General features: G+C 66.8%; 101 protein-coding genes and 4 tRNA genes (1 of these 105 cut by a window edge). 50 read left to right on the forward strand and 55 right to left on the reverse strand.

The window, feature by feature from the left end; genetic code table 11:
• Nucleotides 1-503 precede the first annotated feature (503 nt).
• On the reverse strand, nt 504-2,747 hold the full coding sequence (parC, locus tag AC5P5R_RS13160) for a DNA topoisomerase IV subunit A (RefSeq protein ID WP_005408764.1): 2,244 nt from the start codon (nt 2,745-2,747) through the stop codon (nt 504-506).
• A gap of 59 nt (nt 2,748-2,806) precedes the next feature.
• The gene (locus AC5P5R_RS13165) at nt 2,807-3,688 is read right to left on the reverse strand and encodes a helix-turn-helix domain-containing protein (protein ID WP_171956616.1); all 882 of its coding nucleotides are present in this window, start codon (nt 3,686-3,688) and stop codon (nt 2,807-2,809) included.
• A gap of 172 nt (nt 3,689-3,860) precedes the next feature.
• Between AC5P5R_RS13165 and emrR the strand changes: the two genes are divergently transcribed.
• The 4 genes from emrR to emrB are packed head-to-tail and all read left to right on the forward strand — an operon-like array spanning nt 3,861 to nt 8,581.
• Nucleotides 3,861-4,304 carry a multidrug efflux system transcriptional regulator EmrR gene (emrR, locus tag AC5P5R_RS13170; protein WP_005408766.1) on the forward strand — a complete coding sequence of 148 codons (444 nt, stop codon included), beginning with the start codon at nt 3,861-3,863 and terminating at the stop codon, nt 4,302-4,304.
• Nucleotides 4,301-5,794: a multidrug efflux transporter outer membrane subunit EmrC gene (gene emrC, locus AC5P5R_RS13175; protein ID WP_033834101.1), complete on the forward strand. Its 1,494-nt coding sequence runs from the start codon at nt 4,301-4,303 to the stop codon at nt 5,792-5,794. Before emrR ends, emrC begins: the two co-directional genes overlap by 4 nt.
• 11 nt (nt 5,795-5,805) lie before the next feature.
• Nucleotides 5,806-6,987, forward strand: a complete 1,182-nt coding sequence (emrA, locus tag AC5P5R_RS13180) for a multidrug efflux MFS transporter periplasmic adaptor subunit EmrA (RefSeq protein ID WP_005408768.1) — start codon at nt 5,806-5,808, stop codon at nt 6,985-6,987.
• A gap of 7 nt (nt 6,988-6,994) precedes the next feature.
• Nucleotides 6,995-8,581, forward strand: a complete 1,587-nt coding sequence (emrB, locus tag AC5P5R_RS13185; protein ID WP_032966542.1) for a multidrug efflux MFS transporter permease subunit EmrB — start codon at nt 6,995-6,997, stop codon at nt 8,579-8,581.
• A gap of 111 nt (nt 8,582-8,692) precedes the next feature.
• Here the strand turns inward: emrB and AC5P5R_RS13190 are convergent, their stop codons facing one another.
• The 3 genes from AC5P5R_RS13190 to AC5P5R_RS13200 form a co-directional block, all read right to left on the reverse strand.
• The gene (locus AC5P5R_RS13190) at nt 8,693-8,971 is read right to left on the reverse strand and encodes a hypothetical protein (RefSeq protein WP_049395927.1); all 279 of its coding nucleotides are present in this window, start codon (nt 8,969-8,971) and stop codon (nt 8,693-8,695) included.
• A 324-nt stretch (nt 8,972-9,295) separates the two neighbouring features.
• Nucleotides 9,296-9,380: transfer RNA gene (locus tag AC5P5R_RS13195), tRNA-Leu, on the reverse strand.
• 50 nt (nt 9,381-9,430) lie between these two features.
• On the reverse strand, nt 9,431-10,330 hold the full coding sequence (locus AC5P5R_RS13200) for a LysR family transcriptional regulator (RefSeq protein ID WP_164281730.1): 900 nt from the start codon (nt 10,328-10,330) through the stop codon (nt 9,431-9,433).
• A gap of 99 nt (nt 10,331-10,429) precedes the next feature.
• On the opposite strand from AC5P5R_RS13200, the gene AC5P5R_RS13205 reads away from it, so the two are divergent.
• Entirely contained in the window at nt 10,430-11,176 is a 747-nt protein-coding gene (locus tag AC5P5R_RS13205; protein ID WP_087803314.1) for a sulfite exporter TauE/SafE family protein, read from the forward strand.
• Between the two features lie 56 nt (nt 11,177-11,232).
• On the opposite strand, the gene AC5P5R_RS13210 is transcribed toward AC5P5R_RS13205, so the two are convergent.
• Together AC5P5R_RS13210 and AC5P5R_RS13215 are read right to left on the reverse strand one after the other, a co-directional pair.
• Nucleotides 11,233-11,317 (reverse strand) — tRNA-Leu (locus AC5P5R_RS13210).
• A 205-nt stretch (nt 11,318-11,522) separates the two neighbouring features.
• A tRNA-Leu gene (locus AC5P5R_RS13215) sits at nt 11,523-11,607 on the reverse strand.
• A gap of 128 nt (nt 11,608-11,735) precedes the next feature.
• On the opposite strand from AC5P5R_RS13215, the gene rnr reads away from it, so the two are divergent.
• The 3 genes from rnr (at nt 11,736) to rlmB (ending at nt 15,667) form a co-directional block, all read left to right on the forward strand.
• On the forward strand, nt 11,736-14,195 hold the full coding sequence (rnr, locus tag AC5P5R_RS13220; RefSeq protein WP_164281731.1) for a ribonuclease R: 2,460 nt from the start codon (nt 11,736-11,738) through the stop codon (nt 14,193-14,195).
• Between the two features lie 94 nt (nt 14,196-14,289).
• Nucleotides 14,290-14,772 (forward strand): GFA family protein, encoded by a 483-nt coding sequence (locus tag AC5P5R_RS13225; RefSeq protein WP_005408774.1) that lies wholly within the window; start codon nt 14,290-14,292, stop codon nt 14,770-14,772.
• A gap of 151 nt (nt 14,773-14,923) precedes the next feature.
• Complete coding sequence (gene rlmB / locus AC5P5R_RS13230) at nt 14,924-15,667, forward strand: 23S rRNA (guanosine(2251)-2'-O)-methyltransferase RlmB (protein WP_005408775.1); 744 nt, start codon at nt 14,924-14,926, stop codon at nt 15,665-15,667.
• A gap of 127 nt (nt 15,668-15,794) precedes the next feature.
• Here the strand turns inward: rlmB and AC5P5R_RS13235 are convergent, their stop codons facing one another.
• From AC5P5R_RS13235 to AC5P5R_RS13245, 3 genes are read right to left on the reverse strand one after another with little or no spacing between them, the layout of a single operon-like run.
• The gene (locus AC5P5R_RS13235; protein ID WP_044569740.1) at nt 15,795-17,234 is read right to left on the reverse strand and encodes an efflux transporter outer membrane subunit; all 1,440 of its coding nucleotides are present in this window, start codon (nt 17,232-17,234) and stop codon (nt 15,795-15,797) included.
• Nucleotides 17,231-19,189 carry a MacB family efflux pump subunit gene (locus AC5P5R_RS13240; RefSeq protein WP_100438042.1) on the reverse strand — a complete coding sequence of 653 codons (1,959 nt, stop codon included), beginning with the start codon at nt 19,187-19,189 and terminating at the stop codon, nt 17,231-17,233. Before AC5P5R_RS13240 ends, AC5P5R_RS13235 begins: the two co-directional genes overlap by 4 nt.
• Nucleotides 19,186-20,430: an efflux RND transporter periplasmic adaptor subunit gene (locus tag AC5P5R_RS13245; protein WP_049395298.1), complete on the reverse strand. Its 1,245-nt coding sequence runs from the start codon at nt 20,428-20,430 to the stop codon at nt 19,186-19,188. The genes AC5P5R_RS13240 and AC5P5R_RS13245 overlap by 4 nt, the downstream gene beginning before the upstream one ends.
• 204 nt (nt 20,431-20,634) lie before the next feature.
• Between AC5P5R_RS13245 and AC5P5R_RS13250 the strand changes: the two genes are divergently transcribed.
• The 3 genes from AC5P5R_RS13250 (at nt 20,635) to AC5P5R_RS13260 (ending at nt 25,983) form a co-directional block, all read left to right on the forward strand.
• Nucleotides 20,635-21,363, forward strand: a complete 729-nt coding sequence (locus AC5P5R_RS13250; RefSeq protein ID WP_329751634.1) for a response regulator — start codon at nt 20,635-20,637, stop codon at nt 21,361-21,363.
• A gap of 6 nt (nt 21,364-21,369) precedes the next feature.
• Nucleotides 21,370-22,779, forward strand: a complete 1,410-nt coding sequence (locus tag AC5P5R_RS13255) for an ATP-binding protein (RefSeq protein ID WP_005408780.1) — start codon at nt 21,370-21,372, stop codon at nt 22,777-22,779.
• A gap of 177 nt (nt 22,780-22,956) precedes the next feature.
• Nucleotides 22,957-25,983, forward strand: coding sequence for a ligand-binding sensor domain-containing diguanylate cyclase (locus tag AC5P5R_RS13260; protein ID WP_049395297.1), 3,027 nt, complete (start codon nt 22,957-22,959; stop codon nt 25,981-25,983).
• 191 nt (nt 25,984-26,174) lie between these two features.
• Here AC5P5R_RS13260 and rnt read toward each other — a convergent pair whose 3' ends face one another.
• From rnt to AC5P5R_RS13335, 15 genes are all read right to left on the reverse strand, one after another.
• Nucleotides 26,175-26,825, reverse strand: a complete 651-nt coding sequence (gene rnt / locus AC5P5R_RS13265) for a ribonuclease T (RefSeq protein WP_032965690.1) — start codon at nt 26,823-26,825, stop codon at nt 26,175-26,177.
• Between the two features lie 159 nt (nt 26,826-26,984).
• On the reverse strand, nt 26,985-27,506 hold the full coding sequence (locus tag AC5P5R_RS13270) for an HvfX family Cu-binding RiPP maturation protein (RefSeq protein WP_100438043.1): 522 nt from the start codon (nt 27,504-27,506) through the stop codon (nt 26,985-26,987).
• A 26-nt stretch (nt 27,507-27,532) separates the two neighbouring features.
• Nucleotides 27,533-28,288, reverse strand: a complete 756-nt coding sequence (locus tag AC5P5R_RS13275) for an HvfC family RiPP maturation protein (protein ID WP_049395296.1) — start codon at nt 28,286-28,288, stop codon at nt 27,533-27,535.
• Nucleotides 28,281-29,156 carry an HvfB family MNIO-type RiPP peptide maturase gene (locus AC5P5R_RS13280; RefSeq protein WP_005408785.1) on the reverse strand — a complete coding sequence of 292 codons (876 nt, stop codon included), beginning with the start codon at nt 29,154-29,156 and terminating at the stop codon, nt 28,281-28,283. The genes AC5P5R_RS13275 and AC5P5R_RS13280 overlap by 8 nt, the downstream gene beginning before the upstream one ends.
• The gene (locus AC5P5R_RS13285) at nt 29,143-29,499 is read right to left on the reverse strand and encodes a hypothetical protein (protein WP_049395295.1); all 357 of its coding nucleotides are present in this window, start codon (nt 29,497-29,499) and stop codon (nt 29,143-29,145) included. Before AC5P5R_RS13285 ends, AC5P5R_RS13280 begins: the two co-directional genes overlap by 14 nt.
• A 258-nt stretch (nt 29,500-29,757) precedes the next feature.
• Entirely contained in the window at nt 29,758-30,465 is a 708-nt protein-coding gene (gene phoU, locus AC5P5R_RS13290) for a phosphate signaling complex protein PhoU (protein WP_005408787.1), read from the reverse strand.
• Between the two features lie 65 nt (nt 30,466-30,530).
• Nucleotides 30,531-31,361 (reverse strand): phosphate ABC transporter ATP-binding protein PstB, encoded by an 831-nt coding sequence (gene pstB, locus AC5P5R_RS13295; protein WP_005408788.1) that lies wholly within the window; start codon nt 31,359-31,361, stop codon nt 30,531-30,533.
• A 19-nt stretch (nt 31,362-31,380) separates the two neighbouring features.
• Nucleotides 31,381-32,244, reverse strand: a complete 864-nt coding sequence (gene pstA, locus AC5P5R_RS13300) for a phosphate ABC transporter permease PstA (RefSeq protein ID WP_053499935.1) — start codon at nt 32,242-32,244, stop codon at nt 31,381-31,383.
• Entirely contained in the window at nt 32,244-33,212 is a 969-nt protein-coding gene (gene pstC / locus AC5P5R_RS13305; RefSeq protein WP_012479635.1) for a phosphate ABC transporter permease subunit PstC, read from the reverse strand. The genes pstA and pstC overlap by 1 nt, the downstream gene beginning before the upstream one ends.
• Before the next feature lie 82 nt (nt 33,213-33,294).
• Nucleotides 33,295-34,383 (reverse strand): phosphate ABC transporter substrate-binding protein PstS, encoded by a 1,089-nt coding sequence (pstS, locus tag AC5P5R_RS13310; protein WP_164281732.1) that lies wholly within the window; start codon nt 34,381-34,383, stop codon nt 33,295-33,297.
• 476 nt (nt 34,384-34,859) lie between these two features.
• On the reverse strand, nt 34,860-35,876 hold the full coding sequence (pstS, locus tag AC5P5R_RS13315; RefSeq protein ID WP_005415897.1) for a phosphate ABC transporter substrate-binding protein PstS: 1,017 nt from the start codon (nt 35,874-35,876) through the stop codon (nt 34,860-34,862).
• A 222-nt stretch (nt 35,877-36,098) separates the two neighbouring features.
• Nucleotides 36,099-37,310, reverse strand: a complete 1,212-nt coding sequence (locus tag AC5P5R_RS13320) for an OprO/OprP family phosphate-selective porin (RefSeq protein ID WP_005408793.1) — start codon at nt 37,308-37,310, stop codon at nt 36,099-36,101.
• A gap of 196 nt (nt 37,311-37,506) precedes the next feature.
• Entirely contained in the window at nt 37,507-38,196 is a 690-nt protein-coding gene (gene nth / locus AC5P5R_RS13325) for an endonuclease III (RefSeq protein WP_012479638.1), read from the reverse strand.
• Nucleotides 38,196-38,549 carry a hypothetical protein gene (locus AC5P5R_RS13330; RefSeq protein ID WP_005408795.1) on the reverse strand — a complete coding sequence of 118 codons (354 nt, stop codon included), beginning with the start codon at nt 38,547-38,549 and terminating at the stop codon, nt 38,196-38,198. The genes nth and AC5P5R_RS13330 overlap by 1 nt, the downstream gene beginning before the upstream one ends.
• Before the next feature lie 4 nt (nt 38,550-38,553).
• Nucleotides 38,554-39,336 (reverse strand): enoyl-CoA hydratase/isomerase family protein, encoded by a 783-nt coding sequence (locus AC5P5R_RS13335; protein WP_012479639.1) that lies wholly within the window; start codon nt 39,334-39,336, stop codon nt 38,554-38,556.
• A gap of 167 nt (nt 39,337-39,503) precedes the next feature.
• On the opposite strand from AC5P5R_RS13335, the gene AC5P5R_RS13340 reads away from it, so the two are divergent.
• The 3 genes from AC5P5R_RS13340 to AC5P5R_RS13350 all read left to right on the forward strand — a co-directional run bounded on the left by AC5P5R_RS13340 (nt 39,504) and on the right by AC5P5R_RS13350 (nt 42,123).
• Nucleotides 39,504-40,205, forward strand: coding sequence for an FKBP-type peptidyl-prolyl cis-trans isomerase (locus AC5P5R_RS13340; protein WP_005408797.1), 702 nt, complete (start codon nt 39,504-39,506; stop codon nt 40,203-40,205).
• A 215-nt stretch (nt 40,206-40,420) separates the two neighbouring features.
• A complete protein-coding gene (locus AC5P5R_RS13345; protein WP_024957875.1) occupies nt 40,421-41,224 on the forward strand; it encodes a CoA pyrophosphatase in 804 nt (267 codons plus the stop codon).
• The gene (locus AC5P5R_RS13350) at nt 41,221-42,123 is read left to right on the forward strand and encodes a sulfurtransferase (protein ID WP_100438044.1); all 903 of its coding nucleotides are present in this window, start codon (nt 41,221-41,223) and stop codon (nt 42,121-42,123) included. Before AC5P5R_RS13345 ends, AC5P5R_RS13350 begins: the two co-directional genes overlap by 4 nt.
• A gap of 335 nt (nt 42,124-42,458) precedes the next feature.
• Here the strand turns inward: AC5P5R_RS13350 and AC5P5R_RS13355 are convergent, their stop codons facing one another.
• On the reverse strand, nt 42,459-43,025 hold the full coding sequence (locus AC5P5R_RS13355) for an N-acetylmuramoyl-L-alanine amidase (protein ID WP_012479642.1): 567 nt from the start codon (nt 43,023-43,025) through the stop codon (nt 42,459-42,461).
• Nucleotides 43,026-43,097: 72 nt separating this feature from the next.
• Between AC5P5R_RS13355 and AC5P5R_RS13360 the strand changes: the two genes are divergently transcribed.
• Entirely contained in the window at nt 43,098-43,625 is a 528-nt protein-coding gene (locus AC5P5R_RS13360) for an alpha/beta hydrolase (RefSeq protein ID WP_024958728.1), read from the forward strand.
• 145 nt (nt 43,626-43,770) lie between these two features.
• A complete protein-coding gene (gene rlmKL / locus AC5P5R_RS13365) occupies nt 43,771-45,909 on the forward strand; it encodes a bifunctional 23S rRNA (guanine(2069)-N(7))-methyltransferase RlmK/23S rRNA (guanine(2445)-N(2))-methyltransferase RlmL (RefSeq protein ID WP_049396278.1) in 2,139 nt (712 codons plus the stop codon).
• 120 nt (nt 45,910-46,029) lie between these two features.
• Here rlmKL and AC5P5R_RS13370 read toward each other — a convergent pair whose 3' ends face one another.
• The 6 genes from AC5P5R_RS13370 to aptA all read right to left on the reverse strand — a co-directional run bounded on the left by AC5P5R_RS13370 (nt 46,030) and on the right by aptA (nt 52,250).
• Nucleotides 46,030-46,359 (reverse strand): DUF3325 domain-containing protein, encoded by a 330-nt coding sequence (locus tag AC5P5R_RS13370; RefSeq protein ID WP_049396280.1) that lies wholly within the window; start codon nt 46,357-46,359, stop codon nt 46,030-46,032.
• Nucleotides 46,356-47,993, reverse strand: a complete 1,638-nt coding sequence (locus AC5P5R_RS13375; RefSeq protein WP_060381011.1) for a PepSY-associated TM helix domain-containing protein — start codon at nt 47,991-47,993, stop codon at nt 46,356-46,358. Before AC5P5R_RS13375 ends, AC5P5R_RS13370 begins: the two co-directional genes overlap by 4 nt.
• Nucleotides 47,990-48,304: a DUF3649 domain-containing protein gene (locus AC5P5R_RS13380; RefSeq protein WP_005412781.1), complete on the reverse strand. Its 315-nt coding sequence runs from the start codon at nt 48,302-48,304 to the stop codon at nt 47,990-47,992. Before AC5P5R_RS13380 ends, AC5P5R_RS13375 begins: the two co-directional genes overlap by 4 nt.
• Before the next feature lie 246 nt (nt 48,305-48,550).
• On the reverse strand, nt 48,551-49,837 hold the full coding sequence (locus AC5P5R_RS13385) for a DUF445 domain-containing protein (protein ID WP_024958724.1): 1,287 nt from the start codon (nt 49,835-49,837) through the stop codon (nt 48,551-48,553).
• A gap of 118 nt (nt 49,838-49,955) precedes the next feature.
• Nucleotides 49,956-50,834, reverse strand: a complete 879-nt coding sequence (locus tag AC5P5R_RS13390) for a hypothetical protein (RefSeq protein WP_062607534.1) — start codon at nt 50,832-50,834, stop codon at nt 49,956-49,958.
• A gap of 63 nt (nt 50,835-50,897) precedes the next feature.
• The gene (gene aptA / locus AC5P5R_RS13395; protein WP_049451321.1) at nt 50,898-52,250 is read right to left on the reverse strand and encodes an omega-aminotransferase AptA; all 1,353 of its coding nucleotides are present in this window, start codon (nt 52,248-52,250) and stop codon (nt 50,898-50,900) included.
• A 103-nt stretch (nt 52,251-52,353) separates the two neighbouring features.
• Here aptA and AC5P5R_RS13400 point away from each other — a divergent pair, with 103 nt between their 5' ends.
• Nucleotides 52,354-53,850: an aldehyde dehydrogenase gene (locus tag AC5P5R_RS13400; protein WP_111118094.1), complete on the forward strand. Its 1,497-nt coding sequence runs from the start codon at nt 52,354-52,356 to the stop codon at nt 53,848-53,850.
• A gap of 115 nt (nt 53,851-53,965) precedes the next feature.
• Here the strand turns inward: AC5P5R_RS13400 and AC5P5R_RS13405 are convergent, their stop codons facing one another.
• Nucleotides 53,966-54,607 carry a hypothetical protein gene (locus tag AC5P5R_RS13405; protein WP_111687068.1) on the reverse strand — a complete coding sequence of 214 codons (642 nt, stop codon included), beginning with the start codon at nt 54,605-54,607 and terminating at the stop codon, nt 53,966-53,968.
• Between the two features lie 156 nt (nt 54,608-54,763).
• Here AC5P5R_RS13405 and AC5P5R_RS13410 point away from each other — a divergent pair, with 156 nt between their 5' ends.
• Nucleotides 54,764-56,056: an MFS transporter gene (locus AC5P5R_RS13410; RefSeq protein ID WP_174842179.1), complete on the forward strand. Its 1,293-nt coding sequence runs from the start codon at nt 54,764-54,766 to the stop codon at nt 56,054-56,056.
• Here AC5P5R_RS13410 and AC5P5R_RS13415 read toward each other — a convergent pair.
• The 5 genes from AC5P5R_RS13415 to AC5P5R_RS13435 all read right to left on the reverse strand — a co-directional run bounded on the left by AC5P5R_RS13415 (nt 56,037) and on the right by AC5P5R_RS13435 (nt 62,708).
• Entirely contained in the window at nt 56,037-56,498 is a 462-nt protein-coding gene (locus tag AC5P5R_RS13415) for a bacteriohemerythrin (protein ID WP_004151683.1), read from the reverse strand. The two genes, AC5P5R_RS13410 and AC5P5R_RS13415, sit on opposite strands and share 20 nt — an antisense overlap.
• An 85-nt stretch (nt 56,499-56,583) precedes the next feature.
• Nucleotides 56,584-57,927 (reverse strand): diguanylate cyclase, encoded by a 1,344-nt coding sequence (locus AC5P5R_RS13420; protein ID WP_060379946.1) that lies wholly within the window; start codon nt 57,925-57,927, stop codon nt 56,584-56,586.
• Nucleotides 57,928-58,023: 96 nt separating this feature from the next.
• Entirely contained in the window at nt 58,024-59,577 is a 1,554-nt protein-coding gene (locus AC5P5R_RS13425; RefSeq protein WP_060379951.1) for an MASE1 domain-containing protein, read from the reverse strand.
• Nucleotides 59,578-59,775: 198 nt separating this feature from the next.
• Nucleotides 59,776-61,380, reverse strand: a complete 1,605-nt coding sequence (locus AC5P5R_RS13430; RefSeq protein WP_060379947.1) for an MASE1 domain-containing protein — start codon at nt 61,378-61,380, stop codon at nt 59,776-59,778.
• A 50-nt stretch (nt 61,381-61,430) separates the two neighbouring features.
• On the reverse strand, nt 61,431-62,708 hold the full coding sequence (locus tag AC5P5R_RS13435) for an NAD(P)/FAD-dependent oxidoreductase (RefSeq protein WP_012479655.1): 1,278 nt from the start codon (nt 62,706-62,708) through the stop codon (nt 61,431-61,433).
• Between the two features lie 161 nt (nt 62,709-62,869).
• On the opposite strand from AC5P5R_RS13435, the gene AC5P5R_RS13440 reads away from it, so the two are divergent.
• The 3 genes from AC5P5R_RS13440 (at nt 62,870) to AC5P5R_RS13450 (ending at nt 66,227) form a co-directional block, all read left to right on the forward strand.
• On the forward strand, nt 62,870-63,631 hold the full coding sequence (locus AC5P5R_RS13440; protein WP_060379948.1) for a gamma-glutamyl-gamma-aminobutyrate hydrolase family protein: 762 nt from the start codon (nt 62,870-62,872) through the stop codon (nt 63,629-63,631).
• Entirely contained in the window at nt 63,628-65,025 is a 1,398-nt protein-coding gene (locus AC5P5R_RS13445; RefSeq protein WP_060379949.1) for a glutamine synthetase family protein, read from the forward strand. The genes AC5P5R_RS13440 and AC5P5R_RS13445 overlap by 4 nt, the downstream gene beginning before the upstream one ends.
• Nucleotides 65,026-65,117: 92 nt before the next feature.
• Complete coding sequence (locus AC5P5R_RS13450) at nt 65,118-66,227, forward strand: polyamine ABC transporter substrate-binding protein (RefSeq protein ID WP_005408819.1); 1,110 nt, start codon at nt 65,118-65,120, stop codon at nt 66,225-66,227.
• Between the two features lie 38 nt (nt 66,228-66,265).
• Here AC5P5R_RS13450 and AC5P5R_RS13455 read toward each other — a convergent pair whose 3' ends face one another.
• Nucleotides 66,266-67,666 carry a flavin-containing monooxygenase gene (locus tag AC5P5R_RS13455; protein ID WP_100438048.1) on the reverse strand — a complete coding sequence of 467 codons (1,401 nt, stop codon included), beginning with the start codon at nt 67,664-67,666 and terminating at the stop codon, nt 66,266-66,268.
• 273 nt (nt 67,667-67,939) lie between these two features.
• Here AC5P5R_RS13455 and AC5P5R_RS13460 point away from each other — a divergent pair, with 273 nt between their 5' ends.
• The 4 genes from AC5P5R_RS13460 (at nt 67,940) to AC5P5R_RS13475 (ending at nt 72,292) form a co-directional block, all read left to right on the forward strand.
• Nucleotides 67,940-69,076 (forward strand): ABC transporter ATP-binding protein, encoded by a 1,137-nt coding sequence (locus AC5P5R_RS13460; protein ID WP_100438049.1) that lies wholly within the window; start codon nt 67,940-67,942, stop codon nt 69,074-69,076.
• Complete coding sequence (locus AC5P5R_RS13465) at nt 69,073-70,005, forward strand: ABC transporter permease subunit (protein WP_005408822.1); 933 nt, start codon at nt 69,073-69,075, stop codon at nt 70,003-70,005. The genes AC5P5R_RS13460 and AC5P5R_RS13465 overlap by 4 nt, the downstream gene beginning before the upstream one ends.
• Nucleotides 70,002-70,844, forward strand: coding sequence for an ABC transporter permease subunit (locus AC5P5R_RS13470; RefSeq protein ID WP_005408823.1), 843 nt, complete (start codon nt 70,002-70,004; stop codon nt 70,842-70,844). The genes AC5P5R_RS13465 and AC5P5R_RS13470 overlap by 4 nt, the downstream gene beginning before the upstream one ends.
• A gap of 83 nt (nt 70,845-70,927) precedes the next feature.
• Entirely contained in the window at nt 70,928-72,292 is a 1,365-nt protein-coding gene (locus AC5P5R_RS13475) for an NAD-dependent succinate-semialdehyde dehydrogenase (protein ID WP_099474829.1), read from the forward strand.
• A 206-nt stretch (nt 72,293-72,498) separates the two neighbouring features.
• Here AC5P5R_RS13475 and AC5P5R_RS13480 read toward each other — a convergent pair whose 3' ends face one another.
• From AC5P5R_RS13480 to AC5P5R_RS13515, 8 genes are all read right to left on the reverse strand, one after another.
• Nucleotides 72,499-73,521, reverse strand: coding sequence for a magnesium and cobalt transport protein CorA (locus tag AC5P5R_RS13480; RefSeq protein WP_005408825.1), 1,023 nt, complete (start codon nt 73,519-73,521; stop codon nt 72,499-72,501).
• 6 nt (nt 73,522-73,527) lie between these two features.
• Nucleotides 73,528-74,778: a lipoprotein N-acyltransferase Lnb domain-containing protein gene (locus AC5P5R_RS13485; RefSeq protein ID WP_099480992.1), complete on the reverse strand. Its 1,251-nt coding sequence runs from the start codon at nt 74,776-74,778 to the stop codon at nt 73,528-73,530.
• Complete coding sequence (locus AC5P5R_RS13490; protein ID WP_005408827.1) at nt 74,775-75,656, reverse strand: CorC family transporter; 882 nt, start codon at nt 75,654-75,656, stop codon at nt 74,775-74,777. The genes AC5P5R_RS13485 and AC5P5R_RS13490 overlap by 4 nt, the downstream gene beginning before the upstream one ends.
• Before the next feature lie 64 nt (nt 75,657-75,720).
• The gene (locus AC5P5R_RS13495) at nt 75,721-76,308 is read right to left on the reverse strand and encodes a hypothetical protein (protein ID WP_169448767.1); all 588 of its coding nucleotides are present in this window, start codon (nt 76,306-76,308) and stop codon (nt 75,721-75,723) included.
• Nucleotides 76,308-76,916, reverse strand: coding sequence for a hypothetical protein (locus AC5P5R_RS13500; RefSeq protein ID WP_060380906.1), 609 nt, complete (start codon nt 76,914-76,916; stop codon nt 76,308-76,310). Before AC5P5R_RS13500 ends, AC5P5R_RS13495 begins: the two co-directional genes overlap by 1 nt.
• Nucleotides 76,917-76,991: 75 nt before the next feature.
• Nucleotides 76,992-77,600, reverse strand: a complete 609-nt coding sequence (locus tag AC5P5R_RS13505; protein ID WP_049402731.1) for a hypothetical protein — start codon at nt 77,598-77,600, stop codon at nt 76,992-76,994.
• Between the two features lie 48 nt (nt 77,601-77,648).
• On the reverse strand, nt 77,649-78,134 hold the full coding sequence (ybeY, locus tag AC5P5R_RS13510; RefSeq protein ID WP_060380907.1) for an rRNA maturation RNase YbeY: 486 nt from the start codon (nt 78,132-78,134) through the stop codon (nt 77,649-77,651).
• Nucleotides 78,131-79,117, reverse strand: coding sequence for a PhoH family protein (locus tag AC5P5R_RS13515; RefSeq protein ID WP_164281621.1), 987 nt, complete (start codon nt 79,115-79,117; stop codon nt 78,131-78,133). Before AC5P5R_RS13515 ends, ybeY begins: the two co-directional genes overlap by 4 nt.
• A 481-nt stretch (nt 79,118-79,598) precedes the next feature.
• Between AC5P5R_RS13515 and AC5P5R_RS13520 the strand changes: the two genes are divergently transcribed.
• From AC5P5R_RS13520 to AC5P5R_RS13530, 3 genes are read left to right on the forward strand one after another with little or no spacing between them, the layout of a single operon-like run.
• Complete coding sequence (locus AC5P5R_RS13520; RefSeq protein WP_060380918.1) at nt 79,599-80,555, forward strand: HlyD family secretion protein; 957 nt, start codon at nt 79,599-79,601, stop codon at nt 80,553-80,555.
• A 20-nt stretch (nt 80,556-80,575) separates the two neighbouring features.
• Nucleotides 80,576-81,499, forward strand: coding sequence for an ABC transporter ATP-binding protein (locus tag AC5P5R_RS13525; protein ID WP_043034377.1), 924 nt, complete (start codon nt 80,576-80,578; stop codon nt 81,497-81,499).
• Nucleotides 81,496-82,608, forward strand: coding sequence for an ABC transporter permease (locus AC5P5R_RS13530; RefSeq protein ID WP_043034376.1), 1,113 nt, complete (start codon nt 81,496-81,498; stop codon nt 82,606-82,608). Before AC5P5R_RS13525 ends, AC5P5R_RS13530 begins: the two co-directional genes overlap by 4 nt.
• 189 nt (nt 82,609-82,797) lie before the next feature.
• On the opposite strand, the gene miaB is transcribed toward AC5P5R_RS13530, so the two are convergent.
• On the reverse strand, nt 82,798-84,216 hold the full coding sequence (gene miaB, locus AC5P5R_RS13535) for a tRNA (N6-isopentenyl adenosine(37)-C2)-methylthiotransferase MiaB (RefSeq protein WP_012479666.1): 1,419 nt from the start codon (nt 84,214-84,216) through the stop codon (nt 82,798-82,800).
• A gap of 165 nt (nt 84,217-84,381) precedes the next feature.
• Nucleotides 84,382-85,002 carry a glutathione S-transferase family protein gene (locus AC5P5R_RS13540; protein ID WP_012479667.1) on the reverse strand — a complete coding sequence of 207 codons (621 nt, stop codon included), beginning with the start codon at nt 85,000-85,002 and terminating at the stop codon, nt 84,382-84,384.
• Nucleotides 85,003-85,082: 80 nt separating this feature from the next.
• On the opposite strand from AC5P5R_RS13540, the gene AC5P5R_RS13545 reads away from it, so the two are divergent.
• From AC5P5R_RS13545 to AC5P5R_RS13575, 7 genes are all read left to right on the forward strand, one after another.
• Nucleotides 85,083-86,051 (forward strand): helix-turn-helix transcriptional regulator, encoded by a 969-nt coding sequence (locus tag AC5P5R_RS13545; protein ID WP_164281622.1) that lies wholly within the window; start codon nt 85,083-85,085, stop codon nt 86,049-86,051.
• Between the two features lie 46 nt (nt 86,052-86,097).
• Nucleotides 86,098-87,018, forward strand: a complete 921-nt coding sequence (locus AC5P5R_RS13550) for a lytic transglycosylase domain-containing protein (RefSeq protein ID WP_100438050.1) — start codon at nt 86,098-86,100, stop codon at nt 87,016-87,018.
• A 229-nt stretch (nt 87,019-87,247) separates the two neighbouring features.
• Nucleotides 87,248-87,868: a ubiquinol-cytochrome c reductase iron-sulfur subunit gene (petA, locus tag AC5P5R_RS13555; protein WP_004151998.1), complete on the forward strand. Its 621-nt coding sequence runs from the start codon at nt 87,248-87,250 to the stop codon at nt 87,866-87,868.
• Nucleotides 87,868-89,127: a cytochrome b gene (locus AC5P5R_RS13560; RefSeq protein ID WP_088430147.1), complete on the forward strand. Its 1,260-nt coding sequence runs from the start codon at nt 87,868-87,870 to the stop codon at nt 89,125-89,127. The genes petA and AC5P5R_RS13560 overlap by 1 nt, the downstream gene beginning before the upstream one ends.
• Nucleotides 89,120-89,869, forward strand: a complete 750-nt coding sequence (locus AC5P5R_RS13565) for a cytochrome c1 (RefSeq protein WP_005408841.1) — start codon at nt 89,120-89,122, stop codon at nt 89,867-89,869. The genes AC5P5R_RS13560 and AC5P5R_RS13565 overlap by 8 nt, the downstream gene beginning before the upstream one ends.
• 134 nt (nt 89,870-90,003) lie before the next feature.
• Complete coding sequence (locus tag AC5P5R_RS13570) at nt 90,004-90,639, forward strand: glutathione S-transferase N-terminal domain-containing protein (protein WP_005408842.1); 636 nt, start codon at nt 90,004-90,006, stop codon at nt 90,637-90,639.
• An 84-nt stretch (nt 90,640-90,723) separates the two neighbouring features.
• Nucleotides 90,724-91,176, forward strand: coding sequence for a ClpXP protease specificity-enhancing factor (locus AC5P5R_RS13575; protein ID WP_005412806.1), 453 nt, complete (start codon nt 90,724-90,726; stop codon nt 91,174-91,176).
• A 46-nt stretch (nt 91,177-91,222) separates the two neighbouring features.
• Here AC5P5R_RS13575 and AC5P5R_RS13580 read toward each other — a convergent pair whose 3' ends face one another.
• The 4 genes from AC5P5R_RS13580 to AC5P5R_RS13595 all read right to left on the reverse strand — a co-directional run bounded on the left by AC5P5R_RS13580 (nt 91,223) and on the right by AC5P5R_RS13595 (nt 93,874).
• Nucleotides 91,223-91,573: a DUF3301 domain-containing protein gene (locus AC5P5R_RS13580; protein WP_005408844.1), complete on the reverse strand. Its 351-nt coding sequence runs from the start codon at nt 91,571-91,573 to the stop codon at nt 91,223-91,225.
• Between the two features lie 67 nt (nt 91,574-91,640).
• Nucleotides 91,641-92,642: a DUF2272 domain-containing protein gene (locus AC5P5R_RS13585; RefSeq protein ID WP_005412807.1), complete on the reverse strand. Its 1,002-nt coding sequence runs from the start codon at nt 92,640-92,642 to the stop codon at nt 91,641-91,643.
• Nucleotides 92,643-92,756: 114 nt separating this feature from the next.
• On the reverse strand, nt 92,757-93,608 hold the full coding sequence (gene nadC / locus AC5P5R_RS13590; protein WP_005408846.1) for a carboxylating nicotinate-nucleotide diphosphorylase: 852 nt from the start codon (nt 93,606-93,608) through the stop codon (nt 92,757-92,759).
• A complete protein-coding gene (locus AC5P5R_RS13595; protein ID WP_005408847.1) occupies nt 93,605-93,874 on the reverse strand; it encodes a Trm112 family protein in 270 nt (89 codons plus the stop codon). Before AC5P5R_RS13595 ends, nadC begins: the two co-directional genes overlap by 4 nt.
• 58 nt (nt 93,875-93,932) lie before the next feature.
• On the opposite strand from AC5P5R_RS13595, the gene purE reads away from it, so the two are divergent.
• From purE to AC5P5R_RS13610, 3 genes are all read left to right on the forward strand, one after another.
• Nucleotides 93,933-94,436, forward strand: a complete 504-nt coding sequence (gene purE / locus AC5P5R_RS13600; RefSeq protein WP_005412808.1) for a 5-(carboxyamino)imidazole ribonucleotide mutase — start codon at nt 93,933-93,935, stop codon at nt 94,434-94,436.
• Nucleotides 94,433-95,581: a 5-(carboxyamino)imidazole ribonucleotide synthase gene (locus AC5P5R_RS13605; RefSeq protein WP_024956581.1), complete on the forward strand. Its 1,149-nt coding sequence runs from the start codon at nt 94,433-94,435 to the stop codon at nt 95,579-95,581. Before purE ends, AC5P5R_RS13605 begins: the two co-directional genes overlap by 4 nt.
• A 112-nt stretch (nt 95,582-95,693) precedes the next feature.
• Complete coding sequence (locus AC5P5R_RS13610; RefSeq protein WP_005408850.1) at nt 95,694-96,035, forward strand: carboxymuconolactone decarboxylase family protein; 342 nt, start codon at nt 95,694-95,696, stop codon at nt 96,033-96,035.
• Nucleotides 96,036-96,149: 114 nt separating this feature from the next.
• Here the strand turns inward: AC5P5R_RS13610 and AC5P5R_RS13615 are convergent, their stop codons facing one another.
• Nucleotides 96,150-96,728, reverse strand: coding sequence for a superoxide dismutase (locus tag AC5P5R_RS13615; protein ID WP_032966020.1), 579 nt, complete (start codon nt 96,726-96,728; stop codon nt 96,150-96,152).
• Nucleotides 96,729-96,849: 121 nt separating this feature from the next.
• Here AC5P5R_RS13615 and grxD point away from each other — a divergent pair, with 121 nt between their 5' ends.
• From grxD to AC5P5R_RS13670, 11 genes are all read left to right on the forward strand, one after another.
• Entirely contained in the window at nt 96,850-97,170 is a 321-nt protein-coding gene (grxD, locus tag AC5P5R_RS13620; RefSeq protein WP_005408852.1) for a Grx4 family monothiol glutaredoxin, read from the forward strand.
• Nucleotides 97,167-97,943 carry an SDR family NAD(P)-dependent oxidoreductase gene (locus tag AC5P5R_RS13625; RefSeq protein ID WP_099523939.1) on the forward strand — a complete coding sequence of 259 codons (777 nt, stop codon included), beginning with the start codon at nt 97,167-97,169 and terminating at the stop codon, nt 97,941-97,943. The genes grxD and AC5P5R_RS13625 overlap by 4 nt, the downstream gene beginning before the upstream one ends.
• 232 nt (nt 97,944-98,175) lie before the next feature.
• Complete coding sequence (locus AC5P5R_RS13630; protein WP_080101792.1) at nt 98,176-101,424, forward strand: TonB-dependent receptor; 3,249 nt, start codon at nt 98,176-98,178, stop codon at nt 101,422-101,424.
• A 252-nt stretch (nt 101,425-101,676) separates the two neighbouring features.
• Nucleotides 101,677-103,065 carry a nucleotide 5'-monophosphate nucleosidase PpnN gene (gene ppnN, locus AC5P5R_RS13635; protein WP_005408855.1) on the forward strand — a complete coding sequence of 463 codons (1,389 nt, stop codon included), beginning with the start codon at nt 101,677-101,679 and terminating at the stop codon, nt 103,063-103,065.
• A 161-nt stretch (nt 103,066-103,226) separates the two neighbouring features.
• Nucleotides 103,227-103,742 (forward strand): GspH/FimT family pseudopilin, encoded by a 516-nt coding sequence (locus tag AC5P5R_RS13640; protein WP_005408856.1) that lies wholly within the window; start codon nt 103,227-103,229, stop codon nt 103,740-103,742.
• The gene (gene pilV / locus AC5P5R_RS13645; RefSeq protein ID WP_005408857.1) at nt 103,739-104,239 is read left to right on the forward strand and encodes a type IV pilus modification protein PilV; all 501 of its coding nucleotides are present in this window, start codon (nt 103,739-103,741) and stop codon (nt 104,237-104,239) included. The genes AC5P5R_RS13640 and pilV overlap by 4 nt, the downstream gene beginning before the upstream one ends.
• Nucleotides 104,236-105,405 carry a PilW family protein gene (locus tag AC5P5R_RS13650; RefSeq protein WP_005408858.1) on the forward strand — a complete coding sequence of 390 codons (1,170 nt, stop codon included), beginning with the start codon at nt 104,236-104,238 and terminating at the stop codon, nt 105,403-105,405. Before pilV ends, AC5P5R_RS13650 begins: the two co-directional genes overlap by 4 nt.
• Before the next feature lie 3 nt (nt 105,406-105,408).
• Complete coding sequence (locus AC5P5R_RS13655; protein WP_005408859.1) at nt 105,409-105,930, forward strand: pilus assembly PilX family protein; 522 nt, start codon at nt 105,409-105,411, stop codon at nt 105,928-105,930.
• A 12-nt stretch (nt 105,931-105,942) separates the two neighbouring features.
• Entirely contained in the window at nt 105,943-109,731 is a 3,789-nt protein-coding gene (locus AC5P5R_RS13660; RefSeq protein WP_099523943.1) for a pilus assembly protein, read from the forward strand.
• A gap of 13 nt (nt 109,732-109,744) precedes the next feature.
• Nucleotides 109,745-110,170 (forward strand): type IV pilin protein, encoded by a 426-nt coding sequence (locus AC5P5R_RS13665; protein WP_043034368.1) that lies wholly within the window; start codon nt 109,745-109,747, stop codon nt 110,168-110,170.
• Between the two features lie 47 nt (nt 110,171-110,217).
• A tRNA-Asn gene (locus AC5P5R_RS13670) sits at nt 110,218-110,294 on the forward strand.
• 48 nt (nt 110,295-110,342) lie between these two features.
• On the opposite strand, the gene AC5P5R_RS13675 is transcribed toward AC5P5R_RS13670, so the two are convergent.
• Entirely contained in the window at nt 110,343-110,879 is a 537-nt protein-coding gene (locus tag AC5P5R_RS13675) for a GspH/FimT family pseudopilin (RefSeq protein ID WP_099470581.1), read from the reverse strand.
• Nucleotides 110,880-111,008: 129 nt separating this feature from the next.
• Between AC5P5R_RS13675 and uvrB the strand changes: the two genes are divergently transcribed.
• Nucleotides 111,009-111,967: the 5' end (the start) of an excinuclease ABC subunit UvrB gene (gene uvrB / locus AC5P5R_RS13680; RefSeq protein WP_005408863.1), read on the forward strand. The gene runs 1,066 nt beyond the window's last position; 959 of the gene's 2,025 nt are visible here — the first part of the coding sequence; its start codon is at nt 111,009-111,011; its stop codon lies beyond the right edge, outside the window.

Consider the following 111,967-nt stretch of genomic DNA (forward strand, 5'->3'; position numbering starts at 1 on the left):
AGTGCTCGACTATGGACGGTCAAACGGGCATTTTTATGGTGGTTCATCCGGGCTCTTTGGGGTCTGGAGAGGTGTGGTAACCACCATTTTCCAAAGATGTCCCGGATGAACAACGTACAGAGAGATCACAACTAACAGTCGGCTCTACCAGGAGCAAAGGAGCAGCCGACTGACAGTCGGCTCTACCAGGAGCAAAAGGCAGCCGGCCAGCGGTCGGCTCTACCAGGCGCACAAAGCAATGTCGCCCGCCAGCACCGGAGCACCGCCAGCCAGCCTTCGCCAGCCAGCTGCTCCATCGCCCGCCAGCCGACAACGAAAAAGCCGGGGAATGCCCCGGCTTTTTCGTGTCCGGGGTCGGATCCGTTTTCAACGAAAACGGCTCTGACCCCATTGGGATCGAAAACGCCAACCGAGGTTGGCGTTTGCCGGGGTAATGCGTGTCAACCAAGGTTGACACCCACCTCAACCAAGGTTGACACCCACCAGGGGCAGGGCCCAAGCCCTTATTCCACCGACAACCCTTCCACCTTCTGCCAGCCGCGCGGCAGCAGGTGGCCGCGGGTGGCGCGGGCGCCGAGGTAGGCGTCGAGCTCGTTGAACTTCAGCCCCATCGTGCGCTGACCGCTGCGCACCTGCAGGGTCTGCCCCGGGCTGATCGCCACGATGGCGACCACGCGTTCAGTGGCGAGCTTGGCCTTCGGGATCTCGATGATCTTGTTGCCCTTGCCCTTGTCCAGTTCCGGCAGGTCGTTGGCGGCGATCGCCAGCAGGTTGCCGGAACTGGTCACCGCCACGATGCGGTCGGTGGCCACGTTGGCGACCATCGACGGGGTGAGCACCGACGAGCCGGACGACAGGTTCAGCATCGCCTTGCCGGCCTTGTTGCGACCGATCAGGTTCTCGAAGCGGGTGACGAAGCCGTAGCCATGGCTGGAGGCCAGCACGAAGCGGGCATCCGGCTCGGCACTGGCCAGGGTCACGAAGCTGGTACCCGCTGCCGGCGAGAAGCGGCCGGTCAGCGGCTCACCGTTGCCACGCGCGGAGGGCAGGGTGTGCACCGGCGTCGAGTAGGCGCGGCCCTCGCTGTCGAGGAACGCGACCTGCTGGGTGCTGCGCGCACGCACCGCGCCCTGCAGGGCATCACCGTCGCGGTAGGAGAGGGCGGACGCATCGACGTCATGGCCCTTGGCGGCACGGATCCAGCCCTTTTCCGACAGCACCACGGTCATCGGCTCGCTCGGCACCAGCTCGGTCTCGTCGATGGCCTGCGCGGCCTGGCGCTGCACCAGCGGCGAACGGCGCGCGTCGCCGAACTTCTTGGCGTCGGCCGTCAGTTCGTCGCGGATCAGCTTCTTCAGCTTGGCCTTGCTGTCGAGGATGCCGAGGATCTTCTCGCGTTCCTTGGCCAGCTCGTCCTGCTCGCCGCGGATCTTCATCTCCTCCAGGCGGGCCAGCTGCTTCAGCTTGGTTTCCAGGATGTACTCGGCCTGTTCCTCGGACAGGCCGAAGCGCGCGATCAGCGCCGCCTTCGGTTCGTCCTCGGTACGGATGATGTGGATCACCTCGTCCAGGTTGAGGAAGGCGACCAGCAGGCCTTCCAGCAGGTGCAGGCGGCGCTCGACCTTCTGCAGGCGGTGCTGCAGGCGGCGGGTGACGGTGTTGCTGCGGAAGGTCAGCCATTCGCTGAGCAGCATCTTCAGGTTCTTCACCTGCGGACGGCCGTCCAGCCCGATCACGTTGAGGTTGACGCGGTAGCTGCGCTCCAGGTCCGTGGTCGCGAACAGGTGGCCCATCAGCTGGTCGGCGTCGACGCGGTTGGAACGTGGCACCAGCACCACGCGCACCGGGTTGGCGTGGTCGGATTCGTCGCGGATGTCTTCCAGCCACGGCAGCTTCTTGGCGCGCATCTGCGCGGCGATCTGCTCGATCACCTTCGACGGCGACACCTGGAACGGCAGCGCCGTCACCACGATGTTGTTGGCTTCCTTGTTGAAGGTCGCACGCGCACGCACGCTGCCGTTGCCGGTCTCGTAGATGTTCCGCAGATCGTTGGCGGCGGTGATGATCTCGGCGCTGGACGGGTAGTCCGGGCCCTGCACGTGCTCGCACAGGTCGCGCACGGTCGCATCGGGGTTGTCCAGCAGGTGCAGCAGTGCGCTGACGATCTCGTTGAGATTGTGCGGCGGCACGTCGGTGGCCATGCCCACGGCGATGCCGGTGGTGCCGTTCAGCAGCAGGTGCGGCAGCCGCGCTGGCATCCAGGTCGGTTCCTGCAGGGTGCCGTCGAAGTTCGGTGCCCAGTCGGTGGTGCCCTGGCCCAGTTCGCCCAGCAGTACTTCGGCGATCGGGGTCAGCTTGGATTCGGTGTAACGCATCGCCGCGAACGACTTCGGGTCATCGCTGGAGCCGAAGTTGCCCTGGCCCTCGATCAGCGGGTAGCGGTACGAGAACGGCTGCGCCATCAGCACCAGCGCCTCGTAGCACGCGCTGTCGCCGTGCGGGTGGTACTTACCGATGACGTCACCGACGGTGCGCGCGGACTTCTTGGGCTTGGACGCAGCATTCAGGCCCAGCTCGCTCATCGAATAGATGATGCGGCGCTGCACCGGCTTCAGGCCGTCGCCGATGAACGGCAGGGCGCGGTCCAGGACCACGTACATCGAGTAGTCGAGGTAGGCGCGTTCGGCGTACTCGCGCAGCGGCAGTTGTTCGAATCCGTGGAACACGGGGCGGGCAAGTTCGGTCATGCGGCGTTGTTACCTATGTCGGGAGGCGGCGACGGCGGTCGCCGCTCGCAATCCTGTGATTATCCGGATGCGGCGGGGGATGCCAAGCCACGTGCAGGGTCCAGCCCGGTTTCCAGGCCATGCCCGACCCGCGCCAGATAGCGCCCCGGTGGCAGCCCGAAGTGGCGGCGGAACACGGTGACGAAGGCACTGGCGCTGCTGAAGCCCAGTGCATGGGCGATGTCGGCCACGCTGCGGCCATCGGTCAGCTGGCGCAGGGCTTCGGACAGGCGGGCCTGTTGCCGCCACTGGGCGAAGCTGAGCGTGGTCTCGTCGCGGAAGTGACGGGTCAGGCTGCGCGGCGACAGGCCGGCCCAATGCGCCCATTCGGCCAGGCTGCGCTCGTCGGACGGGTCGGCCAGCAGCTGCGAGGCGATCTTCAGCAGGCGCCGGTCGTGCGGCATCGGCAGGTGCATGCGCTGGCGCGGCGCGGTGCGGATCTCGTCCAGCAGCACCTCGATGATGTGCTGGCGCTCGGGCGTGGTGTCGTAGCCCAGCGGCCATTCGCAGATGCGGTCGGCCAGCGCCTGCGCCAGCTTGGACAGGCCCAGTACGCAGGGATCGGCGGGCAGGGTGGCGCAGGCCGGCGCGGCCAGTGCCATGCCCCAACCGCGCAGCGGACCATCCAGGGTCACCGTATGCGGCTCCAGCGGCGGCATCCAGCCGGCCGAGCCCGGCGCCAGCGACCACGTCCCGTGCGAGGTGCGGGTGGTCAGCAGGCCACGCTCGACACAGATCAGCTGGGCGCGCTGATGGTGGTGCCAGTCCACTTCCCGGACCAGCCCCTGCGGGCTGTCGAAGCGGAAAGCGACCACCGGTGGGCCATCGTTGCGCTCGAACCAATCCAGTGCGTCGTCCCTGAGCAGGCGCTTGGGAGCGGGAATTTCTGCCTTGTTCATCATGTCCGCTGGCTGAAATGTGTCATCCATTGGCTGAATTGTACTACCGGGCCACCTGACCAGATCATTAAGGTAGGCGCCTTCATTGATCCAGCCCACTGCTGCAACACAGCATTCGATGCCAGATCGAATATTTCCATTGAGAAATATTTTTTTTGGAAGAGAATGCTCCCCCATGATCTGTCCTGCAACCACTCCCCCCAGTTTCGGCCTGCTGCTGCGCCAGGTGCGCGACGGCCTGGTCCGGCAACTCGACGCGTCCATGGCTGAAGAAGACTTGGGTATCGGCTTCACCCACTACATCGGGTTGAAGGTGCTCTCGCACATGGCCCCGTGCACGGCCAACGAACTGGCCCAGGCCATCGACCAGGTACCCAGCGCAGTCACCCGCCTGCTGGACAAGCTCGAGGCACTGGGCTGCGTCCGCCGCGAACCGCATGCGCAGGACCGGCGTGCGCTGCAGATCGTGCTGACCGATGAAGGCCGCGCATTGTGGGCGCGGTTGAAGCTGCGTGGCGACGCGGTGATGGATTACGCCCTGCGTGATCTTTCCGCCGACGAGCGCACGCTGCTGCTGTCCCTCCTTACCCGAATCCGCGATTCCCTGACGACCCCATGAACCCGATCCCGCATTCCACTCTCCGCCGGTCCGGGCGCGCGCTGCTGGTGTCAGCGCTGGCCCTGGCCCTGGCCGCCTGCGCCAGCAGTCGTGGCCTCAACCCGCAGGGCCACGTGCTTGACGTGGACAGCCTGCACAGCGAACGCACCCTGGCCGACACCGACCTCAGCGCCACCGGCTTCCCGGCGCAGGACTGGTGGAAGGCGCTGGGCGATGCGCAGCTGGACGCGCTGGTCGCCGAGGGCCTGGCCGGCCACCCGAGCCTGGACGCCGCCGACGCGCGCCTGCGCCAGGCCCAGGCCCAGGTCGGCACCGCACGTGCCGATGAGCTGCCCAGCCTGTCGGTGTCCGGTGGATATACCGGGCTGCGCCTGCCTGAGTCGATGGCAGGCAGCGAGATCGGTGGCCATTACGCCGGCAGCAGCCAGGTCGCCTTCGACTTCAGCTATGGCGTGGACCTGTGGGGCGGCAAGCGCGCCGCTTGGGAAGCGGCCGTGGACGGCGCGCATGCGGCCACCGTCGAGGCCCAGGCCGCACGCCTGAACCTGTCCACCGGCATCACCCAGGCCTATGCCGACCTGGCCTACGCCTGGCAGCTCAACGATGTGGCCGAGGAAGAGCTGGCCCGTTCGCAGAAGTCGCTGGAACTGACCCGCCAGCGCCGCCGCGCCGGCATCGACAGCGATCTGCAGGTGCGCCAGGCCGAGGCCCGCGTACCGGCCGCGCAGCAGCAGGTGCAGGCCGCACAGCAGCGGATCGACGCGGCCCGCACCGCACTGGCCGCGCTGGTCGGCAAGGGCCCGGACCGTGGCCTGTCGATCCAGCGCCCGCAGCCGCTGAACCCGGTGGCGCTGCAGCTGCCGGGCGTGCTGCCCAGCGAACTGCTGGGCCGTCGCCCCGACATCGTTGCCGCACGCTGGCGCGTTGAAGCGGCCGACAAGCAGATCAAGGTTGCCAAGACCAGGTTCTACCCGAGCTTCAACCTGACCGCGCTGGCCGGCGTGGTCGCCCCGAACGTGGGCGACCTGCTGAAGAGCAGCTCCACCTTCGCCTACATCGGCCCGGCGCTGAGCCTGCCGATCTTCGAAGGCGGCAAGCTGCGCGCCAACCTCGCCAACACCGATGCGCAGTACGACCTGGCGGTGGCCAACTACAACCAGGCCGTGCTCGACGCACTGCGCGACGTCGCCGACCAGGTCAACGCGGTGCGCTCGCTGGCGCAGCAGGCGCACTCGCAGCAGCAGGCGGTGGATACCGCACGCTCGGCCTTCGACCTGGCCCAGCAGCGTTACCGCGCCGGCATCGGCAGCTACCTGGACGTGCTGACCGCGCAGTCCACCCTGCTGCAGTCGCAGCAGCAGCTGGCCGGCCTGCAGTCGCAGCAGGTGCAGTCCTCGGTGCGCCTGAGCAAGGCGCTGGGCGGTGGTTTCCAGCCCGCTGACGCCGACCGCGCACCGATCGCCTCCCATTCCGATTCCTCGCATTCCTGAAGACGTCCGCCATGAGCCAGACCCAAGACACCGCGGCCCCGGCCGCCCCCAACCGCCGCGGCAACCTGCTGCGCGGCCTGTTCGTGATCGTCGTGCTGCTGCTTGCCGCACTGGCGCTGTGGTACTTCATGTTCGGCCGTTGGTTCGAAGAGACCGACGATGCCTACGTGCAGGGCAACCAGGTGCAGATCACCCCGCTGGTGGCCGGTACCGTGGTCGCCATCAACGCCGATGACGGCATGCGCGTGGAGCGCGGCCAGCTGCTGGTGCAGCTGGACCCGTCCGACACCGCGGTGGCACTGCAGCAGGCCGAAGCCAACCTGGCCAAGACGGTGCGCCAGACCCGCGGTCTGTACCGCAGCGTGGAAGGCGCCCAGGCGGACTTGAACGCCCGCCAGGTGACCCTGAAGCGCGTGCGCGAAGACTTCGCCCGCCGCAAGGACCTGGCCGCCACCGGCGCCATCTCCAACGAAGAACTGGCCCACGCCCGTGACGAGCTGGCTGCCGCCGAAGCGGCCGTGGCCGGCTCGCGCGAGACCGTCGAGCGCAACCGCGCGCTGGTCGACGACACCGTGATCGCCACCCAGCCGGATGTGCAGGCGGCTGCCGCGCAGCTGCGCCAGGCCTTCCTCAACAACGCCCGCGCCGGCATCGTCGCGCCGGTCACCGGCTACGTCGCCCGTCGTTCGGTGCAGGTCGGCCAGCGCGTGCAGCCGGGCAATGCCCTGATGGCCGTGGTGCCGACCGAGCAGATGTGGGTCGAGGCCAACTTCAAGGAAACCCAGCTGCGCCACATGCGCCTGGGCCAGGAAGTGGAACTGAAGTCGGACCTGTACGCCGGTGACGTGAAGTACAAGGGCCGCATCCAGAGCCTTGGCCTGGGCACCGGCTCCGCGTTCTCGCTGCTGCCGGCGCAGAACGCCAGCGGCAACTGGATCAAGATCGTGCAGCGCGTGCCGGTGCGCATCGCCATCGATGCCAAGCAGCTGGCTGAACACCCGCTGCGCATCGGCCTGTCGATGAAGGCTGAAGTGAGCCTGCGCGACCAGAAGGGCGAAGTGCTGCCGAGCACTCCGGCCAAGGGCACGGTGTTCGACACCGACGTGTATGCCAAGCAGCTGCATGATGCCGACGAGGTGATCCACACGATCATCCAGGGCAACTTGCCGCAGCAGCAGGCGAAGGTGGGCTGAGGTCGCCATGTCCGCACAAGCTCCAGCCGCGCCCGGCGCTCCGGGCGCACCGGCGGCGCCGGGTGCGGCCTCCGGGTTCCTGCCGCCCAGCGTCGCACTGTGCACTGTGGGCCTGGCGATGGCCTCGTTCATGCAGGTGCTCGACACCACCATCGCCAACGTCTCGCTGCCGACCATCGCCGGCAATCTCGGCGCCAGTTCGCAGCAGGCGACCTGGGTCATCACCTCGTTCGCGGTCAGCACGGCCATCGCGCTGCCGCTGACCGGCTGGCTCAGCCGCCGTTTCGGCGAACGCAAGCTGTTCGTCTGGGCCACGCTGGCCTTTGTCATCACCTCGCTGCTGTGCGGCCTGGCGCAGAGCATGGGAATGCTGGTGCTGTCGCGTGCGCTGCAGGGGTTCGTGGCCGGCCCGATGTACCCGATCACGCAGTCGCTGCTGGTCTCGATCTATCCGCGCGAGAAACGCGGGCAGGCATTGGCACTGCTGGCGATGATCACGGTGGTTGCGCCGATCTGTGGCCCGATCCTCGGTGGCTGGATCACCGACAACTACAGCTGGGAGTGGATCTTCCTGATCAACGTGCCGCTGGGCATCTTCGCTGCGCTGGTGGTGGGCAACCAGCTGAAGGGGCGCCCGGAGCAGATCGAGAAGCCGAAGATGGACTACGTCGGCCTGGTCACCCTGGTGATCGGCGTCGGTGCGCTTCAGCTGGTCCTCGACCTGGGCAACGACGAGGACTGGTTCTCGTCGATGAAGATCGTGGTGCTGGCCTGCGTGGCGGTGGTGACACTGACGGTGTTCCTGATCTGGGAGCTGACCGACAAGGATCCGATCGTTGACCTGAAGCTGTTCCGGCACCGCAACTTCCGCGCCGGTACGCTGGCGATGGTGGTGGCCTACGCAGCGTTCTTCAGCGTGGCGCTGCTGATCCCGCAGTGGCTGCAGCGTGACATGGGCTACACCGCGATCTGGGCGGGCCTGGCGACGGCGCCGATCGGCATCCTGCCGGTGATCATGACCCCGTTCGTGGGCAAGTATGCGTCGCGCTTCGATATGCGCATGCTGGCCACGGTCGCGTTCATCGTGTTGTCGATGACCAGCTTCCTGCGATCGAACTTCAACCTGCAGGTGGACTACATGCACGTGGCCGGCGTACAGCTGATCATGGGCATCGGCGTCGCGCTGTTCTTCATGCCGGTGCTGCAGATCCTGCTGTCGGACCTGGATGGACGCGAGATCGCGGCGGGCTCCGGCCTGGCCACGTTCCTGCGTACGCTGGGTGGCAGTTTCGCGGCGTCGCTGACGACGTGGCTGTGGGCGCGGCGCACCCAGGTGCACCATGCCGACCTGACCGAGCATATCTCGGCCTATCAGCCGGGCATGCAGGACCAAGTGGCGGCGATGGGGCAGGGCGACCTGCAGCACGGCGCAGCGGTACTGAACAACATGATCAACCACCAGGCATCGCAGATGGGCTTCAACGACATCTTCTTCCTGCTGGGCTGGATCTTCCTGGCGATCATCACGTTCCTGTGGCTGGCCAAGCCGCCATTCGGCGCAGGTGCGGGTGCAGCCGCCGGTGGTGGGCACTGAAACTCCCTGGAAACACCGTGCTGTATTTTGACCCCGCCGCGAGGCGGGGTTTTTGTTGGGGCGACGCTGGTCGCGCGGGCATTGCCCTCGGGGTGGTGCAACGGCGCAGGTTCAGCGCGTGCGATAGACGCGTTTGAACACCACCCGGTCGGAAGACAATCGGGAAATGGCCCAGATCCCCGCCGCAAGTACGGCGCCGCATGCGAGCCAGCCGGCAGTGGCCTGAAATCGGCTGCCGACAAGTGCGCCGCAGATGATGGCGGCGACAAAGACAAGCATTACGGCCTCCTTTGATGCGCCGTAATGGACCTCGGCCTGGCATCCCACGCATACGCTTACGCCGTGGTTCGAGCCGGTATGGCAGTGTGGGCAGATGATGCTGCGCTGCATTGGTGCGTCCTTTGGGGGAGAGGAGGGGCGCTGGTCAGGTCGTGGCGATACACCCGCAGCCGGCTCCCGCAAATCTGCCTCCCACCGAAAAGGAATCGGGTGGATCTCGACTAGGAAAAGTACGAATTGAACGGGGAACGTGAAATGCGCCCCAAAAGGGGGCCGTTCAAGGTCCGGTGACGACGCGCCGGGAGTAGGTATGCACCCGCAGACGACGCCCTGACGGTGCGAGATACGACAGTCCGAGTGGCGGTTGCGATGCCAGGATCGCCAAACCCCGGAAACGAAAAAACCCGCTTTCGCGGGTTTGATCATCTTGAGTCGTGGTGCCCAGGAGAGGACTCGAACCTCCACGGTTTTACCCGCTAGTACCTGAAACTAGTGCGTCTACCAATTCCGCCACCTGGGCGACTCAGGAGATGAATTGTGCGGGACGGCAGAGAGTGTGTCAACAACATTTCACACATTTTTCTGCTGCTGCACGCCCAGGTGAAGCAGCAGGCTGCGCATCGCCGGTGACAGCTGCGCCCATTCGGCGAAACAGGCGCACAGGCGGCGCTGTGCCCAAGCATCTGCAAGCGGAACCGCAACAGTGCGGGTATTGCGTCGATGCTGGCGCGCAATGGTACGCGGCACGATGCCGACACCAATGCCGTGGCCGACCATGATGCACACGCCTTCGAAGGTCTTCATGCGGATGCGCACGTCCAGGCGTCGCCCGATGTCGCGTGCCTGGTCTTCGATGTAGGCCTGCAGTGCATTGCCGTCGGCCAGCGCGACGAAGGTCTCGCCGGCAACATCGGCGAAGGCCACGCTGCGCCGCGATGCGAAGCGGTGTTCCGCGGGCAGCAGCATCACCAGTGGATCTTCGGCGACCACGTGCTGCTGCAGGCCGGCAGCGTCGACCGCATCACTGATGATGCCGGCTTCGGCCTGGCCAGCGTTGATCGCACGCACGACTTCGGGGCTGGTGCGCTCCAGCAGTTCCACGTGCAGGCGCGGGCGTTCGGCCAGCCACGGTGCCAGCCGCGAAGGCAGGTAGTTGGTCAGTGCTGCGGTGTTGGCATACAGATGCAGTGTGCCGCGCGCGCCGTGCGCGAACGCCTGCAGTTCACCGCGCAGCTGCGCCTGCTGCTGCAGGATCAATCGTGCATGGTGGGCGAGGGCGGCGCCGGCTTCGGTAAGGCTGACGCCGCGGGGGTGCCGGTTCAACAACGCGGTGCCGGCATCGGCTTCGATCGTGCGCAGGCGTTCGCTGGCCGACGCCAGTGCCAGGTTTGCCTGCGCTGCGCCGGCCGTGATGCTGCCCGCCTCGGCAATCGCCAGGAACAGGCGCAGGTCGGCGATATCCATCCGCATGTGATGCCCTCATCGCAACGGCTGCGCCTTCGGATCAGCCGAAGGCAAGGCCGGAAACACCGCATTGTGCGCCGAGCGGCCGGCCGATCCAATGAAGGCATGAATGAATCGATGTACTTCTACGTGCTGCTGGTGGTGGTGTTCGTGCTGGCCGGTGTGGTCAAGGGTGTGACTGGGATGGGGTTGCCGACGGTGGCGATGGGGCTGCTGGGCAGCACGCTGTCGCCGGTGTCGGCGGCGTCGATGCTGTTCATTCCCACTTTCGTCACCAATGCGTGGCAGCTGTTGTCCGGGCCGTCACTGGACCGCATCGTGCGGCGCCTGTGGCCGATGATGCTGGCCGTGGTGGTGGTGACGCTGGGCTCGGCGGCGCTCCTGGTGCGGGTCGATCGCACTTGGTCGCGCGTTGCGCTGGGCGTGGCATTGGTGGTCTATGCCGCCTATGCGTTGCTTGCGCCGGTGTTCCGCGTGCAGCAGCGGCGCGAGCGTTGGCTGGGGCCGCTGGTGGGGGCGTTGTCGGGCGTGGTGACCGGCGCCACCGGCGTGTTCGTGATGCCGGCGGTGCCGTACCTGCAGTCGCTGGGGTTGCAGCGCGAGGAGCTGGTGCAGGCGCTGGGGCTGGCGTTCACGGTGTCAACGATTTCGCTGACCGCCGGCCTGGTGCTGCACGGCGCATTCGGCATCCAGCAGCTGGGGCTGAGTGCGCTGGCGGTGCTGCCGGCATTGCTGGGCATGTGGCTGGGGCAGGTGATCCGGCAGCGCATCAGTGCGCGGGTGTTCCGGGGCTGCTTCCTGGGTTTCCTGCTGCTGCTCGGGCTGGAACTTGTGCTGCGGCCGCTGCTCTGATGCCATATTCCGGGCATGAAAAAACCCGCTCTCGCGGGTTTTTCTCATTCTCGACGTGGTGCCCAGGAGAGGACTCGAACCTCCACGGTTTTACCCGCTAGTACCTGAAACTAGTGCGTCTACCAATTCCGCCACCTGGGCGTCGAGGAGCGAGATTATGGGGTGTTGTTACGGGGGTGTCAACACTTTTTCTGGATCCGGTGTCGGACCTCGTTTCGCGTGCGGAGCGGGCTCTGACCCCATCTCACTCGCTTGGGGTCGGAGCGCTTTCCTTCGGAAAGAAATTCGGCCCCGTTGCTGGATTGCAGGCAAAAAAAATCCCCGCCGAAGCGAGGAGTTTCTTCGTTGGTGCCCAGGAGAGGACTCGAACCTCCACGGTTTTACCCGCTAGTACCTGAAACTAGTGCGTCTACCAATTCCGCCACCTGGGCGTTCCAGAGGCGCAATTGTGAAGATGAATCCGCAGGCTGTCAACGACTTCCTGAATATTTTTCACGCAAGGCCGTCAAGACGGCCACTGACCCGTTCTGCACGCCGTCAACGGCTACCATGTAGGGCGATGACTACCAAAAAACCAAGCAAGGGCGGGAGCACCTCCCGCGGCCAGGCCCCGAAGAAGGGCGCCAAGGCGGGCACGGCCCGCGCCACCAAGCCGGGCAAGCCGTTGCCGGGCTGGTTCCCCGAATTGAATGAAGGCGGCGCACCGCCGCGTGGCCGCAAGGTCCGTAGCAGCGACGCACCGGGCCCGGCCCCGGGCCGCAAGTTGCCGCCGACCGGCAAGGTGATCGACGATCCCTATGCCGCCCGCGAAGCAGAGAAGTACGAACAGCCCATCGCCAGCCGCGAAGCCATCTTGGCCCTGCTGGAGCGTTGCGAAGGGCCGCAGACGGCAGAGGAACTGGGCGCACGCCTGGGCCTGACCGCCCCGGACCGTGCCGAAGCACTGTCGCGCCGGCTCGGCGCCATGGTCCGCGACGGCCAGCTGGTGCAGAACCGCCGCGGCGGCTTCGCCCCGATCCAGACCCTGAACCTGGTCACCGGCGTGGTGATCGCCAACCCGGAGGGGTTCGGCTTCCTGCGCCCGGTCGAGGGCGGCGACGACCTGTTCCTGCCGCCGTATGAAATGCGCAAGGTCATGCACGGCGACAAGGTGCTGGCCCGCGTGACCGGCATCGACCACCGTGGCCGCCGCGAAGGCAGCATCGCCCGCGTGCTGGAGCGCGGCATGACCCGCCTGATCGGTCGCTTCAGCGTCGAGATGGGCATCAACTACGTGGTGCCCGACGACAAGCGCGTGCAGCGCAACGTGCAGGTGCCGCCGGACCAGACCGGTGGTGCGCGCGACGGCCAGCTGGTGGTCTGCGAACTGACCCAGGCGCCGGACAGCCGTCGCCCGCCGATCGGCCGCATCATCGCCGTGCTCGGCGACAAGCTGACCGCCTCGCTGGTGGTGGAGACCGCCATCCACGGCCATGAACTGCCGTTCGAGTTCCCGCAGGAAGTGCTGGACGAAGCCGCCTCGGTGCCGCTGGTGGTCGAGCCGGCGATGATCGGCGACCGCGTGGACCTGCGCAGCATGCCGCTGGTCACCATCGACGGTGAAGATGCCAAGGACTTCGACGACGCGGTGTACTGCGAGCCGAACGCCGATGGCTTCCGGCTGGTGGTGGCGATTGCCGATGTCTCCAACTACGTCCGGCCCGGCACGCCACTGGACGAAGAGGCGCAGAAGCGTGCCACCTCGGTGTACTTCCCGGGCTTCGTGGTGCCGATGCTGCCGGAGACGCTCTCCAACGGCATCTGTTCGCTGATGCCGAAGGTCGACCGCATGTGCTTCGTCTGCGACATGCAGATCGACCGCGACGGCCTGGTCACGCATTCGCGCTTCTACGAAGCGGTGATGAACTCGCATGCGCGCCTGACCTACACCCAGGTGTGGAAGGCGGTGGGCGAGGACGATGCCGATACCAAGGCCTGGATGGGCGACCTGCTGCCGCAGGTGCAGCGCCTGCACCAGCTGTACAAGGTCCTGTCCAAGGCGCGTGCCAAGCGTGGCGCCATCGAGTTCGAAAGCAGCGAAGTGCGCTTCGTGCTGGACAACCGCGGTGAAGTGACCCAGGCCGGCATGCTGGTGCGCAACGACGCGCACAAGCTGATCGAGGAATGCATGATCGCGGCCAATGTGGAGGCGGCGAAGTACCTGCTGTCGCGCCATGTGCCGGCCCCGTACCGCATCCACGAGAAGCCGCCGGAAACCAAGTACGCCGACCTGCTGGAATTCCTCAAGGAGTTCAAGCTGAGCCTGCCGCCATGGTCGAAGGTGCGCCCGGGCGATTACACCAAGCTGCTGAAGAAGATCCGCGACCGCCCCGATGCCACGCTGCTGGAATCGGTGCTGCTGCGCAGCCAGAGCCTGGCGATCTACAGCCCGGAAAACCACGGTCATTTCGGCCTGGCACTGGAGGCGTACGCGCACTTCACCTCGCCAATCCGTCGTTACCCCGACCTGCTGGTGCACCGCGCGATCAAGCACGCGTTGTCCGGCAAGCCGCTGGACAAGTTCACCTACAACGCGCGCGAAATGGCTGCGCTGGCGCTGCAGTGCTCCGAGCGCGAGCGCCGTGCCGATGAAGCCGAACGCGAGGTCGACGAGCGTTACCGCGCGGCGTGGATGGAAAAGCACGTGGGTGGCCAGTTCGATGGCGTGATCAGCGGCGTGACCAGCTTCGGCCTGTTCGTGGAACTGGACGAGTCGAAGGTGCAGGGCCTGGTGCACGTGACCCAGCTGCCGCAGGACTATTACAAGTTCGACGCCACGCGCAAGACGCTGACCGGCGAGCGCCGCGGCAGCAGCTACCGTCTGGGTGACCGCGTGCGGATCCTGGTGCTGAAGGCCAGCATGGAAGAGCGCAAGATCGACTTCCGCCTGGTTGAGCACAAGGGCGAGGACGAAGGCGATGGCCTGCCGCCGCTGCCCGAGCGTGGCAAGCCGGCCAAGCGGAAGAAAGAGAAATACTGATGACCGTGGTAGTGCCGGCCGCTGGCCGGCATCCATGGCACCCTCGGCACCGACGGGTTGCCGGCCAGCGGCCGGCACCACCAGGAGACATCGCATGCAAGGCCAACCCGAATACAGTGGCGGCTGCCAGTGCGGCGCGATCCGCTTCCAGGTGCGTGGCGCGCTGACCGACAGTTCGATCTGTCATTGCCGGATGTGCCAGAAGGCCTTCGGTGCCTACTACGCACCGCTGGTGTCGGTGCGTGGCGTGCAGTTCAGCTGGACCCGTGGCCAGCCGCGCTATTTCCAGTCCTCCAACGTGGTGCGCCGGGGCTTCTGTGCCGACTGCGGTACGCCGCTGAGCTACGAGGCGCCGGACGGCGTGGCGGTGGCGGCCGGCGCCTTTGACGAACCCGAGCGCCTGCCGCCGACGATCCAGTACGGGGTCGAGCGCAAGCTGCCGTTCGTCGATACGCTGGCCAGCCTGCCGGCCCGTCGTACCGAGGAAGACATCGCGGCGCTGGAGTTCCTGGCCACCATCGTGTCCCATCAGCACCCGGACCACGACACGCCGCACTGGCCGCCGCGCAGCCGGTAACGCCCCTGTAGCGCCGAGCCCAGGCTCGGCTGGCAGGTCGCCGCGGCCTCAGCCCGGCAGCGAGCGCAGGCTCGGCTCAACAGGGGCCCCGCCGCAGCGCCCGGCCCGCCGATGCTCTACCATAGCCACCCCCTTTCCGGTCCCCGCCCGCATGAGCAAGAACAGCCAGTGGATCGTCGGCGTCAACGCCGTCGCCTCCTCCATCGAGAACGACGCCGAGAACGTCCGCGAAGTGCTGGTCGAGGCCGGTGCGAAGAACCCGCGCCTGACCGAGATCGAGGAAAACGCCCGCCGCAAGGGCATCGACGTGCGCAAGGTGAACAGCCAGGCGCTGGACGGTGTCGGCGGTTCGGTACGCCACCAGGGCGTGGCCGCGCGCTATGCCGCCGCCCGCACTTACAGCGAGAACGAGCTGGAGGGCCTGGTCACCGCAGCCGAGGGCAAGGCCCTGCTGCTGGTGCTGGACGAAGTGCAGGACCCGCACAACCTTGGCGCTTGCCTGCGCTCGGCGGCTGCCGCAGGCGCCACTGCCGTGATCATCCCCAAGGACAAGTCGGCCACGGTGAACGCGACCGTGCGCAAGACTTCGGCCGGTGCCGCCGATCTGATCCCGGTGGTGGCGGTGACCAACCTGTCGCGTTGCCTGAAGGACCTGCAGAAGCAGGGCGTGTGGATCTACGGCCTGGCCGGCGAAGCCACTGCGTCGCTGTACCAGCTGGACCTGAAGGGCAACATTGCCTTGGTGCTGGGTGGCGAGGCCGATGGCCTGCGCCGCCTGACCCGCGAGAACTGCGATGGCCTGGTCAAGATCCCGATGCCGGGCGAGATCGAGAGCCTGAATGTTTCCGTCGCCGCGGGCGTCAGCCTGTTCGAGGCCGTGCGCCAGCGCGGTTGATTTCGGGGTCGGATCTCTTTTCCATGTGCCGTGTCGACCAAGGTCGACACCTACCGGGCCGTTGCTGTGTCGACCAAGGTCGACACCCACCGGGCAGTCGCCAACCTGGGTTGGCGCCCTTGCCGCCTCACCCCGCGCTGCCGCCCAGTGCCTTGAACAGGGTGACGTCGTTGTTCAGCTGGCCCTGGCGTACGCGCGCCAGCGACAGCTCGGCATCACGCCGGGTCTGCTGGGCCTCCAGCCAGGTGCGCAGGTCGGTGGCACCTACGCGGTAGCGCACTTCCTGCGCGCGCTCCACTTCCACTGCTTCGTCGTACGACGCCTGCGAGGCCGCCACCTGGCGCGCCAGCTGCTCTCGTGCCGACAGCGCGTTGTCCACTTCCGACAGCGCGGTGTACAGCGTCCTGCGGAAATTGGTCGCGGCGATCTGATAGCTGGTGCCGGCGATGTCGGTATCCAGCTGTGCGCGCTGCAGGTTGAGGAACGGCAGCGACAGGCCGGCGCCCAGCGTGGCCACCGGGTTGCGCAGCACGTCACCCAGCGACGTTGCACTGGAGCCGAGGCTGCCGGTCAGGCTCAGCGCCGGGTAGTACTGGGTAGCGGTCACCTTGATGGTCTTCAGGCTGTTGCGCAGGCGAAGTTCGGCCGCGCGCAGGTCGGGACGGCGGCCGAGCAGCTCGGCCGGCAGGCCTTCGTTGATCCCGGGGCTGCGTGCGCCCAGCAGGTCCTGCGGTTCGTCCTGCTGCGGCCAGGGCGTGCCGTCCAGCAGCACGGTCAATGCATTGCGCACCTCCACCCGCTGCTGTTCCAGCGCGCTCTGCGAGGAACGCTGCGACTGCAGGTTCTGCAGCGCCTGGCGCACTTCCAGGCGCGATACCGCACCAGCGTCGAAGCGGGCCTGCACCAGGTCGCGGGTGCGCTCCAGCCGCTCCAGGTTGGCCTGGCCGGTGGCGATGGACTGGTTGAGATAGGCCAGGTTCCAGTACTGGGTGATGGTGTCGCCGATCACCAGCAGCGCGGTGTTCTGCCGGTCTTCCTCGCTGGCCTCGGCTTCCCAGCGGGCGATGTCGCGCTGGGTGCGCAGACGGCCCCACAGATCGACCTCCCAGCCCAGCGAGACGCCGGTGGAATAGCTGCGGCGCCAGTCGTCGGCCTGATCGGTGGCGCGGCTGGCATTGCCGCTGACGCCGGACGACGAAGGCTGCGGCCACAGCGCATTGCTGGCCAGGCCGGCCTGCAGGCGCGACCGCTGCACGGCCAGGCCAGCGGCGGCCAGATCGCTGTTGGCGGCCAGCGCCTGCGCCACCAGGCGGTTCAGTCGTTCATCGCCGAAGCCCGTCCACCAGCTGTCCTGGCGGATGTCGCGGCCCGGTGTATCCAGGCTGCTGCGCGGGTCGTCGGCCGGTGCGTTGAGGGTGGCATCGCCACGGCCGTAGCTGGCCGCCACATCGGGGGCCTGCACCGGGTAGCGGCCCACCGAGGCACAGCCTGAGAGGGCAAGCAGAACAGCGCCCACCAGCAGCAGGCGCGAGGGAGCAGGGAAGGGCAGTCGGGTCATCATCTTCATTCGCGGGCCAGGGCCTCCACCGGGTCCAGCTGCGCGGCGTTGCGCGCGGGCAGGAAGCCGAATGCCACGCCGATCAGGGTCGAGCAGGCGAACGCGGCAACGATCGAGGCGGTGGAGAACAGCACCTGGAAGTCACTGGCGAAGCGGCCGATCATCGAGCCCAGCAGCAGGGCCAGGCCGATGCCAAGCAGACCACCGAGCAGGCACACCAGCACCGCTTCGATCAGGAACTGCTGGCGGATGTCACTCTGCCGTGCCCCCACCGCCATGCGCACGCCGATTTCGCGGGTACGCTCGGTGACCGAGACCAGCATGATGTTCATCACGCCGATGCCGCCGACCAGCAGCGCGATGGCGGCGATGGCGCCGATCAGCAGGGTCATCGTGCGCGTGGTCTGCTCGATGGTCTGGCGGATCTCGGCGCTGTTGCTGAGGAAGAAGTCCTCGGTGCCGTGGCGCAGGGTCAGCAGGCGGGTGATCGCTTCCTGCGCCGCATCCATCGGCGTGTCGTCGTCCACGCGCACGGTGATGCTGGAAACGTGGCTCTGGCCGAGCATGCGCGACATCACCGTGGTGTAGGGCACCCACACGCTGAGGCTGGTGCTGCCACCAAAGCCGAAGCTCTGGCGCTTGGCCACGCCGACCACGCGTGCCGGTACGTTGCCGAGCAGGATCACCTGGCCGACCGGATCGACATCGGGGAAGAACTGGGTCTGGGTGTTCTCGTCGATCACCGCCACCTGGCCGAGGCCCTTCACCGCGTCGGTATCGAAGAAGCTGCCGCTGAGCAGGGTCACGCCCTTGACCCGGAAGAACTGCTCGCCGACGCCACTGACCTGGGCGGTGGAGGACTGGTTGCGGTAACGCGCGGTGACCGAGGTCGACACGCTGGGGGTGGCGCTGTCCACGTAGCTCTGCTTTGCCAGTGCATCGGCATCGCTGGCCTTGAGCGTCTGCACCCGCGCCGAGCGCATGTCGCCGAAACCACGGCCGGGATAGACGTCGATGGTGTTGGTGCCGAGCGCGCTGATGTTCTGCAGGATCTGCTGCTGCGAGCCATTTCCCAGCGCCACCACCGAGACCACCGAGGCGATGCCGATGATGATGCCGAGCATGGTCAGGAAGGTGCGCAGCCGATGTGCGTTCATCGCCAGCAGGGCCATGCGGAACGCTTCGGTGAAGCGGTCACGGGCCGCCTGCCAGCTGTTGCCGCGGGCCACGCCGGTGCTGGCCTCGCGCTGCGCGCGGTAGGTCGGTGCGTTCGGATTGGTGCGGTCGGCGATGATCTCGCCATCGCGGATTTCGATGATGCGCTGCGCGTGTTCGGCCACGCTCATGTCGTGGGTGACGATGATGATGGTGTGGCCTTCGGCGTGCAGCTCGCCGAGGATCGCCATCACTTCCTCGCCGGATTTCGTGTCGAGCGCGCCGGTCGGTTCGTCGGCCAGGATCACCTCGCCGCCGTTCATCAGCGCACGTGCGATCGACACGCGCTGCTGCTGGCCACCGGACAGCTGGCCCGGCTTGTGGTGCATGCGGTCGCCCAGGCCCAGCCGCTGCAGCAGCTGCTGGGCCTGGGCGTTGCGCACTGCGCCCGGGCTGCCGGCATACACGGCCGGTACCTCCACGTTGCCGCGCGCATCCAGGTCGCCCAGCAGGTGGTAGCGCTGGAAGATGAAGCCGAAATGCTCGCGGCGCAGTTCGGCCAGTTCATCCGGCGCCATCCTGCCGGTCTCGCGGCCGGCCACCTGGTAGCTGCCGCGGGTAGGGCGATCGAGGCAGCCGAGGATGTTCATCAGCGTCGACTTGCCCGAGCCGGACTGGCCGACGATCGCCACCATCTCGCCGGCGTGGATATCCAGGTTGACGTCGCGCAGGACGGCGATCACATCATCGCCTGCCGGGAATTCGCGCCGCAGGTCGCGCAGGCGCAGCAGCGGCGCCTTCGTGCTCATCGGCGCGGACCCATGCCCGGGCCGCCGACCCGCATCTGCATGCCGCCGCGGTTGCCGCCGCCGGCGCTGGCACCGGCCGCACCGGCTTCGCCCACCACCACGCGTTCGCCTTCCTTCAGCCCGGACAGGATTTCGGCCGAGGCGCCGTTGTTGATGCCCACGGTGACCTTGCGCGGTTGCGGCTGGCCCTTGTCGTCCAGCACCCTCACCATGCGCTCGTCGCCGCGGCGCTTCGGTCCCAGCGCCACCGCCGGCACCATCAGCACGTCCTTGGCCTGCTTGAGCAGTACCGAGACCTGCGCGGTCATGTCGATGCGCAGCGTGCCGTCCGGGTTCTCCACGTCGAACAGCGCGTTGTAGTAGACCGCGCTGCTGGAGCTGGAACTGGAGGAGCTGCTGGAACTGGACGAGTTTTCATTGGCGATCGAGGCCGGCGCCGGATTGATCTGGCGCAGCGTGGCGTGGTACTTGCGGTCCGGGTCACCCAGGGTGGTGAAGTACACCGGCATGCCGGCCTTGATCTTGACCACGTCGGCCTCGGAGATCTCGGCATTGACCGTGACCACGTCCAGCCGCGCCAGCATGACGATGGTCGGCGCGGTCTGGTTGGCGTTCACCGTGCGGCCTTCCTCGGCCACCACCGCCACCACGGTGCCATCCATCGGCGCGGTGATGCGGGTGTAGGCCAGGTTGGCGCGGGCGGTGCCCAGCTCGGTCTGGCGGCCCTTGATCTGCGCCTCGTAGGACTGCAGCTGGGCACGGGCAGTTTTCAGCTGTGCTTCGGCGGCATCGTATTCCTGACGCGAGGTGGCCTCGGCCGCCAGCATCTGCTGCTGGCGCGCGAACTCCAGTTCGGCCTGGCGCAGGGTGGCCTGCTGAACGGCGCGCTGGGCGGTGACCTGGTCCAGCGAAGCCTGCGCGTTGAGCACCTGGTTCTGTTGGGTGGTGGCATCGATCTCGGCGATCAGGTCGCCTTCCTTCACGGTATCGCCCAGCTGTACCTTCAGCGACTTGATCTGGCCCGAGGCCTGCGCGCCGACGCTGACCAGCTTGTAGGCGTCGATCACGCCGGTGGCTTCCACGGTCTGCTCGATGCCGCCGCGGCTGACCGGCGTGGTCGCCACCGCCGGGGCGGCGGGTTTGCGCAGCAGCCACCAGGCGGCGACGGCCACGATGAGGGCGAGCAGGGCGATCAGTATCAGGCGACCACGGCGGGTCGCGGGCAACAGGCGGAACGTCACGTCGTGGCTTCACTCTCGGGGCCGCGGCGGCGGCGTTGGTGGGCATTGTGAAGACCGGGCGACAGGCGGCTCAATCCTCGGGGTATGTCTCTATGTAACACTGTCGGTGAATACGCGTAACCACAGGTATCCCGCTCATGGCTGGATACACTGGTACGCATTGCCCCGGATGCGGTTCAGCTGCCGACACGGGATGATCGCGACATGGAGACTGAAAACACGATGCATCGACTGCTGATCGTCGACGACGACAACGACATCCGCACCCTGCTGGCCGAGCAGCTCGGCCGTGCCGGCTACCAGGTGAGCACGGCCGCAGACGGCACCGCCATGCGCCAGCTGCTGGACCGCGAGCACGTGGACCTGATCGTGCTTGACCTCAACCTGCCGCGCGAGGATGGCCTGACCCTGTGCCGCGACCTGCGGGCGCGCTCGAACACGCCGGTGATCATGCTGACCGCGCGTGCCGAGCCGATCGACCGCGTGCTCGGCCTGGAAATGGGCGCCGATGACTACCTGGCCAAGCCGTTCGAACCGCGCGAGCTGCTGGCGCGCATCCGCAACGTGCTGCGCCGGACCGAGGCGCTGCCGGCCAACCTGAAGCCGCTGGCGGTGCGCCGTGCGCGTTTCTCGCGCTGGGTGTTCGACCTGGAGCATCGCCACCTGGTCGATCCGGACGATCGCGTGGTGGTGCTGTCCGGTGCCGAGTTCCGCCTGCTGCGCGTGTTCATCGCCCATGCCAACAAGGTGCTGTCGCGCGAACAGCTGGTCGCGCTCAGCAGCGGCCGCAACTACGAGGCGCAGGATCGCGCGATCGACCTGCAGGTCAGCCGCCTGCGCAACAAGCTGGGCGATGACGGTGGCCCGGATGGCCTGATCAAGACCGTGCGCAACGAAGGCTACGTGCTGGCCTCCTCGGTGAACCTGGAATAAGCCGTCATGAAGCGCCTGCGCCATTTCCTGTCCTCGATGGTCGGGCGGTTGTTCGTCATCCTGCTGCTGGGCATGAGCGTGGCTGCGATCGGCGCGACCATGCTGGCCACCTCCAAACGCCAGCAGGAATTCGAGCGGCAGAACCTGAACCGCATCGCCGACCGCCTGCAGGGCTACGTCAACCTGCTCGATGGCAATCCCGAACTGCGCGAACGACTGCTTGAGATCGGTGGGCCCAGCGTGCGTGCGCTGCAGCCCGGCGCGCGCCTGGGGCGGGCGGATACCGCACTGATGGAAGTCCTGGATGACCGGCCCGGCCCGGTGTCGCGCGCGCATGTGCATTTCACCTCGTTCCGTTCCTGCATTCCCAAGCTGCAGGATCTGCTGCCGCCACCGCCGCCGGGGCACCGACGGCATCCGCGTGAGCGCGATCCGGCCTTCATTCCGCCCAAGTGCCGCGCGGTCGATGTGACGCTCAACGACGGTACGTTGCTGAAGCTGGCGCTGGATTCGCCAGCAGTGGCCCACAACGGCATTCTGGCCGTGGACCCGTGGTTCCTGACCCTGCTGGTGCTGGCCATCGCGGTGCTGGCCTACATCGTTGCGCGCATGGCCAGTGCGCCGCTGCAGGAGCTGGCGGCGGCCGCGGAGGATCTCGGCGACGATCTGCAGCGCGATCCACTGCCGTTGCGCGGGCCGCGCGAGGTGCAGCGCGCCGCCGAGGCCTTCAATGCCATGCAGCACCGCCTGCAGCGGCACCTGGCCGAACGCACGCAGATGCTGGCGGCGATCACCCATGACCTGCAGACCCCGTTGACCCGACTGCGCCTGCGCCTGGAGAACGTCAGCGACGAGGTGCTGCGCGAGCGCCTGATCGGCGATCTGGCGGCGATGCAGGCACTGGTGCGCGAAGGCCTGGAGCTGGCCCGGAGCGCCGAGAGCGCCGAGCAGCGCGCCGCGCTGGATCTGGATTCGCTCCTGGAAAGCATCGTGGAAGACGCCGCAGAGGGTGGTGCCGACGTGGTCTTCGAGGGCGGCACCGGTGCGGTGCTGATGTTGCGCCCGCTGGCCATGCACCGGCTGTTCTCCAACCTGGTGGATAACGCCGTGATGTATGCCCACCGCGTGCGCGTGCGGGTGGAACGCAGCGGCGGCACGATCACGGCGATGGTGTCCGACGATGGCCCGGGCCTGGCGGAAGACCAGCTGGAGGCCGTGTTCGACCCGTTCGTGCGGGTGGAAACCTCGCGTTCGCGGGAAACCGGCGGCGCCGGGCTGGGCCTGACCATCGCGCGCGCCCTGGCCGAGAAGGATGGCGCGCGGCTATGGCTGCGCAACCGTGCCGAGGGCGGTCTGGAGGCGGTGGTGCAGTGGCCGGCCAGTGCGCAGGTGGTGCCGCCTGGCCGGCCCGGCTGAGCCCCGCCGGACGCACGCGATGACGCCGGGGCCAGGGTTTGGCCTATCATCTGCGCATCTCCCCAGTTTCTCCCCGATGAGTCAACCCGTTCCTGACGGCACGCCGTTCCGCGTTGCCCGGTCGTTCCCGCTTGCTGCCATGCCCTGCAGCCGTTACCGGCCACTGCCGCCGAGCTGATGGGCAGGTCAGGGGACAACGGGTGCTGGGTGGAGCGCCGCGTTTCGAAGGCCAGGCAGGCACTGCAGCGCGGTCTGCTGTGGGTGTTGCTGGTGCTGGCGCTGCCGCTGGCCGCGCAGGAGGGCGCGCCGCCGCTGCGCGACTACGCCATCGACGTGTGGACCTCGCGCAATGGCCTGCCGCACAACTCGCTGCGCGATATCGCGCAGACTCCCGAGGGGCACCTGTGGTTTGCCACCTGGGAAGGCCTGGTCCGCTACAACGGCCTGGATTTCACCGTGTTCGACCGCAGCACCCGCCCGGGGCTGCGCGACAACGGCATCGGCGCACTGCTGGTCGATCGGCAGGGAGGGCTGTGGATCAGTGATTCGCGCGGTAACGTCAGCCATCGTGGCAACGACGGCCAGTGGCGGGTCTGGGAGCATCAGGCCGACACCCCGCAGGTGCTGATCCAGTCCATGCAGATGGACAGCCAGGGGCGCCTGTGGCTGCTGTACGAAGGCAAGGGCATCGGCTATCTCACGCCGGACAAGGGCATCGTCTACCAGGCGCCGGCGGCCGACCTGCCGATGGCGATGAGCTTCACCAAGCTGGTGGTCGATGCGCAGGACCGGGTCTGGGTTGGCACGCTTGACGGGCTGGTGCTGCGCGACAACGACGGCGTGCTCAAGCGCGCGCCCGCGGCGTGGGGCCTGGGGGCCGGCACCGGCCTGTCCTGGCCGTACCGGGCTCCTGATGGCGCGCTGTGGATCGTCGCTGGCGAGCGCCTGTACCGCGTGGAGGACGATCAGCTGGTGCTGGTGCACCGGCTGCCGGGACAGCTGCACATGACCTCGATGCTGCAGGACCGGCACGGCGACCTGTGGCTGGGAACCGAGAACCAGGGCCTGCTGCGGATCTCGGCGCATGGTCTGGAACGATTGCCGGCCGGCCTGAACCTGCCGGGCGGGCGCGTGGTCAGCCTGCGCGAGGATGCCGAAGGCAGCATCTGGGCGGGGGCCAACGGTGGCCTGTACCGCCTGCGCGAAACACTGTTCAGCAGCTACACCGAGCGCGATGGCCTCAGTGGCGACTATGTGCGCACGGTGCTGGAGGACCGCGACCGCCAGTTGTGGGTCGGTAGTGCCAGTGGTCTCGACCTGCAGACACCCGATGGCCGCTTCCGCGCGGTTCCCCTGCACAACCGCGGCGGCAAGGCGCCATCGGTATTGAGTCTGGCGCAGGGGCCGGACGGCGACCTGTGGGTGGGTACGTTCGGCGACGGCGTTTACCGGCTGGACCGCGATGGCAGTCTCCGCCACAACTATGCGGCAGCCGACGGCATGCCGGGTGGCAACATCCGCGCGATCAGTGTCGATCCGCAGGGCAGGGTCTGGGCGGGTACGCAGAAGGGCGTGGTACGCATCGACGGCGACCGGGTGCAGGTGTCGACTGCCCCGGGCATGCCCGGTGGCCTCATCACCGCACTCGAGCATGACCACCAGGGCAACCTGTGGATCGGCACCATCGAGGGCATCCGCGTGCTGCGTGGCGACCACGTGCAGTCGATCGACCTGGCACCGATGGGCGGGGGCCGCAGTGTGTTCGGTTTCCACCAGCTGGGCGACGCGATGTGGATCAGCAGCGACCGCGGCCTGTACCGTTGGCTCGACGGAAAGCTGGCGCGCGTCGGCCTGGAGCAGGGCATGCCGGTGGATGCGGTGTTCCAGCTGGTGCCGGATCGTCTTGGCAACGTGTGGATCAGCAGCAACCGCGGCGTGCTGCGCACCGACATGGCGACCCTCAATGCCGTGGCCGATGGCCGCGCACCACGAGTGGTGGTGGAGCGCTACAACGAGATCGACGGCATGGCCAACGCGCAGGCCAACGGCAGCTCCGGGCCATCGGCCATCCTGCGCCAGGACGGCACCTTCTGGGTGGTCACCGCCGGAGGCCTGAGCACCGTCGACCCGCAACGCCTGCAGCGCTTCCGCGAGCGCCCATCACCGCCGGCAGCGATCGAGAGCGTGCAGGTGGATGGCGCACCCGTGCATTGGGAGGGCCCGGATCGCAACTACATTCCCGGCGGCCGACGTCTGGCGGTGAGCTATGTGGGCCTGAGTTACCTGATGTCGGACCGGATCCGCTATCGCACGCGGCTGGATGGCCTGGACACCGGCTGGGTCGAGCGCGGCCCGCAGCGTAGCGTCGAGTTCGTCGGCCTGCCTCCGGGTGACTACACCCTGCACGTGTCGGCGGCGCATCCAGGCGGGGCCTGGGGCCAGCAGGAAGCCGTGTGGAGCTTCACGGTGGAGCCGTTCTGGTGGCAACGCCGCAGCGTGCAGCTGCTGGGCGGGTTGTTGCTGCTGGCTGGGCTGGTGGTGCTGTACCGCCTGCTGCTGCAGCAGCTGAAGGCCAGCAACCTGCGCCTGGCACGGCGCGTGGACGAGGCAACCTTCGACCTGCAGGCCAAGACCGTGCACCTGCAGGCGCTGAACCAGGAAAAGACCGAGCTGGCCGAGCGCCTTGCACGGCAGGCCGAGGCCTTTGAGCGGCAGGCGCGCGAGGATGCGCTGACCGGGCTGGCCAATCGCCGTGCCTTCGATGAAACGCTGGCGCGCGACTTCGCCCGTTCACAGCGCAGCGGCCACCCGCTGTGCCTGGTGGTGCTGGACATCGACCACTTCAAGGACGTCAACGACCGCCACAGCCACAGCATCGGCGATGCGGTGCTGGTGCAGGTGGCCAGGCTGATCGCCGCGGCCTGCCGCGACTCGGACCTGCCCGCGCGTACCGGTGGCGAGGAGTTCGCGCTGCTGCTCAACGACACCCGCCTGGAAGAAGCCGCGCAGCTGTGCGCGCGCCTGCGCGGCCTGTTCCATGACCACCCCGACTGGGCCGGTGTAGCGGGCCTGCGCGTGACCTTCAGCGCAGGCCTGGTGGAACTGGATGCCGATGACCGCACCCCGGCGCTGCTGTACCAGCGCGCCGACCGCGCGCTGTACCGCGCCAAGAGCGACGGCCGCGATCGTACGAGTATTGGTTGATCGCATCCACGCATGGCGTGGATCTACTGGTGTTGTCGTACCAACCGGCGGTGCCGACCAACGGTCGGCACCCACCAGAGAAGTGCGGCTAAGCCCCCAGGGACGGGTTCACGGCGTCCCCCGCGAACCCACCTTGTCCGGCCCGACCGCTGATTTGCTTCACGCCACGAGGGGCTCCGCCGTTGGACGCTTCACCGCGGCCAGGCGTTGGCGATGGTGCAGAACAATCGTGCGGTCTGTTCGGTGTCATACACCGCGCTGTGTGCTTCGTTCGCATCCCAGCCCAACCCGGCGGCCGTGGCTGCACGCGCCAGCACCGTCTGCCCGTAGGCGATGCCAGCCAGGGTGACGGTGTCGAACACGCTGAACGGATGGAACGGATTGCGCTTGTGGCCGGTCCGGGCCACGGCGGCGTTGACGAAGCCCAGGTCGAAATGGGCGTTGTGGCCGACCAGGATCGCGCGCTGGCAGCCGTACTTCTTCATCGCCGCGCGTACCGGGGTGAAGATGTGGTCCAGTGCGGCCTTCTCTTCCTTGGCCAGCCGGAACGGGTGGTCGAGGATGATGCCGGTCACCTCCAGCGACTTCGGGTCGATCTCCAGGCCCTCGGCCGGCACCACATGGGCACTGGCGGTCTGGCCGGGGTAGAGCAGGCCGTTCTCGTCCATCTCGATGGGCACCGCGGCGATTTCCAGCAGGGCGTTGCGCTGGCTGTCGAAGCCGCCGGTTTCCACGTCCACCACCACCGGCAGGAAGCCGCGGAAGCGTTGTGACATCGCGCGCTGCGCCTGGGGGATTGCGGAATCGGAGGCGGCGGCAGGTGCGGGAGTGGGGTCATTCATGCGTGAATTCTATCAGAGCGGCCTTGAGCGTCCGGCCAGCCTTCTGTGCATGGTGGGCGTGTGTCGGCCAAGGTCGACACCTACCGGTGCACCGCGCGCCCAGGATTCCGGTAGGTGCCAACCTGGGTTGGCACGATGCGCGCCGACCAAGGTCGGCATCTACCTGACTGCTGGCCGCGCAGGCGTGGCCGAGGGAGACCACCGTGCCAACCACGCATCCACGCTCAGCCTGCCGGCGCCGCTGAAAATCAACGGCAGCAGCATCGCCATGAACAGCACCGGCAGCTTGAAGTTGCCGAAGCCCTGGTCAGTGATCGCATAGCCCATCGCGAGGTCGCCCAGCGAGTCCCATTGCATCGGCCAGTGCACGGCGTAGGTGGCCACCACGGTCAATACCAGCAGGCTGGCGGCGGCGAAACGCGTACCGAAACCCAACAGCAGGCAGGCCGCGCCGACCAGTTCGAACCAGGTCGCCAGCTGCCAGTTCAGCGTGCTCGGCAGCTGATCGAACGGGAACGGAAAGGCATCCTGCAGGTCGGCGAACCAGTTCTGGCCGTGCAGTTTCTCGCGGCCGGATTCGAAGTACTCCCAGGCCAGCAGCAGGCGCAGGCCGAGCGGGGCCAACCAGGGGGCGAGACGGTCCAGCTGGCCACGCGCGGTGGCCAGGGTCGGAAGGTTCATCAGGGGGTCTCCGCGAATGATGTGTGTCAGGGAGGGGCTGTGAGCGGGCCGATCACGCCGGCCTGCAGGAACTGCCGCAGCAGCGCGGCGCCGGGTCCGGCCAGCGCGTCCTCGGCCAGGCCGTGCGCGGCGGCCAGACGCTGCAGGTAGGCCTGACCATCAAGGCCGGGCTGTTCGCCGATGCTGGACAGCAGGAACACCGCCAGAGGGCTGAGCGTGGCGAATCGCACCTCGCCGTCGGCATCGCGGCGCACCAGAAGGCCAGTCGGCTCGGCCGGCGGCTCGGTCGGTGCGTCCTCGGCGCCGAGCCGGTGCACCGGCCACTGATACAGCAGCGGCCATGCCAACGGCGAGCGCTGCAGCGGCACCCGCAGCGGGTCGGTGTCGTCCTGCGCCGGCAGCGGTTCGGCATCCAGCTGGTACAGCGCGGTTTCCACCCACTCGTAGTGGGCCAGTTCGGCCAACGCCGGATGCGGCAGCTGTGGCTGCGCCTGCAGCCACTGCACGAATTCGGCGGCCAGTTCGGTGAACAGCGGTGTCTGGCAGCGATGGGTCGCGAAGTACTGGCGCACCAGTCCGCTCCAGGCCGGTTCGCCGAGCAGGCGCACGCAGACCGGGAAGCCGTTGCTCAACAGGCCGAGCAGGTTGTTGAACAGCAGTCGTTGGTATACCGCGACCCGGCGTGATTCCAGCCCGGCCGGTGGCGGCACGCCCTGTGGATCACGCAGATGGGCAGTGAATGCGTGCTGCTGCGCGCGCAGCGTGTCGGGAGCATCAGCCATGTGCGCCCCCGGCGTGCGTCGCCTGCAGGCGGCGGATGGTCTGCAGCTCGCCCTGCAGTTCGGCGTAGGGCGGGAAGTTGAAATCGCGCTCAAGCAGGGTGGGGCGTGCGCCGATGCGTGCATAGGTGCGTGCCAGCAGCGCCCAGACCGGGTCGATCACCGCACTGCCATGGGTATCGATCTTCAGGTCCGGTGCCTCGTCCAGGTGCCCGGCCACGTGCAGGCAGACGATGCGTTCTGCGGGCAGCCCGGCAATGAAGGTGTCGGCGTCGTAGCCGTGGTTGCAAGCGTTGACGTAGACGTTGTTGACGTCCAGCAGCAGGTCGCAGTCGGCCTCGGCGAGCACGGCGTTGGTGAAGGCCAGCTCGTCCATCGCCGGCTCCGGCGCCACGTAGTAGGACACGTTCTCCACTGCGATGCGGCGACCCAGCAGGTCCTGCACACGGGCGATGCGTGCGGCGGTATGGCGCACCGCTTCGTCGGTAAATGGAATCGGCAGCAGGTCGTACAGGTGGCCGTCGTCGCTGCAGTAGCTCAGGTGCTCGCTGTACAACGGCACGCGGTGCTTTTCCAGGAACTGGCCGACCTGTTCCAGCAGCCGGGTATCCAGCGGCGCACTGCCGCCCAGCGACAGGGACAGGCCGTGGCAGCTGAGCGGATGGCGCTGTGCCAGCTCGGCCAGTGCATCCCCGGCAGGACCACCGACATGGATCCAGTTCTCCGGCGCGCATTCGAGGAAATCGAAGTCGCCCGCCGGTGCATCACGCAGCTCCTGCAGCAACGCCCTGCGCAGCCCCAACCCGGCGGCCGCCGCACGAAGCGGCGACCGCGGGCTGACGACGCTGGCGCGGACGTCAGTGCTTGCCACCGCACTTGCCTTCGCCACACTTGCCTTCGGCCGCCTTCTTGTCGCCGGACGTGGGCTTGGCGCCTGCCGCAGCGCCGGCAGCCTTGCCCTTGTCGGCGCCGCACTTGCCTTCGGCGGGCTTGCCGTCGGCGCCACACTTGCCTTCGGCATGCTTGGTCGCGTCAGCGGCCATCTTGGTGTCTGCGGCCTTGGCGTCGGTACTGGCCTTGGCTGCCTGCCCGGCAACCAGGTAGCCCTGGGCGAGGTCGCTCATGCTCAGGGCCGAGGCACTGGCGGTCATGCCCAGGCCGGCGGCCAGGGCGGTAGCAGTCAGCAGGGACAGGGTCTTGTTGGAACTGCTCATCGGTCGTGCTCCTGGGTGGTGTGGGCGGGTGCCCGGATGGCCGGCAGGGATGCCGGTGGAAACGATGGTGCAGCGATCCTACTCAACGAATCCTCGCCAAGAACTCAAATTTTCGTGAGGTTTGTTACAGAAGCATCCGGAAGGTTCGCACCGGGCAAGCCCGGCGCCCACAACGCGGGTGGAACACCCCAAAAAAGAAGGCCGCTGTCACCAGGACAGCGGCCACCTTGGAGTCAACTCCGGTGTTGCAGTGCAGCGTCAGGGCTGGCCGGTGCTGGAGGTCTCGTCGCGCTTCTCGCGCGGCGGCAGCGGCTGCTCCCCGTGCACCAGGAACCAAACGTTCTCGGCGATGTTGGTGGCGTGGTCGCCCACGCGCTCCAGGTTCTTGGCCATGAACAGCAGGTGCGTGCACGGGGTGATGTTGCGCGGGTCTTCCATCATGTAGGTCAGCAGCTCGCGGAACAGCGCGGTGTACTGCGCGTCCAGGCGAGCGTCGTCCTCGCGCAGTTCCAGTGCGGCGTCGGCGTCGTTGTCGCGGTAGGCGGCAATGGCACGACGGACCTGCTGCGCGGCCAGGCGGCCCAGCGCACGCAGGCCCTGGATCTGCGGCAGCGGCGGCACCTTGCCCAGCGCGATCGAACGCTTGGCGACGTTGGCCGCGTAGTCGCCGATACGCTCGATATCGGCCGGGATGCGCAGGCCGGCGAGGATCTCGCGCAGGTCGCGCGCCATCGGGCCGCGCAGGGCCAGGCGCATCACGTCATGGCTGATCTGCTGCTCCAGCGCATCAATGGCTTCGTCGTTGGCGATGATGCGATGGGCGGCGTTCTCGTCGCGCTTCTCGATTACGTCCATCGACGCTTCGAGCTGGGCGACGGCCATCTCGCCCATGCGCACGATTTCGGCCACCAGGCGCTGCTGCTCTTCGTCGTAGCTCTTGACGATGTGGTCGTTGGGAAGGTTCATGGTCTGCAATCCGGGTAGAGCCAGGCCGTGCCTGGCTGGGACATGTGGCGAAGGATCAGCGTCGATCAGCCGAAGCGACCGGTGATGTAGTCCTCGGTCTGCCGCTGCGACGGCTGCGAGAAGATCACTTCGGTGCGGTCGTGCTCGATCAGGTCGCCCAGGTACATGAAGGCGGTGTAGTCGGAAACGCGCGCGGCCTGCTGCATGTTGTGGGTGACGATGACGATGGTGTACTCGTGCTTGAGCTCTTCCACCAGCTGCTCGATGCGGCTGGTCGAGATCGGATCCAGCGCCGAGGTCGGCTCGTCCAGCAGCAGCACCGACGGGCGCAGCGCCACGGCACGGGCGATGCACAGGCGCTGCTGCTGGCCACCGGACAGGCCCAGCGCGCTCTGCCCCAGCTTGTCCTTCACTTCGTCCCACAGTGCGCCCTGGCGCAGTGCCTGCTCGACGCGGTCGGCCATGTCGGCCTTGCTCAGTTTCTCGTGGTGGCGGATGCCGTAGGCCACGTTCTCGAAGATGGTCATCGGGAACGGCACCGGCTTCTGGAACACCATGCCGACCTTGCTGCGCAGGCGGTTCATCGGGTACTTCGGCGACAGGATGTTCTCGCCGTCCAGCAGCACTTCACCGCGCGCTTCCAGCTTCGGGTACAGCGCGTAGATGCGGTTGAAGATGCGCAGCAGGGTCGACTTGCCGCAACCGGAGGGACCGATCAGCGCGGTCACGCGCTTTTCCGGAATCTCCAGGTTGATGCCCTTCAGGGCGTGGAACTTGTCGTAGTAGAAGTCCAGTCCACGCGCAGCCAGCTTCACCGGCGACGGCGTGTGCAGGCTCTCGTGCGAGGACGGCACGGCGATGCGCTGCATCGGCACGGCGTTGGAAAGGTCGTTCATGGCGTTGTCCACGGAAAGGTCAGTCATGGGAGATACGGTTGCGCAGCAGGATGCCGCGGGCGGCAAGGCTGACCAGCAACACGAAGACAGTCAGCACCAGGGCACCGGCCCAGGCCAGCACCTGCCAGGATTCATACGGGCTGCCGGCGAACTGGTTCATCACCACCGGCACCGAGGCCATCGGCTGGAAGATGTTGTTGTTCCAGTACTGGTTGCCGAAAGCGGTGAACAGCAGCGGAGCGGTCTCGCCGGAGATGCGGGCCAGCGCCAGCAGGATGCCGGTGATGATGCCGGCCGACGCGCTGCGGTACAGCACCTGCACGATCACCTTCCACTGCGGGATGCCCAGCGACAGGGCCGCTTCGCGCATCTGCGAGGGCACCAGGCGCAGCATTTCGTCGGTGGTGCGCACCACCACCGGCAGCACGATGAAGGCCAGCGACAGCGCACCGGCGAACGCCGAGAAGTTGCCGCCGGTCTGCATCACGTACAGCGTGTACACGAACAGGCCCAGCACGATGGACGGCGCCGACAGCAGGATGTCGTTGACGAAGCGGACCACGGTGCCGACCTTGCGGGCGTTGCCATACTCGGCCAGCCAGGTACCGGCCAGCACACCCAGCGGGGTGCCGATGCCGATGGCCAGTGCACACATCACGGCACTGCCGAAGAAGGCGTTGGCGAGGCCGCCGTCCTGCATCGGCGGCGGCGTCATCTTGGTGAACAGATCCCAGTTGATGCCGGCCAGGCCCTTGGAGGCCAGGGTGAACAGGATCCAGCCCAGGAAGAACAGGCCGAACAGGGCGGTGGCGCAGGACGCGGTGATCGCAACAACGTTGCCGATGCGGCGGCGCAGGTACAGCGAATCAGCGGTGGTGGACATCAGTTGCCCTCCTTGCGGGACAGGCGCATCAGCATCAGGCGGGCGATGGCCAGCACCACGAAGGTGACGATGAAGAGGACGAAGCCGAGCAGCAGCAGGGCCGAACGGTAGGTTTCAGTGGCTTCGCCGAAATCATTGGCGATCAGCGCGGCGATGGTGGTGCCCGGTTCCAGCAGCGACGGCGACAGGCGCACGCTGTTGCCGATCACGAAGGCCACCGCCATCGTTTCGCCCAGCGCGCGGCCCAGGCCGAGGAAGATGCCGCCGATGACCGCCGAACGGGTGTAGGGCAGGACGATGTCCCAGCTCACTTCCCACTTGGTGGAGCCCAGCGCATAGGCCGATTCCTTCAGGCGGGTGGGCACGGTGAGGAACACCTCGCGCATCACCGAGGAAATGAACGGAATGACCATGATGGCCAGCACGAAACCGGCGGTGAGCATGCCGATGCCCAGCGGCGGGCCCTGGAACATCGGGCCGATGACCGGCCATTCGCCCAGGGTCTCGTTGAGGAACGGGGTGACGTACTCGGTCATCACTGGCACCAGCACGAACAGGCCCCACATGCCGTAGATGATCGAGGGAATGCCGGCCAGCAGTTCGATGGCGGTACCGACCGGGCCACGCAGCCAGCGCGGCGCGACCTCGGTGAGGAAGAAGGCGATGCCGAAGCTGACCGGCACGGCGATGACCATCGCGATGACAGCGGTGACCAGGGTGCCGTAGATCGGAGCCAGGGCGCCGAACTTGTTTTCGACCGGATTCCAGTCAGCGGAGAAGAAGAAGCTCAGTCCCTGCATCTGCAGGGCATGGCGACCGCCCCACAGCATCGACAGCGCGGCGCAGGCCAGGGCGATCAGTACGAAGATGACGGTGCCGACCAGCACCCATCGGAACAGTTTGTCGTTGCGGGCATCACGCGCATCACGCGTGGACGGGGCGGCTACAGGCTGGGCGATGGCATTCATGGGGACGGCTGGGCCAGGAAGGGGCGGGGCGGCACGGCGTGGAACAAGCGGTGCCCGCGCGGGGCGGGCACCGTCGGGTCCATCACTTCAGGTCGGTCGCCCAGTAGGCCTCGATCTGCTTGACCAGTTCAGCCGGCAGCGGCACGTAGTGCAGCTCGTTGGCCTGGGCCTGGCCGTTCTCGAAGGCCCACTTGAAGAAGGCCAGGGTGTCCTGGTTGCGCTTGGCGTCCTTCGGCTGCTTCTGCATCAGCATGAAGTTGGTTGCGGTGATCGGCCACGCCTGCTCGCCCGGGGCGTTGGTGATGACCAGGTTGAAGTCCTTGGCGCTGGCCCAGTCGGCGCTGGCGGCCGCAGCGGCGAAGGTTTCCGCGCTCGGCTCGACCCAGTTGCCGGCGGCGTTCTGCATGGCGGTATACGGCATGCCGTTCTGCAGGGCATAAGCCAGTTCGACGTAGCCGATCGAGCCCTTGATCTGCTTCACGTAGGACGCAACGCCTTCATTGCCCTTGCCACCGACGCCGTCCGGCCACTGCACCGAGGTGCCTTCACCGACCTTGCTCTTCCACTCCGGGCTGACCTTGGACAGGTAGTTGGAGAAGTTGAAGGTGGTGCCCGAACCATCCGAACGGTGGACCAGGGTGATCTTGCCGTCCGGCAGCTTCACGCCCGGGTTGGCGGCGACGATGGCCGGATCGTTCCAGGTCTTGATCTTGCCCAGGAAGATGTCGGCCAGCAGGGCGCCGCTCAGGCGCAGCTTGCCGGCTTCCAGGCCTTCGATGTTGACCACCGGCACCACGCCGCCGATGGCGGACGGGAACTGCGCCAGGCCGGCCTGGGCCAGCTCTTCGCTGCTCAGCGGCTTGTCGGAGGAACCGAAGTCGACGGTGCCGGCCTTGATCTGGGCAATACCGCCGCCGGAGCCGATCGACTGGTAGTTGATCTTGGCGCCGGTGCTGGTGTTGTAGTCAGCCGACCACTTGGAGACCAGCGGGAAGATGAAGGACGCGCCCGCGCCGGACACTTCGGCGGTCACCTTGGCACCGGCAGCGGCCGGGGCGGCGGCGCCGTCGGCAGCCGGCTGCTGCGCGGCCTGCTTGTCGCCACCGCAGGCCGACAGGCCCAGGGCGATGGCCAGGGAAAGGGCGGCGAGGCCGGCCGAGTGCAGTTTCATGGTCACTCCATAGCGGGGAAGAGCCGACGTGGTCGGCGGATGCGGCTATGAAATGATGTTTTTGTTACAGCCGTATTACGACCATGACAGGGGTGTCCTGGATCACGTTCTGACAAGGGTTTCACAGGATTGGCGCCGATCCGGCAGGTGCCCGGAAACCCCCGATCTGCGCACCGATATGACGGTCGGTTGGCCCTTGTAGAGTTGAGCCATGCTCGACTGCTCCCTGTTCTCGGTAGGTGCGGACCGTTGGTCCGCACGCTCCAGCACCCAGCCGAGCGTGGGCTCGTCTCTACAAACGCTCCTGCCTTCCATGACCCCACCGACCCCCCATGGATCAGCGAAGGCCCAGCGCTCTTCACGACCCATCCCCCAAAAACAAGAAGAGCGCGAGATCTCGAGGATCTCGCGCCCGGGTGGGAGCGGCGGGGGAGAGAGGACCCGCCGCCCCCGTTCCTGCGGGGGAACGCGCTTGCTTACTTCAGGTTCTGCGACCAGTAGGTCTCGATCTGGCGGACCAGGCTGTCCGGCAGCGGCACGTAGTCCAGCTGGCGGGCCTGGGCGTCGCCATTCTTGTAGACCCAGCGGAAGAACTCCTGGGTCGCCTTGCCATTGGCAGCATTCTTCGGCGTCTTCTGCACCAGGATGAAGTTGGTGGCGGTGATCGGCCAGGACTCGGCGCCCGGCGCGTTGGTCATCACCAGGTAGAAGTCGCGGGCGTTGGCCCAGTCGGCGCTGGCGGCAGCGGCTGCGAACGAGGTGTCGCTCGGCTGCACGAACTTGCCGGCGGCATTCTTCATCGCGGTGTAGGAGAGCTTGTTCTGCAGCGCGTAGGACAGTTCGACATAGCCGATGCCGCCCTTGATCTGCTTCACATAGGCGGCAACACCTTCGTTGCCCTTGCCGCCGATGCCGGCGGGCCACTGCACCGAGGTGCCTTCACCGACCGAGCTCTTCCACTCCGGGCTGACCTTGGACAGGTAATTGACGAAGTTGAAGGTGGTGCCCGAGCCGTCCGAACGATGCACGACGGTGACCTTGGCGTTGGGCAGGGTCACGCCCGGGTTCAGCGCGGCGATGGCCGGGTCGTTCCAGGTCTTGATCTTGCCCAGGAAGATGTTGGCCAGCACCGCGCCGTCCAGCTTCAGCGCGCCCGGCGCGATGCCGGCCACGTTGACCACCGGCACCACGCCACCGATCACCGACGGGAACTGCGCCAGGCCTGCAGCAGCCAGGTCTTCCGGCTTCAGCGGCGCATCGGAAGAGCCGAAATCAACGGTCTTGGCCTTGATCTGGGCAATGCCGCCGCCGGAACCGATGGACTGGTAGTTGACCTTGTTGCCGGTTGCGGCGCTGTAGTCGGCCGACCACTTGGACATGACCGGGTAGATGAACGATGCGCCCGCCCCGGTGATGTCGGCGGCGTTGGCGGCGAACACGGACGATGCCGCCAGGATGGCGACAGCGGCGCGCGATTTGAAGGCGTGGATCACGGGAAGACTCCTGGGGTGGTGGTCGAAGGGCGGTTGCCCGACGTTTCGGTGCACATTCCATAACGGTTGCGTGACACCCCCGCGTCTGTCATATGACGCGGGCGTGACACGCGTCATGAGCGATGTCACGTCCGCTGCGCCGGCAGGGCAGCGCGGCTATCGATGCAACGACGAAGGCACGGCCGGGGCCGTGCCTTCGCGGGTCAACGCAGGGGGCTGGACTTACCAGAAGAACTGCGCGCGGGCTTCCAGGATGTTGGGATCATCATTGACGAAACCGCGCGCCGTTGAGCTGTACTTCTTGCTGTCGACCATCACGTAGTTGAGCATCAGCTTGAAGTTGGAACGCAGGTACCAGTTGGCGCCAACGGTCCAGATGTCCATCTTGCCACCCAGCACGCCATCGACGATCGGCGGGCGACCGGCAACCGGGTTGGCGGCGAGGTTGCCGTCATTGAGGTCCATGTGGTCGTAGCGCACGCCCAGCTGCCACTGGCCGCCGGCCGGGTTGTTCGGCAGGCCGGTGCCCGGGGTGCCGCCCTTGTAGCTCCAGGTCTCGCCGGTGACGTTCCACACGCCGCTGATGTAATAGCCGTCGCTGGTGTAGTTGTCGTGGTCGTAGCGCTTGGCCTTGCTGGTGTAGTACTCGGCCTGGGCCTTGAACGGGCCCTGGAAGTACATCGCTTCGGCACCGATGGTGCTGACGCGGTCGGTGTCGGTCAGGTTGCCGCTGTCGACCAGGCGGGCCGTGGCGAGGTCGGCATTCGGACGTGCACGCACGCGCAGGGTGTCGGCGTCGGTGTCGTAGTTGACGTAGCTCAGTCCGAAGTGCAGGACCTGGCCCTTTTCATTGATCGGGGCCCAGGTGCCACGCGCGCCGTAGCCGCTGCCGTGGGCCAGGTTGCGGGTCAGCTCGCGGCCGAAGGCGCTGGCAGTCACCGACCAGTTGTCCTGGCCGTAGCTGTACGCGCCGCCCAGGCGGCGGGCGATGGCATAGGTGTTGGTGACCGCTGCCTTGGAAATGAAATCGTTGTTCTTGGTGCTGGACAGTTCTTCCAGGCTGTTGGGCTGCTTGAACTGGCCCAGCTGCAGGAAGTGGTTGGCGTTGCCCAGCAGCTTGTACTTCACGTTGGTGTCGAGGAACTTGTCGGCCTTGGCGTCATAGCCGACCACCCACTCCACGTTGCCCGGGCCCTTGCCCTTCAGCACCAGCTCGGCGCGACGCAGTTCGAATTCGCTGTTCTTGCCGTTGCCGGCGTCGCCACCGTTGAGGTCGACCACATCGTTGTGGAACCAGTTGCCATCGGCCTGGACCAGGCCTTCGAAGGTGATTTCCGAACCGCCGATCACGTCGATGGCGACTTCGGCGTGTGCAGCCGGCACATACAGCGCAGCAGCCACGGCCACCGTCAGGAGTTGGTGATGCAGTTTCATGGAGAGGAGCCTTGCAGGCAGGTGGGAAGATGCGCGCAGGCTAGAAGGTAAAGATTGCGTAAATGTGACAGTTCACGCGCGGCAGACATCCACCGCAGGCCCCGTCACGGCAGGGCCTGCCATTGAACCCGCTTGCGTATGACGCCCGGATTGCGCCTTGGTTGCAGTCGATCCACGCCCTGCATGGATGCGGCCGTCACTCGGCCGGGGTCTTGTCCTTGAACCGGCACAGATCGGCGATCACGCATCCCGGGCAATCCGGCTTGCGCGCCTTGCACACATAACGTCCGTGCAGGATCAGCCAGTGATGCGCGTCGAGCAGGAATTCGGCGGGGATCACCTTCACCAGCTTGTCTTCCACTTCGCGCACATTCTTTCCCGGGGCCAGGCCGGTACGGTTGGAGACGCGGAAGATATGCGTGTCCACCGCCATCACCGGCTCGCCGAAGGCGGTGTTGAGCACCACGTTGGCGGTCTTGCGGCCCACGCCCGGCAGTGCTTCCAGCGCATCGCGATCGCGCGGCACTTCACCACCATGCTTTTCCAGCAGGATCGCGCAGGTCGCGATCACGTTCTTCGCCTTGGCGTTGAACAGGCCGATGGTGGCGATGTACTGCTTCAGTCCTTCTTCGCCAAGCGCGAGGATCTTCGCCGGCGTGTTGGCCACCGGGAACAGGCGGCGCGTGGCCTTGTTGACGCCGACGTCGGTGGCCTGCGCCGACAGCGCCACCGCCACCAGCAGCTCGAACGGCGAGCTGTACTCCAGTTCGGTCTTCGGGTGCGGGTTGAGTTCGCGCAGGCGCGTGAACATCTCCACCACGTCGGCGCGCGGCATCGTGCCGCCACGCCGCGCCGGGGCGCGTGCGGTCTTCTTCGTGGTCGCCATTACTGCTCCTTGCCGCTGGCGCGGGCCTTGGCCCGGGCGAGGATGGCGGCGGCCGCGGCGGGGAGGGCGGGCTTCACGTCCGGCGCCGGGGCGGGCGTGCGCCGCGCGTCGCGTTCGGCTTCGCGGCGGGCCAGTCGCACCGCACGGGCGCGGTAGCGTTCGCGTGCCGCCCAGGCGGCCTGAAGCTGCTGCTGGGCCTGCTGCAACCGCTGCGGGAGTTCCGGGTGGCCGGGCAGCAACTGCGCGTCGTCGGCGCGGGCGACATAGTCCATCAGCCCGGCCTGCAGGGCGCCGTCGAGATCGTCTGCCTGGACCCGGGCAAACAGCTGCGCGGGGTTGGGTCGGGATGCCATGGCGTCAGCGGTTCTGGAAGGCCGGCGGGCGGCGCTGCAGGAAGGCGCTGGTTCCCTCGCGCATGTCCTCGGTGGCGAACAGCAGGCCGAACTGTGCGCTTTCGTATTCCAGCCCGGCTTCCAGGCTGCATTCGCCGCCCACGTGCACCGCATCGAGCAGGCCGCGCAGGGCCAGCGGCGCCGAGCGTGCCAGCTGCCGGGCGATGTCCTGCACGCGGTTGTCCAGCGCGTCGGCCGGTACCACCTCGTTGACGATCCCCAGTTCCAGCGCACGTGCGGCATTGATCGGTGCACCCAGCAGGCATAGCTCCAAGGTGGCGGCGCGGCCGCACAGGCGCAGCAGGCGCTGGCTGCCGCCGAAGCCGGGAATCAGCCCAAGATTGATTTCCGGTTGGCCGACTTTGGCGGTATCGGCGGCAATGCGCAGGTGGCAGGCCATGGCCAGTTCCAGGCCGCCGCCCAGGGCAAAACCGTTCACGCGCGCGATGACCGGTTTGGGCATGCGCTCGATCTGGCGCATCAGGGCCTGGCCCAGCAGCGAGAAATCACGTCCCTGAACCGCGCTGAGTGTGTTCATCTCGGCGATGTCAGCGCCAGCCACGAACGCCTTCGGGCCGGCACCGGTCAGCACCACCACGCGGATCTCCGGGTCTGCGGCGGCGGCGCTGAAGGCCTCGGCCAGGGCCTGCAGGGTCGCGGCGTTCAGGGCGTTGAGCTTGTCCGGGCGCTGGACGGTCACGGTGCGGATGGCGCCGTCGTCGGTGACAGCGATCAGGGCATCGGCCACGGGGAAACTCCTGGAACGTTAAAAAAAAGTGATATTGAACTCCGCGAACGCAGACGGGTCATAGCCTGCATCGTGAGTAGCGGTTACACGTTGCGCCCGTTATCCTAACCCGTCGCCTCAGGGCGGCGCAGAACGTCCCTGAGTTACCACCCCTGGAGAACTGTTTGATGAAGTTGCGTTCTATCGCGGTCGCCGTCGCGGCCCTGGCCCTGACGGGCAATGCCTTCGCCCAGGACGTCTCGTCCGAAAAGGGCAAGCTGAGCTACTACTTCGGTTACGACTACGGCAACAACCTGGCGGAGCTGACCGGTCGTGGTGAGCAGCTGGACATCAACTCGGTGGTGAAGGGCCTGCAGGATGCCTACGCCAAGAAGCAGCCGGCGATCACCGCCGAGCAGCTGAAGCCGGCCGTTGAAGCGTTCCAGAAGCGCGAGCAGGGCCGTGCCCAGGCTGCCAAGGCCGAGTACGAGAAGGCTGCTGCCGAAAACAAGACCAAGAGCGATCAGTTCATCGCGGCGAACAAGGCCAAGGCCGGCGTGCAGTCGCTGCCGAGCGGCGTCCAGTACCGCGTGATCGAAGCCGGCAAGGGTGCCAAGCCGACCCAGGCCAGCACCGTGCAGCTGGAAGTGGCCGGTCCGTTCCCGTACGGCCAGCGCCCGACCGAAGCCCGCCCGGCCCAGCAGATCCCGTCGATCAAGGTCAGCGAAGTCGAAATGAAGGCCATGCGCGAGACCCTGCTGCAGATGCCGGCCGGCTCGAAGTGGGAAGTCACCCTGCCGCCGGACCAGGCCTACGGTGCGGACCCGCGCACCCCGTTCCCGCCGAACGTGGCTGTGCAGTTCGAGATCAAGCTGGTCAGCGTCAAGTAAATCGAAGCAGTAAACCAAACGCGCCGGTGATTCCACCGGCGCGTTTTTGTTTGCGCAGTGCCTGACGGTAGAGTCGACTGTCAGTCGACTGCTCTTGGGTCACATCGGGGAAACGCCCGCTGCGCGCGCGAGTCGACTGACAGTCGACTCTACCGTCCGACCGGCCCACCCGCGCAAATTCAGCCCTTTCGCGCTACTGTTGCCGGGTGCAAACAATGGAAGAAACGGCGCGTGTTGTCGCAAGTCCCTGCATCGGCGTGTGCACGCTGGATCCGCACCGGCAGTGCACCGGCTGCGGACGTCATATCGATGAAATCGCACGGTGGTCGTCGATGAGCAACGACGAACGCAGTCGCATCCTGCATCGCGTGCAGCCGTTGCGGGCGCAGCTCCAGCAATCACTGCGCGGCTCGCTGGCCGACCACGAACGTTTGATGCGCGCGCTGCATCCGTTGGCCGATCCGCCGGCCGGCGATGGCTGGAACCGCAGTGAACTGATCGATCTGCTGCCGCCCGGGCCTCCGGTGGAAGCGGCCGTGCTCGCGGGAATCGTGCCGCGCGCCAGTGGCGCGCAGGTGATCCTCACCCGTCGCACCGAAACCCTGCGCACGCACGGTGGCCAGGTCGGATTCCCCGGCGGCCGCACCGAGCCCGACGACCGCGACGCCCTGGCGGCAGCATTGCGCGAGAGCCAGGAAGAAATCGCCTTGGCTCCGGGCCAGGTGCAGGCGCTGGGCTATCTCGATCCCTTCGTGACGATCACCGGCTATCGGGTCACCCCGGTGGTGGCGGTGGTCGATCCGGACTTCGTGCCGGTGCCGCAGCCCAGCGAAGTGGCCGAGGTGTTCGAGGTGCCGCTGGACTACCTGATGGCGGCGGACAACCTGCGCCAGGTCGAAATCAACCATCGCGGCCGCATCCGTCACGTCCTTGAGTACAGCTGGCCCGGCCAGCGCATCTGGGGCGCCACCGCGGCCATTCTCTACAACCTGCGTCGCCGCCTGGAGCAAGTGCAATGAACCCGATCGATCCGCCGTGGACCACCCTGGTCGATGTCGCCACCCTGGCTGCCGCGTTGGGCGAGGGCATCCGCGTGGTCGACGCACGCGCCACCGCCAGCACCGCGGTGCGCGTGGTTGATGCGCGTTCCTCGCTGGCCGATCCGCAGGCGGGTAGCGGCCATTACCTGGCAGGTCATATCCCGGGTGCGGTGTATGCCGATCTGAATCGTGACCTGTCCGATCTGTCGCGCGTCGGCCATGGTCGCCATCCGCTGCCGGACAGCGATGCCTTCGCCGCGAAGCTCGGCCAGTGGGGTATCGGTCCTGACACGCAGGTGGTGGTCTACGACGGCAGCGACGGCAGCATGGCCGCTTCGCGCCTGTGGTGGCTGCTGCGCCTGATCGGGCACAGCAAGGTGGCCGTGCTCGATGGTGGTATCGCCGCGTGGCAGGCCGCAGGGCAACCTTTGGCGACGGGGCCGGACGAGGTGACCGCGCTGCCGGCTTACCTGGGCCGTTTCGACACCGCCCAGATCGCCAATGCCGGGGAGATCAGCGCACGCCTGAAGCACGCGCCGGGCTGGCTGGTCGACGCACGCGCGGGCGAACGCTTCCGCGGCGAAGTCGAGCCGCTGGACCCGGTCGCCGGCCACGTACCCGGCGCGGTCAACCGTCCGTTTGCGTTGAACGTGGCCGACGGCCGGCTGCGCGATGCACAGGAACTGCGCGTCGAGCTGCAGGGTGTGATCGGGAACCGTGATCCGCAGCAGGTGGTGCTGATGTGCGGCTCCGGCGTGACCGCCTGCCACCTGCTGCTGGCGATGGAAAGCGCAGGCCTGAGCGGCGCACGCATCTACGCCGACTCCTGGAGCGGTTGGGTGAGCGACAGCAGCCGCCCGGTGGCGACCGGCGCCTGAGAAGCGCGGGGTCGGATCCGTTTTCCAACGGACAACGGCTCTGACCGCATCGAGCGTAAATCGGGGTCAGAGCCCGTTGCGTGGCAACGGGATCCGACTCCGTGCCGACTAAGGTCGGCACCCACCAACAGCGGCAGAAATCTGTCGAAGGCGGGGTGGGGCCGGTTGCGGGGGTGTCCGCGGCATGGATGCCGCGGCCAAGCCCCCATGGACGGGTTTACGGCGTCCCCCGCAACCGGACCCACTCCGCCATCCCCCGGAATGCCAGCTCTTGACGTTGACGTTGACGTTGACGTTGACGTTGCTTCTGCGGGTGCAGGGCGCAGCCCTGCCGCTTACCCAACCGGCTGCAGTGGCACCTTCGCCAGCACCCGCGCCCACGGGAACAACGGCCCCGGATCACGCTTGCGCGCCACCATCAGCGTCGGATCATCGCTGGCCGGCACCTGCTCCCGATCCAGCTGGTCATGCCCGGCAATCCGCTGCAGCGACGGATAGCGTGCCACCAGCGCCAGCAGCAGCCGCTCCAGCGCTTCCAGCTGCGCCTCGGTGTAGGCCTCGTCCATCGCCTGGTGACGGCTGTCGAACCAGTGCGGGTAGCGCCCGGTATTGACCAGTTCGATACCCAGCGTATGCGCGTTCATGCCGCGCACGTGGTGGGCCACCCGTTCCGGTGCCACGTACTGCACCACGCTGCCATCGCGGTCGATGTAGAAATGCCCGCTGTTGCCGGCACCACTGTCGTACAGCACACGCTCGCCGTACTCGCGGGCCATCGCCAGGTCGGGCAACTCGGTGCAGTGGATCACCACCATCTCCAGCGTGGCCGGGTCGCGCAGTGGCAGGCGGTCTTCGTAGGGCAGGGGCTGCAGCTGCAGGCCGGGCAGGAGCGGGTTGGGCATCCGGCGATGCTAGCATTGCGGCATGAACCTGCCTTCTCTTTCCTGGTTGGCCCGCGCCCACGGAGCGCACGCATGAGCCGCGGCCACTGCATCCTGTCCCACGGCTTTGAGAGCGGCCCGGAAGCGACCAAGGTCACCGCGCTGGCCGAGGTGGCACAGCGCCTGGGCTGGACCCACGAGCGCCCCGACTACACCGACCTGGACGCGATGAGCGAGGTCAGCCGGGTGGGCGACGTGCCGACCCGCCTGCGCCGCCTGGTCGAGCGCGCCGCCATCGCTGCCCGGCAGGGGCCGGTGGTGCTGGCCGGCTCCAGCCTGGGCGCCTACATCTCCGCCATCGCCTCGTTGCAGGTGCCGGTGGCCGGCCTGTTCCTGATGGTGCCGCCGACCACCATGGGCCCAATGCCGGCGCTGGATGCCGCCGCCGTGCCGACCACCGTGGTGCAGGCCTGGCATGACGATGTGGTCCCGGCCGCCGGGGTCATCGCCTGGGCGCAGGCGCGTTCGGCGCAGCTGCTGCTGGTCGACGACGGCCACCGCCTGGAACGCCACGTGGAGGCCTCCGCGCAGGCCTTCGAGCGCCTGTTGCGGCAACTGTGAAGCCCGGGCGCACGGCGCGCCCGCCCGCATTGACTACAATGGCAGGCCCGCCGCCCCTGGCGCGGGCCTGCCGGCCGTGACTACGGCCCTCCTTTCCGACCGGCCCGGCCCCTGTGCCGCGCCCGACCACCTGCGAACCGACCCCGTGAAATTCTTCGTCTCCTGCGCCAAGGGCCTGGAATACCTGCTCGCCGATGAACTGTCGGCCCTGGGCCTTGGCAAGGCCACTGCCACCATTGCTGGCGTCAACGCCGAGGGCGAACTGGAGCAGGCGCTGCGGATCGTGATGTGGTCGCGCCTGGCCAGCCGCGTGCTGTGGCCGATCGACGAGTTCGACTGCCCGGACGAGCAGGCTCTGTACGACGGCGTGCGTGCGCTGCCGTGGCATGAGCACATCAAGCCGGAGATGACCCTGGCGGTGGACGCACACGTGTCCGGCGACAAGATCACCCATGCCCGCTTCGCCGCGCAGCGGATCAAGGACGCCATCGTCGATCGCATGCGCGATGAAGGCCTGGAGCGTCCCTCGGTCAACACCGATCTGCCCGATGTGCGCGTCAACCTGTCGCTGCGCAAGGGCCGCGCTTCGTTGTCGATCGACCTCGGCGGTGGCCCGCTGCACCGCCGTGGCTGGCGCGGTGCTGCTCACGAGGCGCCGCTGAAGGAGAACCTGGCCGCCGCGCTGCTGCTGCGCGCGCAGTGGCCGCGCCTGCACGCCGCCGGTGGCGGCCTGCTGGACCCGATGTGCGGCAGCGGCACGCTGCTGATCGAAGGCGCGCTGATGGCCGCCGACGTCGCCCCGGGCCTGATGCGCCACGGCAGCCTGCCGCCGAGCCGTTGGCTGGGCTTCGACAAAGCGGCCTGGAAGACCCTCCAGAGCGAAGCACGCGATCGCGAGGCCGCTGGCCTGGCCGCGCTGAAGCCGGTCATCCACGGCAGCGACATCGATCCGACCGCGATCCAGGCGGCACGCGAGAATGCCGAGGTCGCGGGCGTCGCTCATGCGATCCGCTTCACCCGTGCCGATGTGGCCGACCTGGCCGCGCCGGAGCAGGAGATCGGTGCGGTGGTCTGCAACCCGCCGTACGACGAGCGCCTGGCCGCCGATCCGGCGCTGTACCGCGCACTGGGCACCGCCCTGCAGAAGGCGGTGCCGCAGTGGCGTGCCAGCCTGCTGTGCGGCAACGACGAGCTGGCCTTCGCCACCGGCCTGCGCGCCAGCAAGAAGTACCAGATGTTCAACGGTGCGCTGGAATGCGCGCTGATCGTCTGCGATCCGATTGCCGTGCCGGGCCGTGATCCGGCACAACCGCGCGAGCTGAGCGAAGGTGCGCAGATGGTGGCCAATCGCCTGCGCAAGAACCTGAAGAAGTTCAAGAGCTGGCGCGCCCGCGAGCACATCACCTGCTTCCGTGCCTATGACGCCGACCTGCCGGAATACGCGGCCGCCATCGACGTCTACGAGGAAGACGGTGGCAAGCGCCGTACCTTCCTGCACGTGCAGGAATACGCCGCACCGGCCGCGATTCCCGAGAACGACGTGCGCCGCCGCCGCAACGAACTGCTGGCCGCCGCGCGCGAAGTATTCGGCGTGCCGCCGGAGCAGGTCTCGATGAAGTCGCGCGAGCGCGGCAAGGGCGGCAGCAAGTACGGCCGCTTCGAGCAGCGAGATGAATTCATCGTAGTGCGCGAGAACAATGCACTGCTGCAGGTGAACCTGTTCGACTATCTTGATACCGGCCTGTTCCTCGACCATCGCCCGCTGCGCCGGATGATGGCCGAGCAGGTGCGTGGCAAGCGTTTCCTCAACCTGTTCTGCTACACCGGCGTGGCCAGCGTGCAGGCCGCCGTGGCTGGTGCCGCCAGCACCACCAGCGTCGACCTGTCGGCCACTTACCTGCAGTGGTGCTACGACAACCTGGCGTTGAACGGGCAGGGCGGCAACCAGCACCTTCTGGTGCAGGCCGATGCGATGGCCTGGCTGGAAGGCGACCGTGGCCAGTACGACGTGATCTTCTGTGACCCGCCGACCTTCTCCAACTCCGCACGCGCCGATGACTTCGACGTGCAGCGCGAACAGCTGAAGCTGCTGCGTGCGGCGGTGGCGCGGCTGGCCCCGGGGGGCGTGCTGTACTTCTCGAACAACTTCCGCCGCTTCAAGCTGGAAGAAAACGCCATTGCCGAATTTGCCCAGTGCCGCGAGATCACCGCGCGCACCATCGGGCCGGACTTCGAACGCAACGCGCGCATCCATCGCGCGTGGGAGCTGAAGCGGTTGGGGTAACACGACGCCCGGGGTCGGATCCCCTGCGCGAAGCGCAGGGGCTCTGACCCCATCTGGATCTACGTACCAGGGGTCAGAGCCCTTGCGCTTCGCGAAAGGGATCCGACCCCGGTGGCCCGGTTACAGCAACGCCACCACCAGCCCCAACACCGGCAGCGCGATCGCCAGTGGCACGATCCACTTCGGCTGGTACGGATACAACCCGAATGACAGCGCCAGACCGCCCAGTGTCATCGTGCCCAGCCACAGCACCGGGCCCATCGCCCAGCCGTGGTCGGCCACGCACAGTGCGAACGCTACCGCCAGCAGTACCCAGCCCAGTACCCGCCACTGCGTGCGCCGTGCCGGGGGGGCTGCAGCCTTGCCGTGCAGATCGTGCTGGTGCTTTTCCATCGCCAGCGACAGCGCAGTAAACGCAGAGAACGACAGGGTCAGCGCCAGCAGCATCATGCGCTGGCCTCCGCTTCGGCCGCGTCTGCAGTGTTCACCGATGCCTTCGGCGCAGCCGCAGCGGCCGCACGCTTCTTCTTCTCGGCCGCACTCAGCGGTGGCGTCCAGCGCTGCATGCGCCAACCGCACAGCGCCAGCATCGCGCCGAACGCGATCATCGACAGATCGAAGCCAGCCAATATCCAGTCGCCGTTGCGCAGGGTGTTGCCCAGGTGCGCATGCGTGGTCAGCGCATTGACCACCGGTACCAGTGCGAACGCGGCCGCGCCCAGGTAGAGCTGCCACGCCCACATCATCCGCTTCGGCCAGATGAAGGCGGCCAGCAGCGCGCCGGCCCAGGCGTAGAAGAACACGTTGGCCTCCGCACTCGAGCGCTCGGCGATGTCCAGCGGCAGCAGGCGGTTGCCCCAGAAGTAGGCGGCGAAGGCGATCGGCAGGCCGGCCACGGTGCCGATGTTCAGCGCATCGACCAGGCGCAGGCCGAAGCCGGTGCGGCCACTCTTGGCGTGCCTGGGCCGTTCCTTCACCGCCCACAGCACCACGCCGCTGGCCACCATCAGGCAGCCGACCAGGCCGGACAGGAAGAACAGTGCACGCAGGCCCCAGTCGGCAAAACGCGCCAGGTGCAGGCCGTACAGCACGCCGCGAGTGGCGGTGGCACCGCCGGAAGGCGGCGTTTCCTCAAGCAGAGCACCGCTGACCATGTCGTAACGCACGGCCGGGGTGTCGATGGACAGGCGCTTGCCGTCGCGCTGGCGGATGTCGATCACCGCATTGGCCGCGCCCGGATTGGACACGGTGAAGCCGGCCACCTCCACGCCGTGCCAATGCGCGCGCGCGCTGTCCAGCAGTTGTGCGATCGGCAACGGCGTGGCGTGGCCCTCGGCGGGCGCGGTCACTTCCGGGAGGCCGCCGAAGGCCTCGAAGAAGAACGCGTCCTCGTCCTGCGGGTAGGCCACCTTCACCCCCCACGGCAGGTACATGATCATCAACGTCACAATGCCGGTGTAGGTGATCATCGCGTGGTAGGGCAGGGCCATCACCGCGCTGACGTTGTGGAAATCAAGCCAGGAACGCAGGCCCTTGTCCTTGCGGAAGGTGAAGAAGTCCTTGAAGATTTTCTTGTGGGTGATGATGCCGGTGATGATCGCCACCAGCATGAACATCGCGCAGAAGCCGACCAGATAGCGTGCCCACAGCACCGGGATGTAGTGCAGGTCGAAGTGCAGGCGGTAGAAGAAGTCGCCGCCGCGGGTCTCGCGCGCCTTCAATGCCTGGCCGGTGTTGGGGTCCAGCGTGGCGTCGCCGAAGCCACCGCGGCGGCCACGGCTGGGATCGGCCAGTTCCGGCGGCAACCGCCAGAACATCTGCATGGCCGGGTTGCGCGGCTGCGGCAGTGTGACGAACCAGTTTTCGGCCTGCGCGGCGTTGGCCTGCAGGTAGTCCACCGCGCGCTGTGCGGCGACGTCGATGCTGACGTTGCTGGACGGCAGTTCCGGCCGCATCCAGCGGCTGATTTCCTCGCGGTAGTAGCTGGCCGTGCCAGCCATGAAGATCAGCAGCAGCAACCAGCCAACCAGCAGCCCGGTCCAGGTGTGCAGCCAGGCCATCGACTGGCGGAATCCGTTCTTCATGCCCAGGCCCCCATCAGGCGCGCAATGGCGGCCATCAGCAGCGCGGGCGCGAGGATGCCGACCCAGGCGCGCAGCGCGCTGCGGGTGGCGAATGCCCACAGTGCCGCACAGGCGGCGACCAGGATGGCCAGCAGCATGCCGGTCAGCACGGTCTGGCCACGTGCGCCGGGCAGGGCCACGGCGCAGAACACGCTGGTCATCGAGGCCAGTGCGTAACCGCCGAAGATCGCGGCCAACGAGCGTGACAGCACGCCCCAGCGCGGGTTGGAAAAGAAGGTGCGGGGGCTGGCGGTTGCGGGCGAGCGGTCCACGGCATTCCTGCAGGTAGGAGAGGGGATGGAACGCGTCCGCGGCCCCCTTGCGCCCTGCGCATGTTGCCCAGCGTGTCCCATCGACAAAGCACGGCCCGCGCAGACGGGCAGTTCAGAGGTCGGGGATGTACACGGGCGATGGGTGCGTCTTCCGCACCCGATTGGCTAAGCGTACAACCGATCAGTAAATGATAGGCATTCGCATTTTATGAATCAAGCGTGATGACCCGAGGGGCGCGTTGAGGCCTAGAACCTGAACACCACTGTCGCCGCATGCAGCAGCAGGCCGATCAGGCCACCCACCAGGGTGCCGTTGAAGCGGATGAACTGCAGGTCGCGGCCCACGCTCAGTTCCAGCTGTTCCACCAGATGGCGCTCGTCCCAGCCCTTCACGGTCTGCGCGATATGCGTGGTCACGCCTTCGCGCAGGCGGCCGGTCAGGCGTTGCGCGCCTTCCAGCAGGTGCTGGTTGAGGGCCTCGCGCAGCGCCGGGTCGGCCTGCAGGCTGGCACCGAGCGAACCCAGGCTGCGCTGCAGGTGGCCGACCAGCGCCGAGTCCTCGCGCTGCAGGTCCGCGCGCAGGCTGGCGTGGATGCGCGCCCACAACCCCTGCACGTAGTCCTGCAGGGCCGGATGGTCGATCATTTCCTGCTTGAGCTGTTCGATGCGCTCGGCCAGGGCCGGGTCCTCGCGCAGGCGCTGCACGTAATTCTGCAGCCAGCTCTCGTAGTCCTGGCGCAGCGGATGCTGCGGCTCGGCCAGTACCTGCTGCAGCTCTTCCAGTACCGCGCGGGCCAAGCGCTCGGCCAGGCTGTCGCCGATCTCGTCAATCGGCTTGACCCAGTTCACCGTGCTCGACAGCGTCGGCCATTCGCGCTGGATGTAACGCACGATCAGCTGCGAGGCGCGTTCTTTCACCTCGGGCTGCTCGAGCCAGCGGCCCAGCCGCTGCAGGCCTTCGTCCAGCACGCGCTGGTGGCGACCATCGGCGGTCAGCAGGGCCAGCAGTTCACCGGCAGTGGCAGCGGCATTCCACTGCCGCAACTGCTGCACAACGAAGCCGTGCAGCTGCCGGCGCACGGCGGTTTCGTCGAAGAAATCCAGTGCCTGCAGCGCCCAGCCGCGGGCCATGTCGGCCAGCATGCGCGAGCGTGCCGGGTCGGCCAGCCAGCTGCCGAGGCGGCTGGCCGGATCGAACACCTGCAGCTTGGCCAGCAGCACGCCCGGCTCCAGGAACTGGTCGCGCACGAACAGCGCAAGGCTGTCGCCGATGCGTTCCTTGCTGCGCGGGATGATCGCGGTGTGCGGGATCGGCAGGCCCATCGGCCGGCGGAACAGCGCGACCACGGCGAACCAATCGGCCAGTGCGCCCACGGCTGCGGCCTCGCAGAACGCCGAAACCCAGGCCCAGATGCCGCGCTCGCCCTGCCAGTGGCTGACCGCGAAACCGGCCAGCATCAACAGCAGCAGGCCCAGCGCGAGGGCTTTCAGGCGCCGCAGCTGAGCGCGGCGCGGGTCGTTGGCAGACGTCATGCCGGAAGTCTAACCGGCACGGCATGAGCATCTGGTAGTGCCGGCCGCTGGCCGGCAACCTCAACGCACCCGATACGTTCATGGCGTTGCCGGCCAGCGGCCGGCACTACCCCTTGGTTCAGAGCGCTTCCAGTTGCTTGCGCAGCGCGGCCAGTTGCGCGCGCAGGGTGTCGTTCTCGCGGGTCAGCGCGACCACCCGACGGCGCAGCGCTGGTGCGTCCTCGCCCAGCTGCTCCAGCGCCGACAGCACCTCGGCATCGCGGCTGGCGATCTCGTCCTCATCTGCCTCCTCGAAATCCATCTCGGCTGCTTCCGGCTTCGGCGCACGCGGCTTGCGCTTGGACTCGCGCACGCGCTTGGCGGCCTGCTTCAGCTCGTCCTTGCCACCGGCGGCGGCGGCGCGCTGCTCTTCTTCCGGCAGGTCAGCCACGGCGGCGGCGGCGCTGATCGAGATCACGCCGGCCTTGACCGCTTCCACCACCTCGGCCGCGGCCTGGGCGTGGATGCGCTCGATCATGCCAACCTGGCTGGTGCTCAGCTTGGCTTCGCGGGCCAGCTCGGCGCGGCTGATCTTCGGCGCCGGCTCCCACGGCGGGCTGTCTTCACCGGCCTCATCGGTGGCGTCGGCAGTGCCATCGCTCTCGCGCTGCAGCTGCGCCTGCTCGATCTGCTTGCGGGCGGCCAGGATGTCGCGCTTGCGCAGCGCCAGCACGCCGCGCTGGAAGTCGGACACGCTGCGACGGCCCAGGTGCTGCTCGATCATCCACAGGTGCACGTCTTCCATGCTCTGGAAGCGGGTGTTCTGTACGGTGTTGAAGGGCAGGCCATGCTTCTGGCAGATGCCGAAGCGGTTGTGGCCGTCGACCAGTACGTTGCCCCACAGGACCAGCGCGTCACGACAGCCCTCGGCCAGGATGCTGCGCTCCAGCGCGTCATGTTCGTCCGCAGTCAGCGGGTCGATATAGGCCTTGAGTTCTTCTTTGACGACGATATCCATGGGCACGGCAGCGAGCAGGAGCGGAACCGCCCATTGTACCCGCTCGCCGCCGCCGGCCAGGGCTCAGGCAGTGGCCCGGATCATCTCGCCCAGCGTGCCGGTGATCTGGTCGATCTGCGCCTTGTCCACGATCAGCGGGGGCGACAGCGCGATGATGTCACCGGTACAGCGCACCAGCAGCCCGCCGTCGTGGAAGCAGCGCCGATAGACCTCGTAGCCCCGGCTGCCCGGCGCATCGCGGCGAGGCGCCAGCTCGACCGCGCCGACCAGGCCGAAGTTGCGGATGTCGATCACGTTGGGGAGGCCCTGCAGCGCATGCAGCCGTTCCTGCCAGTACTCGCCCAGCTCGATGGCGCGCTCGAAAAGGCGCTCCTCGGCGTAGACCTCCAGCGTGGCCAGTGCGGCCGCGCAGGCCAGCGGATGCCCCGAACAGGTATAGCCATGGAACAGCTCGATGGCCTGTGGCGGTGCCTGCATCAGGGTTGCATGCACCGCGTCGCTGGCTAGCACGCCGCCCAGCGGCACTGCGCCGTTGCTGACCGCCTTGGCGAAGGTCAGCAGGTCGGGGGTGACCCCGAAGCGCTGTGCGGCGAATGGCATGCCGACCCTGCCGAAACCGGTGATGACCTCATCGAACACCAGCAGGATGCCGTGGTGGTCGCACAGCTCGCGCAGGCGCTGCAGGTAGCCCGGCGCCGGCAGAATCACCCCGGCGGAACCGGCAATGGGTTCGACGAAGACCGCCGCGATGGTTGAGGCATCATGCAGTGCGATCAGTCGTTCCAGGTCATCGGCCAGCTCGGCGCCCTGGCGCGGCAGGCCTTTGCTGAACGCATTGCGCTGCAGGTCCAGGGTGTGGCGCAGGTAGTCCACGCCGCCCAGCTGCAGGCCGAACGCCCTGCGGTTGTTGGGCAAGCCGCCCAGCGCCATGCCGCCGAAGCCCACGCCGTGGTAGGCCTTCTCGCGGCTGATGAAACGCGTGCGCTGGCCCTCGCCACGCTGGCGGTGGTAGGCCAGCACGATCTTCATCGCGGTATCCACCGCCTCCGAGCCGGAGCTGGTGAAGAACACATGGTTCAGTGGCGTCGGCGCCAATGCGGCCAGTCGCTGCGCCAGCGCGAAGGCCGGCGGTGAGCCCATCTGGAAGGCCGGCGAGTAGTCGAGCGTGCGTGCCTGCTCGACGATGGCCTCGACGATGCGTGGGCGGGCATGGCCCGCGTTGCAGCACCAGAGGCCGGCGGTGCCATCGAGGATCTGGCGACCGTCGACGTCCTCGTAGTGCATGCCCTCGGCGCGTACCAGCATGCGCGGCGCGGCCTTGAACTGGCGGTTGGCGGTGAACGGCATCCAGTACGCCTCCAATGACTCCGGGCGTTGGGTAGCCAGATCGTGCAGGTCGCTCGCGGAACGCTTCATGCCAGCTCCATCGGGTCCGATGGGGGAAATGTAGCGCAGCCACGTCACGGCGGAGTCGCGGCCGCGCCGGTATAACCGGGGAAACTGTTCCGAGGAGCCCGACATGGCCGACTTTCCCGACCGCAGCCACTGGCAGGTGCTGGCCCAGCAGCTTTCGATACCCGCACAGGCCTTCATTGATGGTCGTTACACCGACGCTGCCAGCGGCGCGCGCTTCGACTGCATCAGCCCGATTGATGGGCGCGTGCTGGGGGTGGTCGCCGACTGCGATGCAGAGGACGTGGAGCGCGCAGTGCGGTCAGCGCGGCGTGCCTTCGATGCGGGCCACTGGTCAGAGGCCAGCCCGGCCCATCGCAAGCGGGTGTTGCTGGCCTTGGCGGCATTGGTGGAAAAGCACGCTGATGAGTTGGCCCTGCTGGAAACCCTGGACATGGGCAAGCCGGTGCGCGACGCACGCCGTATCGACCTGCCCGGCGTGGTGCGCTGCCTGCGCTGGACCGCCGAAGCGGTGGACAAGCTGTACGGCGAAGTCGCACCGACTGGCCCACACGAGCTGGGCCTGGTCACGCGCGAGCCAGCCGGCGTGGTCGCAGCGATCGTGCCATGGAACTTTCCGTTGCTGATGGCCTGCTGGAAGATCGCGCCTGCGCTGGCCATGGGCAATTCGGTGGTGCTCAAGCCTTCCGAGCGGTCGCCCTTGAGTGCGTTGCGATTGGCCGCGCTGGCCGCTGAGGCGGGCCTGCCGGACGGCGTGCTGAACGTATTGCCAGGCCACGGTACGCGCGTCGGTGAACCGTTGGCGCTGCACATGGATGTGGACGTGCTGGCCTTCACCGGTTCCACCGCCACCGGCGCGAAGCTGCTGGAGCATGCGGGACGGTCCAACCTCAAGCGGGTCTGGCTGGAATGCGGTGGCAAAAGCCCGCACCTGGTGTTCGCCGACGCACCGGACCTGGACGTAGCAGCCAAGGCCGTGGCGCAGGGCATCTTCTTCAACCAGGGCGAAGTCTGCACCGCCGGCTCGCGGCTGCTGGTGCAGCGCTCGATCCGTGAGGACTTCGTGCACCAGGTGATTGCCTACGGCCAGCATATGCAGCCGCAGCATCCACTGGAGGCCGATGCACCGATGGGCGCGCTGGTCGATGCCGCGCACGTGGACAAGGTGCTGGCCGATATCGCACGGGCCGAAGGCGAGGGCGCCCGCCTGCTGCTCGGCGGCCATCGGGCCGAGGTGGAGGCCGGCGGCTGCTATGTGCAGCCCACGGTGTTCGACCAGGTGCGTCCGGACCACGCGTTGGCACGCGAGGAGGTGTTCGGCCCGGTGCTGGCGGTACTTGGTTTCGAGGATGAAGCGGAGGCAGTGCGCGTGGCCAATGACAGCCGCTATGGGTTGGCGGCGGGCCTGTGGACACGTGACCTCGGCCGCGCCCATCGTGTCGCACGCCAGCTGCGCGCCGGCAGCGTGTGGGTGAACGGCTGGGATGGTGGCGACATGACCGCACCGTTCGGTGGCTACAAGCAGTCCGGCAATGGGCGCGACAAGTCACTGCATGCGTTCGACAAGTACAGCGAGATCAAGGCCACCTGGATCCAGTTGTAACGGCGTGGCTGCTTGACCGCTGTTCGCTCTTTGTAGCGTCGAGCCCTGCTCGACTGCTTCTCGCGAAGAGCAGTCGAGCCTTGCTCGACTCTACAGAAGGCAGACAGCCGTCGAGCTACCGGCAGCGGGCACTCACCTGCAGCACTGCCGCACGCAGCATGTCGCGGTCGGCTTCTTCGACGGCATTCTGGAAGTAATCCATGTCCTGCCGGCCCAGTTCGCACGGGTCGACGATGTATCCCGGCGGCCAAAGCCCCAGCAGTTGCGCCACGCCATGCACGATCTGCTCGGGGCTCATCTGCCGACGGATCCGGAAGTAATTGCGGCGAGGCCCGAACGCAGGATGGACCTCGCGCCGACCGATCAGGCGCGGCGCCACGCCAGCTGCGCTGATGCCGTCACCGCCGTCGATGCTGCCCGCAGGCAGGCTCAGGATCAGTGGCGCCACTGCAGCCACGTTCCCCGCGGCAGGCAGGGCGCTCTCTGCCTGTGCAACCGGGGCAGGGCGGGGCATCATCGATGCGGCCGGACGCGTCATCTTTGTGGAGGGCAAGGCGGGCTGTTGAGGTACCGGCGCCGGCGGTTCCGGTGGCAGCCAATGCAGCGAGATCCGCGGGCCCTCACCGCTACGCAGTTCGATCCGGCCGCTGTCCAGCAGCCACAGAGCGAGCCCGCCATGCACCAGCAGTACCACCAGCCACGCCGCCATGCGCGGCAGCTTCGGCGAATCGGAGCATGACAACGCAACTGCAGCCATGGGCAAGGCATCCATGCAGGGACCGGTGGCGCAGCCTAGCCGGCGGCCGGAAAAATTCCGTTGGCATCGGTGTCGGCTGAAACCATCGTCCCGTGCGGCCATCGGCCCGTGGCAGAATCGGGCGATCCGCCGTTACCCGTGTTGCCGATGTCGACGATCACTGCTGCCGCGCCGCCCGTGAATTCCCCCCGTCGTGTCCTGCTGGCCAGCCTGATCGGCACCACCATCGAATTCTTCGATTTCTACATCTACGCCACGGCCGCCGTGCTGGTGTTCCCGCACCTGTTCTTTCCGGACAGCAGTGAGCAGGCGGCCCTGCTGCAGTCACTGGCGACCTTCGCGGTGGCGTTCATCGCGCGTCCGGTCGGCTCGGCGGTGTTCGGCCATTTCGGCGACCGCATCGGCCGCAAGGCCACCCTGGTCGCCGCGCTGCTGACCATGGGCCTGTCCACGGTGCTGATCGGCCTGCTGCCGACCCATGCGCAGATCGGGCTGTGGGCGCCGGCGCTGCTGGCGCTGTGCCGTTTCGGCCAGGGCCTGGGGTTGGGCGGCGAGTGGGGTGGGGCGGTGCTGCTGGCCACCGAGAATGCGCCGCCGGGCAAGCGCGCCTGGTACGGCATGTTCCCGCAGCTGGGCGCACCGCTCGGCTTCCTGCTGTCGGCCGGCATCTTCCTCGTGCTCGGCCGCTGCCTGAGCCAGAACGACTTCCTGCAGTGGGGCTGGCGCATTCCGTTCGTGGCCAGCGCGCTGCTGGTCGGCCTCGGCCTGTGGGTGCGCCTGAACATCCACGAGACGCCGGACTTCAAGAAGGCGCTGGAGCGCAAGGCGCCGGTGCGGTTGCCGATGTGGACGGTACTGCGTGACCACCCGGTACCGATGCTGCTCGGCACGCTGGGTGCGTTCGCCACCTTCGTGCTGTTCTACCTGATGACGGTGTTCAGCCTTGGCCATGGCACCGCGGTGCTGGGCTACAGCCGCGAGCAGTTCCTGCTGATGCAGATGGCCGGCATGCTGTTCTTCGCGCTGGGCATCCCGCTGTCGGCGCGCTATGGCGACCGTTGGGGCACGCGGCGCACGATGATTGTCGCCAGCGTACTGATCGTCGGCTTCGGTGTGCTGTTCGCACCGCTGTTCCAGCCGCACAGCCCGTGGCTGGTCACCGCGTTCCTGTGCCTGGGCCTGTTCCTGATGGGGCTGACCTATGGCCCCTGCGGCACCTTCCTGGCCGAGATCTACCCGGTGGAAGTGCGCTACACCGGTGCTTCGCTGTCATTCAACCTGGCCGGCATTCTCGGTGCGGCACCGGCCCCGTACCTGGCCACCTGGCTGGCCGAGCGCTTCGGCCTGGTTGCGGTGGGTTACTACCTGTGCCTGACCGCGGTGGCCACCCTGTGCGCGCTGGTGGCACTGCACCGGCGCGCGCTGCGGCTCAACCAAAGAAGCGCTTGAGCGTGCGACCCAGCCAGCCGCCGCCCTGGTGTTCGCGGGCGAACTGGTTCAGGTGCGCCTTGACCTGTTCGGCATAGGCCTGGTCGTCGCCACGGATGTGGTTGAACAGCCAGCGCGAAAGCATGGTGCGCAGCTCATCACTGATGTCCTCGCCGGCCTGGAAGCGCATGCGGTACTCCGAGACACGCTTGATGAACACCTCATGCACGCGTTTGTGCGCGGCACAGAACGGGTAGCCCGCTTCCTCCATCAGCTCTTCCTCGAACGCGAAGTGCGACATGGTGTAGTCCACCACCTCGTCGATCACTTCACCCACTGCGGCACGCTGCATGCTGGCCTGGGCCACGTGCAGGTGGTTGAGCATTTCGATGATGCGGCGGTGTTGTTGGTCGATCACATCGATGCCGATGTTCAGATCGTCCTGCCAGACCAGTAGTGCCATCCCCGGCTCCCCTTCATGCGTATGTCGGGGCCGACTGTAGAGCCGCCCTGCGCGGGCGGCGTTGATCTGGATCAAAGCGTACCGGTCAGGGCAGCGCCGGCTCGCGTGGGCGCAGCGGGCTGGCGACCGTGGTGCAGCTGACCCGGTTGCGGCCACCGGCCTTGGCCAGGTACAGCTGGCGGTCGGCTTCGGAGATCAGCCGGTGCAGTGCATCGCGCTGCGGGCGCAGGCAGCACAGCCCGATGCTGACCGTCATGCGCAGCGTGGCGGTGCCGATGTCCACCTCCAGCGCGGCGATGCGCTGGCGCAGTTCCTCGAAGTACAGCAGCGCCTCGTCCTGCTCCATGTCCGGCACCAGCAGGCAGAATTCCTCGCCGCCGAAGCGCGCGATCAGGTCGTGGCTGCGTGCATGCGTGGCCACCGCGCCGGCCACCGCGCGCAGCGCATCGTCGCCGGCTTCGTGGCCATGGGTGTCATTGATGTGCTTGAAGTGGTCGATGTCGATCATCGCTACCGCCACGCACTGGCCTTGCAGCTGCAGCTGCGGCAGCTGGCGCTGGCTCTGCTCCAGGAAGCAGCGGCGGTTGGGCAGGCCGGTGAGGAAATCGCGGGTGGCCAGATCCTGCAGGGTGCCGATCAGCTCCAGCTGGTCCACATTCTGCGAGACCCGGCAGAAGAATTCCTCGCGCGAGAACGGCTTGCGCAGGAAATCGTTGGCGCCGTTCTTCAGGAAGCGCGGAATCAACGATGCATCGGTATTGCCGGAGATGCCGATTACCGCCACCTTGTCGCGCGAGCGCAGGGTGCGCAGGCGGCGGGTGAACTCCACGCCCTGCATGCCCGGCATTTCCTGGTCGACCACGGCCAGGCGGATTGCCGGATGCGCCTCGATCGCGGCCAGGCCTTCGTTGCCATCGGCCGCTTCGTGCACCTCATGGCCGTACATGCGCAGCAAGGCTGCGGCGTAACCGCGCGCGGACGGTGAGTCGTCCACCACCAGCGCGGCGATGCGCCGGTTGCGCTCCAGCCGCTGCACCAGCCACACCAGGTAATCGATGCTGCCGGGAGTGTTCTTCAGCACGTAGTCGATGATCTGCTGCTGCAGCACGCGCTTGCGCAGGTCCTCGTCGTACACGCCGCTGACCACCACGGTGGGCAGGTCGCGCTTGAGGAAGAACTCGACCACCGCGTCGCGGTCGCCATCGGCCAGGACCAGCCCGGTCAGTACCAGGAACCAGCCGCCACCTTCGCTCAGCAGGCGGTCGGCCTCGGCCAGGGTGGAGGCGATCACCACCGGCAGTTCCAGGCGCTGCTCGATGGCCTCGCGCAGCATGCCGGTGAAGGCGCGGGAGTTTTCGACCAGCAGGATCCGCTGCGGCAGCGGATCGGCCAGGTCGCCATCGACGGCGGCCTGCGGCAGGACGGGCATGATGCGGTGGCTCACGAGGGAGGGGCTCGGCACGGATAACGGCGGTTTCGGGTGCAACTTTAGCGGCGAACGTTGCGCGCCGGGCCAGATTCCGCGTCAGGCCGCCGCTGGCGACGCGTGGGTGATCGGTTCATGCAGGACCAGCCGCAGCCGATTGCCGCGGCAGTGGACCGTTCCGCCGTAGGCAAGCATCCGTCCGGCCAGGCGCTCGACGGCCTGTTGGGTGGTACGCGTGGAAAGCGGGCAACCACGGTCGAGCAGGCTCACCACGGCAACAATGCCGCGATGCTTGCCTGCCCGACCGCTTCGGGCGCGCACGCAGACCTGCCCGGTTTCCAGTTCCAGCAGAAGTGAAACCGCCTCGATCAGCGAGCGATAGATGGCCAGTTGCAGATCCACGGTCAGCAGGCAGGGATTGCCCGCCAGCCTGGGTGGAATGACGCGATGCGTGTTGTTCCAGATTTCGCATGCTCCGCCGGCTTGCAGCGCGATGTAGAGCCCGACCTGCTCCAGTCCGGTGGGATAGACCAGGCTGGCCTGTTCGCGAAACAGCCGTGAATGTACCGACGACGCGTGCTGCAGGCTGTTTGCGACCGCATGGTGGCCTTGGGACTTCAGCCAGCTGACCATCTCGCTGAGCGAATTGTCCATGCCCTCGCCCAGGTGCTTCAGGTGGACGGCCCGTTCACGCAGCTCACGCTCGCTGGTCTGAAGTGAGCCGCGTGCCAGGCGCAGCGTGGTTGCCCCGGCCAGGCCGCGGGACCGGGCGCGCTGATGGTGATAGCTGATGCTGGAACCGAGTGCCAGCAGTGCGACACTCATCACCGCCATGTTCTGTTGGGTGGCGAACGTGCCCAGGTCGAACGAGGAAGGCAGGCCAGTGCTGGGCGTTGCGCCGTGCAGGGGGAGGTTCAACAACGGAATCGCGATGGCTGCGCCGCGCCACCCGTGCATGAAGGTCAGGGCGATGGCGGGCAGGGCGGCCAGCAGCACCATGTGTGTCCGCGTCGTGTGGGCGTCGGCGCGTGTCAATTGCATGCACAGGCCCAGCACCAGCATCACCAGGATCGCCGAGGCGGTAGGGGCGACGAAACGGTCTGTCCAACCGGGGTCGGCCTGCCGCCGCGACCAGAGGAATGCCAACGGCACCAGGGTGATGATGGCGGCGAAGTGGCCAAAGATCGTCCGGTCGACCGCGTCCAGCAGGTTGCTGGGTGGTGGGTTTGACCATAGGACATATGAAATGCCCAGGTTGAGACCCGGCACGAACAACGCTGTGCAGAACGACAGCGACAGCAGCCACAGACCGGTGGCTGCTTCGGACGGCATTCTCATCCGATGCAGGTAGACCACCAGCATCGCCATCGGCATCAGTAGCGTCGAAGCCAGGATGACCCAATCCAGGCCGTAGGTGTCGATCATGGGGATGCGCAGCGTTGCAAAGTACGCGTACTCGCCCAGCAGCAGGTAGGGCCACAGGCGGGTCGGGACGATCAGCAGTGCCGCTGCGCGGATGCCCGCCGGCAGGAAGAACTGATCCAGCGAAAACTGACGCGAGCCGAGGCAGCTCAGCGCATAGACGGCCGCGAGTGCGATGCCGGCTGGCCGGATACGGAAGCTCAGTTCAACTGCCTTCTTGAATCGGTCCAAACCCGAGCCTCCCTTGCTCGTGACATGGCAGCGGCCGTGCGGGTTGCTTGAACGCTTCATGACGCGCCATTGGATGACAGTATCGATGGAAGCAGGGGGGCGCAATTGCACGCCGGCGCCAGATCCTGACGGGGTGGGTTCGGCGCCGACCAAAGATCACTTTCGCGCAATGATCTGCAGCTCCTTTCACCGGGATAGTCAGATCGCGGCCCGGGGGGCGCCAGCGTCCATGGAGCGTGTGCTTTCCCTCAAGGCTTCAGCAGCGCCTGCCTGGCGGGGAGCGTCCCGTGCTTCGGTCAACACCATCCTGAGCCTGTTGCCACTCAGGTCCATGTGGCCAGCGTGTGCGAGCACTCGGCCCAGCAGCTGCTCGTTTGCCAGCGCCTTTGCACGGCTTCCCAGTGATGCGTGGCGGTCCAGAAGAGCCACGCAGATGAAGGCACCACGCTTCCGGATGGAGCTTCCGCAGCGGATACTGACCGAGATCTGTCCACACTCGCACTTCAATAGAAGCGAGACCGCATCGACCACGAGTCGATAGGCAGCAAGCTGCAGGCCGACCCCGAGTGCGCAGGGGTCACCCGTCAACCTCGGCTGGCCGATGCGATGCGTAGCATTCCATGCCTCGCGCACCCCGCCAGCCTGCAACGCCACGTACAGGCCCAGCTGTTCCAGGGCGGTGGGATAGATCATGCTGGCCTGGGCCCGGAACAGGCGCGAATGCACCTCCGAGGTATGCCGCAGGCTGTCGGCCACGGCGTGATGACCCTGCGCATGCAGCCAGTTCACCATTTCGTTCAGCGACAGGTCCATGCCATCGCCCAGTTGGCGCAGGTGTGCCGCCCGTTCGCGCAGGTCCATCTCGCTGGCCAGGTGTGAACTCCGCGCAAGCTGCAGGGCCGTTCTGCCATCTTCCTCGCGCAACCGGTGCTGGTTCTGGAAGTGGGTGATGCGCGCGCCCAGCAACAGCAGGGCGATGCTGGCGATGGCCATGGCCTGCTGGGTAGCGAAGGTAGCCGGGTCGAATGCCGTCGGATGGTCGGCGGGGGTGCTGAGGCCAAGAATCATGTTGACGGCGGCGACACCGATGGCCGCACCGCGCCATCCCAGCAGGCAGGTCAGGGCGATCGCGGGAATAGGCAGGATCAACAGCAGCTGCAGCGAGCCGGGGGCCGTGATCGAGGCCGGTACCGGCGTCGCCTGCAGGCCAATGACCAGCATGGCGCCGAGTGCTGTGACCGTGGCCGCGACAGACCCGGTTGTCCATTTTTCCTCGGCGCGGCGGATCCACAGCAATGCCAGGGGTGCCAGGATCAGGATGCCGGTGAAGTCGCCCAGCGCATAGCGCAATACGTTGGTGATGAATGACGCGTTCTGCAACGGCTCCCAGAGCAGGTACGAGATTCCCAGGTTGAGCAGACTCATGACCGTCGCGGCGCATACCGCAATGGAGATCACGCCGACGATCGTGGTGCGTGCCAGCAGTTTCCGGTGCAGGCGCACGATCAGCATCACGGCAGGCATCAGGAACACCGAGGCCAGGATTACCCAGGTCAGGTTGTATTTGCTGATCAGGGGGATGCGCAGATGCGCGAAGTAGGCGTATTCACCCATCAGCAGGTAGGGCCAAAGACGGGGCGGGCACAGCAACAGCGCGGCCACCCGCACGCCGGCAGGCAGGAAGAACTGGTCCAGTGACAGCTTGCGCGCACCCCAGCAGGCGAGGGCATAGAGCAGCGCCAGCGCCAGCCCTTCTGGGCTGACCCGTATCCTCACCAGCAGGCCGTCCTTCCACCACTGCATCCACGTGCTCCCCAGCTCCTGCGCCGATTATGTGGCTGGGAAGGGCCCCGCTACCACAACGCATCCCGCAGCTTGTACCACGACATCGCCGCCACCAGCAGGGGCGTGCGCAGCAGCCGGCCGCCGGGGAAGGGCGCATGCCGCAGGCGCTGGAACACGTCCAGGCGCTCGCTCTGGCCGGCGATGGCGGCGGCGATCACCTCGCCGGCCAGTCCGGCGGCGGCCACCCCATGGCCGGAGAATCCCTGCGCGAAGTACAGGTTGCCGTCCAGCCGGCCCCAGTGCGGGGCGCGGTTGCGGGTGATGTCCACGTAGCCACCCCAGACCTGGTCCAGCACCACGTCGGCCAGCTGCGGGAAGACGTCGTGCATGCGTCGCTGCATCACCCCGCGCAGGCCGGGCGGGGGCAGTGCCGAGTAGCTGGCGCGGCCGCCGAACAGCAGGCGGTGGTCGTGGCTGAGGCGGAAGTAGTCCAGTGCCCAGGCGGTGTCGGCCACGGCCATGTTGTTGCCGATCAGGGCGCGGGCACGTTCTGCGCCCAGTGGCTCACTGGCACCGATATAGGTGCCCACCGGCATGATCCGCCGTTCCAGCTCGGGCAGCAGGCCCTGCAGCCAGGCATTGCCGGCCACCACCAGATGCATGGCGCGCACGCTGCCCTGGGCAGTGTGCAGGCTCGGCCGTGGCCCGCGCTGGATGCGCACGACGGGCGAATCCTCGTGGATGACCACACCTGCCGCGCGCGCTGCATCGGCCAGACCGCGTGCATACGCCAGCGGGTGCAGGTGTGCGCTGAGCGGGTCGAACATCGCGGCGCGGTAGCGCGGGCTGTCCAGCTGCGCGCGCAGAGCGTCACGGCCCCACCACTGCATGGGGTAGTCGTAGTGGCGTTGCAGGTGCTCGCAGTTGGCGTGCAGGTCACGCTCGTGGCGTTCACGGATGGCCACGCTGGCGTGGCCTTCAACCCAATGGCAGTCGATGCGGTGGCGATCGATGCGCGTGCGCATCGCCTGCACCGCGTCGCGCGACCAGTCGAACAGGTGGCGTGCATCATCACGACCCAGCTGACGCTCCAGTTCGTCCACCTCGCAGCCGTAGCCGACCAGCGCCTGGCCACCATTGCGGCCGGACGCGCCCCAACCGATCCGCTGCGCCTCCAGCACCACCACGCGCTGGCCACGTGAGGCCAGTTCCAGGGCCGCGGTCAGGCCGGTGTAGCCCGCACCAAGCACTGCGACATCGGCCTGAACCTCGCCCTGCAGCGGGGGCAGCGCGGGTGGTTCGGGCAGGCTGGCGGCATACCAGCTGGGCGGGAACGCGGCACTCACCGCAGGCCTCGCGGGCGCAGTGCGGTGGAGGAGAGCGGGGGAGGACGATCAGCATTCACCCGAGTAGTTTCGCCGATGCGTGACAGCCATGGTGTGACGGCGACGACTTGCCGCCTTCGCCGGACGGCGGGTAACGTGTCGGCACGCCAAGGAGTTTTCCCATGCGCCGCCTGCCCTGGGTGGGCCTGCCCACCGACAGCACCGTGCTCGGCCATCACCGTTTCGCGGTGGCCGGCGAGAAGTACGTGCGCGCGCTGGTCGAGGCCGCCGAGGTGACCCCGGTACTGTTGCCGAGCATGCAGCCGCCGCTGCCGGCCGGCGACTGGCTGCAGGGGCTCGATGGCCTGCTGTTGACCGGTGCGGTCAGCAACATCGAACCGCAGCATTACGACGGCGGTCGCAGCTGGCCGGGCAATCCGCATGACCCGGCCCGTGACGCCAACGCGTTCGCGCTGCTGCACGAGGCGCTGGCGCTGGACCTGCCGGTGCTGGCGATCTGCCGCGGCCTGCAGGAGCTGAACGTTGCGCTGGGTGGCACGTTGCATCCGCAGGTGCACGCGGCGCCCGGTCTTTCGGATCATCGTGAAAACCCGAAGGCGCCGGTTGATGTGCAGTACGGGCCGGCCCATGCGGTCGCCCTGGCGGCGGATGGCTGGCTGGCGCAGTGGCAAGGCGGTGACCGCGCACAGGTCAATTCGGTTCACGGGCAGGGCATCGACCGACTGGCACACGGGCTGCAGGTCGAGGCCAGGGCCGATGATGGACTGGTCGAGGCAGCGCGCAGCCCACGCCATCGTTTCGTGCTCGGCGTACAGTGGCACCCGGAGTGGCGTGTCATGGACTCGCCGTTCTATCACGCTATTTTCCGTGCGTTCGGCCAAGCTTGCCGGCAGCACCAACAGAACCGACTGGATTCCCGATGAGTTCCCGAACGCGCCCGCGCAAGACGGCTAAGCCCCCCGCACCGCAGGAAAGCAGCCTGCTGCGCTGGCTGAAGGAGCGGCGCATCACCGAGGTCGAATGCCTGGTGCCGGACATCACCGGCAACGCGCGCGGCAAGATCATTCCCGCCGACAAGTTCTCGCATGATTACGGTACGCGGCTGCCCGAAGGCATTTTCGCCACCACCGTCACCGGCGAGTTCCCTGATGACTACTACGAGCTGACCTCGCCGTCGGACTCGGACATGATGCTGCGTCCTGATCCGGACACGGTGCGCATGGTGCCGTGGGCGGCCGACGCCACCGCGCAGGTCATCCACGACTGTTACACCAAGAACGGTGAGCCGCACGAGCTGGCGCCACGCAACGTACTGCGCCGCGTGCTGGCGGCCTACGCCGAGCTGGGCCTGCGCCCGGTGGTGGCGCCGGAGCTTGAGTTCTTCCTGGTGCAGAAGAACACCGACCCGGACTTCCCGCTGCTGCCACCGGCCGGCCGCTCCGGGCGCCCGGAAACCGCGCGGCAGTCGTACTCGATCGATGCGGTCAACGAATTCGACCCGATCCTCGACCTGATGTACGACTACGCCGATGCGATGAAGCTGGATGTGGACACGCTGATCCACGAATCCGGTGCGGCGCAGCTGGAGGTCAACTTCACCCATGCCGATGCGATGGACCTGGCCGACCAGGTGTTCCTGTTCAAGCGCACCATGCGCGAGGCGGCGATGCGCCACGGCGTGTATGCCACCTTCCTGGCCAAGCCGATGGAGAACGAGCCGGGCAGTGCCATGCACATCCACCAGAGCCTGGTGCGGGTGAGCGACGGCAGCAATGTGTTCGCTGGCGATACCGATGCCGAAGGCGAGTTCAGCCCGGTGTTCGGCCACTATCTGGGCGGCCTGCAGAAGTACGCGCCGCAGGCGATGGCGTTCTTCGCGCCGAACGTGAATTCCTACCGCCGGCTGGTGTTCGGCGAAGTCTCGCCGAGCAACGTGCACTGGGGCTTCGACAACCGCACCTGTGGCCTGCGCGTGCCGCTGGACACGCCGGAAAACATGCGCGTGGAGAGTCGTTTCGCCGGTTCCGACGCCAACCCCTACCTGGCGATGGCGGCGACCCTGGCCTGCGGCCTGCTGGGCATCCGCGAGCGGTTGGCACCGGATGCGCCGGTGACCGGCAGCGCCAAGGAACTGGGCTACAACCTGCCGCGCTCGCTGGGCGAAGCGCTGGATGGGCTGGAGCAGTGCAGCGAACTGCAGGCCCTGCTGGGCGAGCGCTTCTGCCGGGCCTACATCTCGGTGAAGCGCAAGGAATACGAGACCTTTTTCCGTGTCATCAGCTCGTGGGAGCGCGAGTTCCTGCTGCTGAACGTCTGAGCATCCGGAATAGAAAAATCCGCCGCCGGGGGGTAGGCTGGCACCCGTCGCCGGCCCCGCCGGCCCCCCTTTCCCGCATTCTGGAGCACCCGATGAAGCTGCGTATCCTCACGCTCGGCCTGGCCTCCGCCATGCTCGCCGCCTGTGGCGGTGGCAATGGCGGCGCGCAGGACAGCCAGGTCCTGAACGTCTACAACTACAGCGATTACATCGCCGAGGACACCATCCCGACCTTCGAGAAGGAGAGCGGCATCAAGGTGACCTACGATGTGTTCGACAGCGATGAGATGGTCGAGACCAAGCTGCTGGCCGGCAACAGCGGCTACGACGTGGTGGTGCCGACCCTGAACTTCTTCGGTCGCCAGATCCAGGCCGGTGTGTTCCTGCCGCTGGACAAGAGCAAGATCCCGAACCTGGCCAATCTCGATCCGGCGGTGATGAAGCGCATCGCCACCCAGGACCCGGGCAACCAGTACGGCGTGCCGTACATGATCGGCACCACCGGCATCGGCTACAACGTGGAGATGCTGAAGCAGCGTTTCGGTGGCAGCACCGACATCGCCAACAGCTGGGACCTGGTGTTCAAGCCGGAGAACATCAGCAAGATGAAGGACTGCGGCGTGACCATCCTGGACACGCCGGCCGACATGATCCCGATCGCGCTGCATTACCTGGGCCTGGACCCGCACAGCGGTGACCCGGCCGAGCTGCAGAAGGCGGCCGACCTGCTGAAGTCGATCCGACCGTACGTGCAGAATTTCCACTCCTCGCAGTACGTGGGTTCGCTGGCCAATGGCGGCACCTGCCTGGTGGTCGGCTGGTCGGGTGACATCATCCAGGCCCGCGACCGCGCCGAGGAAGCCAGCAATGGCGTGCACGTGGCCTATTCGATCCCGAAGGAAGGCGCCCCGCAGTGGTTCGACATGCTGGCGATCCCGAAGGACGCCAAGCATCCGGAGGCCGCTTACGCCTTCATCAATTACCTGCTGCAGCCGAAGGTTGCCGCGGCAAACACCAACTTCATCCACTACGCCAACCCGGTGCCGACCGCGACCCCGCTGGTGGATGAGGCGATCCGTACCGACCCGACCATCTACCCGCCGGCCGACGTGGCCGCGAAGATGTTCACGTATTCGATCAACACGCCGGAGACCGACAAGCTCTACACCCGGCTGTGGACCGAGGTGAAGACCGGCCGTTGAGCCGGCCTGGTGCCGCCGGGTCATGCCCGGCGGCTGCCTTACCCTGGGTCGATGCCGGTACTCCCGCTTCGGCCCAGGTGCCGCAGGATGGCAGGCAGCAGGTCGCGTGCATCGCGACCGCCGTTGCACAGGAACGATGAACTCATCCGCTGCAGGTTGTGCATGCCGATGAAGAACAGCCCCGGTTGCGGGGAAACACCGAATTCGCCGAGCGGGTAGCCATGTGCATCCAGCGCGCCCGGTACGTCGAGCCAGGGCCATTCGGTGACGAAGCCGGTGGCCAGCACCACCGAGCGGATGCCTTCCGCCTGCAGATCCAGTTCACGCGGGGCGGCGTCCGGCTCCCAGTGCAGATAGACCTCCTCCGGAATGTAGCGGGCATCGTCGGTGCGTGGCTCGGGACGCGTGGCGTAGTACGCGCTGGCCAGCGAATCGAGATAGGCGTACTCGGCCTGCGTGGCCTCGATCGCGGTACGCAGCTGCGGGCGCACATCGGCGAAGCGGGCGACGTTTCCATCGAAGCCCTGCAACCGGCCCAGCAGCCTGATGCCCGCGCGGTGCATCGCCAGCAGGCTGATCGAGCTGCCCAGGCCACCGTTTCCCTTGCCGGAAATAAGCGGGAACTCCGCGGTGCGGGCCTTGCGCAGTGCATCCGGTTCCCCGGCAAGTACGCACGCCGCTTCACTCACATGTTGATGGATGCGCCCGGCCATGTCCCACCAGGTCATCGAGTCCTTGCCGCGCAGCCGGCGGGTATGCGAATGCCGCTGGGCCAGTGACCAGTTCACGCTGCGACCGCTGTCGCGCAGGTCCTGGGCGATCTGCGCGCCGGACTGCCCACCCCCGATGACCAGCACGGCGCCATCGGGTAGCTGACGGGCACTGCGGTAGTCGCCCGAGTGCAGCACGGTCAGGCCTGGCGCGGGCGCGAACGGGACCCGGGGCATCCGTGCGCGGCGGTATTCACCGGTGGCGACCACCACTGCGCGGGCATGGATCAGCCCCTGGCTGCTGTGGATGGCGTAGCCACCGGGCCCAGGCCCAACCCGATGCACCCCGCATCCCTCGTTGATCGGCAGGGAACGCTCGTGGGCATAGTCGCGGAGGTGCCGGATCACCTCCGGGGCGCCCATGAAGCCATCCGGGTCATCGCCGGAATAGGCATGACCATGCAGGGCCATCGTCGCGTTGGCGGTGTTGGTCTGGAACGACTCCCAGCGCCGCTGCCAGCTGGCGCCTACGGTTTCGGCCTCCAGCACGCGATGCTCGACGCCGGCTTCCTGCAGGAGCGCGCTGAGCGACAGCCCGGCCTGGCCGGCGCCGATGATGACCAGCGGCAGCCTTGCAGGCAGGGAGCCCGGCAGGCGGGGCGGGAAAGGGGAGGGGCTGTCCGGGGAAATCACCAGTGTGGGTCCATGCAAGGCCTTGATCAGGGCCATTGCGCGGGGAATGCCCCGGGCCTTCAACAGATCCGGTTCTGAAAAACGTTGCAGATCGAGGCGTCGCCTGTGGTGTCTGGCCGGGACGGCCGCAGGGTCGTCCAGGGGAGCCCGGGCCTTTGCGCGCGCAGGCCACCATGGCGGGGGAAAACCGACACTCCTGGGGCCCCCGGAGCCGGCCAGCGGCCGCTTCCGCCTGCCGCCGTCATATCCCCTGGGCCCCCCGGCCGTTAGAATGGCGGCCGCTGTCCACCGCCCGCTCCCGGAGCCCCCATGCCCGTTGAAGCCCAGCCGGTAGCCACCGTCGTCGACACGACCGGTGCGCCCGGCTATCTCTCCATTCGTGACCTGCGCAAGGAATTCGACGGTTTCGTCGCCGTCGACGACGTCAACCTGGACGTGCGCAAGGGCGAGATCTTTGCCCTGCTCGGTGGCTCCGGCAGTGGCAAATCGACCCTGCTGCGCTGCCTGGGCGGCTTCGAGACGCCCACCAAGGGCAGCATCACCCTCGATGGCCAGCGCATGGACGCGCTGCCGCCGTACCAGCGGCCGGTCAACATGATGTTCCAATCCTATGCGCTGTTCCCGCACATGACGGTCGAGCAGAACATTGCCTTCGGCCTGAAGCAGGATGGCCTGGGCAAGGACGCGATCAGCAAGCGCGTGGGCGAGATGCTCGACCTGGTGCAGATGGGCCACCTGGGCAAGCGCAAGCCACACCAGCTGTCCGGCGGCCAGCAGCAGCGCGTGGCGCTGGCGCGGTCGCTGGCCAAGGGGCCGAAGCTGCTGCTGCTGGACGAGCCGATGGGCGCGCTGGACAAGAAGCTGCGCTCGCAGATGCAGCTGGAACTGGTCAGCATCATCGAATCGTCGGGCGTGACCTGCGTGATGGTCACCCACGACCAGGAAGAAGCGATGACCATGGCCACCCGCATCGCGGTGATGGATGCCGGCTGGATCCAGCAGGTCGGCAAGCCGGACGAGGTCTACGAGCAGCCGGCCAACCGCTTCGTCGCCGAGTTCATCGGTTCGGTCAACCTGTTCGACGGGGTGATCGACGAGGACCTGCCGGAGTACGTGACCGTACGCTCGCCGCTGTTCCCGGCGCCGATCTACATCGCCCATGGCATCACCGGCTATGAAGGGCAGCCGGTCGCGTTCGCGCTGCGCCCGGAGAAGGTGATGATCGGCAAGGACGAACCGGAAGGGCACACCAACAAGGCCCAGGGTGTGATCGAGGACATCGCCTACTTCGGCAGCCATTCGGTCTACCACGTGCGCCTGCCCAGCGGCGCCAAGGTACTGGCCAACTTCGCCAATTCGCAGCGCTGGGCCAGTGATGGCCTCACCTGGGGCGACGAGGTGTGGGTGCACTGGCGCGACAACGACGGCGTGGTGCTCACCTCATGAGCACCGCCGGCCTGAAGCGCTGGCTGCCGGGGCTGCGTGCCACGGTGATCGGCATTCCGTACCTGTGGCTGCTGCTGTTCTTCGCAGTGCCGTTCCTGATCGTGCTGATGATCAGCTTCTCGCTCAGCCGGGTCGGCTCGCCGCCGTACACCTGGCTGCTGCAGTACGCCGACGGCGGTTTCTCGCTGAAGCTGAACCTGGAAAACTACCTGGCGCTGTTCCGCGATTCGATCTATGCGCAGGCGTTCCTGAGCTCGATCAGGATCGCGGCGATCTCGACCTTCCTGACCCTGCTGATCGGCTATCCGATGGCCTATGCCATCGCGCGCCTGTCGCCCGCCGCGCGCAACGTGGCGATGATGCTGGTGGTGCTGCCGTCGTGGACCTCGTTCCTGATCCGCGTGTATGCGTGGAAGGCGATCCTGGACCGCAATGGCCTGCTCGACCAGTTCCTGCAGTTCACCGGCCTGCAGACGCTGATGACGTCGATGGGCCTGCCGAAACTGCAGCTGATCGACACCCCGACCGCCGCCTACATCGGCATCGTCTACTGCTATCTGCCGTTCATGGTGCTCCCGCTGTACGCCAATCTGGTCAAGCATGACCACCGGCTGCTGGAGGCGGCCTACGACCTCGGTGCCAAGCCGTGGCAGGCGTTCCTGCGCATCACCCTGCCGTTGTCCAAAGCGGGCATCATCGCCGGCTGCATGCTGGTGATGATTCCGGCGATCGGTGAATTCGTGATCCCGGAAATGCTGGGTGGCTCGGAAACGCTGATGGTGGGCCGCCAGCTGTGGAACGAGTTCTTCAACAACCGCAACTGGCCGGGCGCCTCGGCGATGGCGGTGGCGATGATCCTGTTGCTGCTGGTGCCGATCCTGCTGTTCAACCGTTCCCAGCAGCGCCTGCTGGAAGGGAAGCAGGCATGAGCCCGCGTAGCGCAAAGGGCCTGGGGCTGGGCGTGCTGCTGCTCGGCTTCGCCTTCCTGTACCTGCCGATCCTGCTGTTGATGTTCTATTCGTTCAACAGCTCGCGGCTGGCGATGGTCTGGGCCGGGTTCTCCACCCGTGCCTACAGCGACCTGTTCGCCGACCGCGCGCTGATGGATGCGATGTGGACCAGCCTGGTGGTGGCGTTCTGGACCGCCTGTACCGCCACCGTGCTGGGTACGCTGGCGGCGATGGTGATGACGCGCTTCAAGCGCTTCCGTGGCAAGCCGCTGTTCGGCGCGCTGGTGACCGCACCGCTGGTGATGCCGGATGTGATCCTGGGCTTCTCGCTGATGGCGCTGCTGGCCTCGATGGGCGCGATTCCCGGCTTCCCGGCACGCGGCCTGGCCACCATCTGGATCGCCCACGTCACCTTCACCCTGTGCTTCGTCACCGTGGTGGTGTCCTCGCGGCTGCAGGAAATGGACCTGTCGCTGGAAGAAGCGGCGATGGATCTGGGCGCCAGCCGGCTGACCGTGTTCGGCCGCATCACCCTGCCGATCATCGCGCCGGCGCTGGTGGCGGGCTGGCTGCTGGCGTTCACCCTGTCGCTGGATGACGTGGTGGTGGCCAGCTTTGTCGCCACGCCGGGCTCGACCACGCTGCCGATGAAGGTGTTCGCCTCGGTGCGCATGGGCATCAGCCCGAAGATCAACGCGTTGGCCACGCTGCTGGTGTCGGCGGTGTCGATCGCCGCGGTGATCGGCTGGTACATCAACGCCCGCGCCGAGAAGCGGCGCCAGCGCGACCTGCAGCTGGCGCGGCAGGACAACGGCTGAGCACACGGTCTGCCGACAACGCCGGCAACACCCGGCTCACAGCCGGCGGCGCACAATGGGGGTCTTCCAGATGGAGATCCCCCATGACCGTCGAGATCGTCGACCCGGCCACCGGACAGGTGACCTACCGCCATGAACTGATGGGCGCAGCCGACATCGAGCAGCGCCTGCAGGCCGCTGCCGATGCATTTCCGGGCTGGGCAGATCGCTCGCTGCAGGACCGCGGCGCCATCCTTCGCCAGATCGCCGCGCAGCTGCGCACGCGGCGCGACGACCTGCAGCAGGCGATGACCCACGAGATGGGCAAGCTCAAGGCCGAGGCACTGGCCGAGGTCGACAAGTGCGCTGCCGCCTGCGAGTACTATGCCGATCACGCGGCCGACTATCTCAAGCCGCAGCTGATCGATACCGAAGCCCAGCGCAGCTACGTGCGCTACGAGCCGATCGGCTGCGTGTTCGCGGTGATGCCGTGGAATTTCCCGATCTGGCAGGTATTCCGTTTCCTGGCCCCGGCGTTCATGGCTGGCAACGTCGCCCTGCTCAAGCACGCCAGCAACGTGCCGCAGTGCGCCGACCTGATCCTGGCGGTGTGCCGTGACGGCGGCCTGCCTGATGGCGTGTTCGACGTGCTGCACATCGACAACGACCAGGCCGCCGACGTGCTTCGCGACGCACGGGTGAAGGCGGTGACGCTGACCGGCAGCGAGCGGGCAGGGCGCTCGATCGCCTCCAATGCCGGCAGCCAGCTGAAGAAGTCGGTGATGGAGCTGGGTGGCAGCGATGCCTTCGTGGTGCTCGACGATGCCGACCTCGACAAGACCGTGGCCGCGGCAGTGAAGTCGCGCTTCGACAACAGCGGGCAGACCTGCATCGCGGCCAAGCGCTTCATCGTGGTCGAGGCGGTGGCCGATGAATTCACCCGTCGCTTTGTGCAGGCGGCGGGCGAGCGCCAGTACGGCGATCCCGATGAGCGGGGCACCACGCTGGCGCCGATGGCTCGCGCCGACCTGCGTGACGAACTGCACAAGCAGGTGCAGGCCAGCGTGGCCAAGGGCGCGCGGGTGCTGATCGGTGGTGAGCCGATTGCCGGCACCCATGCCGGCTATCCGGCCACGGTGCTCGATCAGGTCGGCCCGGGCATGCCAGCGTATGACGAGGAGCTGTTCGGGCCGGTGGCCGCGGTGATCCGGGTCAAGGATGAGGCCGAGGCACTGCGCGTGGCCAACGACACCCGCTTCGGCCTGGGCGGCAGCGTGTGGACCGGCGATCCGGTACGCGGCGAGCGCTTCGCGCAGCGCATGGAATGCGGTGCGGCGTTCGTCAACGCCATCGTCAAGAGCGACGCGCGGCTGCCGTTCGGCGGCAGCAAGCAGTCAGGCTTTGGTCGGGAGCTGGCTGACCATGGCATCCATGAGTTCATGAACATCAAGACCGTCTACGTGGCTTGATCCCGAACGGTAGTGCCGGCCGCCGGCCGCCGGCCGCCGGCCGGCATTGCCGGGTTGCCGGCCAGCGGCCGGCACTACCAGAAGCGGGCCATGCGCCACGACCAACGGTCGTGGCCTACCGGATTGCAGGGTATCGACGCCCCCCCGTGCATGGTGGGTATCGACGCCCACGTGCTTGGTGGGTATCGACCGTTGGTCGATACGCGCTACAACCACTTCGCGCGCTTGAACAACCGATACAGCCCCACGCACACACCGCCCACGCCAACGATCATCAGCGGGTACGACCAGGGTTCGCTCAGCTCCGGCATGTGACTGAAGTTCATGCCGTACCAGCTGGTGATCAGCGTCGGCGCGGCGAGCAGGGCAGCCCAGGCGCCCAGCCGCTTGACCGTCTCGCCCTGCGCCAGTGTCACCAGCGAAAGGTTCACGCTCAGCGCGGTGCCCAGCATCTCGCGCAGGGTGTCGATCACATCGCTGATGCGCACCGCATGGTCATGCACGTCACGCACGTAGAGCTTCACTTCATCGGGAATCAGTTCGCCCTGGTAGCGGCGCAGCTGCGCCAGCACGTCCTGCAACGGCGCCACCGCCATCCGCATCTTGTTCAGTTCGCGCTTGAGCTCGTACAGCCGCACCACCGTGCTGCGCTTGTAGGTGTCGGCGAAGATGTCCTTTTCCAGCAGGTCCAGGGTGTCGCGGAAGCGGTGCACGATCGGCAGGTAGTTGTCGACCACGAAGTCGGTCACCGCGTACAGGCAGTACGACGGGCCCATCTTCAGCAGCTGCGGCTCGCGCTCGACGCGTGCGCGCACCGGCGCGTAGGACAGCGAGGCGCCGTGGCGGACCGTCACCAGGAAGCGCGGGCCGAGGAAGGCATGGGTTTCGCCATACTGGATGCGTTCGTCGACCATCTGCGCGGTGGTCACCACCACGAACAACGAGTTGCCATAGGTCTCGACCTTGGGCCGTTGGTGCGCGTTGCGCGCATCCTCGATGGCCAGGTCGTGCAGGCAGAATTCTTCCTGCAGTTTCAGCAGCACGTCTTCGTTGGGGTCGTACAGGCCGACCCAGACGAAGCCGTTGCCGCTGGCAATGACATCGCTGATGGCATCCAGGCTGATGTCGTGGCGCTTGCCCTCGTCATCGTAGTGGACGCAGTTGATGACGCAGGTAGGGTTGGCCGAAGCGGGGGCGGAAGCGGAGGCGGGCAATGACATGCCCGCCATCGTGCGTCAGGGCCGTGTTTCGGACAAGTGAGGACGACGCGCCAGCACCCACGCCAGTGCCACGTGCACCGGCAGCAGCAGCACGATCCACTGCACGTTGTACTGCGCCTGCAGGCTCAGCCAGTGCAGCACCAGCGCGGCCATCGCCTGTACCGCCAGCAGCCACAGCACGATCCTGAACATGCGTCCCGGCACGCGCCGGCGCAGCAGTGCGATCGCGCCCGGCAGCAGCAGCACGGCCAGTGGCGAAAGCAGCAGCAGGTTGCGGTTGGCCCATGCGGCGTAGTGGATGCTGAAGCCCCACAGGAACACCAGCACGCCACCGAACAGGGCGCACAGCAGCCAGAACGGCACGGCCAGCCCGGCCAGCAGGCGCGGGCGGTTGCGCAGCGCCAGCACGCCAGCGGCGATCACCAGGCCGCACAGCAGCCACGGCCACCAGCGGCGTGCGAACTCCTTCGGCTCCGGATCGATACGGTGCGGCAACAGTTCCTGTTCGGACTGCACCAGCGGCCGGCCATCGCTGTTGCGTGCCTGGCGCAGGGCATCGGCCAGGCGCATCGGAACGAACGCTTCCTGCCAGCGCGACAGCGGCTGGTCGGCGAACGGTCCGAGGCCTACATCGAAGCCCAGCCACATCCATGGTGCCGGCGAGGCCAGACGGACCGATTCACTGCGATAGGTGTTGCCACGCGAGCGCCCCGACAGCTGCGACTGCAGGCCGCCGCCGAGCGCCTTGTCCAGCGTGTCGCGCACCATCGTGGCGCAGTTGGCGGTGTAGTAATCGTAGTGGTAACGCGCGTTTTCCGGCTTGGCCCGCTCGGCCAGGCCGGCGGCCAGCGAGCGCGCCTGGTCCGGGCGCAGGTCCAGCCATTGCACGCTGGCGCCACGGCCGGTCTCGTCGTAGTACGACAGGTCCTGCTGCAGCGGCAGCGCCACCAGGTAGTACATCATGTCGCCGCGCGCGAAGCGGCTGATGAAATCGTCCTCGGACGGATCGAAGTAGCCGAAGTTGTACGAGGTCGCTTCACCGCTGAGCGGATCGACCACCACGATGGCGTCATGGCCGAAGCGTTCGAAGAACACCGTGCCCGGCTGCATGGTCACCACGCCGATGCGCGGAGCAGGGGCTTCAGCGCTGGCCGCGGGCACGGCAGGTGTGGCCGGCGCCGGCTGCGCGAAGGCGGCCAGCGGCAGGGCCATGGCCAGCACGTAGAGTGCCAGCCACACCATGAGGATCAGGCCGCGGCGCTTCAAGCGTCGTCCTGCGCGTCCGGCGGCAGCACGGTCACGTGGAAGGCCTGTACCCGGCGCGCATCGGCGCGGGCCACGCGGAACATGAAGCGGTCCAGCGCCAGCTCGTCACCGACTTCCGGCAGATGGCCCACGGCCTCGGTGACCAGGCCGCCGATGGTGTCGTAGTCCTCGTCGGAGAACGTCGCGCCGAAACGCTCGTTGAAGTCGCCGATCGGGGTCAGCGCGTCGACCACGTACTGGCCGTCGGACTGGATCGCGATCTGCGCCGAGGGATCCTCGGCCTCGTCATGCTCATCGTCGATCTCGCCGACGATCTGTTCCAGCACGTCCTCGATGGTGACGAGGCCGGCGACACCGCCGTACTCGTCCACCACGATGGCCATGTGGTTGCGCGACAGGCGGAATTCCTTCAGCAGCACGTTGAGCTTCTTCGCTTCCGGGATCAGGACCGCCGGGCGCAGCAGCTCGCGCACGTTGGCCGGACCGTTGTCGGCGACCACGCCGCGCAGCAGGTCCTTGGCCAGCAGGATGCCAAGGATGTCGTCCTTGTTCTCGCCGTGCACCGGGAAGCGTGAATGGCCGGATTCGACCACCTGCTTCATCAGTTCCAGGAAGGGCGCTTCAACCGGCAGCGAGACCATCTGCGAGCGCGAGATCATGACGTCGCCCACGGTCAGCTCGGCCACCGAAATGGCGCCTTCCATCATCTTCAGGGTATCGGCGGCGATCAGACCCTCTTCCTGCGCGGTGTGCAGGACAGCGACCAGCTCGTCGCGGGTATGGGGTTCGCCGGAGAAGGCGGAGGTCAGGCGTTCAAGCCAGCCGCGCTTCTTTTCACTGTGCTCCGCAGGGGAGCTACTACTGTCGTCTTCTGACATCTCTGGAAAAAAGGCACCCGGCAGGCCGGGCGTTGACCCAAGTCTAGCAGGATGTGACGGCCTGTCAGTGACTGCCGGTGGCCGGGGCTGGGGCGGCCGCGGCCGGCTTCTCTTCGGGCAGGTCCAGGCTGTAGGTGCAGCCGGCCAGGGTCTTGCCCGGGTGGGAGGCCACGGTGGAGACGCTGAGGATGATCGACTCGATCTGGGCCTCGCCGGTCTTCGGGTCGGTCACGTCGCGGCTGACCAGCTCGCGGCCGGCCATGAACTTGCCGTCCTGGTCGTAGCCGGTCTCCAATTCCAGCCGTTTGGCCAGCGGGCGTGGGTCGGCCTGGTCGAGGACGGCCATGACGCTGGCGCCGGCCACCGCCACCCGATCGGTCTGTTGGCCGAAGACGGTGATCGGGCTGGCCAGCCGGAACTCGCTCATGAACTGGTTGCCCTGCGGCAGCGGCTGCAGGCCCTGGGCCACGGCCTTCAGCGGATCGGCCAGCAGCGGCGCCAGCGCGGCCTGCTCGGCCACGCCCTGGCGGCATTCGATGAGGGCCGGCAGGTCCAGGCGGGTGGCGAAGGCGGAGGGAGCGGCGAGGGCACAGAGCAGGGGCAGACAGCAGCGCAGTGACACGGTCGGTTTCCGCAGGCGAGGGGCCGCCATCATAGCCCCGGCGAGCGTCGGAACAGCCCGCTTAGAAGGCGCAGGAAACCGGTCATCGCCCGCCGTACGACCATCAGTGAGAGAGTCAGCACGACCGCAAGCATGGCGACCTGCATCGATTGCCCCGCGATGCGCGCCACCGCCGGCCACAGGCCCGGGCTGGTCAGCCAGGGCATCAGTTCCGCCGCGGTTGTCCTGGCCACTTTCATGTACATCACGGCCAGCACGAACAGCACCAGCAGCGAGGTGCGGCTGGCGTGGAAGAACGGGAGTGCATTGGCCGGCCTGCCAAGCCACTGCTGCAGCAGCGTTCGCCACAGTACTGGCAGGGTCAAGGCACCGACCAGTATCAGCACCATCGACGTTTCCCACAGCCCCGGCAGGTGGGCGGGTTCCGCTCTACCTGTGAGGTGCGGGCCGAACATGCCGATCGCCAGCCCGGCCAGCAGGCACACGGGCGACAGCAGGGCCAGGCTGCGCAGCAGCCAGTGCCTGCCGCCGGGGTCGCGGGCGCTGATGCGGCGCAAGGTGTAAGCGCCCAGCACCAGCAGGCCCGCGAGCAGGCCGGCGGCCATCGCAAACGTCGTGAAGCTGTTCCCTGGGTTCATCCTTTTTCCTTCCGCGTCCTGGCCGGTGTTGAACAGTAGCTCAGCGCATGGGCTGGCACTCCAGCCGTAGCGCAGTCAGGGCGGATTCCAGCGCGTGGCCGCTGGGTACCAGCGCAGCCTGACCGGGTAGCCCAGTCGCGCCTGCAGGTGGTCACGCACGGCCGCCGCCGTCGCGCGGTTGGCTGGGGTATCCCGCAGCTCCACCTCCAGCTCCCCGGTCTTGACATCCAGGCCATGGCCGAACAGGTCGGGCAGCTGGGCCCGCAGCCAGTCCTGCTGTGCGTGCAGGCGGCGCGTCATCTCCGCTTCGGTCATCGCGGCGCCGGTGATGTAGCGCACACGTTGCGGGCCATCCGCCCCTGGATGTGTCTCATCGGCCTCGGGTGCGGCGCCTGTCAGTCGCACGACAACGTTCCAGCCCCTCGCATTGTCCACCCAGATGCCGGCCAGACGTGCCGCGTGCCGCGCTTCCAGGCGCTCGATCAGTGCCCGTTGCTGGGCAGTGGCGACGATGTTGCGGGTGTCGCGCTCGCTGCTGCCGAAGAACGCCCGTAGTTCGGCGATCTTTGCGGCGATGTCGGCCTCGCTGTCGCTGGCGGGGAACGGTGAGGGACGGTCAGGATCGGGCATCAGGCCTGCCCCGGACTGCAGTAGCGCGGCAAGCACAAGTGCGGGCAGGGTCATGCTGCGCTCCTCTTCCGTGAGTGCGTGGGCTCGGAACAGGGCCCGGTGTCAGCGCTCGCCCGCGTAGGGGTCGTCGATGCCCAGCTCGGCCAGGATCTCCCGTTCCAGCTGTTCCATCGCTTCGGCTTCCTTGTCGTCCTCGTGGTCCCAGCCGAGCAGGTGCAGCACGCCGTGCACGGTCAGGTGCGCGTAGTGGGCGTTGAGCGCCTTGCCCTGTTCGTCGGCCTCCCGCGCTACGACAGGTGCACAGATCACCAGATCGCCGAGCAGCGGGAACTTGACGCCCTTGGGCAGGCCTTCGGGCACTTCGGCCGGGAAGCTGAGCACGTTGGTGGCGTAGTCCTTGCCACGGTAGTGGCGGTTCAACGACTGCCCTTCCTTGGCGTCGACCACGCGGATGGCCAGGTCGGCCTCGCGGATGCGGCCCTTCAGCGCGGCAGCCACCCACCTGCGGAAGCTCACTGCCGCCGGCAGACCGGCACGCGGCATGGCATAACTGACGGCGACGTCCAGTCGCACGGGACCACGGGTCATGGAGTTGCTCCAGGTTGGATCTGATGCAGGTCGCGGCGGTCGTAGGCGCTGACGATACGCGCCACCAGCGGGTGGCGGACCACGTCGCGGGATTCGAAGAAGGTGAAGCTGACACCCTCCACGTCGCGCAGCACATCGATGGCGTCGCGCAGGCCCGACTTCACGTGCTTGGGCAGGTCGGTCTGGGTCAGGTCACCGGTGACCACTGCGGTGGAGCCGTAGCCGAGGCGGGTCAGGAACATCTTCATCTGCTCGATGGTGGTGTTCTGTGCTTCGTCCAGGATCACGAACGCATCGTTGAGCGTGCGGCCGCGCATATAGGCCAGCGGCGCGATCTCGATGACGTTCCTTTCCAGCAGCTTGACCACCTTCTCCACGCCCATCATCTCGTACAGGGCGTCGTACAGCGGTCGCAGATAGGGATCGACCTTCTGGCTCAGGTCGCCGGGCAGGAAGCCCAGCTTCTCGCCGGCTTCCACCGCGGGACGGACCAGGATCAGCCGCTGCACCCGCGATTCGTTCAGCCCTTCGACTGCGCTGGCCACGGCCAGGAAGGTCTTGCCGGTGCCGGCCGGCCCGATGCCGAAGTTGATGTCGTGGGTTGCGATCTGGTGCAGGTAGCGGGCCTGGTTGGCACCGCGCCCGCGTACCGTGCCGCGCTTGACCTTGATCGCCACCTCCTGCGCTTCGTAGGAGCGTTCGGCGATCTGCTCGACATTGGCCTGCGCCAGGCGCAGGTGGATGGCGTGGTTGTCGAAGTTGGTTTCGCCGGCTTCGGCGTACAGCGCTTCAACCAGCTTCTGCGCCTCGACGATGGCTTCCTTCGGCCCGCTGATGCGGAACACGAAGCCACGGTTGGCGATTTCCACGCCGAGTTTCAGTTCGATCTGCCGCAGGTGCCCGTCGAACGGGCCACACAGGTTGGCCAGCCGTTCGTTGTCTTCCGGCGACAGGGTGAAGTCTCGATGCTCGATGCTTTTCATTGCTTCGGGTGGGGCGGACGCCTTCCACCGCAGTGTATTCAGGGGAGACAAGGGTAGCGCGCGTGCGGGGCACACGGCCAGCAGACGGTCGATACAGCGTTTTCCACACCCGGTGTGGACGGGGGGCGCGAAAACCTGTGGATAGACCTTCGCAATGCTTGTGCCACAAGGCCCATGAGGTCCTGGTGAAAAAAACGTCATGGTCGCTCGTCGCTTCGGCAGCACTGCCACGGGGGGGCTGCACGGGCCATTCATCGTGACGACAGTGCAGGTTTCGTTGCCGGGCGAGCAACAAAGCCGCGCGCTGGCGGATTTCCACAACGGTTGTGGAATGATGCCGAATCAACCTGTGGATAGGTGGTGCGGAGCCTTGCAGCAAAAGGCGTGCCCGCGCGTGGCGAAAAAACCGCCAGGGCTGATCGGAATCATTGAGGGTGCACGGGGCACATGGCACCGTGTCGCCGTCGCAGGAGGGGATGGCATGGGCATCGGCAACGGGATGCGAGGAATCGGACTGGCGGGCATCGGCCTGCTGGCCGGGTGTGGGCAGTCAACACCGACTGCACTGGGCACGCTGGAGTGGGACCGGATCACGGTGCCGGCGCCGGCGGCCGAAGTGATCGCCACGGTGGAGGTGCGCGAGGGACAGCAGGTCAAGGCCGGCGCCGTGCTGATGCAGCTCGACCCGGCCCGCGGCGACGCGCAGTTCGCCGCAGCGCAGGCTGATACGGCGCGTGCGCAGGCGCAGCTGGAAGAATTGAAGATCGGCCCACGCCAGGAGCAGATCGCGCAGGCCCAGGCGCAACTGGCCGCGCTGCGCGCACAGGCTGCCGAAGCAAGTGCCTATTACCGACGGGTCCAGCCGTTGGCACAGCAGCGCTTGATTGCGGCCGCTGAGCTGGATCGTGCGCGTGCCGCCGCCGGCAATGCCGAGGCCAGCGTGCGTGCTGCCGAGCAGGCCTGGCTGGAGCGGGTGCACGGCAGCCGTGTGCAGGATATCGCCCAGGGCCAGGCCGCCGCCGATGCCGCTCAGGCGCAACAGGCAGTGCAGGCCGTGAACCTGCAGAAGCTGCAATTGCGTGCGCCGCGCGACGGCGTGGTCGATGCCTTGCCTTACCGGCAGGGCGACCAGGCGCCGGTCGGCGCGCCGCTGGCGGTGATGCTGGTCGGCGAGCGCCCCTATGCACGCGTCTACCTGCCGCAGCCGCTGCGCCTGCAGGTCAAGGTCGGACAGGCCGCGCAGATACAGCTGGAAGGAGGCAGCGCGGTGCTGACGGGGCACGTGCGGGCGATCCGCAGCGAACCGTCGTTCACGCCGTACTACGCACTGACCGGTGATGACGTCGAGCGCCTGAGCTATCTGGCCGAGATTGAAGTGGACGGGAACAGCGACATGCAGAAGCTGCCAGCGGGTCTTCCGGTACAGGTGCGCTTCTGAACACCGGTGCGGACATCGCGGTGCATGCCCAGGGCCTGACCCGCCGCTTCGGCGCTCTGCTGGCCGTGGACAATGTCGACCTGACCGTGCCGCGTGGCCAGGTCTATGGCTTCCTGGGCCCGAACGGGTCGGGCAAGTCGACCACCATCCGCATGCTGTGCGGCCTGCTGGAACCGAGCGCCGGCCAGATCGAGGTGCTCGGCCTGGCCGTGCCGGAGCAGGCCGAGGCACTGCGCCGGCGCATCGGCTACATGACCCAGCGTTTCTCGTTGTATGAAGACCTTTCGGTGCGCGAGAATCTGGAATTCCTCGCCGCCATCCAGGACCTGCCGCGTACGCAGGCCCGGCAGCGGGTCGACGAACTGCTGCAGCAGTACCGTCTCCTGGACCGGCAGCCGCAGCTGGCCGGCACCCTCAGTGGTGGCCAGAAGCAGCGCTTGGCGCTGGCCGGCGCCGTTGTGCACGCGCCCGAGCTGTTGTTCCTGGACGAGCCGACCAGCGCGGTCGACCCGGAGTCACGCCGCGATTTCTGGGAGGCCCTGTTTGAACTTGCCGATGCCGGTACCACCGTGCTGGTATCGACCCACTACATGGACGAAGCCGAGCGCTGCCACCGGCTGGCGATCCTCGATCGAGGCGCGCTGGTCGCCGATGGCACGCCGGCCGAACTGTGTGCACAGCTGGACGGCCGCACGCTGCAGGTCACGTCGGCGCAGCCGCGGCAGGCCAGCCGCGCATTGTCTGAGCTGCCCGGCGTGCTGAGCGTGGCACAGATCGGCACGCAGCTGCGCGTGCTGTGCAGCGAGGGGGCCGCCGATGCGCCAGCGTTGCGGCGCGCGCTGGCCAGCGCCGATCCGCAGGCCCGCATCGAGGCGGTGGCGCCGAACCTGGAAGACGTCTTCGTCGCCGCCACCCGCGGCCGTGGCCGGGAGCCAGCGGCATGAACCTGCGCCGGCTGTGGGCGATCATGCTCAAGGAATTGCGCCAGCTGCGCCGCGACCGCATCACGCTGGCGATGATCGTCGGCATTCCGGTGATGCAGCTGCTGCTGTTCGGCTACGCGATCAATCTCAACCTGCGCCACCTCGACGCCGGTGTCGCCGACCAGGCCAACAGTGCGGCGTCACGCGCGCTGGTGCAGGACATGGTCGCCACCGGCGTGATCACGCCGCGCAGCGAAGCCTATACGCCCGACCAGTTGATGCAGGCGCTGCGGCGTGGCGAGATCAGTGTCGGCATCGTGGTGCCGGCCGACTTCGAGCGCCGTCGCTTCGATGGACGCGAGGCGGTGCAGGTGCTGGTTGATGGCAGCGACACCGTGGTGCAGAGCGCGGCGATCCAGCTGGCGCAGGTGCCGCTGGAGACGCGACCGACCAGCAACACGCGGCCGCTGCGCGAAGGCAGCATCGCCGGTGGTCCAATCAGCGTGACCAGCTTCTACAACCCGCAGCGGCGTTCGGCGGTGAACATCGTGCCAGGCCTGATCGGGGTGATCCTGACCATGACCCTGGTGATGTTCACGGCGGTGGCGGTGGTGCGTGAACGCGAGCGCGGCAACATGGAGCTGCTGATCGCCACACCGGTGTCGCGCAGCGAACTGATGGTGGGCAAGGTGCTGCCCTATGCAGCCATCGGCCTGCTGCAGACCACGCTGGTGCTGGTGCTGGGCACCTGGCTGTTCCAGGTGCCGATCCGCGGCAGCCTGCTCGATATCTACCTGGCCGCGGTGCTGCTGGTGCTGGCCAACCTCGCACTGGGGCTGCTGATTTCCACGCGCGCGCGCTCGCAGTTCCAGGCGATGCAGATGACCCTGTTCCTGTTCCTGCCGTCGATCCTGCTGTCGGGCTTCATGTTCCCGTTCGCGGGCATGCCGCGGCCGGTGCAATGGCTGGCCGAAGTACTGCCGCTGACCCACTTCCTGCGCCTGGTGCGCGGCATCATGCTGCGCGGCGCCTCGCTGTGGGAGCTGTGGCACGACGCGCTGGCGCTGCTGGCCTTCATCGCGGTGATGATGAGCCTGGCGATCCTGCGTTTCCGCAAGCGTTTGGATTGAGGCATGCCGACCAACGGTCGGCATCCACCCTGGTAGGTGCCGACCGTTGGTCGGCATCAATTCGGTGGGTGCCGACCGTTGGTCGGCATCAATTCGGCAGGTGCCGACCGTTGGCCGGCATCAACTCCGGTGGGTGCCGACCGTTGGCCGGCATCAATTCGGTGGTTGCCGACCGTTGGTCGGCGCACCTTATTCCGCCACCACGCGCGCGCGCAGCGAATTGGTCAGCGCCTCGGTGATCACCACATCCACGAACTGGCCGATCAGCCGCGCCGGCGCCGGGAAGTTCACCGAACGCATGTTCTCGGTCTTGCCGGTCAGTTCGTTCGGGTTCTTGCGCGAAGGGCCTTCCACCAGCACGGTCTGCACGGTGCCGACCATCTTCTCGGAGATGCCGGCGGCGTGCGCATTGATGCGCTCCTGCAGGCGCGACAGGCGCGCGTGCTTCTCGGCATCGCTGATCGTGTCCTCCAGGTCGGCCGCCGGGGTGCCCGGGCGGCGCGAATAGATGAAGGAGAAGCTGTGGTCGAAGCCGATGTCCTCGATCAGCTTCATGGTCTTCTCGAAATCGGCATCGGTTTCGCCGGGGAAGCCGACGATGAAGTCCGAGCTGATCGAGATGTCCGGGCGCACCGCGCGCAGCTTGCGGATCTTCGACTTGAATTCCAGCGCGGTATAGCCGCGCTTCATCGCCGACAGTACGCGGTCGCTGCCGGCCTGCACCGGCAGGTGCAGGAAGTTGGCCAGCTGCGGCACGTCGCGGAACGCATCGATCAGCGAATCGCTGAACTCCAGCGGGTGCGAGGTGGTGAAGCGGATGCGGCCGACGCCGTCGATCTCGGCGATGGTCCGGATCAGCAGGCCGAGATCGGCGAACTCGCCATCTCCATAGGGGCCGCGATAGGCATTGACGTTCTGCCCGAGCAGGTTGATTTCGCGCACGCCCTGCGCGGCCAGCTGCGCCACTTCCACCACCACGTCCTCGAACGGGCGGCTGACTTCGGTGCCGCGGGTGTAGGGCACCACGCAGAACGAGCAGTACTTCGAGCAGCCTTCCATGATCGACACGAACGCCGAAGCGCCTTCGGCACGCGGTTCCGGCAGGCGGTCGAACTTCTCGATCTCGGGGAAGCTGATGTCCACCTGCGGGCGCTTCTGCTCGCGGCGGGCGCGGATCAGCTCCGGCAGCCGGTGCAGGGTCTGCGGGCCGAACACAAGGTCCACGAACGGCGCACGCTTGATGATCGCCTCGCCTTCCTGCGAGGCAACGCAGCCGCCCACGCCGATGATGACCTCGCGGCCCTTGTTCTTCAGGCCCTTCCAGACGCCGAGCTGGCTGAACACCTTCTCCTGCGCCTTCTCGCGGATGGAACAGGTGTTGACCAGGATGACGTCGGCGTCTTCCGGGGTATCGGTCAGTTCCAGGCCATCGCTGGCGGCGAGCACGTCGGCCATCTTGGCCGAGTCGTACTCGTTCATCTGGCAACCGTGGGTCTTGATGTACAGCTTGCCTTTCACCTGGTCGGGCTTGCGCGGACCGGCGGGCAGGGCAACGAGCGGGGCACCGCCCGGCGTGGCGGGCGGAAAGACGTCTGGCGTCCCGGTCATGGCGCTTAATCCATTCGGGTGGCGGGAAAGCCGGCAATTCTACCTGCATCCCGGCGCGTACGCCGGCCCAGTAGAGCCAGGCCATGCCTGGCTGTATTCATCCACCCATGGCGTGGATCTACTGGAGCTGCGGGTCCGCCCCCCGGCCGCGCCCGGCGGCACGCCTCAGGCCGCCACCAGCTCCGCATCGATCTGCCGCGAACGGTCGAACGCGGTCATCGCGCTCATCCGTGCGATGTAGTCAGCCGTGGCCGGCGCCGGCTGTACCAGGCCAAAGGCCGTGGTCCACGCCAGTGCATTGCCCCACAGCACGTCGGCGGCGCTCATGACCTCGCCCAGCAGGTACGGGCCCTGCGCCAGCTGGGCCTCGACCACCTGCAGCACGGTCTCGGCATCGTTGTACGGCGACATCAGGCGCGGCGGCGGCTCGCGGTGCATCGCCTTGTCGATCATCGCCGGCTCGAAACAGGCGCCATAGAAGGCCATCCAGCGCAGATAGGGCCCGCGCAGGGCGTCACCGATCGGCGGCGCCAGCCCGGCTTCCGGATACAGGTCGGCCAAGTACAGGTAGATCGCCACCTGCTCGGTCACCAGTGCGCCGTTGTGGACGATGGCCGGCACCTTGCCCATCGGGTTGATGGCCAGGTAGGCCGGGGCCAGGTTGGCGCCGGCTTTCAGGTCCAGCACCTGCATGCGGTAGTCGGCACCCAGCGCTTCGAGCAGGGCCACGGCGCCGCTCGAGCGTGAACGGGCGGCGTGGTACAGGGTGATCTGGCGTGAGTTCATGGCATTGCTCCTTGCGGTGGGTGGTGAACTGGAGGCCATCCTGAGGCACTATTGAGGACGACTTCTGTCCTCGATACTTCATGCGCCATACCGCCCATCGTCTGCTGCGCCTGATCGCCCTGCTGCAGGCCCGCCGCCAGTGGTCCGGGGCCGAGCTGGCCGAGCGCATGGGTGTGGACCGGCGCAGCATCCGCCGTGATATCGAGCGCCTGCGCGAGCTGGGCTATCCGGTGCAGGCCTCGTCCGGGGCCGGCGGCGGCTACCAGTTGGGGGCCGGGGCCCCGGTGCTGCCGATGCTGCTGGACGAGGAGGAGGCGACCACCCTGGCCATCGCCCTGCGCGCAGCCTCGGCCACCGTTGCCGGGATCGACGACACCGCGCGTGGCCTGTTGTCCAAGCTCGATCCGCTGGTGCCGACCCGTCGCCGCCAGCAGGCCGGCGAGGTGCATGCAGCGACGGCCACCCTGTCCGACCTTCCGTCCACCGACGCACGCCTGCTCGGGCGGCTGGCCCAGCACTGCCGACAGGCGTCACGGCTGGCCTTCGAATACCGCAGCGCGCAGGAAGCCGTCACCCAGCGCGAGGTCGAGGCCCAGCACCTGGTCAATTACGGGCGACGCTGGTATCTGCTTGCCTGGGACCTGGGGCGGCAGGACTGGCGCACCCTGCGCGTGGACCGCATGGGCGCCGTACGTGAGTGCGCCGGGCCGGGCCTGCACCGGCGCACCCCGGCGCCGCCCGATGTGATGGTGCGGCAGGCGGTCAGCCAGGCGCCGTTCGCGCTGCAGGCCATCCTCCGCCTTTCCGGCAGCCATTCCGAGCTGGAAGGCCGCATCCCGCCGTGGTGTGGAGTGCTGGAAGCGGATGGCCCCGACCACTGCCTGCTGCGCATGGGCGCCGAGAGCCGCGGCATGATGCTGGCGCAGATTCTCAGCCTGGACCGCCTGCCCGTGGCGCTTTGGACCACCCCGCCGGGCCTGCGCGACGAACTGGCACAGCGCCTGGCGGGCCTCGGCCAGCTGCTGGCTGTGCCGCCGGTCACAGGCTGAGCCACGTCGCTTGGCAAGCCCCGGCGAAGCTGGGACACTCGCCGCCATGAAGGGGATACTGGGGACAACGGCGATCATCATCGCTGCGCTGACCGCTGCGCCGGCCAGCGCTGGAACGCTGTACAAGTGCCAGGGCGCTGACGGCGTCACCAGTTATGTGAGCAAGCGGGTGGCCGGCGTGCGCTGCAGCACCATCAGCTACACCCGTGACACCCGCCCGGCACCTCGACCGGTGGTGGCCGCGCCCAGGCCGGCACCCACCACGGTGGCCAGCATCGAACGCAACCCGGTGGCCGTTGCTGCGAGTGCCGCAGCGCCGGCAACGGTCGCGCCTGCGTCCGTGCCGGCATCCGGTCCCGCACAGCCGGTCGCCTCGCGCAGCGGGCGCATGGTCAGTGGCCAGGTGTATTCCTTCATGAAGGATGGCGTGCGCCACTACACCAGTGCGCGCCCGACACAGGTGGCCAACCTCGGCCCGGTCCGGACCATCCGCTACAGCTTCATGGAGCGCTGCTATGCCTGCGGGGTCAATCCACGCGTGGACTTCGGCACCGTGCGACTGAACACCTCGGCCTTCCAGGCCGAGATCACCTCGGCCGCGCGCGAGTTCGGCGTGGAGGAGGCGGTGGTGCGCGCCATCATCCATGCCGAGTCGGCCTACAACCCGACCGCGCTCAGCCGTGCTGGCGCGCAGGGCCTGATGCAGCTGATGCCGCCGACCGCCGCGCGCTTCGGCGTAAGCGATTCCTATGACGCCGGGCAGAACATCCGTGGCGGCGTGCAGTATCTTGCGTGGTTGCTGAAACGCTTCAATGGCGACCTGACCCTTGCCGCAGCCGGCTACAACGCTGGCGAAGGTGCGGTCGACCGCCACGGTGGCGTGCCGCCCTACAGCGAAACCCAGTACTACGTGCGCCGGGTCGGGCAGCTGGCCGAGCGTTACCGCACCGCCCTGAGTCACCAGTAGGTGCCGACCGTTCGCCGGTACTCCTTGAACGGTAGGTGCCGACCGTTGGTCGGCACTCCTTTGAAAGGTAGTGCCGGCCGCTGGCCGGCAACCCCGCAATCAATGTTGTTGCAATGCGTTGTGTGGCGCGCGACGGTTCCGCTACACTCGACCGTGATTCAATGCGGCTCTGGCCCCCACCGGATCCGCTGGCAGCCTTAAAGCTACCTAATCAATATCGGAGTGCCGGATGGCCAACGATGGGGTACACGATCCAGTCAACACCGGACGTCGGCGTTTTCTTTCTGCCACCACAGCCGTGGTGGGCGCCGTCGGCGTCGGATTCACCGCAGTTCCTTTCATCAAATCCTGGAACCCCAGTGCCCGCGCCAAGCTCGCCGGCGCACCGGTGGTGGCCGACATCAGCGCCCTGCAGGAAGGCCAACGCCTGATCGTGGAATGGCGTGGCCAGCCGATCTGGATCGTCAAGCGGTCCAAGGCCATCCTCGATGCGCTGCACGGGCTGGACGGCCGTCTCAAGGACCCTGAGTCCGGCGAGAAGGACCAGCAGCCGGACTACGTGCTGAAGCAGAACCCCGAACTGCGCTCGATCAAGCCGGATATCTCCGTACTGGTCGGCCTGTGCACGCACCTGGGCTGCTCGCCGGAAATGGTCGCCGAAATCCGGCCTGAGCCCTACGACCCGCAGTGGAAGGGCGGTTACTTCTGCCCGTGCCACAAGTCGCGCTTCGACATGTCCGGACGCGTCTTCAAGGACGTGCCGGCGCCGATCAACCTGAAGGTGCCCGCGCACCATTACCAGGACGACAACACCATCATCATCGGTGTCGATCCGCAGGGGGCTGCCTGATGGCCAATATCCTCAGCCGTACCGCCAGCGGCGTGGCCGACTGGGTCAACGCCCGTGCGCCCGGCCTGATGCCGGTCTACCGGAAGCACGTCAGCGAGTACTACGCGCCGAAGAACTTCAACATCTGGTACTACTTCGGTTCGCTGGCGCTGCTGGTGCTGGTCAACCAGATCGTCACCGGCATCTTCCTGACGATGCACTACAAGACCAGCGCCGCCGAGGCGTTCGGCTCCATCGAATACATCATGCGCGATGTGGAGTGGGGCTGGCTGATCCGCTACATGCACTCCACCGGTGCCTCGCTGTTCTTCATCGTGGTCTACCTGCACATGTTCCGTGGCCTGCTGTACGGCAGTTACCAGAAGCCGCGCGAGCTGGTGTGGATCCTCGGCATGCTGATCTACCTGGTGTTGATGGCCGAAGCCTTCATGGGCTACGTGCTGCCGTGGGGCCAGATGTCGTTCTGGGGCGCCAAGGTGATCATCTCGCTGTTCGGCGCGATACCGGTCATCGGCAACGGCCTGACCGAATGGATCATGGGCGATTACCTGCCCAGTGACGCCACGCTCAACCGCTTCTTCGCGCTGCATGTCATCGCCCTGCCGCTGGTGCTGTTGCTGCTGGTGGTACTGCACCTGGGCGCGCTGCACGAAGTGGGTTCGAACAACCCCGATGGCGTGGAGATCAAGAAGGGGCCGAAGGGCAACCGCTGGTCGCCGAACGCACCGGCCGATGGCATTCCGTTCCACCCGTACTACACGCTCAAGGATGGCGTCGGCGCCGGTTTCCTGCTGATCATCGCCGCCTTCATCATCTTCTTCGCGCCCGGTTTCGGCGGCCTGTTCCTGGAGCACGACAACTTCACCGAGGCCAACCGCCTGGTGACCCCGGAACACATCAAGCCGGTCTGGTACTACACGCCTTACTACGCGATGTTGCGCGTGGTGCCGAACAAGCTCGGTGGCGTGGTGGTGATGTTCTCGGCCATTGCGATCCTGTTCCTGGTGCCGTGGCTGGACAAGGCCAGGGTGAAGTCGGTGCGCTACCGCGGCTGGATCTCGAAGGTGATGCTGGGCGTGCTGGCGGTGTGCTTCGTGTGGCTGGGCGTGATTGGTTCCGGCCCGGGCACCGACGTGCACGAGACCTACATCGGGCGGGTGCTGACCTTCCTGTACTTCGCGTTCTTCATCACCATGCCGCTATGGACACGGTTGGACAAGACCAAGCCGGTACCGGAGAGGGTGACCACCCATGACTGATCGCTGGATGGTCCGGTTGGCCCTGACGGCCACCCTGATGCTGGGCAGTTTCCTGGCCTCCGCCGCCGAAGGTGGCACCAAGCTGCTGCAGGCCGGCAACGATCTGGGCGACCGCGCTTCGCTGCAGCGCGGCGCGCAGCTGTACATGAACTACTGCTCCGGCTGCCACGCGCTGAAGTACCTGCGCTATTCGCGGATGGCGCAGGACCTGGGCCTGACCGAGGAAGAGGTGATGAACAACCTCAACTTCACCGGCTCGGCGATCGGCGACCCGATCCCGGTGGCGATGCCCAAGGAGAACGCGGAGAAGTGGTTCGGCAAGATGCCGCCCGACCTCAGCCTGATCGCGCGCGTGCGGGGCAGTGACTGGGTCTACACCTACCTCAAGTCGTTCTACCTGGACAGCAGCCGGCCGCTGGGCTGGAACAACGCGCTGTTCGCCAATGCCTCCATGCCCAACCCGCTGTGGGAGATGCAGGGCCTGCAGCATGCGGTCCATGGCAAGGCGGAAGCGCCCGGCATGGACCCGCCGGTGACCGGCCTGAAGATCGAAACGCCGGGTTCGGTTGATGCCGGGCAGTACGACCAGGCGGTGCGGGACATCACCAACTTCCTCGAGTATGCCGGCGAACCGGCCGCGCTCAAGCGCCAGCAGCTGGGCGTGTGGGTGATCCTGTTCCTGGCCCTGCTCACCTTCCTGCTGTACCTGCTGAAGAAGGAATACTGGAAGGACGTTCACTGAATCTGCCGCCGGCCATCGCACGGGCCTATTGGCTTTTGTGATGGTCGGTTGCACACTCGGGGAGGAGTCGACCGCCGGCACGGTGCCGGCGGCGCCGATGCGGCAGGCGGTCTCCTGTCGTGGGAGAGCCTTTGATGGCGGCGAGCGTACGCATGCGCAATACACTGACGCTGTTTTCCTCGAACGACGATGTACTGTGCCACCGTGTACGCCTGGTCCTGGCGGCCAAGGGTGTGACCTTCGACTTCGTTCCGGTCGATCCACAGAACCCGCCTGAAGACCTGATCGACCTCAATCCGTATCACTCGGTGCCGACCTTGGTCGAACGCGAGCTGGTGCTGTACGCCGCATCAGTGGTCAGCGAGTACCTGGACGAACGTTATCCGCATCCGCCGCTGATGCCGGTCGATCCGCTCTCGCGTGCGCGCATCCGCCTGGCGATGCTGCGCATCGAGCACGACTGGGTGCCACAGGTGCAGGCCATCCAGCTCGGCAACAAGACCCAGGCCGAGGCTGGCCGCAAGCGCCTGAAGGAGCTGCTGACCGCCTCGCTGCCGCTGTTCAAGGCCAGCAAGTTCTTCCTCAACCCGGAAATGAGCCTGGCCGACTGCGCGATGGCGCCGATCATCTGGCGCCTGCAGTCGCTGGACGTACCGCTGCCGAAGGACGGCAAGGCGATCGAGGACTACGGCAACCGCATCTTCCGCCACCCCGGTTTCGTCCGCAGCCTGACCGATCAGGAAAAGAAGCTGCGCGATCTGCCGGTCTGATCCGGGCCTGCGTTACCCGTCTGCACGCCGACCGGCGTGCAGGTGATCCGCCCCGGCGGGGCGCCGGGCGCGTACACTTCACGCATGACCGAAGACTTCTTCCACATGACCAGCCACCGCCCGTACCTGCTGCGGGCGCTGGTGGAATGGATCAACGACAACCAGCTGACCCCGCACATCCTGGTCGACGCCGGCGTTCCCGGCGTGCAGGTCCCGCCTTCGGCGGTCAAGGATGGCCGGGTCGTGCTCAACATCGCCGAACGTGCTGTCGTGCGACTGATGATCGACAACGAGATGGTGAGCTTCTCGGCGCGCTTCTCCGGTACCAGCTACCCGGTGCAGGTGCCGATCAGCGCCGTGCTGGCCGTCTACGCCCGCGAGACCGGGCAGGGCATGGCGCTACCGGATGACATCCCGGGCAACGAGACCGCTCCGACCAGCGATGAGCTGCTGCACGAGGAAGGCACGCCGCCGGACGATACGCCGCCAGCCAGCCCGCCGCCGAAGGGGCGCCCGAACCTGCGCGTGGTCAAGTAACCAAGTAACGGTGGGTGCCGACCGTTGGTCGGCACGCCTTCAGCCCTTACACATCCTCGGCATCGTCCACATCCGCGCGGATCTGGCTGATCCGCGCCGCGCCCGGACCAGTGAATGAGATCAGCTGGTCGCCGCGCAGCACCATGCGGCCCACGTGGCGATCGATGCCGTCGTAGGAATACTCGAACTTGAAGGTACGTTCGAAGCCGAGCCGGCCATCTTCGCCGCGCGACAGGCGCAGGCCGGTGGCGTGCACCGCCTGATCCAGCCATTGCACGTCGGCAGCACGGCAGGCATTGCGCCCCAGTTCGACCGCGCGCTCGGCGGCCGAACGCGCCGCGTTCCAGAAGAAATAGATGATTCCGCCGGCAATCAGCAACAGCAGCAGGGTGGGCATGGCGTCAGCCGTCAGGGGTCGATCCCGCAAAGATGGCGGCGAACGCGCGCTGGATCAAGCGCTGCACTCACCGCCGCGGCTGCGGTTCGCTGGACATCGGCTGCGCGGGCACGATGACCGGTTGCGGTGCCGGAGTGGGCTGCATCGGCGTCGCAGTGGGCGAGGGCATCACCAGCGGTGAGGTTGCAGTCAGCTGCAGCAGCGCTGCCCAGTCCTGCCGGTTGAAGCTGCATTCGTCCTCGCGACCTGGTGTGCAGCCGGGGTCGATGCCGGTGCTGTTGCGTTCGCGTGCCGGAGGCAGTTTGATCAGCCCCGTACGATCCAGCTGCAGCAACCGCATCGCCACGGTGTTCATCACGTTGCCACCGACCAGGTACAGCGTCTGGTCGCCGCCGAGGTTGGCCGCCACCACCACTTCGCAATGCGATTTCCAGTGGCCCACCGAGCCATTGCCCAGTGCCTGCACCAGCCCGCTGTAGCTGAGCGTGGTGCTGCGGTCGCGCAGGAAGCACAGCAGGTCGCCCGGTGCGGGTTTGGCCGTGGCCGGGTCGACCAGCCGGTACGGCACGCCCGAGGGGCCGCCCTGGTAGGCGGCACGGATGTAGTCGATGTGGCGTGGCGACGTATTGAAGCCAGGAACGCCGGACTGCACCATCACCCAGGAAATGAACGCGGCCGACCACGGGTTGTCGATCAGGAAGGCGCGGCAGTCGCTGTCGGTGTAGCGCGTGCCCAGCGGCGCCAGGCAGCTGCTGGCGCCCGCGATGCTGCCCATCGCATTGAGCGTGCCGCTGTTGCGCCAGTAGCCGGCCACGCGCTGCCAGGCGATCAGGCCATTGTCTGCCAGGTGATCGCTTTCGGCCTCGGTGACGCTGAGGCTGGCGGCACGGCCTTCACGATCGATGAAGGGCCGGTACCAGAGCCGGTGCTCATTGCAGGCGGTGTTGCGGATGGCCACCGCCAACGGACTCAGGCCGAAGCGGGGCGGAACATCGCAGGCTTCGGCGGCCGCTGCGGACAACGGTGCCGCGGCCAGCAGCAGGCAGGCAGGCAAGAGCATCCGGCGCATGCGCGGCTCCTGTGGGGGATACCTCAGCGTCGCAGCGCTGTCGTGAACGCCGGGTGTGAGAACGGGGTCAGATCCCTTTTCCCATGGACAACGGATCGGCCCCCACGCCAGGCCTCAACCCGGCGGCGGGCCCAGCTTCAGCGACAGATCGATGGCCTGCACGTGCTTGGTCAGTCCACCGATGGAGATGCAGTCAACGCCGTCCTCGGCGATCGAACGCAGGCCGCCCAGGCCCACGCTGCCTGACACTTCCAGCGGAATGCGGCCGGCCGTGATGCGCACTGCCTCGCGGCGCAGGTCGGGGCTGAAGTCATCCAGCAGGATGCGTTCGCAACCGGCTTCCAGCGCCTGGCGCAGCTGGGCCAGGTCCTCGACCTCGACCACCAGCGGCAGCGCGGGCCATTGCCGGCGCGCGGCGGCCACCGCCGCGGCCAGCGAACCGGCGGCACGGATGTGGTTTTCCTTCAGCATCACCGTGTCATAGAGGCCGAAGCGGTGGTTGTCACCGCCGCCACAGCGCACTGCGTACTTCTGCGCCAGGCGCAGGCCAGGCAGAGTCTTGCGGGTGTCGAGGATGCGCGTGCCGGTACCGGCCACCGCCGCCACGTAGCGGGCAGTGGTGGTGGCGGTGCCAGACAGCGTCTGCAGGAAGTTCAGCGAGGTGCGCTCGGCGCTGACCAGGCTGCGGCTGCGCCCGTGCAGCAGGGCCAGCACGGTGCCTGCGGTGACCGCGTCACCTTCGGAGACACGCCATTCGATGCGCACGTCCGGGTCGAGTGCGCGGTGGGTGGCGTCGAACCACGGACGGCCGGCAATCACCCCGTCCTGCTTGCACAGCAGGTAAGCGCTGTCGGCCTGGTCGGGCAGCAGGGCGGCGGTGACGTCGCCGCTGCCCAGGTCCTCGGCCAGCGCACGCGCGACATCGGCGGCGACAACGGCCGCATCCGGCGTCGGCAGCGCGCTCATGCGGCCGGGAAGTCGGCGATCTGGGCGGTCGGGATGGCTTCCTCGGCCAGCAGCACCGGGATGCCGTCGTCAACGCGGAACACCTGCTTGCGGTCGCGGGTGACCAGCGCTTCGCGCAGCGGCTGCGCCAGCGGGTTGCCATCGGCCTTGTTCACCGCGCCGGCGGAAATGGCCTTGTTGAGGGCTTCCAGGCCCTTGCCATCCAGCAGGGACAGGGGCTGGCGGGTGTCCGGCGACACCAGCAGGTCGAGCAGCTTGCGATCCATGGTTCTTCGTCTTGCGTGGAAGATGGCTAGAATACGTCTTTAAGGCAGGTGACGGCCAATGACCCCCAATCCGATCGCGCCGCTTGTCGGCATCGTCATGGGTTCCCGTTCCGACTGGGAAACCATGCAGCACGCCGCCCAGAAGCTTGAAGCCCTGGGTGTTCCGTTCGAAGTGAAGGTGGTGTCCGCGCATCGGACGCCGGATGTGTTGTTCAGTTACGCCGAGCAGGCGGGCCCGCGTGGCCTGCGCGCGATCATCGCCGGTGCCGGCGGGGCCGCGCACCTTCCGGGCATGATCGCCGCCAAGACCGCCGTGCCGGTGCTGGGCGTGCCGGTGCAGTCCAAGGCCCTCAACGGCATGGATTCGCTGCTGTCGATCGTGCAGATGCCGGCCGGCATCCCGGTCGCCACCTTCGCCATCGGCAATGCTGGCGCGTCCAACGCGGCGCTGTTCGCTGCTGCGATGCTGGCCAGCGACCAGCCGGCGATCGGCCAGGCGCTCGACGCCTTCCGTGCACGCCAGACCGAAGACGTGATGGCCCACGACGATCCGCGCCAATGAGCCTGACCGTCGGCATCCTGGGCGGCGGCCAGCTCGCCCGCATGATGGTCCTGGCCGGTGCGCCGCTGGGACTGCGCTTCCAGCTGTACGACCCGGCGGCCGACGCCTGCAGTGGCCCGCTGGCGCCGCTCACCGTCGGTGCCTTCGATGACCGCCACGCGCTGGCGGAGTTCGCCGCCAAGGTCGATGTGGTCACTTTCGATTTCGAGAACGTGCCCGCAGACAGCGCGCAGTTCCTGGCCGACCGCGTGCCGGTCTATCCGCCGCCGGCCGCGCTGGCGGTGGCCCAGGACCGGTTGAGCGAGAAGACCCTTTTCCAGCAGTTGGGCATCCCGCTGCCGGCCTTCGCTGATATCCGCAGCCGTGACGAGCTGGCTGCGAAGGCGGCTGAGTTTGGCCTGCCGTGCATCCTCAAGACCCGCCGCCTTGGTTATGACGGAAAGGGCCAGTTCCGCCTGCGCAGCGAGGCCGACATCGACGCCGCGTGGGATGCACTGGGCGCGCAGGTCGAGCGTACCGGCCTGATCCTGGAAGGCTTCGTGGCGTTCCAGCGCGAGGTCAGCGTGGTCGCCGTGCGTGGCCGCGATGGCAGCTTCGAAGCCTGGCCGGTCACCGGTAACTGGCATGTCGACGGCGTGCTGTCGGCCAGCGTGGCACCGGCTGTGCTGTCCGATGCCGAGCAGCAGGCCGCGATCGGCTATGCCCGCCGTGTCGCCGAGCACCTGCAGTACGTCGGCGTGTTCGCGCTGGAGCTGTTCTGTCGCGATGGCGAGCTGTTGGCCAACGAGATGGCGCCGCGCGTACACAACTCCGGCCACTGGACCATCGAGGGCAGCGAGACCTCGCAGTTCGAGAACCATCTGCGTGCCGTGCTGGGCCTGCCGCTGGGCAGCACCCGCATGCTCGGCCACGCCTGCATGCTGAACTGGCTGGGCGCGATGCCGGACCCGGCACCGGTGCTGGGCCAGGCCAGCGGCCATTGGCACGACTATGGCAAGGAGCCGCGCGAAGGCCGCAAGGTCGGCCACGCCACGTTGCGCGATGACGATGCTGCCGCGTTGGCCGATGCGCTGGAGCAGGTCGGCCTGGAGCTGGATCGCCAGGCCCAGGTGGCGCCGGCGGTGCACGCGCTGCGCAATCGCTGAGCCCGGTAGTGCCGGCCGCTGGCCGGCAGTGCAACGCTGTGAAGCGCCGGTGCAGGCATCGGCGCAACATTCCCGGTGGTAGCGTGGAGCTCCTTTCACAGGAGTCACCCCCATGCTCGACTGGAATGCCTACCGCAAGGAACTGAAGGGCCGTATCGGTGAGATCGGCAAGCTCTCACCGGATACGGTCAAGGGCTACGCCACCCTGGCTAACGCTGGCGCGCAGACCAACCACCTCGATGCGAAGACCCGTGAGCTGATCGCGTTGGCGGTGGCGGTCACTACCCGCTGCGACGGTTGCATCACCGTGCACGTGGATGCCGCGCTGAAGCACGGTGCCAACCGCGAGGAAATCGCCGAGGCGCTGGGTGTGGCGGTGTCGCTCAATGCCGGTGCGGCGCTGGTGTACTCGGCGCGGGTGATGGATGCGGTGGCCGCGCACGAGAACGCGTGAAGCCACGCTCTGCTTTCCGGTAGTGCCGGCCGCTGGCCGGCAGATTCGCCATCTCTGTACACCGATGGGGATGCCGGCCAGCGGCCGGCACTACCCCGAGGCGGAGCCGCTGCCTCAGCGTAGCTGGCTCTCAGCGAATTCCCAGTTGACCATCTGCCAGAACGCGTCCAGATAGCGCGCGCGATCATTCTGGTAGTCGGTGTAGTAGGCGTGCTCCCAGACATCGCAGCACAGCAGCGGCGTGCTTTCACCCGTCAGCGGCGTGCCGGCATTGCGGGTCGCCTGGATGCCCAGCTGTCCGCCCGGATGCTGCACCAGCCACACCCAGCCGGAGCCGAACAGGCCCAGCGCGGTGCGGTTGAATTCCTCGCGCAGGCGCTGCACGTCGCCGAACTGGCGCTTCACCAGCTCGCCCAGGCGACCCTGCGGTTCGCCACCGCCACGCGGTCGCAGGCACTGCCAGTAGAAGCCGTGGTTCCACGCCTGGGCGGCCGCATCGAACAGCTTGCCCTGGGCCTGGCGGACGATCTCTTCCAGTGACGCGTCTTCCCACTCGGTGCCGAGGATGCCGGCATTGACCGCATCCACGTAGGCGCGATGGTGGCGGCCGTGGTGCAGCTCCAGGGTCTGTGCGGACAGGTGCGGCTGCAGGGAGCCGGAAAGGTAGGGCAGGGCAGGCAATTCGACAGGCATGGACAGGTTCGTGGCCAGAGGGGCGGCGGCAGCCGGTTCCATCCGCTTACAATGGCGGCTACCGTGGGCAGTCTAGCCGACCACCGCGGTCGGTTTGTCCGGCGAAGCAAGGAGTGAGGTTGTGGCGGTAATGCAGCAAATCCAGGCCGAGGTCGATCGTTACCCGCTCGTGCTGTTCATGAAGGGCACCCCGCAGTACCCGATGTGCGGTTTCTCCAGCCGCGCCGTACAGGCGTTGATGGCAGCCGGCGCGGTCACACTGCGCACCGTCAACGTGCTGGAAGAACCCGAGATCCGCGCTAACCTGCCGCGGTTCTCCAACCTGCCGACCTTCCCGCAGCTGTTCATCAATGGAGAGCTGATCGGCGGCTGCGACATCGTCCTGGAACTGTTTGAAGCCGGCGAGCTCAAGCGCATCGTCGAAGAGGCGACCCAGGGATGAGTGCCTGGCCATCGACGTCACCGACCAACGGGGCGCTCGATGGCCGCCCGTTGCAGGATCGCGTGGTGCTGGTTGCCGGCGCCGGCGGTGGGCTGGGCAGTGCGGCGGCCGTTGCCGCCGCCGCCGCCGGGGCCACCGTGGTCCTGCTGGGCCGCAAGCCGCGCCGCCTGGACCGTGTCTATGCCCAGGTCCAGGCCGTCGGCCCGGAACCGCTGCTGTATCCGCTGGATCTGGAGGGTGCGGGCCCCGACGACTATGCCGAACTGGCCCAGGCCCTGCAGCGCGAGCTGGGGCGCCTGGATGGAGTGCTGGTCTGTGCCGCCCATTTCCCCGGATTGACCCCGTTCGAACTGGCCGACCCGGCCAGTTTCGCCCGTGCGGTGCATGTCACGCTCACTGCTCCGGCGTGGCTGGCCCAGGCGTGCCTGCCGCTGCTGCGGCAGAGCGAGGACGCGGCCCTGGTGTTTGCGGTCGATGCCTCCGAACGGGTGGGGCAGGCCTATTGGGGCGGATACGGTGTGGCCCAGCATGGCCTGCGCGGGCTGATCACCAGCCTGCATGACGAACTCGGCCGCAGCCCGGTGCGGGTCAGCGGCCTGTATCCGGGCCCCCTGCGCACGGCGCTGCGCGCCAGGGCCTATTCCGTCGACCAGGACCCGGCCGCCCGGGGCCCGGAGGCCGCCGCTGCGGCGGCCGTGACCCTGCTGTCCAGCGCTGGGCTTGCCTGGCGGGGCCGGATTCTCGACGCCAGTGAGGCGCCCCTGCCGGAATGAGGCCGGGGGAAAGGCGGAGTGAAGAACCCGTCACGATTGCGTTGCGATCCGGTGCCGTTTGTCGCACAACCGTCACATTGATGGCGTAGCGTGTTAATCTAGTGTTAACCGTTGTGGCTGCCTTCAGCCAAGCGGTAGGGAACCCCAGATAAATCTCCGACCAGCCACCCGCAGGGCTGTTTGGATGCGCTTTTTTTCCGCCATCGCCAACTCGCATCGAGGCTACCGAAAAATGACCCACCCACTCCGGATGTCCAAGCTCACCCTTGGTCTCGTGGCTGCGCTCGCCGCCGCTCCCGCCTTCGCCCAGAGCACCTCTGCCGGTGTCGGCGGCCAGGTGATGTCCGCCGCAGGCCAGCCTGTCGCCGGCGCTGAAGTCACCATCACCCACACCGAGTCGGGCACCGTTTCGCGTGCCACCACCGATGCGTCGGGTCGATACAACGCGCGCGGCCTGCGCGTGGGTGGTCCGTACACCATCACCATCACCAAGTCCGGTGAAGGCACCAAGACCGAAGAGGGTGTCTACCTGAACCTGAACCAGGTCAACACCGTCAACGCCAACCTGGGCGGTGACCTGGCTGCGACCAATCTGGACGCGGTGAACGTTGTTGCGACCGCCGGCGGCCTGGACCTGTTCAGCGCCAACAAGATGGGCACCGGCAGCAACGTGACCCGCGAAACGATGGACGCGCTGCCGTCGGCCAACCGCAACATCCAGGACTACATCCGCCTGGACCCGCGCATCTCGCAGGTCAGCAAGGCTGACGGCGCGATCTCGGCCGGTGGCCAGAACACCCGCTACAACGCCATCCGCATCGACGGCATCAGCGCCTCCGATCCGTTCGGCCTGGGCTCCAACAACCTGCCGACCGAGCGTCAGCCGGTGTCGATGGACGCCATCCAGGAAATCAACATCGACCTGGCCAACTACGACACCACCATCGCCGGTGGTACCGGTGCGGTGATCAACGCCGTGACCAAGTCGGGTACCAATGAGTTCCACGGCACCGTGTACGGCTCGTACCGCGACAAGGACATGGTCCGTTCGCGCCTGGAAGGTGACAAGTCGGACTTCAATGGTTTCAAGGACGAGAAGACCTACGGCATGACGTTCGGCGGTCCGATCCTCAAGGACAAGCTGTTCTTCTTCACCAACTATGAAAAGTACGAGCGTAGCGGCGGCGGCGTGAGCCTGAGTGACAGCCCGTACAACAAGGATCCGTCCAAGGGCGGCATCAGTGACGCCGACATCTCGGCAGTCCAGAAGCGCATGAGTGATCTGGGCTATCCGGTCGGCGGCGTTGACGGTCTGAACAACAAGACGACGATCGAAGAGTACGCCGTCAAGCTCGACTGGAACATCAACGAGAACCACCGTGCGGCCCTGCGCTACAACAAGATGAAGCAGGACGTCGTCCGCTTCCCGCAGGTCAGCAGCAGCGCGCTGTCGCTGAGTGACTTCTGGTACACCCAGCCGACCCAGTACGAAACCTGGATGGGTGAACTGTTCAGTGACTGGTCCGAGAACTTCTCGACCGAGTTCAAGGTTTCGCACAAGGACTACTCGTCCAATCGTGTCGCGGCTTCGCACCTGCCGCAGATGCGCGTGCGCTTCGGCAACAACTCGCTGTACCTGGGCACCGAGCAGAACACCCACACCAATCTGGTCGAGTCGAAGGAACTTAGCGCCTTCGGTGCCGGTACCTGGTACATCGGTGACCACACCGTCAAGTTCGGTTTCGATTACACCGACAATAACCTGATGAACTTCTACGGCCGTAATCTGTACGGCGCGTACGACTTCCGCGACTTGGCGTCGTTCCTGAAGGGTACCGCCAACGGCTACCAGCTGCGCGTGCCGCGTCCGGGTGGCAGCTTGGATGATATTCCGGCCAAGTTCCATCTGAAGAACACTGGCCTGTTCATCCAGGACACCTGGGCGATCAACTACAACCTGAGCCTGATGTTTGGTGTCCGTCTTGATATCCCGGACTTCACCAGCCAGAACAAGTACAACACCGACATCCAGTCGCGCTACGGCTACGACAACACCAAACTGGTGGACAAGAGCCTGTTCCAGCCGCGTGTTGGCTTCAACTACACCTTCGACAGCGATCGTCCGACCCAGCTGCGCGGTGGCGTTGGCTTGTTCGGCGGTGCAGCACCGAACGTGTGGCTGGCAGGTGCCTACCAGAACACCGGTCTGAACTACGTCGAGTACAACGTCAGTGGCAACCCGGGTGGTTTCAGTGCTGATGCCGACAATCCGTTCATTCCGGATCCGTCGAAGATCATTGCTCGCCAGAACGTGGACATTATCGCTCCGGGCACCCGCCTGCCGTCGGTGTGGAAGGCCAACCTGGCGTTCGACCATGAGCTGCCGTGGTACGGCATCGTGGCGTCGGCTGAAGTGCTGTTCACCAAGGTCAAGGATGGTCTGTACTTCGAACGTCTGGACCTGACGGACGGCAAGGGCAAGGGTGCGACCTTCGTTTCGGCGCAGGACGGTCGTGAGCTGTACTGGAACCCGGCAGGTCTGAATCAGGCCAACAGCAAGATCGACAGCCGTTCCGGCGACAACCTGGGCATGGAGAACGGCACCAACGGCGCGCTGAACCGCGCCAACCGTCCGAACAACATCGGTGACGTGATGTTGCTGCGCAACACCGACAAGGGTCGTGGCAGCCAGGCTACCTTCTCGCTGGCCAAGCCGCTGACCGAGAACTGGGGCTGGTCGCTGGGTTACACCTACACCCAGTCGAAGGAAGTTAGCCCGCTGACCAGCTCGCAGAACACCTCGAACTGGAACAACACCCAGATCCTGAACGCCAACGAGAACATCGCGTACAACTCGCGCTATGCAATCAAGGACCGTATCACCGGCACCCTGGAGTGGAAGCACAACTTCTTCGGTGACAACGCTACCCGTATCGGCCTCTTCTACGAAGGTCGCTCGGGCCGTCCGTACAGCTACGTGTTCTACAACGATGCCAACGGCGACAGCGCCATCGGCAACGATCTGTTCTACGTGCCGAAGGGTGTGGGCGACGTGCTGTTCACTGGCGGCGCAACGATGGAGAAGAAGTTCTTCGATTGGCTGGCGCAGAACCCGGAACTCGAGGCCTACCGTGGCAGCGTGGTCCCGGCCAACTCGCACCGCGCCAAGTGGGTCAACAGCTTCGACGTTCGTATCAGCCAGGAATTCCCAGGCTTCGTGAAGGGTCACAAGGGTGAAGTCGCCCTGGACATCATGAATGTCGGCAACCTGCTGAACAAGAAGTGGGGCCTCATTGACGACTACGGCTTCTATGCAACCCGCCGCGTGGGCAACTTCGCAGGTATCGATCCGGCCACCGGGAAGTATGTGTACTCGTTCACCGGTGCGGATGATTCCTCGATCCAGGAAAACAACAATGACAAGGGCAACACTGCCGTGTCGCGTTGGTCCATGCAGCTGACTGTGAAGTACAAGTTCTGATCCGTCAGAGCTTGATGATGTAAACGGAAACGGCCGGGGAAACCCGGCCGTTTTCCGTTCAGGCGAAAGTCCTTGCAGGCCACTCTGCATCGGCGTAGCATCCGGAAATGTGCGCGGTGCCAACGCCGCCGATGCGGTCCCGGAAAGGCGAACGCGGGGAGCACACATCCAACGGTCGGGCTTCCCGGCCGTTTTGCTTTTTAAGGGGGCGGCAGTACAGTCGGAAACCTTGAAGGAAGCAAAAAATTGGACATGACCACGAACGAAAAATCAGCCCGCGCACTGCCGGTGCAGGACGCGCGGATCTACCCGCGCGGTGGGCTGGATGTGCTGTCGCGGGCCGAAGTGGCCCGCCTGCGCGATGCCTCTGCCGGCGGCATGCACGAGCTGCTGCGCCGCTGCGCGCTGGCCGTGCTGACCAGCGGCAGTGCCTCTGACGATCCGCGCGCGGCGCGCGATCTGTATCCCGATTTCGACATCCAGGTGGCGCAGCAGGATCGCGGCGTGCGCATCGACCTGGTCAACGCGCCGGCCATGGCCTTCGTCGATGGCGAGATCATCCGCGGTGTTGCCGAACTGCTGTTCGCCGTGGTGCGTGACCTGGCCTACATGGCCATCGAGATGGGCCCTGCCTACGCGGCCGAGCTGGAGTCGTCCGAGGGCATCACCAACGCGGTGTTCGGCCTGCTGCGCAATGCGCGCATCCTCAACCCGGGCGACCCGAACCTGGTGGTGTGCTGGGGCGGTCACTCGATCTCGCGCGATGAATACCTGTACACCAAGCAGGTGGGCTACGAGCTGGGCCTGCGCGGCCTGGACATCTGCACCGGCTGTGGACCGGGTGCGATGAAGGGCCCGATGAAGGGGGCCACGATCGCCCACGCCAAGCAGCGCCGTACCGTGACGCGCTACATCGGCCTGACCGAGCCGGGCATCATCGCCGCCGAGTCGCCGAACCCGATCGTCAACCACCTGGTGATCATGCCGGACATCGAGAAGCGCCTGGAGGCCTTCGTCCGCATCGGCCACGGCATCATCGTGTTCGCCGGTGGCGTCGGTACCGCCGAGGAAATCCTGTACCTGCTCGGCATCCTGCTGCGCGAGGAAAACAAGGACCTGCCGTTCCCGCTGATCCTGACCGGACCGACCGTGGCGGCGCCGTACTTCGAGCAGATCGACCGCTTCATTCGCCTGACCCTGGGTGACGCGGCCGCCGAGCGCTACGAGATCATCATCGGCGACCCGGTGGCGGTGGCGAAGAAGATGGCCAACGGCATCAAGCGCGTGCGCGAGCACCGCCTGGCGCAGAAGGACTCGTTCTTCTTCAACTGGTCGATCGAGATTCCGTGGGAGTACCAGCAGCCGTTCGTGCCCACCCACGAGGCGATGGCCGCATTGGACCTGCACCACGGGCGTGCCCCGCACGCGCTGGCGGCCGACCTGCGCCGGGCGTTCTCGGGCATCGTCGCCGGCAACGTGAAGGAAGACGGCATGCGTCGCATCGAACAGTTCGGACCGTTCCAGATCCATGGCGACCCGGACATGATGCAGGCGCTGGACGCGTTGCTGCGCGCTTTCGTCGAGCAGCGCCGGATGAAGATCTCCGGCGAATACCAGCCCTGCTACCAGGTGCTGGCCTGAGCCCGGGCCGGTGCGATGGGGATCGCGCCGGCCGGGGTGGGAAGGTGCGGGTCGTCAAGGCTTTGACGCCCGTCGCCCTGGATTGACCGTTCATCCTGCCGCCGCTTGCCGGTGGCGGGACGATGGCCCATCGTGGCCATCAACACGCTGGGGAGCGTCCAATGTCTTTGCGCCGGCAAAACGGCTTCACGCTGGTCGAGTTGATGATCACGCTGGTCATCCTGGTCATTCTGGCCAGCATCTCCTATCCCAGCTTCCGCACCGCGATGCGCTCGAACCGGCTGACCACCACCAACAACGAGGTGATCGGTCTGTTGTCGCTCGCTCGCAGCGAGGCCATCCGCAACCGCCATGGTGGCGGGGTGTGCGGCAGCAGCAACGGCACGTCCTGCGATGGTGAGTGGAGCAAGGGCATGCTGGCCTGGGGCGACGCCGATGGCGATGGCTCCGTCAGCGGCAGCGAAAGCGTGCTGCGCTTCTCCAAGGGCAGCAGCAGCCTGGCGGTCGAGGCTCCCAGCCCAACCGTCATCACCTTCGATTCCCAGGGACGCCGCCGCGCGTCCGCCGACCAGGTCGTGAGCCTGGTGCCGCAAGGCTGCAAGACGGGTGACCCCATGCGGACCCTGACCGTCCTGTTCTCCGGCCAGGTCCGCTCCACCGCAGGAACCTGCAAATGAAACGTCGTCGTTCCGGCATGGGCGGGCCTGCCCGCAGTCGTGGCTTCAGCCTGATCGAGGTGCTGATCGCGCTGCTGGTACTGGCGTTCGGCCTGCTTGGCTTTGCGTTGCTGCAGACCATGAACGTGCGGTTCGTGCAGAGCGCCAGCCAGCGCACCCAGGCCACCAGCCTGGCCTACGATCTGATCGAGCTGATGCGCGTGCAGCGCAGCGAAACCCTCAACGGTGGCGAATACACCAAGGCCTCCTTCACTGCCGGCTCGGTCACCGCGCCGGCTGGCCCCTGCACCTGGCCCAACAGTGCCGACGTGACAGCCTCCAAGGCGAACGTGGCGCGCTGGCAATGCCAGGTCGTCAAGGTGCTGGGAGGCAAGGCCAGCGCCAACGTGACCGTCAATGATGGTCTGGTCACGGTGGGCATCGGCTGGGGAGACGAGCGATGGAACGCAGCCAATCCCGACAGCATCACCACGTTCACCCTGGTTACCCGTCTATGAAGCGCGCGCCTTCCGCTGCCAGCCATGCGGCTGGCCTCTCGCTGGTTGAACTGCTGATCTCGCTGGTCATCGGCCTGGTGCTGATGCTGGGCGTGACCCAGATCTTCATGGCTTCGCGGGCGGCCTCGCAGCTGTCCGAAGGTGTCGCGCGCACCCAGGAGAACGCCCGATTCGCATTGGAGTTCCTCGAGCGCGACATCCGGATGGCCGGGCACATGGGCTGCGTGAATGACCAGGCGCACCTGGTGCGCGCCCAGGACAGTGTCAAGGTCAACATTGCCGGCGTGAAGTCGGGTGATGGCAGCCCGATGGACTTCTCGGTGCCGATCCAGGGTTACGAGGCGCAGGGCACCGCGCCTGGCAACAAGCTGACCCTCGGCGCAAGCTGGGGGGCTGCCGGCAGCACGCCGTCGGCGATCACCAATCTGAAGCCCAAACCGCTTGGCGGCAGCGACATCATCGTGATGCGCTACCTGGCGCCGGAAGGCTCGCCGGTGCTGTCCATCGGCTCCGGTACTTCGCCGGACATCACGATCGCCAGTGACGCGGCGGCCCGCCTGTCGGCCGGTGCCGTCACCACGCCCTCGGCGTTTGCCGTGGCCGATTGCAGCAAAGTGGACGTGTTTGCCGGAAAAATCGCCGGCAGCACGATCACGGCCAGCAAAGCCGATCTCTCGGCGTATTCGGCCAACAACGCGGTGACCATGGTCTATCGGGTGGAATCGATGGCGTACTACGTGGCAACGAATACCGCCGGCGAACCCGCGCTGTACCGCGCGCGTGGCGCTGGCGACAACACGTTCGCCACCGGTGAGGAGCTGGTGGAGGGCATTGAGAGCCTGCAGTTCCTCTACGGCCAGGATACCGAGACGGCGATCAGCAGCACCGCGCCGCCGACCGGGGTAATCGCCTTCCAGAAGACTGCCAGCGGGGTCAGTACCGGTACCGATGCCGCCGCTGTCGCTGCGTGGCGACGGGTTGGCCTGGTGCAGTTTGGACTGCTGGTGCGCAGCCCGCAGCGCGCCGCGGCCGAGCAGGCCAATACGGCCGTGGCCCAGCTGGGCGTGCTCGGCGTTGGCTTCAATCCGCCCACGACCTACGACGATCGCTACCGCGCCTCCTACGAGGTGTCCGTGGCACTGCGCAACCGACTGTTCGGGAACTGACCCATGAAGCCCTCCGTCTCCCGTCGATTCCAGGGGCGTACGCAGCAGCGCGGTGCGGTGCTGTACGTGGCTCTGATGCTGTTGATCCTGCTGTCGCTGATCGGTGTGGTCGGCATGCAGGTGGCGAGCATGCAGGAGCGCATGTCCTCCAACTACCGGGCCGCCAACGTGGCGTTCCAGGCCAGCGAGCGGGCGGTCCGTGACGCCGAGCGGTCGATCGAGGAGATCGACAACAATACCGGCGACGGCGGCTCGTTGAAGGCTGACGCCATCAAGCGCATCTGCGATGACGGCTTCGATCCCACCCGCTGGGTGGGTGAGCAGAAACTGTCGGCGGCGCCGGTGGTCAGCGTGCGCCGCATCGACGCCTGCATCCAGGGCGAATCGACGCTGGGCATGGGCACGCCGGAAAGCGAAGAGCCCACCCGCGTCTACCAGATCACCGCGTTCGGCTCCGATCGCGATGCCGCCACCAGCAACGAGGGTACTTCCTCGGCGGCTGTCGACACTGTTTTCAAGCTTTGAGGAACCCGGTCAATGGCGACCCGAAAGATCAAGATCCTGGCCGGCTCCGGGCTGTTGCTGGCGGTGGCTGGCGGCACCTGGCTTGCGATGAACCTGTTCGCCGCGCAGGCGCAGGGCACATTGTCGCAGCACCCGATGAACCTGAAGGTCTCCGCGCCGCCGTCATTCATCATGGCGGTGGATGATTCGGGTTCGATGACCTTCCAGACCCAGTTCCCGGGGCAGGACGGAACGGCGTGCTGGCACTACGGGAGGAAGAGTTTCTTCCGGTCGGCCGGTGTTCTCAACACGCCCGATGACGTACTCCCCACCTATGATCGGTGGGGCAATGCCATCCAGACCGGCGAATGCAGCTATTTCTACGTGTTGCCGGGCGCCCGGATCAACAACTACAACGGCATCCCCGCTCTGGATGTCTTCGGGTTCGCACGATCAGCGGCCTACAATCCAACCTACTACGACCCCGCAATCAAGTACGAGCCCTGGTTGCGGATCGTAAATGAAGAGGTGCAGTCGTATCCGGACGCGAGCACGTCGGCCACCCTCATCGATCCTCGTGAGACAGATACACTCGCGATCGCCAGCAGCTATCTGGGTACTTCGTCCTGGGACGTCCAGAGGATGCAGGAAGGGATGACGGTACCGGCCGGGCAGTCCTACAGGACTGCAAGCAGGGCCAATGGTAATTTTGGCAACGAGAACGCCAATACGAGAGGCACGACCTGGAGCTCGGCGGGCTATGCGTCGCTGCGCTATGTGCCCGCAACGTTCTACATGCCGTACACCAGCGATGGTGACGCCTATCCGCAGTTGCCAGGCACTGCCAATGCTTATGCAGGTATCCAGCGAACCAAGGTCACCGGCGCCTGCGGTTCCGGATGTGACATGTGGAAGTACGTCATCGGGACCGGTGATGCTGCCGCATTGCAGAACTTCGCCAACTGGTACTCGTACTACGGTAACCGCAACCGGGCGATGATCGCCGGCATGACGCGCGCATTGAATGTCAATGACATGTATGTCGGGTATTTCCGGATCAACGATTTCCAGAATTACAACAGTTCGACAGACTCCAACAAACGGCTTGCGATCCGGGACATGAGCGTGATCGGGCAGAAGTCCGCGCTCTACAGCAGCATGATCGCGCTGACGGCCAGTGGTGGCACGCCGAATCGACATGCCGTCAACGCTGCGGGCCTGCAGTTCATGCGGACCGATGACAATGCCCCCATCAAGCTGTCCTGCCAGAAGAATGCGGTGATGCTGTTCACCGACGGCTACAGCAACAATGGCAACAACCTTTCGTCATCCCTCGCACCTGCCCCGGGCAACGTGGACGGGGACATGGGGACTCCCTTCTCGGATGGCAATTCCAACACCATGGGTGATATTGCCGCGTACTACTACGTGAACCCGTTGCGAACCGATGATCGGATGCCCCGGGGACAAGTGCCGGTGCCGGAGCAATGTGCGACCAGCACTGACAAGTCGCTGGACTGCAAGAAGGACCTGCATATCAACTTCTACGGGATCACGCTGGGCGCGCGTGGCAATCTGTTCGATCCGAACAAGCAACAGAACCCGTATACCGATTCGGCGGTCTACAGCAACTGGCCAAGTCGCCAGAACGACAACCCCAGCACCGTGGATGACATCTGGCACGCCGCGACCAATACCCGCGGTGAGTACATCAACGCGCGTACTCCGGCAGACATCACCACGGCCATGCGCCGGGTGCTGTCGTCGGTCACCTCCGGGCCAGCGCCTTCGGGCAGCCAGGGCCTGACCGGCGCGCGTATCGGTACCGGGTCGCTGGCGGTCACGCCCCAGTTCGAAGTAGCCAACGAGGAAACCGATTGGTTCAGCCGCCTGAAGGCATCCAAGCTTGCGGTGAACGACAAGACGCAGCAGACCGAGTACACGCAGGTGTGGGAAGCGGCCGAGAAACTGGGCGCGCAGCGTTCGCGCACCATCGTCGCCACCAAGGGCAATGCTGCAGTTGACTTCAGCAGCACCAACATCGCCTTCACCGATCTCTGCAACAAAGACGAGAAGCAGTATCCGGGTATTGCGCGCTGTTCTGCGACCGAGGCTGAAAAGCTGGGCGGCGACATCGCCACGGCCATGGCTTATCTGCGCGGCGACGCATCACGCGAAGTGCGCAACTCGGGGGGCATCTATCGCACCCGTACCACCGTGCTGGGTGACATCGTCAATTCCAGCCCGGTGATCAGTTCGCCCCGCGACGACTATGGCTACCAGCGCATCAGCACCGCGATGGCGACCTCGTATGCGACGTACCTGACCCGCAAGCGCAACAATGGCCGCTACATGGTCTATGTCGGTGCCAACGACGGCATGCTGCATGCCTTCGACGGTGGCATGAACGGCAACGGCGTGAGTGACAGTGCCGGAGGCAGCGAGACCTTCGCCTACATCCCCGGAACCGCGCTGGGCCACATGGCCAACCTGCTGTATCCCTACGTGGCGGCCAACAAGTCCGACCAGCGCTTCCGTCATCGCTACTACGTGGATGGACCGATCGCGGTGGCGGACGCACAGATCGGTGGCAACTGGGCCACGGCGCTGGTCGGTACGGCGGGCGCCGGTGGGCGCTCGGTGTTCGCGCTGGATGTAACCACGCCGTCCAGCTTCGGCACCGGCAATCGCCTGTGGGAAATCAGTGACGTGGCGCCGGGGCTCGACAGCACCATCAAGGCGAACATCGGCCATGTCCTTGGCAAGCCGGTGATCGTGCCGGTGAAGGAAGGGACCGGGGTGGCGTGGAAAGCGATCTTCGGCAACGGTTACAACAGCCTCAGCCGCAAGGCCGTGCTGTTCGTGGTCGACCTGGGATCGGGCGCGGTGCGGATGATCACTGCTACCGAGGCCGCAGCAACCGCACCCGCCGGTGACAATGGCCTGGGCAACATCGTGGCTGTCGACCGTTGGCGCGCCGACAGCGCCGGTGGGACGGGGCGTGTACGTGGCCGTGACGGCCTGGCGGACACGATCTATGCGGCCGACCAGCGCGGCGCGCTGTGGAAGTTCGACCTGGAAAGCACGGCAACCTCGGTCACCACGCCGGTGTTCACCACGGCGCGCCAGACCAACAACAACAACCAGGTGTATCGCCAGCCGATTACCGGTGGCATGACCGCCGTGACCGGACCCGGTGGTGGCGTGATGCTGGTGCTGGGTACCGGCAGCTTCTCCTTCGACAATGACCCCCAGGATCTCACCGCGCAGTCGCTGTACGGTGTCAACGACACCAGCAAGGACCAGCCGGAGGCCACGATCGTGCCCGCCAATCTGGTGGCCTATACGGTGACCACCACCAACAAGTTGCGCACGGTCACGGCCACGCCCTTCTCCGGGGCGGCGCGCGGATGGAGCATTGCACTGCCCGGCGCAGGTGAACGCTTTGTTGGTAATCCTGCCGTGGCGTCGGGAACGGTGTTCATGCCGACCTACATGCCTACCGCGGGTGGCCGTGGCTGTTCGACCGAGGGAAGCAACTGGCTGTTTGGCCTCAATCCGATCTCGGGTGTTGCATCGCTGGAGCAGGCGCGGGTCGGGTCCATTACCGGCACGCCCTACGGAGCGGGCACGGCTGGCGTGAGTCTCGACACCGGCGGCACCGCACCGGTGAAGGACGTCAATGTCTCGGTGATGCCACGCCTGGCAAAGGGTGCCGATCGAGGCGGACGTGCCTGCTGGATGGCGGTCAACGTGGCGGGTGCTCCGACGATGTACGTGCCTTATCCCTGCGGTCGCCAATCCTGGCGCCAGATCCAGTAACGAAGACATGCCCATGACCCTGAACACTCTTTCCCGTACCCTGCGTCGTCCCGGCAAGCAGCACGGTTTCTCCCTCATCGAACTGATGATCGTGGTGATCGTGCTCGGTATCCTGGCCGCGATTGTCGTTCCGTCGTACCAGCAGTACATCCGCCAGTCGCACCGGGGCGTGGCCAAGGCGGACCTGGTGGAATACGCGCAGCGTGCTGAGCGCTACTACTCGGTGAACAACACCTACTCGGGCTTCGCGCTGCCCAGCAAGGTGTCGCCGCGCGAGGGCGGGACCACACGGTACGCGATCACGTTCGATGGCAAGGCGTCCTCGTTCACGCTGACTGCGACGCCCCAGGGCAACCAGACCAAGGACAGCTGCGGGACGCTGAGCGTGGACCAGGCCAACCGCAAAACGGCCAGCGGCACGGTTTCCGATTGCTGGTAAATCAGGTGTTGATCTTCCTCTGAACGCCCAGTACAATGCGCCTCCCCGCCCGAATAGCTCAGCCGGTTAGAGCACTTGACTGTTAATCAGGGGGTCGTTGGTTCGAGTCCAACTTCGGGCGCCAGATACTGCAAAAGCCGCGAGAAATCGCGGCTTTTGTCGTTTTGGCCCGTCAGCAGGGAAGGGTGCGGTCGACACGCTCGCTGCGGATGCGGCCGCCGTTGTTGATGACCAACCTGCCATGCAGCCGGTCTCCTGCGCAGATGCGCAGCGTCAGATTGGCACCGGGACTGCGCCCGTCAGGCTGGAAGAACAGCAGCGGCCGTCCACCGCTGGCCTGGGCGACGATGGCGATGTCGGTCCGGCCTTGATGGTGGATCAGGATGTCCTGGGCGGATGCTGGTGTCCCCCGGTGCCTGCCGCTGCGATAGATGATCCACCCTGCGCTCCAGTCGCGGGAGCACTGCTCACCGTCGTCGCTGGCGCACAGCCCGATCAGCTCGCGGCGCTTCAGGGCCTCGCTTCTGGCGCTGGAAAGACTGGCATGCAGGGTCAGCTGCAGGGCGTCGGCGCGTTGCCGCAACAGCACCGGGCGCAGGGCCGGCCAGCCCACGGCCAGCAGAACGGAAAGGATGGCGATCACCACCAGCATCTCGACCAGATGCATGCCGCGTGATGCTGAACGACAGTGGGCGGGAGTGCGATGCATGGCATCAAGCCTCGCGCCACAGCGGGACGACCGCCATCAGGCACTGCCGCGCCCGCCTGCCCGGAAAGCCCTCAGCCGGCCGTCACCCCTTGCCCCGTATACTTGTCCTTCCCGGGAACTGGCAACACCATGAGCGACCGTTTCGAACTCGTCTCGCCGTATTCGCCGGCGGGCGACCAGCCTGATGCCATCGCGAAGCTGACCAGCAACTTCGAGGCGGGCATCGCCAAGCAGACCCTGCTGGGCGTCACCGGCTCGGGCAAGACCTACACCATCGCCAACGTCATCCAGAACGTGCAGAAACCGACGCTGATCATGGCGCCGAACAAGACGCTGGCGGCGCAGCTGTATGGTGAGTTCAAGGCGTTCTTCCCGCACAACGCGGTCGAGTATTTCGTCAGCTACTACGACTACTACCAGCCGGAGGCCTACGTGCCTTCGTCGGACACCTTCATCGAGAAGGACAGTTCGATCAACGAGCACATCGAGCAGATGCGGCTGGCCGCGACCAAGACCCTGCTGTCGCGCCCGGATGCGATCGTGGTGGCCACGGTGTCGGCGATCTATGGCCTGGGTGCGCCGGAGGACTACCTGTCGCTGCGTCTGATCCTGTCCAAGGGCGAGCGCATCGACCAGCGCGACCTCATCAATCACCTGACCCAGCTGCAGTACACGCGCAATGAGTACGAGCTGCAGCGCGGCACGTTCCGCGTGCGTGGCGAAGTGATCGACGTGTTCCCGGCCGAGTCGGACAGCGAAGCGCTGCGCATCGAGCTGTTCGACGGCGAGGTCGAGAAGATCACCCTGTTCGATCCGCTCACCGGTGAGACGATGCGCAACATGCAGCGTTTCACCGTCTACCCCAAGACCCACTACGCCACTACCCGCGAGCGCGTGCTGGCCGCGGTGGAAACGATCAAGGTGGAGTTGAAGGAGCGGCTTGAGCAACTGTACGCGGAAAACAAGCTGGTGGAGGCGCAGCGCCTGGCACAGCGCACCCAGTTCGACATCGAGATGATGGCCGAGGTCGGGTTCTGCAACGGTATCGAGAACTACTCGCGGCACCTGACCGGCAAGAACGCCGGCGA

Source organism: Stenotrophomonas sp. YJH_SMC_19 (assembly GCF_059367915.1).

What these genes read in the sequence shown, in the direction of transcription:
- parC (WP_005408764.1), bottom strand. Translation starts at nt 2,747, where the DNA reads ATGACCGAACTTGCCCGCCCCGTGTTCCACGGATTCGAACAACTGCCG.
- AC5P5R_RS13165 (WP_171956616.1), bottom strand. Translation starts at nt 3,688, where the DNA reads ATGATGAACAAGGCAGAAATTCCCGCTCCCAAGCGCCTGCTCAGGGAC.
- emrR (WP_005408766.1), top strand. Translation starts at nt 3,861, where the DNA reads ATGATCTGTCCTGCAACCACTCCCCCCAGTTTCGGCCTGCTGCTGCGC.
- emrC (WP_033834101.1), top strand. Translation starts at nt 4,301, where the DNA reads ATGAACCCGATCCCGCATTCCACTCTCCGCCGGTCCGGGCGCGCGCTG.
- emrA (WP_005408768.1), top strand. Translation starts at nt 5,806, where the DNA reads ATGAGCCAGACCCAAGACACCGCGGCCCCGGCCGCCCCCAACCGCCGC.
- emrB (WP_032966542.1), top strand. Translation starts at nt 6,995, where the DNA reads ATGTCCGCACAAGCTCCAGCCGCGCCCGGCGCTCCGGGCGCACCGGCG.
- AC5P5R_RS13190 (WP_049395927.1), bottom strand. Translation starts at nt 8,971, where the DNA reads ATGCAGCGCAGCATCATCTGCCCACACTGCCATACCGGCTCGAACCAC.
- AC5P5R_RS13200 (WP_164281730.1), bottom strand. Translation starts at nt 10,330, where the DNA reads ATGCGGATGGATATCGCCGACCTGCGCCTGTTCCTGGCGATTGCCGAG.
- AC5P5R_RS13205 (WP_087803314.1), top strand. Translation starts at nt 10,430, where the DNA reads ATGAATGAATCGATGTACTTCTACGTGCTGCTGGTGGTGGTGTTCGTG.
- rnr (WP_164281731.1), top strand. Translation starts at nt 11,736, where the DNA reads ATGACTACCAAAAAACCAAGCAAGGGCGGGAGCACCTCCCGCGGCCAG.
- AC5P5R_RS13225 (WP_005408774.1), top strand. Translation starts at nt 14,290, where the DNA reads ATGCAAGGCCAACCCGAATACAGTGGCGGCTGCCAGTGCGGCGCGATC.
- rlmB (WP_005408775.1), top strand. Translation starts at nt 14,924, where the DNA reads ATGAGCAAGAACAGCCAGTGGATCGTCGGCGTCAACGCCGTCGCCTCC.
- AC5P5R_RS13235 (WP_044569740.1), bottom strand. Translation starts at nt 17,234, where the DNA reads ATGAAGATGATGACCCGACTGCCCTTCCCTGCTCCCTCGCGCCTGCTG.
- AC5P5R_RS13240 (WP_100438042.1), bottom strand. Translation starts at nt 19,189, where the DNA reads ATGAGCACGAAGGCGCCGCTGCTGCGCCTGCGCGACCTGCGGCGCGAA.
- AC5P5R_RS13250 (WP_329751634.1), top strand. Translation starts at nt 20,635, where the DNA reads ATGGAGACTGAAAACACGATGCATCGACTGCTGATCGTCGACGACGAC.
- AC5P5R_RS13255 (WP_005408780.1), top strand. Translation starts at nt 21,370, where the DNA reads ATGAAGCGCCTGCGCCATTTCCTGTCCTCGATGGTCGGGCGGTTGTTC.
- AC5P5R_RS13260 (WP_049395297.1), top strand. Translation starts at nt 22,957, where the DNA reads ATGGGCAGGTCAGGGGACAACGGGTGCTGGGTGGAGCGCCGCGTTTCG.
- rnt (WP_032965690.1), bottom strand. Translation starts at nt 26,825, where the DNA reads ATGAATGACCCCACTCCCGCACCTGCCGCCGCCTCCGATTCCGCAATC.
- AC5P5R_RS13270 (WP_100438043.1), bottom strand. Translation starts at nt 27,506, where the DNA reads ATGAACCTTCCGACCCTGGCCACCGCGCGTGGCCAGCTGGACCGTCTC.
- AC5P5R_RS13275 (WP_049395296.1), bottom strand. Translation starts at nt 28,288, where the DNA reads ATGGCTGATGCTCCCGACACGCTGCGCGCGCAGCAGCACGCATTCACT.
- AC5P5R_RS13285 (WP_049395295.1), bottom strand. Translation starts at nt 29,499, where the DNA reads ATGAGCAGTTCCAACAAGACCCTGTCCCTGCTGACTGCTACCGCCCTG.
- phoU (WP_005408787.1), bottom strand. Translation starts at nt 30,465, where the DNA reads ATGAACCTTCCCAACGACCACATCGTCAAGAGCTACGACGAAGAGCAG.
- pstB (WP_005408788.1), bottom strand. Translation starts at nt 31,361, where the DNA reads ATGAACGACCTTTCCAACGCCGTGCCGATGCAGCGCATCGCCGTGCCG.
- pstA (WP_053499935.1), bottom strand. Translation starts at nt 32,244, where the DNA reads ATGTCCACCACCGCTGATTCGCTGTACCTGCGCCGCCGCATCGGCAAC.
- pstC (WP_012479635.1), bottom strand. Translation starts at nt 33,212, where the DNA reads ATGAATGCCATCGCCCAGCCTGTAGCCGCCCCGTCCACGCGTGATGCG.
- pstS (WP_164281732.1), bottom strand. Translation starts at nt 34,383, where the DNA reads ATGAAACTGCACTCGGCCGGCCTCGCCGCCCTTTCCCTGGCCATCGCC.
- AC5P5R_RS13320 (WP_005408793.1), bottom strand. Translation starts at nt 37,310, where the DNA reads ATGAAACTGCATCACCAACTCCTGACGGTGGCCGTGGCTGCTGCGCTG.
- nth (WP_012479638.1), bottom strand. Translation starts at nt 38,196, where the DNA reads ATGGCGACCACGAAGAAGACCGCACGCGCCCCGGCGCGGCGTGGCGGC.
- AC5P5R_RS13330 (WP_005408795.1), bottom strand. Translation starts at nt 38,549, where the DNA reads ATGGCATCCCGACCCAACCCCGCGCAGCTGTTTGCCCGGGTCCAGGCA.
- AC5P5R_RS13340 (WP_005408797.1), top strand. Translation starts at nt 39,504, where the DNA reads ATGAAGTTGCGTTCTATCGCGGTCGCCGTCGCGGCCCTGGCCCTGACG.
- AC5P5R_RS13345 (WP_024957875.1), top strand. Translation starts at nt 40,421, where the DNA reads ATGGAAGAAACGGCGCGTGTTGTCGCAAGTCCCTGCATCGGCGTGTGC.
- AC5P5R_RS13350 (WP_100438044.1), top strand. Translation starts at nt 41,221, where the DNA reads ATGAACCCGATCGATCCGCCGTGGACCACCCTGGTCGATGTCGCCACC.
- AC5P5R_RS13355 (WP_012479642.1), bottom strand. Translation starts at nt 43,025, where the DNA reads ATGCCCAACCCGCTCCTGCCCGGCCTGCAGCTGCAGCCCCTGCCCTAC.
- AC5P5R_RS13360 (WP_024958728.1), top strand. Translation starts at nt 43,098, where the DNA reads ATGAGCCGCGGCCACTGCATCCTGTCCCACGGCTTTGAGAGCGGCCCG.
- AC5P5R_RS13370 (WP_049396280.1), bottom strand. Translation starts at nt 46,359, where the DNA reads ATGATGCTGCTGGCGCTGACCCTGTCGTTCTCTGCGTTTACTGCGCTG.
- AC5P5R_RS13375 (WP_060381011.1), bottom strand. Translation starts at nt 47,993, where the DNA reads ATGAAGAACGGATTCCGCCAGTCGATGGCCTGGCTGCACACCTGGACC.
- AC5P5R_RS13385 (WP_024958724.1), bottom strand. Translation starts at nt 49,837, where the DNA reads ATGACGTCTGCCAACGACCCGCGCCGCGCTCAGCTGCGGCGCCTGAAA.
- AC5P5R_RS13390 (WP_062607534.1), bottom strand. Translation starts at nt 50,834, where the DNA reads ATGGATATCGTCGTCAAAGAAGAACTCAAGGCCTATATCGACCCGCTG.
- aptA (WP_049451321.1), bottom strand. Translation starts at nt 52,250, where the DNA reads ATGAAGCGTTCCGCGAGCGACCTGCACGATCTGGCTACCCAACGCCCG.
- AC5P5R_RS13400 (WP_111118094.1), top strand. Translation starts at nt 52,354, where the DNA reads ATGGCCGACTTTCCCGACCGCAGCCACTGGCAGGTGCTGGCCCAGCAG.
- AC5P5R_RS13405 (WP_111687068.1), bottom strand. Translation starts at nt 54,607, where the DNA reads ATGGCTGCAGTTGCGTTGTCATGCTCCGATTCGCCGAAGCTGCCGCGC.
- AC5P5R_RS13415 (WP_004151683.1), bottom strand. Translation starts at nt 56,498, where the DNA reads ATGGCACTACTGGTCTGGCAGGACGATCTGAACATCGGCATCGATGTG.
- AC5P5R_RS13420 (WP_060379946.1), bottom strand. Translation starts at nt 57,927, where the DNA reads ATGCCCGTCCTGCCGCAGGCCGCCGTCGATGGCGACCTGGCCGATCCG.
- AC5P5R_RS13430 (WP_060379947.1), bottom strand. Translation starts at nt 61,380, where the DNA reads ATGCAGTGGTGGAAGGACGGCCTGCTGGTGAGGATACGGGTCAGCCCA.
- AC5P5R_RS13440 (WP_060379948.1), top strand. Translation starts at nt 62,870, where the DNA reads ATGCGCCGCCTGCCCTGGGTGGGCCTGCCCACCGACAGCACCGTGCTC.
- AC5P5R_RS13445 (WP_060379949.1), top strand. Translation starts at nt 63,628, where the DNA reads ATGAGTTCCCGAACGCGCCCGCGCAAGACGGCTAAGCCCCCCGCACCG.
- AC5P5R_RS13450 (WP_005408819.1), top strand. Translation starts at nt 65,118, where the DNA reads ATGAAGCTGCGTATCCTCACGCTCGGCCTGGCCTCCGCCATGCTCGCC.
- AC5P5R_RS13455 (WP_100438048.1), bottom strand. Translation starts at nt 67,666, where the DNA reads ATGGCCCTGATCAAGGCCTTGCATGGACCCACACTGGTGATTTCCCCG.
- AC5P5R_RS13460 (WP_100438049.1), top strand. Translation starts at nt 67,940, where the DNA reads ATGCCCGTTGAAGCCCAGCCGGTAGCCACCGTCGTCGACACGACCGGT.
- AC5P5R_RS13465 (WP_005408822.1), top strand. Translation starts at nt 69,073, where the DNA reads ATGAGCACCGCCGGCCTGAAGCGCTGGCTGCCGGGGCTGCGTGCCACG.
- AC5P5R_RS13470 (WP_005408823.1), top strand. Translation starts at nt 70,002, where the DNA reads ATGAGCCCGCGTAGCGCAAAGGGCCTGGGGCTGGGCGTGCTGCTGCTC.
- AC5P5R_RS13475 (WP_099474829.1), top strand. Translation starts at nt 70,928, where the DNA reads ATGACCGTCGAGATCGTCGACCCGGCCACCGGACAGGTGACCTACCGC.
- AC5P5R_RS13480 (WP_005408825.1), bottom strand. Translation starts at nt 73,521, where the DNA reads ATGGCGGGCATGTCATTGCCCGCCTCCGCTTCCGCCCCCGCTTCGGCC.
- AC5P5R_RS13490 (WP_005408827.1), bottom strand. Translation starts at nt 75,656, where the DNA reads ATGTCAGAAGACGACAGTAGTAGCTCCCCTGCGGAGCACAGTGAAAAG.
- AC5P5R_RS13495 (WP_169448767.1), bottom strand. Translation starts at nt 76,308, where the DNA reads ATGGCGGCCCCTCGCCTGCGGAAACCGACCGTGTCACTGCGCTGCTGT.
- AC5P5R_RS13500 (WP_060380906.1), bottom strand. Translation starts at nt 76,916, where the DNA reads ATGAACCCAGGGAACAGCTTCACGACGTTTGCGATGGCCGCCGGCCTG.
- AC5P5R_RS13505 (WP_049402731.1), bottom strand. Translation starts at nt 77,600, where the DNA reads ATGACCCTGCCCGCACTTGTGCTTGCCGCGCTACTGCAGTCCGGGGCA.
- ybeY (WP_060380907.1), bottom strand. Translation starts at nt 78,134, where the DNA reads ATGACCCGTGGTCCCGTGCGACTGGACGTCGCCGTCAGTTATGCCATG.
- AC5P5R_RS13515 (WP_164281621.1), bottom strand. Translation starts at nt 79,117, where the DNA reads ATGAAAAGCATCGAGCATCGAGACTTCACCCTGTCGCCGGAAGACAAC.
- AC5P5R_RS13520 (WP_060380918.1), top strand. Translation starts at nt 79,599, where the DNA reads ATGGGCATCGGCAACGGGATGCGAGGAATCGGACTGGCGGGCATCGGC.
- AC5P5R_RS13530 (WP_043034376.1), top strand. Translation starts at nt 81,496, where the DNA reads ATGAACCTGCGCCGGCTGTGGGCGATCATGCTCAAGGAATTGCGCCAG.
- miaB (WP_012479666.1), bottom strand. Translation starts at nt 84,216, where the DNA reads ATGACCGGGACGCCAGACGTCTTTCCGCCCGCCACGCCGGGCGGTGCC.
- AC5P5R_RS13540 (WP_012479667.1), bottom strand. Translation starts at nt 85,002, where the DNA reads ATGAACTCACGCCAGATCACCCTGTACCACGCCGCCCGTTCACGCTCG.
- AC5P5R_RS13545 (WP_164281622.1), top strand. Translation starts at nt 85,083, where the DNA reads ATGCGCCATACCGCCCATCGTCTGCTGCGCCTGATCGCCCTGCTGCAG.
- AC5P5R_RS13550 (WP_100438050.1), top strand. Translation starts at nt 86,098, where the DNA reads ATGAAGGGGATACTGGGGACAACGGCGATCATCATCGCTGCGCTGACC.
- petA (WP_004151998.1), top strand. Translation starts at nt 87,248, where the DNA reads ATGGCCAACGATGGGGTACACGATCCAGTCAACACCGGACGTCGGCGT.
- AC5P5R_RS13560 (WP_088430147.1), top strand. Translation starts at nt 87,868, where the DNA reads ATGGCCAATATCCTCAGCCGTACCGCCAGCGGCGTGGCCGACTGGGTC.
- AC5P5R_RS13565 (WP_005408841.1), top strand. Translation starts at nt 89,120, where the DNA reads ATGACTGATCGCTGGATGGTCCGGTTGGCCCTGACGGCCACCCTGATG.
- AC5P5R_RS13570 (WP_005408842.1), top strand. Translation starts at nt 90,004, where the DNA reads ATGGCGGCGAGCGTACGCATGCGCAATACACTGACGCTGTTTTCCTCG.
- AC5P5R_RS13575 (WP_005412806.1), top strand. Translation starts at nt 90,724, where the DNA reads ATGACCGAAGACTTCTTCCACATGACCAGCCACCGCCCGTACCTGCTG.
- AC5P5R_RS13580 (WP_005408844.1), bottom strand. Translation starts at nt 91,573, where the DNA reads ATGCCCACCCTGCTGCTGTTGCTGATTGCCGGCGGAATCATCTATTTC.
- AC5P5R_RS13585 (WP_005412807.1), bottom strand. Translation starts at nt 92,642, where the DNA reads ATGCGCCGGATGCTCTTGCCTGCCTGCCTGCTGCTGGCCGCGGCACCG.
- nadC (WP_005408846.1), bottom strand. Translation starts at nt 93,608, where the DNA reads ATGAGCGCGCTGCCGACGCCGGATGCGGCCGTTGTCGCCGCCGATGTC.
- AC5P5R_RS13595 (WP_005408847.1), bottom strand. Translation starts at nt 93,874, where the DNA reads ATGGATCGCAAGCTGCTCGACCTGCTGGTGTCGCCGGACACCCGCCAG.
- purE (WP_005412808.1), top strand. Translation starts at nt 93,933, where the DNA reads ATGACCCCCAATCCGATCGCGCCGCTTGTCGGCATCGTCATGGGTTCC.
- AC5P5R_RS13605 (WP_024956581.1), top strand. Translation starts at nt 94,433, where the DNA reads ATGAGCCTGACCGTCGGCATCCTGGGCGGCGGCCAGCTCGCCCGCATG.
- AC5P5R_RS13610 (WP_005408850.1), top strand. Translation starts at nt 95,694, where the DNA reads ATGCTCGACTGGAATGCCTACCGCAAGGAACTGAAGGGCCGTATCGGT.
- AC5P5R_RS13615 (WP_032966020.1), bottom strand. Translation starts at nt 96,728, where the DNA reads ATGCCTGTCGAATTGCCTGCCCTGCCCTACCTTTCCGGCTCCCTGCAG.
- AC5P5R_RS13625 (WP_099523939.1), top strand. Translation starts at nt 97,167, where the DNA reads ATGAGTGCCTGGCCATCGACGTCACCGACCAACGGGGCGCTCGATGGC.
- AC5P5R_RS13630 (WP_080101792.1), top strand. Translation starts at nt 98,176, where the DNA reads ATGACCCACCCACTCCGGATGTCCAAGCTCACCCTTGGTCTCGTGGCT.
- ppnN (WP_005408855.1), top strand. Translation starts at nt 101,677, where the DNA reads ATGACCACGAACGAAAAATCAGCCCGCGCACTGCCGGTGCAGGACGCG.
- AC5P5R_RS13640 (WP_005408856.1), top strand. Translation starts at nt 103,227, where the DNA reads ATGTCTTTGCGCCGGCAAAACGGCTTCACGCTGGTCGAGTTGATGATC.
- pilV (WP_005408857.1), top strand. Translation starts at nt 103,739, where the DNA reads ATGAAACGTCGTCGTTCCGGCATGGGCGGGCCTGCCCGCAGTCGTGGC.
- AC5P5R_RS13650 (WP_005408858.1), top strand. Translation starts at nt 104,236, where the DNA reads ATGAAGCGCGCGCCTTCCGCTGCCAGCCATGCGGCTGGCCTCTCGCTG.
- AC5P5R_RS13655 (WP_005408859.1), top strand. Translation starts at nt 105,409, where the DNA reads ATGAAGCCCTCCGTCTCCCGTCGATTCCAGGGGCGTACGCAGCAGCGC.
- AC5P5R_RS13660 (WP_099523943.1), top strand. Translation starts at nt 105,943, where the DNA reads ATGGCGACCCGAAAGATCAAGATCCTGGCCGGCTCCGGGCTGTTGCTG.
- AC5P5R_RS13665 (WP_043034368.1), top strand. Translation starts at nt 109,745, where the DNA reads ATGACCCTGAACACTCTTTCCCGTACCCTGCGTCGTCCCGGCAAGCAG.
- AC5P5R_RS13675 (WP_099470581.1), bottom strand. Translation starts at nt 110,879, where the DNA reads ATGCATCGCACTCCCGCCCACTGTCGTTCAGCATCACGCGGCATGCAT.